The organism is Flavimaribacter sediminis (assembly GCF_019492055.1).
Classification (GTDB): Bacteria; Pseudomonadota; Alphaproteobacteria; order Rhizobiales; family Rhizobiaceae; genus Flavimaribacter; species Flavimaribacter sediminis.
On sequence record NZ_JAICBX010000001.1, the window covers coordinates 1,201,143 to 1,311,038 of the forward strand.

Below are 109,896 nucleotides of genomic sequence, written 5' to 3' on the forward strand. Positions count from 1 at the left end.
GAATTCGATCATTTTTTCGGCCAGGAACGGACCGGCGTCTTCCTGCAGAAAATGGCCAGCGTCCCGCGTAATGAAATGATCTTGTCCCGCTGCTCCCGGAACCAGCTTCTTGAAGACGGCCTCTCCGCCTTTCATGATGGGATCCTTGTCTGAGAAGCATGTGAGAAAAGGCTTGTCGAATCGCCTCAAACTGGCCCAGGCGTCCTTTTGGGCTGACGCCGCAGGATCGTCCGGCGAAATCGGAACGAGAGAAGGAAAGACGCGCGCGCCGGACTTGTAACTCTCGTCGGGGTAGGGGGCGTCATAGGCCGCGACTTCCGCGTCGCTCAAACCCTTCACGGTCCCGCGCGCCACCACGCCGCCAATCCTGAACGTTGGCGAGGACTGGCTGTATTCCCGCCAGTCGAGAAAGGCCTGCCCCGGATGATGGTCACCGGTCGGCAGCGCCGTATTGCCGATCATCACCCTGTCGAAGGAGGCAGGCATTTCTGCGACCAGACGCAGGCCGATCAGTCCGCCCCAGTCTTGTCCGAAAAGAGTCATGGCTCCGGGCGCCACCGCCGAAAGCCACTGTTTCATCCAGCCGACATGCCCGCCATAACTGTAGGCCGCGCGATCCATCGGTTTATCGGATTTTCCAAAACCGATGAAATCAGGCGCAAGAACGCGAAGCCCATCTGCGGCGAGTACGGGGATCATTTTCCGATAGAGGTAGGACCATGTCGGCTCTCCATGCAAAAGCAGCACAAGGGGACCATCCGACGGTCCCTCGTCCAGGTAGTGCATTCGCAATAATCCGAGCGTTTCGTCGCGAATGTCGAGATAGTTCGGGCGATACGCATAGTCCGGAAGATCCTTAAATCGCTCTTCGGGTGTTCTCAAAACCTGATTGTTAGCCACAATAGCCTCCCGCCATTAACTGGAGCCAGTCAAACGACTGCAGCTGTCGCTGTCAATCAACAGATATTGACAATAATGTTGTCAATTAGCATCTGAGAGGCATTGACCGCCACGAGGAGTGCAGGATGACATTGCGTAGCGTTATTGTTGAGCAGTTCGGCAAGCCCCACGGACCACTGGGAAGAATCGTCGGATACATATTGGCGAACCGGCCATCGGGCGCCGAACGAAGTCGCTGGACCGTCGATCTGCTGGAATTGCGGGAGGGGCAGGATATTCTGGAGATCGGCTGCGGGCCTGGGCTTGCTCTCGAGAAATGTCTCGCTGCGGTAGCGGCAGGCCGCGTCGTAGGTATCGACCACTCGGAACTGATGATCCGCCAGGCCGGTCGCCGTCTTCACTCCTGTATCGAGTCCGGCCGCCTCAAGCTTCAAATTGGTGGTCTGGAAATTTTATATGAGGAAACTGATGCTTACGACCGAATTTTCTCGATAAACGTTATCCAGTTTCTGGGAGATATGGACCGGGTCTTCGCGCTTTTGCTTGATCGGCTGAAGCCTGGCGGCCTGTGCGCTACGACCCTTCAGCCCCGTAACCAGGAGGCGACACGCGAGACAGCGCTGGAAGCCGCCCGGAACATGACCTGTGCAATGACTAAAGCCGGTTTTGAGGCTGTCGCAAGTCACGAATTGACGATGGAGCCGACACCCGCGATCTGCATTACCGGGGTGAAGGCGAACCATTAGCGCTCTCAGCTTTCCCTTGCTATCGGTTCCTGATAGGTGAAGCCCATATCCCAGGGAAAATAGATCCAGGTGTCCTGGCTGACTTCCGTAATGTACGTATCGACCATCGGACGACCGGTCGGCTTGGCGTATACGGTGGCGAAATGCGCCTTGGGGAGCATCTCCCGGACAATGCGCGCCGTCTTGCCGGTATCCGTCAGGTCGTCGACTATCAATATCCGCTCGCCTTCGGTTGCCAGCATCTCTTCGTTGATCGGCTTGAGAACCATCATGTCGCCCTGGTTCTTGTAGTCGTGATAAGACGCCACGCAGACGGATTCGATTTTACGGATATTGAGTTCCCGCGCTACGATCGCCGCCGGCACCAGGCCGCCACGGGTGATGCAGACGATCCCGTCGAGTTCAAGATTCAGCCCTGCGATGCGCCAGGCGAGGGCCCGCGCATCGCGATGAAATTGATCCCAGGATACGGGAAAAGATTTATCCGGCAGCGACATGTCCATCCATCCTCATGGCCGGTGCTGCGGTTCACAGCGCCGGCGTTAATCGTGAATGGACTGTCTTAGTGCCGATGGAAACAATTGCGCAACCCGTCGCCGGCGGATGGCCACAGGAACGAGGCTTTCAGCGCGACATCAACGTCAGATTCGTCATCGAATCGAGAAGCGTATGGGTTACGCCGCCAAACAGGAACTCCTTGATCCTGGAATGGCTGTACGCGCCCATCACCAACAGATCCGCCTGGGTGTCCGACATCCGGTTCTCGATGATCGACGCTGCAGGCACGCCGCCAGAGGACTGTGAATTGACCGTCACGTTGATCCCGTGCCGACTAAGGGTCGCTGCAATCTCCGCGCCTGCCATAGAGGCGCTTTGTTCCAGCGTGTCCTTTGGATCGACGATGAAAATCTCGACCTTTTCCGCCGCCATAAGAAGCGGCAATGCGTCAAAGACGGCGCGGGTGGATTCTCGTGTGGCGTTCCAGGCGACCAGCACAGATTTGACAGGTTTGCCTGAATGCCCTGTGTAGGGAACAAACAGGACGGGCCGGCCGCTCTCGAATACGAGCGATTCGAGATCGGCGTAATCGTTTGTGTTGTCCGGGTTGCGCTGTTGCAGGACAACGATGTCCGCGCAATGCGCGCTGGATACGGCGGAAACCGCTCCATCACCTGTAGGAGACCTAACCGAACGCCATTCGAAGGATACGCCCTCGGCATTGCAACGATCCCTGAACTTTTTTTCCACGAGAGAGGAACGCTTCTGTATTTCTTCCTCGTCCTGCTGGTAGATCGTGGGATCGGGAATTTCCATTGGAGCGGTGTAAGCTACGCGCATCGTCGGCTCGGCATGAATTCCGATTAGATGGGCGTCGTTCTGGCTGCACAGAGAAATTGAGGCGTTCAAAACGGGTTCGCAATCGCTCTCACTCCGCAACACGGCAACGATAGTCTTGTAGCTCATAGTCGGCTCCCTAAAACGTTCGGCGCATCGGTCTGTTTCCCAATGGCGCCGTTTATTCAATATTATTGTAACCCCTTGCGCCTTGACCGGGATCAATACCAGTTAGCGTCAACGCGCTGTCTTTTCCGGTTTCGACTGCAATAGATCCAGCATTTGCCTGACCTGCGCCGCCGCCGCCTCTATAGCGGCGGCGTCGCGGCCCCTGATGACAATTTGCGTGGAAAAAGTCGTTCCGTCAAACTGTGGATAGGAACCGATCACCGTTTCGCGGTTCTCGTTCTGTATGGCCGCCAGTGGATCTCCGATCGTGCCCTCGCCGAACGGGCAATTTACTGCAACGGACTGGATCTTGGCTCCGGTTTTTAAAGTTGGAAGCAGACTGTCCAGCATTGCCTGAAAGACCGACGGGACGCCTGCCATCACGTGGACATTGCCTATTGTGAATCCAGGCGCGATGGATACAGGATTGACGATATGCTCAGCGCCTTTCGGCATTCGGGCCATGCGCTTGCGCGATTCGGTGAATTCCATGTCGCGGCTGCGATAGACCGCTCTCATCAACTCCAGCGCCTTTTCGTCGTGCTCGCAGGGAACTCCGAGGGCCTTGGAAATTGCATCGGCGGTAATGTCGTCATGGGTCGGGCCGATACCGCCGGAGGTGAAAACGTAGGTGTAGACGCTCCGAAGCTCGTTTACCGCCTTGACTATTGCGCATTCGTCGTCGCCAACGATGCGAACTTCTTCAAGATCGATGCCAACGGCCGTCAGCATGTCGGCGAGGTGGCCGATATTCTTGTCTTTTGTGCGCCCCGACAGCAATTCATCGCCGATTGCGACCATTGCAGCTGTGACTATCGCATTCGACATGAAGTCTCCTCGTATTTCTACTGCGAATACGTAACGCGTGGGCCATTGGGCCGCAAGCGCCTGTGGACACTCCAAACCTCTGGATGTTCGTCAACGCGCAGATTGAATCATATGACTTCGGCAAGCTGCCAAAGGTGGTCGAAAGCGCGAATTCTGGCCGCTCAATGCGGCCAGATCATTTGTAGGTAACTGCAGCGAGTTTGTGCAGAAGGTGGACCTTCAGAAGGTTTTCAATGCGCTTCTTCACCTGGCCGACAAGCTGCGCGTTTTCCGCACGCACCACTAGCGTATCGATTGCTTTGTCGACGGTCTTAAGTCCACCGACGTCGCCTAGCCCTCGGCTTTCTATTTCCCGCCAGAGATCTTCGCCAAGATTCCTGATCCGGGTGGTAAGATGGCCGTCCTTGTTCGACGGAAAGAATATGGTTGCTATCTTTTGTCCAGGCATCGATTTCTACCTTTTGCTCTCCAATCCGTTCGTGTCCCAAACCATGCACGCTCCCGAGTCAGTACGACCCGTTCTGGATTTAAATATGTCCGACGTCGCACTGTTTCCAGTGTTCCGACACTTATCAAATGAATACCGAAATTTGAATTACCGAATATTCTATTCCGTCGCTACACCCGGTCAAGGATGCGGCTCGCCAGGATGAATATTCTTACACCATGCAACAATGTTGCCGATTCTCTTGAAGTGCAAGAAGTTTTGAAGGAAAATCGTGGACCGGTGACTAATGGCGAAGTCACCGGTCCAAAACGCATTCTCTCAGGGCGACTATGAGAAATGCGTCAGCTCGTTTGGCTAGGCCAGTGACGAACACGTCTCGCTTATACATTATATTCACGAGACTTATAACTAAAAAATGCAATTTGGAGTGCAGAAGGGGCAGTTTTTTTAACTCAACTTATTGTCTTTTACGCATTGGTTGCAATTTCTTGAGGGCGCACTCGGAATTCGGGTTGTCGTTGCATTATCAATGCGAAAACAATTGGGACAACGGGCATCTTGTCCTTTTCGCTGCTGATGGAACTGACCTCATACTCTCGCGTTGTAAGTCAGAGAGCGTGTTCATACACTGCTCTTCAAGTTAAGCACGGAAGGACTCCAATTTATGCAAAGCCAGATACTCAAGGTACGCGCTGATATCCAGGATCCGGAAACCGGTATCGACAACAGGAAGAAAGTGGCGGCGAATATGGCGTCCTGTCTGTCAGACAGCTATTTGCTGATGGTCAAGACACAAGGCTACCACTGGAACGTGGTCGGACCGTTGTTCCGGTCGATTCATCTTCTGACCGAAGACCACTACAACAATCTTTTCGAAGCGATCGACGAGCTGGCTGAGCGTATCAGGGCGCTTGGATATCCGTCGCCTTCAAGCGTAACGGAGATGATTGCTCTGAGCGCAATTGAAGAAGACACCGAGAATCCGACCGCGGAAGAAATGATCGATAATCTTGCAAGAGATCATGGAATTCTGGCGAGGCGCTTCCGAGAGTGCATCTCGCGCGCCGAAGAGGCCGACGACGTCGTGTCCGCCGACATGTTGACGAGGCGCATAGAGTTTCACGAAAAAGCAATCTGGATGCTGACCGCAGTGAAGTCCGAATAGGAAGATTTTCAGAAGGCCGTTTCGACTGTCGACAACGCCCTAGAAATCTCCCGGACTACAATTTGGTAATTCGCGCAATCGGTTTTTTGCTCCGCAAAAAACCGATTGTTTTTTATGTATTTAATGAAAATCTTCGTCCATGCAAATGGGCTCCGTAGAAAGATTAATCTGTATGGAACCCATTTGCCGTTTGGTCGTTTTGTTTACGAACGCCGAGGCAGTCGGATGCTTGATCGGCTGTTCTCAAAACTGCCAGACGAAAAGGATTATAACAATGAAACGGATTATCGCAACAACTGCAGTTGCAATGATGCTTGGAACGTCCGCTTTTGCGAGCGACGCCAATACGTCCGCCAACACGATGCTCAACACTTACGCTGCTGAACAGCCAGGCGACATTTTTGCCTCCGAGTTTATCGGCATGCGCATCTATTCTGCTGAAAAAGAATGGAATTCGTGGGATAACGGCGCCCGTGTAAAGTCCGGCGCAAATGCCGACTGGGACGATATCGGCGAGATCGATGACGTCATCTTCGGCGAAGATGGTCAGGTCAAGGCAGTTATTCTTGGCGTTGGCGGTTTCATAGGAATTGGCGAAAAGGATATCGCCGTTCCAATGGATCAAATCAAAACCGTTTATGAGGGCGAAGGCGACGACTATTTCCTCGTCGTCAGCACCAACAAGGAAACCCTGACCAACGCTGAGCCGTTTCAGCGCGCTGAAGACAAGAAAATGGCTGCAGGCAATACGGAATCCAAGGAAAATTCCGACGACATGACGGCTAAAACTGTTGCTGAGCCGAAAGCCGAAGTTGTGGCTACGGAGTCGGCTGACTCGTCCATGAACGAGAAGGACGAAGTGACCACGGGCAGTGTGTCCGACGATGAAGCAGCTTGGGCTGGGCGCGATATGCTTACGCGTCCCAAGATGACCCACGATGGCTTCAACGAAGCGAACTATGAAGAACTGACGGCAGAGCAGTTGGAAGACGCTCGGGTGTATGGCCTCAACGACGAAGACGTCGGCGAGATCGACCGCCTTGTTCTCAGCGAAGATGGAAAGATCAAGACTGTCGTCATTGACGTTGGCGGTTTTCTTGGCCTGGGTGAACATCCCGTCGGTGTAACCATGGACGAGTTGCAGATCCTGCGCGATCAGAATGGATCGGTGCGCGTCTATATTGACTCGACCGAGGAAGCGCTCGAACGTCAGCCTGCTTACCGCAGCTAACCGCTTCAAAAAGCTTCAAATACAGAACAGGCCGCCCCGCGCGGCCTGTTTTCGTTTGGTTTGCAACCAAAAGGCCGGTCCCGCGTTAATCAGCCCATGGACTTGGCGCGAACCGGCGGCATGAAATTCTAAAGTGATGGGAAAAGACAGTGTCGGATACGGCAAGACAGAAAGAAACTGATACGAAGCCGGTCCTGGTCGCTTCTGGCGGGCTGTCAACGCGAATTATAGCCATAATAGCCGGATGCGCCGCGATTTATCTCGGCAAGAGTTTTCTTTTGCCAATAACGCTTGCGGTCATCTTCGCACTGACCTTGGGGCCATTGGTCTACACGGCGCGGCGGCTGCATATTCCGTCGCCGCTGACGGCGGCTCTTCTCCTGTTTCTTTGCGGGGCCGGTATTCTTGCCGGCGCTGTTACGCTGGCCGCGCCCTTGGCCGATTTTATCTCCGATGCTCCCAGGATCGGAGCTGAGCTGAAAGACAAATTGAAGAGTATTCGGGAGCCGGTGGAATCGATTAATTCTGTCGGGGAGGAGGTTGAAAAACTTGCGGGGTCGGGAGATGACCCAACAGCGAATAAAGTCGTCGTGAAGGGGCCTGGTCTCATGACGCGCGCGGCGGATGATATCATAATCGTTTCGGCGACGGTTGTGTTGACGCTTGTCCTGAGCTTTTTTCTTCTGATCTCGAGAGACATGTTTCTCAGGAAGGCGATCCGCATATTCCCGCGGCTCAGCGACAAGAAACGTATTTTCACATTGATCACCGATATCGAGCATGACGTCTCTCATTATCTTTTTACCGTCGCGATCATTAATGCCGGCCTTGGAATATGCGTCGGAATCTCTTTCTACATTCTGGGAGTGCCGACGCCGCACCTGTGGGCGGTGCTGGCCGCCCTGTTGAACTTTCTGCCTTATATCGGCGCGCTCACGGGCGTTCTGCTTGCATTTGGCGTATCGCTGCTGACCTTCGATTCAATGTCTCACGCGCTTGTGCCGCCGTTGACCTACCTCGTCTTCACAACCATCGAAGGTCAGTTCGTGACCCCGACGGTCCTTGGTCGCCGTTTCTCCATGAACACAGTCGCAATTTTGATTTCGATCGCATTTTTTGGCTTCATCTGGGGACCCATCGGAGTGCTGGTCGCGGTTCCGCTGCTGATTATCTTCAAGGGGATCTGCGAACGGGTCGAAAGTCTTCGTCACATTGGCGAGTTTCTGTCCGGGGAGCAATTGCCTCCGGATGAGGAGGAAGACGGCGCCGCCGAAAAGCAGTCGGCAAATCGTTAGCCAGGAATCGGTCTTCGAAGTACGCTTTTTGCTGCAGGTACAGGGTCGAAACCTGTCAACCATAGATTTTGGGAACAAATCAAGAGTTGTTCGGTTATCTGATCGAGATTGAAAACAGATGCTTTGCGGGAGAGCTAAGATGGAAAAACAGCATTATAATGAAACGATAGGACAGGGAGCCACAACCGCCAAACCGGCGAAAGCGAGCTCTCAAGCAGCCGATTTCGTAAAGCAGACCGCCGATCGGGCGGGGTCAGTTGCTTCTGACGTCAAGGACACAATTTCAGAGGCGGCGTCTGATTTTGGCGACACTGTGGCTGAACGCGCCGAAAAGACACAGCACGAAGCTTTGAAAAAGGTTGCTGAAGGAACCGAAAGGACTGTCGAGAAAGGCAAGTCCTTCACCCAAAATCTTCTGCTGTCACTCAGTCGCGCCTTCGAGGCTGGAAGTCTCAGTCTCGAAAGCGATGGTATGGCGTCTACCGCCAGCTATGCGCGCGCCACAGGGAAGGGTCTGGAAACAGCCGCAGACGAAATTGATGGCCTCGATTCCGCCAATGTCGCGCACCGCGTCGAAACCTTTGTTAGAGAGCGCCCGTTCCAAACCGTTGGTCTGTTTGCGCTCGCCGGATTCACGCTCGCTACCGTGATGAAGGCTTCGATCAGAAAATCGGAAGACTGACTGGCTGCGAGCGTGACGAACTGAAGGAATGCAAACAATGAATAACAACAACATCATCCAGACAATTCGCGAATTGATCGCCGATGCGACACTGCTGGTGCGTCAGGAAATAGACTTGGCGAAAGCTGAGGCGGCGGAGAAATTTGGGCAAATCCAGGCGGGCGTCGCCGCCGTGGCGGCTGGTTCGCTGATTGCGCTCGTGGCTTTGCTTGTACTGGTTCAGGCGCTGGTCGTTGCTCTTGGCAACATCATGCCCCCGGCGCTCGCGGCTCTGGTTGTGGGCGTGGTGCTCGCGCTAATTGCGTTTGTTCTTGTGATGAACGGAGCCAATCAACTCAAGCCTGAAAACCTCGCGCCGAAACGGACGATACGCTCTGTCCGTGAAAACGCCGAGAAAATGAAGGAGGGCAGATCATCATGACCAGCGATGCTGAACGCATAGAAGATGAAATCAGAAACACAAGGGCTCGTATCGATATGAAAATGAACGAACTTGAAAACAAATTGTCGCCATCCGGCTTCCTCAACGCGGCGCTCGGAGACGGCAACGAACAGGTTGCCGATCTTGGCAATGCGATGGTCAAGAAAGCGAAAGAAAACCCTGTGTCCGCGCTCTTGATTGGAGCGGGCCTTGCAGGATTGTATCTTGCTTCCCGGTCGCAGAGCGCAAAAGGCGGCAATGACGAGACAACCGAATTTGCAGCTGAGCCGATTGCTCAACCTAAGCCGACGGATCCGGCCGAGCGCATCGCGCAGAACGCTGAAAGCATTCGCAACGAACTCAACGAGCTACGCGACAGCGTCGCCCAGAGCGTGGAAGAGTTTAGCGCCGCCGCCAGCAAGGGCAGCGATGCGGCCCGCGAATCTGTGCACAACGCCAGCGAACGCGTTCGTCAGGCCAGTGATCGCGTGGCCGAATACGCCAATTCCGCGACGCGCGCGCTCGGAGACGTGCCGGATCATGCGCGTGAAATCGGTCGCACTGTAACCGACACTGTGCGCTCCGGCGTCGATTCGGCAGGGCACTTTGCGAGCAAGCAGGCGCGGGTAACCCGTCATCGCGCCGACTCCGCTGCAGAATGGGTGCGTGAGAACCCTGTTTCGGCTGGGCTCGTCGCACTGGCAGTGGGTGCTGCCGCAGCCTCGATATTTACAGCGCGGAAGCCGTCGGCAAGCGTCGAGGCGAGCCGCAAGCTGCATAGCGCAGCGCGCGAGCGAGAAGGTTACGATGAACCAAAGGGTCGCGAGCGGTTCGAGAATTTCCAGAAAGCTGCTGAGTCACAAGCTACCAAAAGCGCGCCGCGCAAAGGCCCGGTGACCAAATCTGAAAAGGGTCCGAAGTCGGCCTCCGTCAAGAGTTCGGCCAAGCCACTGAAGAATGGTCCCGCCTACAAGAAAGCGCCGACGGTTAAAACCGCTGCTTCGACCAAGACGGTAGAACCCGAGAAAACGGATCGGGCGTAATCCGCGATAAATCGACCGCGGCCGAGTCCGTGTGATAGCCATCCCAGCCGGCCCAGATGACCTGGGTCGGCTGGACGCACATTTGCAAGGGCGCTAGCTCATTTTTGTTAGTCCGATTTATCCTCGCGCTGCATCGGCTGCGCCCATTTTAGTCTTTCTAGCGCCCCTCGACTATTGCCTGTTTCGTAATGACCTGCGGCGCACAAACCAATCATACGCCTCTGCAGGGTCACATGGAGTCGATCCAGCCTTTCCGTTCCCTAACAATGTTAGAGCCCTGCAGGAGCGCCAGCAGGTGTTGCTGCGGCAACCGGTGACGGCGCCGAAGCTCCTGACTGCCGACTTTGTTCCAGTTTTACGTTTTGGAGCAGATAATGTGGCGTCTAAGCGTTTATCATCGCCACGCGCAGCGCCTGAAACGACAGTGGGCGTCTCAGAGCCCATGGCTAAAGCGCTGCGCTTCCGTAACTGACAATTTACCGGAACAAAATTTGCACCGAGACGTTTCCGAACAGTGAAAACGACAAAGAGGTGTCCCATGCACAATATCTTCTATATCATCGGCGTTGTAGTGGTAATAATTGCGATCCTGTCTTTCCTTGGACTGGCTTGATCGCTCAACCGTTTTCCCAGTCTTCTCCGATCGGCTTGCGATCTCGTTTCTTTTCGGTGTCAATAAGCTCCCTGGCTTCCTCGACATCGTCCACGGTCGCGTCCTCGCTGTCGGATTCGAGGTCTGAGCTTCGGCGCAGCAGGGCCAGTTCGTAGAACATTGGAAAGTGGTCCGAGCCCACAAAAGCGAGCCGCTTCATTCGAACCATTCGAAAATGCGCCGAATGGAAAATATGGTCGAGCGGCCATCGCAGGAAAAACCACCGCGCATCGAATGAATTAAACTGGCCGCGCCCTTCGCGCGGATCCAGCAATCCAGACAATCTCAGAAATCGCCTGGTCGTTCGCGACCAGGCGACATCGTTTAGATCACCCGTAACGATAACCGGAATTTCCGTGTCGCGCACATCAAGGCCGACAAGCGAAATCTCCGCGTCCCGTCCAACCGTGTCATCGGTGGGGACGGGGGGCTCCGGATGCACCGTTATAAGACGACACTTTTCTCCGCCCCTCAGCGCGACGGTGCAATCGAAACTTGGAATCCTGTCGTTGAGCAGAAAGCGAACAGATTTTTTCTGCAATTCAAGCTTCGAGAACAGCGCCATGCCGTAGGAATTGTCCAGCGGGCATTCCACAGAGTCGGCAAACTGGCTCAAGGCGTCTTTCAGCGCGGCGAGCCATTCCTCATCCACCTCCATAAAAAGGGCCAGATCGGGATCATTTTCGCGGATTTCCCTGATCAGTCGATTATAGTCGCGGTTGCTTTGCTTTACATTGGAGACGAGCACCTTGAAGGTTTTCGTGTCGGACGGGTCGCCCTTGAACGTCTTCACAGTTCGGGGCCAGACCGCCGTAAACCGGGCAATGTGGGCAAGCTGTATCACCGTTGCCGACAGGAGCGCCAAACCCGGGAGGGCAATGGACGCGCCAAAAGGAAGCAACAAAAGCATTGCGACTGCGACAGCCAGAGTCAGCGTGAGCAGCTGTGTCCTCGGGAAGTCGAAAATCCGCACCAATCCGTATGATACAGGAAGTACCGGGATGAGGGCGGCCAGCAGACACAATGCTGACAGGATGAAGATCAGCCAGTAAATCAAAACGCGCCTTTCTGTCCGAGATATCGCAAGTCTAAAACCAGCGTCCAGCCATTCGGTTCCCGGCGCTCCTGTCAGGAAAGGACTAATGGAACGGGTGGGCTTTATATGCGTTTACCACAAGCGTCGGGTTTTCGACGCGTCGTTAGACACTTTTCTACACTGAAGGCAAAGAGATGGAAAAAGGCACGACAAAAGCTCAGATCCAGGAAATAGTCACAGACCGCACCAAATCGCCGGAAGAACAACTGCAGCTTCTCGAGAAAATGCGGCAAGAGGTCAGAGCCGAAATGCGGGCGGCCACCGAGAGTCCGATGGTCGACGACAATGATCTGGGAGCGGAACTCAAACTTGTTGAAGAGGCGATCGAGAGCATCGATCCGGACGCCGAAAGCACGCAAGAGACAGGCGCAGCCACTCTTTAAATCCGGATAAAACAGCCCTGATAGATATCGAACCGCGCTGGCGTCGGTCGCAGGAGATCAGTTCTCCTCGTTCGACGCCTTTTCTTCATCAAGATCGATTTCGCGCACACTTGCAGGCAGGTCGGAGCGGACACTGTCGATATCATGGTCGAAATGGCCCGATTGCTTCAGCTCCATGATCAGCAGTTGCGCGTGTTCTGCAAGGACTTCGTCATTTTCTTTATCTCCAAGGCCGTACAATCTCGACAGGGCTCTCGCAAGCGCCTGCGCGACCGGAAGATTGTCCGCTGTGGCCCGCCGAAGCGGATGAAAGGCCTGACCGAGCATGTCGCTGAATGACAGTTCCGGAAGAACGACCCGAACCTTGTCGTTCTCGTCGCTTAGGAAAAGAGGTCGGGTTGATCGATCGGCAATTCGGGCGAGGGCGCTGGAAAGGCTGTCGATTGCGGCAATGGCGGTGTAAGCGTCGTTGACGCCGGGGGAGAGCGCACGAAGCGCGATTTCGACGAGCAGGTGTATGTTGAATTCGATCGGGCGGCTTTGCGAGCGAGAGGGTTCGATGTGAACCAGCTTTCGTATCTCGTCGCCAACATCATCGCCGACCTCTTTTGAAAGCGCCAAAAGTGTTTCGTCGCTGAGGACGAAACCACCTGGTGACATAACCACGCGCACGACGATGTCTTCCCGACTTGCAAGGGCGACGAGATCCTCTTCAGCTATTGCGCCGATATAGCCTGCCGAACCCGCGTCAAGCCCCTCCTTGCAATCGATTTCAGGCACATCCCCGGCCTCGTCCACCCTGTTCATATGCTTTGTAAGGGCTTCTCCCAGCCGCGTGGTGATCTTGGCTATTTCATCGTCTATGGACACGCTCTCCGAGACATGACGAACGAAAAAGATCAGCTGGAAAACGCATAGCATTGAAAGCAGCACGGCTCCGCCGACTGTTATGCGTGGAACGAAGTTCGGATGTACGAAGGCCAGGGCGACTAGGGCATAGAGAAACGTCCCGCCGAACAGACCGGCCGTCACCTGGTTCACTGTCTCTGTGCTAAAGCGTTTCAGCAGCCGTGGCCCGATATTGCCTGCGGCCAGAGTAAATACGACCAGCACAAGGGAATAGGTTAGACTTAGCGTCGTGATCGCGGCGCCGGCAATCGCCGAGAGAACGCTTCGGGCGCTTTCATCGTTGAATTTCAGGATGAAGAATCCAGACACGCCAAGATCAAACCGGCTCTCAATAACAACAAGAATTGGCGCCAGTGCGCCTATTGAAAAAGCTATGATGGCGGGAATCGTGAAAAGCACGACGACCGGATATTTGAAGATGAAAGACTTCATCGGGACGCAAGCAGGCCGCCGTCGACGCAGAGACCGGCGGTTTCCTGCGGCGCCAGGACTGTCAAAGCGCCGGGATGGGATTCAATCGTCACGCGGCTTGCCAGATCAAGAAGTTCTCCGTCGATGAGGGCGACGCCGCTGTCCGCTACCTCGGGGAACTCCAGTTCGACCTTGTTTGCTGTTTCCTCATGTATGTCCGAATTCGATCGCCAGGAGCCGGCGGCAAGATCGGCCGCGAGAGACAGGTAGCTGGCGACGTCCAGCACGCCCGCTGTGTAAATGCCGAGTTTACCGCTGTTGGGATCATCGAAATACGGCAGGTGTCCGTCTCCGTATGGATTGTTGGATACGGACAGGTTGCTCAACAACTCATCACGCTCTCCACGTATGGTTTTGATTATTGTCCGCACCGTCGGCGGGTTGGCGACCTGAGAAGTAAAGGCCCGGAAACTCGCGAAGATTTTCGTCAGCCTGGAATCGAAATTATATTGATTGCGTTCCTCGACGAGCTGCGGATGCATGCCAATCGAATATTGATGAATGAAGGGTCTGCCGTTGGCTGTCGCCACATCGCAAGCGATGGGACGGCCGCCGGCAAGGGCCTGTATGGCTTCGTTGAGGTCCAGTGGTATGCGCAATCCCCGCGCAAAGAGATTCATTGTTCCGGCCGGCAGCACCGCCAGAGTCTTGCCGTTTTCCCAGCATTGAGCGGCGGCGGATGAAATCGAGCCGTCGCCGCCTCCAACCAGAACGACATCCGCGTCGGATTTCACTGCCTCATCAAGCTTTTTCTGAAAATGATCGCCTGACGTCACGCATCCGGTCACGCCGTAACCAGCTTGGGAGAATTGTGTTTCGATGAGTTCTAGTATTTCGCCCGGTTCCAGCGTCTTCAGCGTACCGCTTCCACTATTGAGTATAGCCGCCAATTTCATGGGTCACCTGTCAGATTGAGCTGAATTCAGATGTATGGTCTGTCAGTCGTCGACGGAGGCGCCCAGTTGGCGATCGTCGAGAGTCCGTTTTCATCCCGTACCTTGCATTGCCCGCCTGTCCATTCGATGAGGTCGCGCGATACAAGTTTCCTGAGCGTCTTGTTCGTATGAACGACAGATAGGCCAAGTGTGTCGGCGACATGCTGCTGGGTGATGGGAATGGCGGTGTTCGACGAGACCAGCGCCCGAACAGCCTTTGCGCGTTTGTGCAAAAACAGAAGCAGGTATGCGGAGCGCTCAAGCGCGTTGCGTTGCCCCACGCTCAACAGATGTTCGTCGAGGATCGATTCTTCCCGGGCCGCTATCCACGTCAGATCGTAACTGAGTGAAGGAAACGACCGGAACAACTCCGACAGTCGTTCGCGCTCGAAGACGCACATGATCATCGGGGTGAGCGCCTCGATGGAATGCTGCATCTCTCCCATGAGTGTCCCCTGCAGACCGATCATGTCTCCGGGCAAGACATAGTTCAAGATTTGCCGGCGTCCGTCGTCGAGCATTTTGTAACGGAAACCCCAGCCGCTGAGGAGGGTATAGAGATGGGCGCTGTGAGACCCTTCAACGAGCACAGTCGAGCCCCTGTCCGAGATCAATTCTCCGGTCTTGAAACGCTTGACGAAATCCAGTTCCTTTTCGTCGAAACTCCTGAAAATCTCGAATTTCTTCAGCGGACATCTTGTGCAGGGTGTCCAGGCTGTCTTGACCTTGCCGTTGGTCTTTCCTGTCATCTCGCTCAATATCTCCGACCGGCGATCAGCTTTTGGCGAAGGCGCGATTGGTCGTCGCCATCGAATTCGCATCCGGACCGTAAGCGCCTTCGTCGTCGATGCTGAGAGCAACCAGTAGGCTGCTTCGAGCCCGGCTGACACGGCTCTTGATCGTGCCAATGGCGCATTCGCAGATACTAGCAGCTTCTTCATAGGAAAATCCCGAAGCGCCAACCAGAATAATGGCTTCACGCTGGTCATCGGGCAGCTTTTCGAGTGCCTTGCGGAAATCCTGCAGATCCAGCGAGCCATATTGCTCCGGATGGACCGCGAGGCGTTCGGTCAATATGCCGTCGCGATCTTCCACCTCGCGCCCGCTTTTCCGCATTTGGCTATAAAAAGCGTTACGCAAAATCGTAAACAGCCAGGCTTTCATGTTTGTGCCGGGCTCGAAGGATTCCTGTTTCGCCCAGGCCTTCAGAATCGTATCCTGCACAAGGTCGTCCGCGCTGCTTGCATCACCGATCAGGGACATCGCGAAGGCGCGAAGGCTCGGCAGAGCAGACAACAAATCCCTCTTGAAACTGTAGTCAAGATTTTCTGTTGTGCTCACTTGCGATTTCCATCTTTTTGCGATGCTTCTGCAGCGTCGAGTTTCTCGAGAAGATCCAGAAAGCGGTCGGGTATCGTTTCCGTTTCGACCTCGTGATAAATCGTCCGCAGCTGTCTAGCGATCTCGCTGTTCGGATCGATTTCCCCGGAACCTAGACTCTGTGAATCTCCAGATGGTTTGTTTTTACTCATCAATCTGCGTCTCTCCTGCGCTGCATAACCCGCAAAAACCCCGGTTTCGAATCGATTGGTAACGCCATACCCGTAAATTTGTTCCTTGCCCGGGAACTTTTTTTTGCTTTCCTCGTTGATACTCATCGTAAAGACCAATTACCCTTCATCAGGAGAGTCAAACATGTCATTGTCCACCCGCATCGCTCCCCACTTGCCGTTGCTGCGCCGATTTGCGCGAGCGTTCACCGGCTCGCAGACATCTGGCGATGCTTACGTGGAAGCAACGCTGGAAACGCTCATTGCGGATATTTCCGTTTTTCCGGACGCTTCGAGCGATCGCGTTTCGCTTTATAAACTGTTCTGTCAGGCCTTTGGTTCCCTCGATGTGCAACTGGAGCCCAAAGCGTCGCCATTTGGCTGGGAACGGCGCGCGGCGGCCAACCTTGCGGCGGTTCAGCCGCTCGCACGGCAGGCGTTCCTTCTCGTGGCGGTTGAAGGATTTAGCGAAAGCGAAGCCGCGGAAATCATGAACACGGACGAGGCAGGTATAGAAAAGCACCTCGATGAAGCCTCAGGGGACATCTCACGGCAGATTGCGACCGACGTGATGATAATCGAGGACGAACCTCTCATTGCCGTCGACATCGAACAGATCGTGCTCGAACTCGGACATTCCGTAACTGGTATTGCCAGGACCAAGGATGAGGCGATGAGCCTTTATCACCGGAGCAAGCCGAAGCTTGTGCTTGCAGATATACAGCTTGCTGACGGGAGTTCGGGTATCGACGCTGTCAATGAAATTCTGGCGGACGAGAGCATACCAGTCATATTTATCACTGCTTTTCCAGAACGCCTGCTGACTGGCGAGCGTCCGGAACCTGCCTTCGTTGTAACGAAACCTTTCAGTCCTTCGATGGTAAAGGCGCTTATCAGCCAGGCGCTTTTCTTTGACGAAAGAGCGGAAGCTGCGGCGTGATCAAACAGTGATGCAATGGTTGGAACCATTCCTTGTCACCACTGTTTAACGTGCAAGATGTGCGCCTGTCGGAAAACTATGTGTTGTTCACCAGTTTGCCGGTTGTAGTCACGGTTTCTCAGCGATTTGCATCGCTTGCGAGCCAATCATGACGGATCCTGTCAATCGCTCCGACAGGCCACACGTAATGTAGCATCCGGATGGACAAGCCATTGACCCGCTGGCGGAAATCAAACCAGGAAGACAGCACCGTTCAACGCTATCTTGTCGCGGCTATGGAAGAGTCGGGGCTGTGCATCGCCATACAGAACCAGGACCTTGAATATCTTCAGATAATGAATATGCCGAGCCGCTGGAAAGCAGCTCTCGACCAAGAGCCGGACGACGCCTCGATTTTCGGCGCGGAGTTCGCCGGTCGGCTGGCCAAGGTCAAGGCTGAGGCTTTGAAAGGTGGAGAAACGAAAACACTGGAGATGATGCTTGAGGGAGATCTCGCCTATGAGTTCGAAATCAAGCCGTTTATCGCCGGTGACGGCTCCACCTATCTGCAGACGATCATTCGCGACATTTCGCTGAAAAAGTCGACGGAACGCATTACGGTGTCCTTGCTTCGCGAAGTCAGCCACAGATCAAAGAACCTTCTTGCGATAATCCAGAGCATAGCCACCCAAACCGCCAGGCACAGCGATACGCTCGATACATATCTGCGTCGGTTTCGGGGTCGGCTGTATTCACTGGCGCGCGCTCAGGATCTGATTACAGATTCCGACTGGAAAGGCGCGATGCTGAAGGATCTTATTCACAATCAGGCGCAGAGTTACTTTCCAGATGACAATAAGGCCATAGTTTTCACCGGCGAAAACATATTGTTGTCGCCAAGCGCTTCGCTGTATCTCGGTTTGGCGTTGCATGAACTCATCGTTCAAGCCGCTTCACGCCGCTTTATATCGAATGGCGCACAGAGTATCGCCGTGAACCTCGAACGTTATAAGAGCAAAGGCGCAGAAACCGCTCCGCATGCTCATCTTGTATGGCGTGAAAATTACGCAGGGGCTCCACACATTGGAATGGTGAACGATCAACCTTCGGATCGCATGGAGTTCGAGCAAATGCTGTTGGAGAAGATCGTTCCCGCCTCCCTGAATGGCACAGCGTCTTTCGACGCCGGTGATAATTCAGTCGAGTATGAGATTACATTCCCTGTAAGCAGCCAGAAATAGAAACAGCGCCGCTCGATGGAGCGGCGCTGTTTTGTTTCTTGCTTTTTTTTAGTCAGGCGCGAGTGAGCCAGGTTTCGATCTCACGGTCGATCTCGTCGACCGACTTGCCGTAACGCTCCTGCAGCTTGCCCTGGAGCTGTTTGCGGTTGCCTGCGATATAGTCGATGTCGCTGTCGGTGAGCTTGCCCCATTCCTTCTGGACCTTGCCCTTGACCTGTTCCCAATTGCCTTCGATCTGGTTCCAGTTCATTTTCAATTTCCTTTCCTGAAAGAGTTTTTACATAAGACGCTGACGTCTGATGCGTCTGACCTGTAAACGCGGCTACGGCGTATTCCGTTCCAAGGCGGGATGGTTTCTTCGAAAGCTTGCGCCTGAAAAGCCAAGCCCCGCTGCAGTGTGCAGCGGGGTAAAAACCGGATAGATGGGTTCGGAGAAACTTTCCCGAGATCAAAAGAAGTTCTGCTTAGTTTTACCTCAGGCCGAAAACAAGCAGTAGAAGAACCACGATCACAATCGCGCCGGCGATACCCGCTGTCCGCCAATGATTGGCGCCGGGATGTGGACTATGGTCGGTGTTTGGCAGGGCGTTCGGAAGGCTGGTTTCCTGAGTTTGTTTCAGATCGGCTTCCGCTTCAGCTTTTGGAACATTCCTTTCGTCACTCAAATCAACCTCCATTTAGCTCGTAATTTTGAAACGCGCAGCTTCCAGAACAGTTCCATGAGGCTTCCGAGTCGATGTGTTGATCCGAAGCAGAGAAAGAATGTGAGTTTTATACAGCGAACGACGCGTGTGGCAGAAAACAGGGAAAAGTATGAAGATGTTTTGGAACTTGGAGCGTTTCCTGACGTTTACGCACAGACAGAGGAACACAAGGAAAAGTTATGTCGGAGAAATTGACCGGACGCGAAGCAAAACAGGGAGATCGCAGTCCCAGCCTGATCAAAGCCCTCTTGATTGGCCTGGCGGCGGCGGCCGTCGTGTGGGTTGGCGTGGAAATTTACGGATACGCATTGCAGGACGATACTGCGCAGTTGGAGGAACTGACCGACGTGCAAGACAAACCTTCCGATACGATGTCCACCGGAAGCGTAGAGCGTACCTCGACACAAACGCAGGATCAGACTGACTGACTGAAAGTCGGCAATCGGTCACCAGGCGATTGGTCAGGTCGGCGATCTTCGAAAGAGACTGAGCGCGATAAGACTTACCCCGTTGGAGATGAGTTCTATCGCCAACATTACGCCGAGGAGAACCGTCGCCGCTTCCTGGAAATTGGTGAAAATAAGGATCGCAAGAACGATCGACACCAGGCCGGAGATCAGGATCAGCGGAAAATAGCGCGCCCGCCTGATTTGGTATGCGGTAATCAATTTGGAGATGCCCGCCGCCGCGATCAGAACGCTGAGGACCAGCGTAAGGGAAATCACGCCCGAAAACGGATTGCTGAGCAGGGAAATACCGGCCAGCAAAGCCAGCACGCCGATCAGCCCGGCCCATAGCGAAGCGCCGCGACCTTGCTCGCGAAAGGCCGAAATAACCTGCAAGACGCCGACGATAATGAAAATCCAGCCGATAAGTCTTTCGGCTGCAAAGGTCGCCGCCAACGGGTTGAGAAGGGCGACAAGCCCACCGACGATAGAGATAACGCCAACAATCAGCCAAAGCATCCAGTTCTTCATCGCTTTTCCCCCGAATGACCAGATTCGTCCAAGAGTAACATCTCGAGCGGGAAGCAGGAAGAAACAACGATACTATCAGTTCTTCGGAACGACTTTTGGACGCAAGTGGCGCCTCTGCGCGGCGATACGGAATAGCGCGTTTGCCGCGCCGTAGCTGTCGTAAACGCCTCGACGTTCCACAATTTCGAAGAAGAAGCTTTCGCGCTCCGTGTTGATGATGATGTTGATTTCGTTCGGCCGCCACAACGCGACATCCTTGCAACATCGGTCGCTAGACCTGTGAATAAGTCAAAAGTCCGAACAGCCTGAAACACGGCCATCCCTGCGCCCGAGAGCGTTCTGCAACCACGCAACCTTGCGACCCGTAGCAACTCGGACTCGAGTGGAAAATTCGCAATGTTCGCGCCCCACATTTTCGGACGGTTGAGCGCCTCGGGAAGGGGAAGGCCGGGCAGGTTCGCCATGCCGACCGGAGTAGCGTTCACAATCCCGTCCGCAGTGCCGGCTGCTTGTCCTAGATCATCCACCGCCAACGCCCGTCCGGGGCCATGTCGAAGGTTGAGCGATGCCGCCAAAGCTGCGGCTTTTGACGCGTCCGCATCGGCAACCATCCGTTTTTCCACATGGCGGTCCGCCAGGGCATGCGCCACTGCGGCTGCTGCGCCGCCGGCGCCGAGCAATAGCACTGCGCTGCGCCGTAAATCGTTCATGTTGCGGCGAAAGTTCTCGGAGAACCCCCATAGATCTGATCTGTATTGTGTCCAAAACCTTCCGTCTCGTGCAAGGCGGGCGTTCGCGATAGTTGAATGCCACGGCCAACGAGCCTGATTAGCACCGACCGCCGGTTGCGCGTCGCGCCAGTCACGTCCTGATTGATCCTGGCACCCTCGATGACCAAGTCTGCTCCACCCATCCTCGCAAGGAGGCCCGTTATGTACTGTTTCGTTAAATTTATAACGCATTTGTACTAAACAGTTAAAACAAACAATTGGCGAAGCGCGGCAAAGGACTGTAGAAGAGGGGTATGGAATCACAGCGGCAAGCCGAAGCCGGGAAAACCGTTCAGCGTCAGCGCTGGAAACAGGATCCGGAGGGCGTTCGGGCTAACATTCTCGAGGTGGCCCTCAAAGAATTCGCCGACCGTGGCTTGTCCGGCGCCCGCATGGATGAGATCGCCGCCAAGACGCGGACGTCGAAGCGGATGATCTATTACTATTTCGGAGACAAGGACGGCCTGTACCGAAAGGTTCTGGAACAAACCTATCGCAAAGTGCGCACAGGCGAGAAAGAGCTCATGCTCGATCACCTCGCGCCGAAAGAGGCGTTGCGCCGTCTGACCGAATTCACCTTTGATCATCACAGCAGGAATCCGGATTTCATCCGTATCGTGATGATCGAGAACATTCATCACGGCGAATACCTCAAACATTCAGACCTGATACGCGGTTTGAACCAGGAGGCCATTTCGCGGATCGAAGCGATCTATGACAAGGGTCTTGAGCAGGGGGTGTTCCGACGCGGCTGTTCGCCGCTTGCCATTCACTGGCTCATATCAGCGCTCAGCTTCTTTAATGTTTCAAACAGGGTGACCTTCTCACTGCTGTTCGGCGACGCGCTGCATAATCACGCCGGACAACTCGACTTGCGTTCTCAGGTGGCCGACGCCGTTCTGAGGTTCGTCGCGGATGAATAGGGTGAGTCGAATGGAATATGCGCGCCGCTACCGTCTGGATTTGCGAACGCACTGGCGCACCTGGCATTTCCTTGTGTCGCGCGTCGTCACATAAGCCGGCTTGGACATGCTCGAAGAACGACAATCCCTGCTCGACGCCACGAACGTATCATAGAGGGGAACCCCCGGATTTCTCGGTGACGCATAGTGTAGTTGAGCTATTCCGTCACGCTTGAGGGCCGATTGGATCTGCGCGCAGGTCATCCCGCGCGTATTATATGTGTTCATCGCGATTGCAGACACGGTGGTCATGCTCATGATGGCGGCAAGAAGCAGTGTTTTCATCGCCGTATCTCCGCTGAAACCGGTGTCGAAGGATAGGGCAGAATAGCCCGGGATAACAGTCCGACATCGATTGCAGGTGATCTCCGTCCTTCAGTCAGGGCGTTCTGACGCCCTTGCTGTCATATGTTCATACAAGGAAGGAGTGATGAAAACGGGACGTCCGCAGTGTATTATACGTCGCAAATGACGATATCGGCGGCTTCTGGTCTTATGCGCTGCGCGACGTCGTAGGCGTCGAAATAATCCTGTGCCGCGACCTTGCATTCTCCGATCGGTTTGTCATGAGTATCGAAGAACGTCACGTCGAACATGGCCAGTCCGGCGGGGGCGTTATAGGTTGAGGCGACTGCATCGTGTTTCATTGGAGGTAGGGCTCCCTGTTATGGTTAATAAACAGTGTTTATACCTAATATTAACCACAATTAATAGCCGCCAGTGGCACTTACGCTGCGCAGTACACCTAAATTACCGATATTTAATGTTTTGGCGGGGTGCATAACCCGAAAATCAGGCATTTATGCTGCTGGTGCCCCCTGCCGGACTTGAACCGGCACGCCCGAAAGGGCCACAGATTTTAAGTCTGTTGCGTATACCAATTTCGCCAAGGGGGCACGCGCCGCTACTGGTAATTATCCGGAGGCGGATTGCAAGTTTTTTCAGGCGCGGTCGCGATCGCAGCAAAACTATGCAATTTCGGCGAGATCGTCTCTGGTAATATCGGAAATCGGCAAATGGATGCGCAAAGTTTCAATCAGCTTGCCCGTCTGAATCACGCCGATGACTGTCTCTATATCGGGGCACCCTTCATCGCGGCAGGCAAGTTCTGTCACGGAAACAGCCACGTCGGGTTCGAGTTCGAGAATCTCTTTTACCCATTCCTTGATCCGCCGCGTCTTTTCGGGAACGCCGCGTCGCGGGGCGAGGGGATTCGCGAGAGGGTTGAACGGGGATGTCGAGCGGGTGGTATCAACCATGATGACGTCCTTGCCAGTGTGTCGCCTAAAATTTCCAGACGCGAACCATCTGGATGGCGCCGGATCGAAATACTTTCGTCATGCCTGTCTTGATCATGGTCAACGCCCGCTCGACAAGGGGGGACTGGCTACTGAGCGAGGCCTCGAACAATTGCTTAACCGGATCCGGTTCAACCCCGTCCGTAATGAATACCAGACGTGTCCGGTGGTCGTCGTCCGGCCAATGATCCAGGACGGAATGGGGATAGACGACGTGCTGAACAGCATGGACGATGCGCGGTCTGTCCGGTTCTTCCTCAAGACTGACAATTCCCTTTACCCTGAGAAGGCTCGGGCCGGCTGAATCGGTAAGAAGCTTCAGGAATTGGAGGAATGCGGCGGCGTCGACCGGTTGCTCCCGGACAATTGCGAATGTCCGGATTCGCGCGCCATGGCGAGCAATGCCCGCCTTATCGCTGTCCATGTTGACGGGATCGCTTTCCTCGGAGGCAATCGCGCTTTCCAGCGCAAGCCATGAGGTCACGTCGTCTCCCAGATCCACAGGTCGGTAAGGACGCGGCAGAAACAGTTTCGCAGGGTCGAAATCATTGTCGCGCCAATCGATAATCGGAACAGAGGAATTCAAGGCGCCGAGTTGGACGCGCAGCCTTGCGATGTCTTTTTGTTTGGCGGTCTCGCGGGCGAGATCGGTTTTGGTGAGCACAAGGCGGTCTGCGAACGCAATCTGCTTGGAGGCCTCGAACTGGTTCTCTATCGTGAGTTCGGCGGTAAGAACGTCTACAAGCGTGATAACACCGGCGAGTTCGAAGTTGCGCGCCACAATGTGATCGGCAAGCCCGAAAGCCGCAACGCCGCCCGGTAGCAACTGGTTGACGATCGGAGCAGGGTCTGCGAGCCCCGTCGTTTCTATGATGACACGATCAAAGGTGATCTCCCCGGAGTCCGCAGTCGCCAGCAATTCGTGCAGAGTTGAACGAACATCGCTCCCCATGGTGCAGCACAAGCATCCCGTCGTTGCGCGCGTGATGCGGGTTTCACCGACACGGACGAGGTTGTGATCCAGAGCGACGTCGCCGAATTCGTTGATAATGACGGCCGTGTCGCCAAAATCCCGCTGTTGCAGAACATGATTGAGGAGCGTGGATTTTCCCGAACCGAGAAACCCTGTCAAAAGGAATACCGGGATCTTGTCTCTGTGCGCGCGGCTTTTGGATGAAGGATTTTTCATGGCATGGTCGGGCTGAATTTGCGTGTAATAGTATAACATTTTTTGGCGGCCAAGTATTATACTTCATTGCCGGACGTCAAGGTGGAAGTAACGTCTGCATGCTCCGGCCGGCCCGACACTATTTCGTCAGCGTCGGCAGTGCGGCTTGTCACGATATTGTCTTGGAGAATCGCAAAGCCCTAAATTCCTTCAACCCATTTTGCGCGCTGCAGCCAATCGGCTATAGGGTGCAGAGCAAAACTTTGGGTTCAAAATCCGCATGAAAAACGCCAGTGAGAACGCCGCAGCCGCCATGCGCAGCATCTTTCCCGAAACACCGCTGCAGCTGAATGAATTTCTGAGCAATCGCTACAACGCCCGCATTTTTCTCAAACGCGAAGATCTCTCGCCGGTGCGTTCGTTCAAAATTCGCGGCGCCTTCAATTTTCTGAGAAAGGCGATAGAGAAAGACGCCGACGCCGATCGTTTCGTATGCGCTTCGGCCGGGAATCACAGTCAGGGTTTTGCTTTCGCCTGCCGCCATTTTGCGCGTCACGGCGTGGTCTACATGCCCGTTACGACGCCGCAGCAGAAGATCGACAAGACGAGAGCTTTCGGCGGCGAATATATCGATATCCGGCTGTTCGGCGACATATTTGACGACTGCTATCGCGCAGCAGTTGACTATGGAGTGCAGAACGACGCCGTCATGGTGCCGCCGTTCGATCATTCCGACATCATCGAAGGACAGGCGAGCGTCGCTGTCGAAATCGCAGCGCAGATGCCTGAAGGCGACGGGATTGATCTCGTCCTTGTGCCGGTAGGCGGCGGCGGGCTGGCATCCGGGGTGACAGGCTATCTCGATGGCGTCGTCGCCAGGGACAGTTTCATTTTTTGCGAACCAGCAGGCGCGCCGAGCCTCAAGGAGTCGTTGGCCGCGGCCAGTCGCGTCAGGCTTGCTCAGGTGGACAATTTCGTGGATGGCGCCGCAGTGGCGGAAATTGGCGTTGAAAATTTCGAGCGCCTCAAGGGTTTTTCTTCTGAACAGGCGATCACGATCGGCGAAAACGCGATTTGCGCAACCATGACGGAGTTCCTCAATGTTGAGGGCGTGGTTCTGGAACCGGCCGGCGCGCTTCCAATTGCGGCGCTTGAAAAACTCGATCCGGATGTGCTGAAGGGCAAAACAGTGATTGTGATCGTCTCGGGCGGCAATTTCGATTTCGAGCGGCTGCCCGACGTCAAGGAAAGGGCGATGCGTTATTCGGGGCTGAAGAAGTATTTCGTCATTCGACTGGCTCAGAGACCGGGAGCTCTGCGCGACTTTCTCAATATGCTCGGTCCGGAAGACGATATCTCCCGCTTTGAATATCTGAAGAAGTCGGCGCGCAATTTCGGGTCAGTGCTAATCGGCATCGAAACAAAGCATTCGAGCAATTTCGCCGATTTGACGCGGAAGTTTACAGAGTCGGGCCTGCGCTACCAGGACATTACCGAAAACGACATTCTGTCCAGTCTGATCATCTGACAACTTGCAATCGCTGATGAAATCGGTTTGGGATTAGGCCCCGCCTGGCGGAGCGGGAGGAGGATTCAGATCATGGCCGGTATCGTAGCGCTTGCGGCTGCCTACATCTTTTCACAGTTTTACAGGTCGTTTCTGGCTGTGCTTACTCCGGTGCTTTCCGAGGAGCTTGGCGCAACCAAGGCGGACTTGTCCCAGGCTTCGGGCACGTGGTTCCTTACATTCGCGCTCATGCAGTTCATCGTTGGCGTGTCGCTTGACCGGTTCGGGCCAAGGCGCACCGCGGCCGTTCTGTTCGCATTCGGTTCGGGCGGCGGCGCCTTGCTGTTCGCCTTCGCCAATGCGCCGTCGACGATCACGCTCGCTATGGGTTTGATCGGCATTGGCTGCTCGCCAGTTCTGATGGCCTCGCTCTTCATATTCGCGCACCGATTTGCTGCTGCGCGTTTTGCAGTGCTTTCATCATGGCTTATGGCGCTTGGCACGGCGGGAAATGTCATCGGAGCCCGTCCCCTTGTGCTCGCGATAGAAATGGCCGGATGGCGAACGACCATTTTCACGCTGGCGATCATCTCTCTTGCTGTGGCAGTCGCGGTTTTTTTGATCGTAGAGGATCCCCCGAGACAAAAGAGCGACGGCTCCAGCTTTGGCGGGTATCTGCAACTTTTGAAGATGCCGGCGATGTGGCTGGTTGGCCCCCTGATGGCGGTCAGCTATGCGCCCGCCGCGGGTATACGAGGCCTGTGGATAGGCCCCTATTTTTCGGATGTTTACGGGGTTTCACCAGACGTTCTAGGCAATGTCGCGTTATTCATGGCGGTTTCCATGATTATTGGCGCGTTCCTATATGGGCCAATGGACACGCTGTTGAATACCCGCAAGTGGGTCGGGTTCTTCGGAAACGTCGTCCTGACCCTGGCTCTGCTGGCATTGTTTGCATGGCCAGTCCTGCCGGTGCTGCAGGCAAGTCTCTTGATGATTGTCATCGGGCTTTTCGGCGCCAGCTATGGCTTGATCATGGCGCATGGCCGCGCCTTCTGCCCGCCCAGTCTGGTTGGACGCGGGGTCACGCTGCTGAACTTCTTTTCGATAGGAGGCGTGGGGCTGATACAGTTCCTGACCGGACGGATTGCCGACAGCACTTTTGATCCGGCCGCCCCGGAGCGCGCCTTTTCTCTGGTGTTTGCAACCTATGCCGGCCTCATGCTCATGGCGCTAGTGATCTATCTGTTTTCGCAGGACAAGCCGCCGCGCGAAAAAGCCGGGTAGATACGCTGCGTGATCGCGCCCAAAGGGCTAGAGGCCAAGTCCTTCTATCCACATGGTGATGATGTTCGCTGCTTCCTGTGTCGTGCCGGGAGACACGATGTCGCCCGCCAGCACGTGTTGCGATGCGCTGTCCACATTCTCAATCACCATGATTTTCGCATCGCCGCCCCAGCGTCCGGCCATATTTCGTGTTTCCTCCGGACTGACCACCTGATCGTTTTCGGAGATCAGAAAAAGAGCGGGAACCGTGATCGCTTCGATATCGGATTTGCGCGTGTCCCGGACCAGCTCCGACATCGGCAGCAGCACGGATGAGGGATAGCGGGTCGTCCAGTTCTCTCCCTGACCCTCGTTCTCAGGCTCGAAACTGCGCCATTCTCCAACGGTCAGATCAAGGATCTGCTGCGCCCAGGGTCCAGCCAGCAGGTCCGATCCGGCGGCCTGCATTCTGTAATTGGGAGATATCATCACCAGGCCAGCGACATCAGGCAACGGGTTTTGCCGAGCCGCCAGCCAGGTTGCAAGCGTGCCGCCGGTGGATGTGGCCATGATAATGACGTGTTCGCCGATCCTGCGGCCAATCTCCACTGCTTCAGCAGTGTCGTTTGTCCACTTGTTGTAAGTGGCTTCGCCCATGGCTTCGGGTGTTCGGCCGTGTCCCGCCAGGCGCGTATAGAAGAGATTGGCGTCAAGCCTTTCTGCAACGAGATCGGGCACGGGCCTGATTTCGGCGGGCGAAGCGGAAAAGCCATGGATGTAGACGATCGAAATCGGCGTTTTGGCTTTTGAGTTGGGGTAAGCCCAAACCAGCTGCTTTTGGTTGTTTTCGCGTATGTCGTCAAAGCGCGATTCCCTTTCGGCGATATAGGCGTCAATGTCGTCGCCGATCGCCGCCGGGTCGAAGCGTATGGCCGTGTCGGGCTGAATGCGTGGGCCGGCGAGATAAACGATCGCCAGCGCCGCGATCACAATGACTGCGGAGTAAATTATTACCCGTAACCTGGAACGCTTTCTTCTTTTCATTCGATTTGTTCTCCCCCGTTCAGGAATCGTGCATATCAATGTCGATGTTCGGTCGATCAACCACCTCGCGCAACGCGAAGGACGAGTTGATCTTGACCACATGCGGCAATGCCGAAAGCCATTCCTTGTGGATTCTTTCGTAGTCCTGCAGGTCGCGGGCGGCAACCCGCAACACGTAATCGTATTCACCCGACATGAGATAGCAAACGAGGACATTCGGACAGCGCCTGACCGCCACCTCGAATTCGCTGAGCGTCTTGCCGAATTGTCCCGACAGCGAAATTTGCACGATGACGGTCATGCCGTGGTTGAGCGCATTGTTTGAAATGCGCGCATAGTAGCCCCGAACAACGCCGGATTTTTCCAGAATATCGAGGCGGCGCGAACATGCCGACGGTGAAAGCCCGACCTTGTCCGCCAGGTTTGCGTTGGAGATTCGGCCATCCTGCTGCAGTGTACGCGCAATAGCGATATCGATCGCATCAAGCTTGTTCATTCGAATATCCTTCGAACAATGCTAATAATTTGGAATAATATTCAATTCTTGCGTGGCTATCAATCCCAGTTTGCAAGGACATTTCGTGGGTTTTGCGATGAAATGATCGCCATTGTGACTGCGGCGAACAGACGCCGCTACTGTGAGGAGACATCAGAAATGCGCGTGGGTTGCCCAAAGGAAATCAAGAACAACGAATATCGGGTCGGCCTTACGCCAGGTTCCGTCCGCGAATATATCGCTCGTGGTCATGAAGTGATTGTGGAAACCGGGGCAGGCCTTGGCATCGACGCAGACGACGGAGCCTATCGCGCCGCAGGAGCAAAGATCGTCGAAACGGCGAAGGATGTTTTCGAGCAGGCGGACATGATCGTAAAGGTCAAGGAGCCTCAGCCAGCGGAATGGGCGATGCTGAGGGAAGGTCAGCTTCTCTATACTTACCTGCATCTGGCTCCGGATCCGGAACAAACGAAAGGTCTGGTGGAATCCGGGTGTACGGCGATCGCCTACGAAACCGTCACCGATGCCCATGGCGGACTGCCGCTTCTTGCCCCGATGTCCGAAGTCGCCGGGCGGCTCTCGATTCAGGCGGGCGCCACGGCGCTTGAAAAGATCAATGGCGGGCGCGGCCTCCTGCTTGGAGGCGTGCCGGGCGTATTGCCGGGCAAGGTTTCCATTATCGGTGGCGGCGTGGTCGGGCTCAATGCAGCCAAGATGGCTGTGGGTTTGGGCGCGGACGTCACCATCGTCGATCGTTCCCTCGGACGCTTGCGCGAGCTGGACGACCTTTTCGGCGGACGTATCCACACACGCTATTCGACCATCGAAGCCGTCGAAGAAGAGGTCTTTTCAGCCGATGTCGTCGTCGGCGCCGTTCTGATACCTGGCGCGGCAGCCCCGAAGCTCGTCACAAGAGAAATGCTTTCGGGCATGAAGAAGGGTGCGGTCATTGTCGATGTCGCCATCGATCAGGGCGGATGTTTCGAAACCTCTCACGCGACGACGCATTCCAACCCGACGTTTGAGGTCGATGGCGTTGTCCATTATTGCGTCGCCAATATGCCGGGCGCAGTTCCTGTCACCTCGGCGCATGCGCTCAACAACGCAACGCTGCAATATGGATTGCAGCTTGCGGACAAGGGATTGAAGGCGATTGCGGAAAACCGGCACCTGCGCGCGGGCCTGAACGTCCACAGGGGACGCATCACGAATGAGGCTGTCGCCAGCGCCCTCGGATACGAACTTGCCGAGCCGGAAAGCTTTCTGAAGGTCGCTTGACGTTTCTCCCTCAAGCGATCGTGCCAAACCAGCCCCGTCGCACCAACGGGGCTGGTTTTTTTGTGAAGAGATTTTGCGGGATCAGTCCCGTTTCATGATCTTGAGCAAGTCATCGTCCGTCAGCGGATGGATGAATGTGTCGCTCTGGCCGATCGGTTCGAAACCGAATTTCTGGTAAAGTGGAAGCGCAGCCGGGTGGTCTAGCGTGCAGGTGTTGATCGTCACCTTGTTCGGATTGAGCTCCCATGCAGCGTCGATCGCCTGTTTCAGGAACCAACGCCCCAGCCCCATGCCATGGGCGTGGTCCATCATCCCGAAATACTCGATGTTGACGGAATCGTCCTGCTGCGCGCGCAATTCGAAAAGTCCCGTCGGCGCACCGTCCAGATAGAGCACGTCGATTGTCGTCTCTTGCGAATGAACCAGCGCAGCCAGCGCCGTATCATCGAGCCGAAGCCGCGCCACCCAGTGCCAGCGTCGTCCTATGCGGTATTGCAGATAGCGATAGAAATGAAGCGGCATCCGATCCTGGCGCATCAATGCGACGTGCAGGTTGACCGGCATGGGCGCGGTCAGTTTTGGGCGCTCTTTTTGTTGGAGATAGGTGACGACGGCTTTTCGGGGCGATTTCCTGATCATCGGCCGTTTCCCGTGTCCACCGGGGTGTCGTCGCGCGAGCCCCATTCAGACCAGGAGCCGTCATAGAGCCTGTTGTCCTGGTGACCGAGTGATTCAAGGGCGAGGATGATCGCCGCCGCCGTAACGCCGGAGCCACAGCTCGTCACCACAGGCTTTTCCAGATCCATTCCTGCTTCGTCGAAAACGGATTTGAGCGCCTCGATGTCCTTCAGATAACCGTTATTGGACAGGGTCATCACCGGTATGTTGAAGGCGCCCGGCATATGTCCCGAACGCATGCCTTCGCGCGGCTCCGGCTCGGCGCCGGAAAATCTTCCGGGACTGCGCGCATCGGCAATCTGCGCGCCGCCTTCAGAGACGATCGATTGAATCATCGAGAAAGGGGCGAGGCGACTGTCATCTAAATCGGCGATGAACTCGGTGGGCGTCACCACCGTCATGTCATTGGTGACAGGTCTGCCGTCTTTTTTCCAGTTGTCCAACCCGCCATCGAGAACGTGGACTTTCTTCGCGCCCATGACGCGGAGCATCCACCACACACGAGGCGCGGTGAAAATACCCGGACCGTCATACACGACGATCGTATCGTCGTTGGACAATCCCAGCCTGGACGCATGCGCAGCGAAAACCGACGGTGAGGGAAGCGTGTGGGGCAGGGCGGATCCCGGCTCCACGATTGCATCCTGATCGAAGAACACGGCCCCCGGAATATGAGCAGCTTCGTATTCCTCTCGCTGATTCCGGTTATGGATGGGCAGATACCAGGAGGCGTCGACAATTTTCAGGTCAGGTTCCGGGAGACGCGACTCCAGCCAGTCGGCAGACACGACAAAGGGGCTTTTCACAGACATGTACGAATAATCCTATTCCGGCAACGGGCCGAATCGTATTCGGAATCGTCTGTTTTCTCGACCCTTTTTCTCAATCTTTCCGATATGAATTTCGCCGACTTCCTTCGTCTCGGAAACGTGGGTGCCTCCGCATGGCTGGCTGTCGACCGATGAGCCTTCGCCGATACAGACAAGCCGTACGCGTCCGCTGCCTTTCGGAGGGCGGACATTCTTCGACTTCACAAGCTCAGGATTGGATTCCAGGTCGGCTTCGGTGATCCATTGCGTAAAGACGGGGTGGTTGCCTTCCACGAGTTTCATCAGCTTCCCGGTGACATCCTTCTTGTCGACGATCTCGCTCATGTCGAAATCGACCCGGCTCTCGTTCTCGCCAACGGAGGCGCCGGTGATGCCATAGGGGCAAATAACCGTGAGGAGATGGCAGGCGGTATGCATGCGCATCAGCTTGTAGCGCCGCTCCCAGTCGATATGGAGCATCAGTTTTTCACCGACGCCGGGAACCGGTTGATCGTTTGCAGGAACGTGGATGATCTCGGCCTTGCTCTCGCCCGTAATCGTCGCGGCGATGTCGATCCGGGATCCATCTTCACGCTCAAAAAAGCCGGTGTCGCCCGGCTGGCCGCCGGAGGTTGCGTAGAAGCACGTGCGGTCGAGCACTATGCCGCCGCGATCACTTATCGCGACGACCGTGGCTTCGGAAGTCGTCAAATAGCTGTCTTCGATGAAAAGCGGTTGAGTGTCCTGCACGGTCAATCCTCGACGTAGGGTATGTCGATCGCCGATTCCCTTTCCATCCAGTCGGGGTAGGGCAGATCCTTTGATTTCAGGAATTCAGGATTGAAAAGTTTTGACAGATAGCGGTTTCCGTAATCGCACAGCACGGTCACGATCGTGTGCCCCGGACCCATCTCCTGCGCCATGCGGATTGCGCCCGCTATGTTGATGCCCGAAGAACCACCCAGACACATTCCCTCTTCCTGGATGAGATCGAAAATGATCGGCAGCGCCTCTGAATCCGGGATCGAATAGGCGAAATCCGGGGTGAATCCTTCAAGGTTGGCCGTGATGCGTCCCTGACCGATGCCTTCGGTGATGGAATTGCCTTCAGATTTGAACTCGCCATTGACGTAATATTCGAAGAGAGCAGCGCCTTTCGGATCGGCAAGGCCGATTTTTACGTCCGGATTGCGCTCCTTGAGGCCAAGGCTGACCCCGGCGAGAGTGCCGCCCGAGCCGACGGCGCAGATGAAGCCGTCTACCTTGCCGTCCGTATCCCGCCAGATTTCCGGCGCGGTCGTCTCGACATGGGCCTGTTTGTTGATGGCGTTGTCGAACTGGTTGGCCCAGATAGCGCCGTTTTCTTCTTCGGCCGCAATCTGTTCGGCCAGACGGCTCGACAAGCGAACATAATTGTTGGGATTGCGATAGGGCGCGGCCGGCACCTGTACGAGTTCGGCGCCAAGAAGGCGGAGCGCATCCTTTTTTTCCTGGCTTTGTGTCTCGGGGATGACAATGACGGTGCGGTATCCGAGCGTCTTGGCGACCATGGCAAGGCCGATGCCGGTGTTTCCGGCAGTTCCCTCGACGATAACGCCGCCGGGGCGCAGCAAGCCCTTCGTCTCGGCGTCGCGCACGATATAGAGCGCTGCGCGATCCTTCACCGATTGTCCAGGGTTCAGGAACTCTGCTTTTCCAAGGATTGTGCAGCCGGTCAGCTCGGAGGCCTTCTTCAGCTTGATCAGTGGCGTATCGCCTATGCCGCCCAGCACCGATGCTTCGAAATTCATGGCGTTTCGCCTCCCGTTTGACGCGACTAGGCGCGATCTTCTTAACAGTTTGTCGCCTGCAGACAAGGCAGTCGCTGGCCAATGGATAGTCTGTCGGCGGCGCGTAAACAAGGAATGTCTTTCGCCGGTAGCGCGCCCTTGCGATAGACGATTTTCAGCGGTCGCCGGGATTTCAAATTAATATTCGCGCCACGTCCTGACCGTCACGCCTTTTCATAGACAAGCTGCCGAACATTGATGTTTTCAGCGCGAAAACCGGCCTCGCAATAATTTAGATAGAATTCCCAAAGTCGTTTGAAACGGCCGTCGTACCCAAGCGGCTGAATGGTTGGCCAGGCGGCGGTGAAACGTTGATACCACTCCGCAAGCGTACGGGCGTAATCATGTGCAAAGGCGCGCTCCGTGGTTAGCGACAGTCCGGCTTCCTTACCCAGGTTTCCCATGATTTCCCGTGTCGGCAACATGCCGCCCGGAAACACGTATTTCTGAATGAAGTCGGGACTTCGTCGGTATTGCGCATACTCCTTTTCGTGAATCGTGATCACCTGAATCCCGGCGGAGCCACCGGGTTTGAGGCACTCCCGCAACTTGTCAAAATATATATTCCAGTATTTTTCGCCGACGGCCTCGAACATCTCCACGGAGACGATGTGGTCATATTGTCCTTTTTCCTCGCGATAGTCCTGAAAACGCAGCTCCACGAGATCGGTCAAGCCTGCCTTTTTGATCCTGTCTCTGGCGTAGTCGAGCTGGCTCTGGCTTATCGTCAAGCCTGTGACTTTGACGCCCCTGTCTTTCGCCAGATATTCGGCGAACGCGCCCCATCCGCAGCCGATCTCCAGAACATGGTCCCCGGGCTTTGCGCCAATTGCGTCAGCGAGCGCGGCGTATTTGGCTTTTTGCGCGCTTTCCAGATCGTTGGCGCCGGTCTGATACAACGCGGACGAATAGGTCATGCCGGGGTCGAGCCACTGCTCGTAGAACGAATTGCCGAGATCGTAATGCGAGGCGATATTCTTTTTCGCCTGGCTCTTGGTGTTGCTGCGAAGAAAGTGGCGCAAATTCTCGACGACCAGGGAAAGCACGCGCGCGATTCCGGCCATGTGGCTGCGCATGTCGGCGTTGACGACAAACAGTTCAAGAAACGTCGGCACGTCGGGGCTGTCCCAGTCACCGTCGACATAGGTTTCGGCGACGCCGATCGTGCCGCGACGGATCGCAGCGGGAATAAGCTTCCAGTTGTGCAGGATAAGCGTTGCGTCCGGGCCCGGTTCGTCGCCCTTTATTGAATGATTGTTCCCGTCGGGAAACTGGATGGAAAGCGAACCGCGCTTGAGATCCGCAAGCATGCGCAACATCGCGCGCGCGCCGAACGGTATGTTGTGGTGCGGCATGTGCTCTTGAGAGCGTCCAGCTTTTGACATGGAGCCGGATCCGTCAATTTCGTTTTCCGACAAAGGCTTCTCCCTGCTTGCACTAGCGCCGATATGTGCGCCGCCGGCTACTATTCTGTCTGGACCTGCTGGCCTATCTGTTGGTCCTGCGCTTGCCAGCGCGCTTTTTATATCTTCATCCTGCTGCTTTTGTCTTCCCGCCGAGTTGCTTTTTTCCAGGATCAAGCAATCTGAATAGACTGTGTGGCCTCGGAAATAGCCGGACGTGGGTTCCTGTCTCATCGCGATTGTCCTTACTCTCTGTAGGACGGCCGCTGTGCAGGGCACTGTCATGTAGAACTCAAAGCCTGGCGCGCCTGTTCCATTCCTGGTGCATAAGTTGAATGTTTCACCTGTCAGGCGCTTGCAGATCGACAGGATGTGCGGATCAATAGATGCGCAAATGATTGGAACGGAGCCTTGCGAAGCTGTGAGAGCGCCTGGAACGATGAGTGGCGGAGACCGATACGAGCAATTCGACGACAATCAGGTCGCCGACTTCGTGCTGGGAACGTTGACGCGTGACCAGCGCGCCGAATTCGCAAACCGACTGCGCATCGATCCTTCTCTTGCAATGGCTGTGCGACGCTGGGAGGCTCGTCTGCTGCCGTTGAGCGATGAGATCACACCAGACGAACCTCAGCGCGCCGCGAACCAGAACGCGGAGAAAACGCTGAATAAGGAGCCTGAAAACCAGGCGTCCTGGTGGTCCAGCCTCGCCGTGTGGCAGGCCGCAAGCGCCGTGTGCCTCGCAGCAGTGCTGTTGCTAGGCGCATCCCTTTTAGCGCTGCAACGGGAGGCGGATCGATTTTCTCCGTCATTCGTCGGTCGCGTCGCCGGAAATCCAGATATTGTGCAGCTTCTCGTCGCCTATGATCCGGCGCGATCCGTGTTGAAGATCAACCGGACGCAAGGTGGGCCCGGGCAAGGACGCGATTTCGAACTTTGGCTGATCTCGGTCGGGAAACCGCCCGCCTCTCTGGGCCTGCTCGCACGAGACCGTATTTCCGAAATTTCGGTTCCGGACGGCTTGGCCGTGCTCATGGACAACGCCGTCCTCGCGATCAGCGATGAGCCGGCCGGCGGCTCGTTTTCCGGTCAGGCGACGGGCGCTGTGCTGGCGACGGGCAATCTGGTGCGCCTTTAGCGAATCACATAACTTAAGGCCAAGCCTGTGTGCTGAACTTTACGGCAGGACAAGGCTTTTCCGGTGTGAATATCAATAACTCGATGAATACGCGCATGCGGATAGCTCGGATCTTCGGCTTAAGCTTTCCAACGAGGCGAAACGGCGACTTGGTGAAGTCGTATTCGCTGTAGCTGTCTGCCACTGTATTACAAGCGCCCGAAGCGCTCCCGCAACAGACAGCTGAATTTGGCTGCATCGTCGAACCAAAGGTGCGCGCATCTCAACTGGTAACTGATTCTCCAATAAAGCGTTTCGACAGGTGGTTTGGATTCGGCGAAGTCGTCTTTTAGTCCTGTTTTATCGAGATATAACAAGGAATTCGATCAGGATACTGAGAGGATCATCCCATCTTTATTGATAATTTCCGCCATGGACTAAGCTGGCGGGTATTGCATTATTAAATGCTGAATATGTTCTTTGCATCCGGGTTATTTTGAATGAGAGAATATTTTTTTTATTGCTTTATTATTAATACAATATTTCGGCGTTTTATGCTTGAATCTCTCGGTGTGATTTGTTCCCGGTTGTTTTTCATCGGCGCAACCGCAACGATATTGTTGTTCTCATTGTGTCTTATGCCGCTACAGACGTGGGCTGCCTGCTCGACAAGCGGCACTAAGGTGACGTGCACCGGCAGCGATCTTGGCCCGATCAGCTATACTGAAGCGGATGCCGTCGATGAGATCGTGGTCGAGGATCTGACCGGCGATGTCAGCGGTTCGGACGGGACGGCGATCTCGCTGACGGAAGCCGGCGCCGGGGGATCGGATGACGGCGACGACGGTTCGTCTTCTTTTCCGGCTACTGTGACCTTCGATGGAACCAACGGCAGCGACACCTGGGGCGTTACCGATGCAACGGACACCAGCATCATTGTGACGACAGTCGGTGGTGCAGGTTATAGCGGAGAATCCAAAAGCGGGCGCCACGAAACGGCCGGCGATGGCGGTGACGGCGGTGCGGGATCGGCCGCCTCAATCACCATGACCGGTGGTTTCGTCAGTCAGACCGAAGGCGAGACCGGCATAGCAATATTGACAATTGGTGGAGCCGGAGGAACAGGCGGTGAAGCCAAGTATGATGGTGACAGTTTTGATGACTCAGACGTCTATGGAGGCGACGGAGGAACCGGCGGCGCCGGCGATACGGCGACTCTGACGATCAGCGACTTGTCCGATCCGAATAGCAGCTACGGAATCGATCTGTTCCTATAGCGCTTTTTATTATTCTCATTCACCTGGCTGCCCGTTGGGTTGAGACGAAATCGGTCTGTGACGGCAATTCGTTTGGGAACGTCGGTAGTGGTCCTGTTGATTCGGAAAAGTAGAAGGAACCTTCATTGCCTGATTAGAGCATCCAACAAACGCAGGGGCGAAAATTCCGTACGTTTTGTCGCGTCCATGTCGCATGGAATCGTTGGAGTACGGTGTAAATCATTGTAATCAAACAGTCGCCGTTTTTAGCGCTTCGCAACATGACGCTCAATAGTTTAGGTTGATATTTTGCGTCAATGCATTGATATTGAATATAAAATGAACTGGAGGCCTCGCCCGGAATCGAACCGGGATAGAAGGATTTGCAGTCCTCTGCGTAACCATTCCGCCACGAGGCCTCGGTATGCCGATTGGCCGAACGCACTTAGAATGAAATCAGCACCAGTGCAAGGTCAATTCTCTAAAAATCCTGTTCGCTCGATCGCGGTTGACGATTTGGGTTGTCATGAGCTTTCGTCAAGCGCTTACCGTCCGGAATTGTCACCGTTTTTGACCTTGCGTCCGAACCTGACAGCCAGTCGACGGCGCCAGCGGCGAACCATCGGCAAATCGTGAGACAGTACAAGCAGGCCGAGCGGAATCATCCAGAAACCGAGTATAGGCAGAAAGCCCAGAATTCCGCCAACGACGAGCAGAGATCCAAGGCCCACCCGGAACAGGCGCGAGCGCGGAAGTCCGAGCTTTCTGTTGCCGAGCTTGACATGCGGGCGCGAGCGTTTGTCTGCGTGCGTGGAACCAGCCTGTTGCCTCATCCTTTTCCATTCTTCATTGTCATTTTTTCACTAAAGGCTCCGCAGCGCTTGTGACGATTGTCGAAACCATTGGGCATACATGGGGCATTTTTTGGAAAAAAGGCTTGGCAACCCAATAATTCTTTTCTATACGCGTCGGCACTGTCAGAGACGCCATGTTCCCCGGTAGCTCAGTGGTAGAGCAGTTGACTGTTAATCAATTGGTCGCTGGTTCGAATCCGGCCCGGGGAGCCACTTCCGCGAAATCCACAGATTTCCTGCTTTGTCATTCGAATTCGGAATTAGGCCAGATTCGGATTGGTTGGCGCCGACCACGGACTGGGCGTTCGCCAACGATTCTGAGATTGTCGACGAGTTCGTCCGGCCGGGCGTCGTTCTCCATCGCTGCCCGCACAAGTTCCTCACTGACGACAATTGATGCGTTGATTTCACGGGTTAGGCGCTCAAGCCCGCTCGCCACATTCACCGTATCGCCAAGCACCGTGTATTCCAGCCGCCTTTTCTCCCCGATGTTGCCGGCCAGTACTTCGCCGATGTAATTTTCCACAGTGCCGCCATGCGAAAATGTTATTCGGGCGAGCTTGCCGTGAAACTCACTTAAAAGCTCGATTAGCTCTTTCGGCGCCAGATTTTCCGACAGTCGGGTGAATCCGGCCAGATCAGCGAACAATACGGCTGCCGGTATCCTTGCCGGCTGATCCAGTGATCCTTCGTTCGACGTCAATTCCCGCACTATGTCGGGTGTGAAGTAGCGGGACAATGCGCCGCGCTGAGCCTCTGCCGAAACCATTCGGCTTACGAGCCGGCGTGACCGCAATACCGTCAGGATCATGATGGTCGTCACCGGCAGAAGGAATATCACCTGCCATTGCAGCGTCGTCAGGCTCACCACGTTGGGATCGGGATAATTGCTGATGACAGTGTCTGGTCCGAAACCGCACTGGATCGCCCGGATGGATGTTCGAGCGACCGATTCCGGCTGACTTGCTACCCAAAGATATGTTCCACTCCAGGCTGCGATGCTCGCGAAACCTGCAAAGGCGACGATTTGTGGCGAGCGGCTCAGTGACATCGTCACAAGAAATACGCCGAGCCACAGTAAGTTCCAGAGTCGGAGATTGAGCTGGAAGGACCATCCTTCCACGGAGCCCGGCTACATCGTCGTCATGGACAACCTGACGGCGCACAAGGCTGCCGGCGTTCGCGACGCTATCGAGGCGGCCGGGGCGAGGCTCATGTTTCTGCCGCCCTACAGTTGCGACTTCAACCCCATTGAGAACGCCTTCGCCAAACTCAAATCCATGCTGCGCGCCAAAGCCGAGCGCACCATCGAAGCGCTTTGGAACGCCGTCGGTGAGCTCATCACAGGCTTCGCGCCCGAGGAATGTGCAAACTAATTCGCAGCATGCGAATATGAACCGTCATAAAATAGATGTGCTCTAGTCCTTGTATTCGATGACCTTGGCCGAAACTCGAGGGTTCAGCATCCTGGATATCGAGCTTTTCCATTGTTTGCGGAAAGATGCCCTGGAATTCTTCCCGTTGTTGCGGGTCGCGGGTCTTTGTCCCTGATCGGCGCCAAGAGCGAGCCTTTCGTGACCAATTGTGCTGGCGAGCCTGTCATTCTTCGAACCGTCTCGTCGCATGTCCTGAATGCACAAAGCCGGCATCAGCTGATACGTTTTCAGAGATTCCGCCCTTGAAGGTTTGGGGCCGAACATGACGAAACTGACCTGCGCATATAGCTTGTCAGCCATCCGGAGCAGTTTCCTGGCTCCGTCCTTGGAAATGATGTAACCCGCAGAGCCCGGGTGAAAACTTCTGACGACGCCCAGTTGCCGATCCAGTGCTGCTCTCGTTTCCTTGGGTAAATACTCGACTTTGGTGTTGAACGTTTCGAGTTTTATCAATTCCGCGTCTGCGGGTATCCACTCCGAAGACGACAGAAATCTGGAAGCATCCTTGCTGAGGTGGATATCGTCCTCGAAAACGCATACAAAGTCGTCATCGCCGTCCGCAATCATCTGCCAGCATTTTTTATGACTGAGATTGCAGGCAATTTCTTCAGGGGGCTGCTTAAACCCGCTGGAGCAAGTGCGGTGGAACTCTGCTACTTCTTCCTTGCTAAACGCCTTGGCATCGATGGCGCTAACTCTTTCATAGGTCAGGTCTTGATTCCTGAACGCCTTGTCGATCCAGTCAAGTCTGTCGGGGCTTCTGTCGAGGTTGATTATCAGTATACGCAAGAAGCAACTTTCAGTAGAAAACTTAACGCCAATGGTATATTTACTTTTGATACCAGAATATTCGGTTTGACAAGTCAAAATTGCTAAAACAACGGTTTTTCAGTCTCTGTCGCCAGGCGTGCCCGGTTGGTATTTCTGGAAGTGATAGCTGGCACGAAGACTTACGGCGTCGGGGTTGCCCAGTTATGGATGTTTCGAGTGAAGTTGATCGCATCACGTTTCGAGAATACGCATGGATGCAGTGACGGCGCTCACTCGGGGCGATTTTAACACTGAAAGGTTTTTGAGTTGGCTCTGAACGCATACGCCAATGGAATTACTGAAGTCCTTGTGGTGGGTGGTCGAACCACCGGACTTATGCTTGCTGTTCGGCTGGCGCGCCAGGGAATCAAAGTGCGAGTCGTAGACGGATCACCGGGCATCGACGTCAATTCACGCGCGACGCTCTTGCATTCACGCTCCCTTGAGCTTCTGGACAATCTCGGAATTGCCGATGAGATCAGGGAGAATGGACAACCGTTGCGTGGCATGCGTCTGTTTATGGACGGCAAACAGGTCCTGCAGACCCGGTATCCGCCGGTTGATTCTAGTTACCCCTATGGAATTTCTTACTCGCAGGCGCAGATCGAGGGGCTGCTTGAATCGAAACTGCATGAGCTGGGCGTAACGGTGGAGCGCAGCACCGAGCTCGTTGGCCTCGAACAGGATGGCGACAGCGTTCAGGCATCGCTCAAGCGCGCGGACGGTGTCGAAGAATCCGTCCAGGCTGTTTTTCTGGTCGGATGCGACGGCGCCCACAGCGCCACGCGCCACCTGCTGGGCATCGAGTTTCCCGGCGTACAAGACAAATTTCCTTATTTTCTGGCTGATGTCATCTCCGAGAACGATGAGCCTTCCGACGCCTGGTTCTATTTTTTGCATCGAGAAGGTGCGGTTATGTTCGCCATACTCAACGGCGGCCGCCGCCAGATTGTAGGTCCGCTTGCGGGCGATCATTCCGCGGATGGAGAGCCTGATCTTGCCGAATTGCAGGAACTGGTCGATCGGCGCACCGGAGGAAACTATCGGCTGAGCGATCCGCGCTGGCTTACCTACTTCAGGATCAACTACCGCGTTGCAAAGCGATACCGCGATCGCCGCGCCTTTCTTGCAGGGGACGCTGCGCACGTACATTCACCTTTCGCTGGCCACGGTATGAACACCGGTATTCAGGACGCCTGCAATCTGGCCTGGAAATTGACACTCGCGATCCGTGGGGTGGCGTCGGAGGCGCTTCTGGAGAGCTACGAGGTGGAAAGACGTCCCGTTGCGCGGCAGGTGGTCGACAACACGCAGACATTCACGGAGCCGGGCGAGACTTATCCGGACATGACGGAGGTGGAGCGGGACGCTTTCCTGAAAGGCTTTTACAAGGAAGGCGAGGAATTGATCGCTTTCCGTCGCAATTTTGAAGAACTCGACATCGACTACGGAGCGAGTCCGCTCAGCATGGACGATGCTGCTGATCTCCCGCAAGAGGTTCGCCCCGGACTGGAAGCCCGAAATGTCTCGGGATTGCTGCATGTTGACGCCAATTGCGATCTGTTCGGTTTTCTGGATGGCCCCCATCACTGCCTCCTCGTTTTTGCCGGCGAGGACACGCTCGTTGACGCGGCCTGCGTTCAGGCTGCCGAAGCGTTGGACAGGTACGGTTCCTGGATGGACGTTTATCTCGTGCTTCCGCGGCGCCAGGACGTAATGCCGGAGAACATTTCGGTCCTTATTGATCCGGAAGCCGAACTCGCCGATCGATACGGCATGTCGACCGGTGGGCTCTACCTGTTCAGACCGGATGGCTATGTCGCCTATCGTTCGCGTCGGACGGACAGTCTTGGTAACTATGTCGAACGCGTCATGATACCCGGTTAACGCAGTATCCTGATCTGCTGCCTTACGCCTGCTGTCTGATTGCTTGCTGCGACGTCCTGCGCGTCACAACCTGACGCCGAATGAAAGCCGCGACGAAAAGGGATGACAGAATGAGAATTATGGTCGGGGCAGGGGCGCTGTCGATAAAGAAGCTGAGATAGACGCCGGTCAGCATGGCGCCCATACAGACGGCGATCGCCACCAGCAACATTGCGCTGAACTTGCGAACGAGCAGAAAGGCTATAGCTCCCGGCGCGATCAAAAGGCCGATGGCGAGGATCAGTCCTGCGGCCGACAGGGTAGCAACGATCGTCAGAGAAAGCGCCGCAAGCAGGCCGTAATGCAACCAGTTCACCCGCAAGCCGGAAGCCTGCGCCTGCGCCGGGTCGAAACTGTGCAGCAGCAGGTCCTTCCATTTCAGGGCAATAGCCGCCGAAACAGCAAGCGAGATGACGCCGGCCGTCCACAAATCCTTTGGCCCCACGCCAAGGATGTTGCCGAAAAGAACATGGTCGAGATGGATATTGGTGTCGATAGACACATAAAGCACGATCCCGACGCCGAACATGCCGGAAAAAACGACGCCCATGACGGTGTCCTGTTTGATCCGCGAATTGTGGGACAGATAACCGGTTGCGAGCGCGCAGGTCATGCCGGCCGCAAAGGCGCCGACGATCAGCGGGATACCGAGAATGTAGGCAAGGACGATGCCGGGGAGGACGGCGTGGCTGACGGCGTCGCCCATCAGCGCCCAGCCCTTGAGAACCAGATAGCAGGACAATAGGGCTGTCGGTATCGAAACAATCATTGATATGTAAAACGCCTTCTGCATGAAGGCAAAGCCGAAGGGCATAAGGAGCGTGTCGATCATTGGCCTTGCGCTCCGCCGGCGCCCGAGCCAAACGTTTCTGACGACGGTGTTCGCAGAGCTTCCGCGGCCTTGCGCCGCGCGGCAAGCAATCCGTGCTTCGGCGCGAATATGAATACAGCCAGGAAGATCAGGGTTTGCAGCGTGACGATAACGCCGCCGGTTGCTCCATCCAGGAAATAACTGGCATAGGCGCCGAGGAAGCTGGTGGCCGTTCCGATCGCCACGGAAGTGAGGATCAGTCGAGGGAAACGGTCGCATAACAGGTAGGCGGTGGCGCCCGGCGTCACCACCATGGCGATCACCAGAAAGGCGCCGACCGTCTGCATGGCGGCGACAACCGACGCAGACAGCAGGACGAAGAAAACCGCCTTCAGGATATCCGGTCGCAGGCCGATCGATCGCGCATGGTTTTCGTCGAAAAATGTCACCATCAGGTCTTTCCACTTGGCCAGCAACACGGTTAGTGAAATGAACCCGATCAGCGCCAGTTGCAGCGTGTCTTCAGGGGTAATGGCCAGAATATTTCCCATGACAATCGTCTGGATGCTGACCGACATCGGATTGACTGACACGATGAACAGGCCGAGCCCGAAGAACGAGGTGAAAATCAGGCCGATAATCACGTCGATCTTGAGCCCGGAGCGTTCAGACAGGAACAGCATCGCGCCGGCCGCCAGCCCGCCGGCGATGAATGCGCCAAGCGCAAAGGGCAGCCCGAGCACGTAGGCCCCGGCAACGCCAGGAACGACCGAGTGGGACAGCGCGTCTCCGATGAGGGACCATCCCTTCAGCATCAGATAGGCGGAGAGGAACGCGCAGACGCCGCCGACCAGCGCCGACACCCACATCGCATTGGCCATGTAGTTGTAGGCGAATGGCTCTGCGAGATAAGCGATCACTGCCGGCGCTTCCTGGTCCTGGGTTGTTCGCCATACTGAACGAACGGCCTCTCGTCATCAGTGAGGATCGTAACCTCGCGGCTGTCCTCGTCATCGTGCAGATCTTCTCCGCCCAGCGTGAAGTGACGCAGAACGCCGCCAAAGGCCTGTTCGAGGTTCTCGCGGGTGAAGGTGGTTTCCGTCGGGCCGTAGGCGAGCACAGTGCCTTTGACGAGCACCGTACGGTCGCAGAATTCCGGCACCGAGCCGAGATTGTGCGTCGAGACAAGCATCACCCGACCTTCGTCCCGCAACTCGCGCAGCAGGGCCACAATCTGTTCTTCGGTCTTCACGTCAACGCCTGTGAAAGGTTCGTCAAGAAGGATGACCTGGCCGTCCTGGGCCAGCGCGCGCGCCAGAAAAACGCGCTTGCGCTGACCGCCGGACAATTCGCCGATCTGGCGATGTCGATAGTCCAGCATGTTCACCCGGGTCAGCGCCTCTTTCACGGCTTCCCGATCCGTTTTGGTTGGACGGCGGAAGAACCCCATGTGTCCGTAGCGACCCATCATCACCACATCCTCGACCAGCACGGGAAAGGACCAGTCGACCTCCTCGGACTGCGGCACATACGCAACGAGATTGTCGCGCAACGCTTCCGGGACCGTGCGCCCCAACAGCCTGATGTCACCCTTGGCGGTTCTGACAAAACCCATAATTGCCTTGAAAAGCGTGGACTTTCCAGCGCCGTTCACACCCACAAGCGCCGTCACTGTGCCGCGCGGAATTTCGAAACTCGCATCGAAGAGTGCGGTGTGACCATTGCGATAGGTCACCGTTACATCGTTCGCGTAGATGCCGCCTCCAGGGGCGTCGGCGGTAATGTGATTTTCGATCGAGCTGGATCTGTCGAGCATTGTGGGGTTAGCGTTTCTCAATCATCGGTTTCCTTGGACGGGCTTTACCTCCGCCACCTTGGTGCGGCGGCGCAGGCTATTGCCAAGCGTCAGTCAGTTCGTGCCTGTCAGCCCCCTTGCAACTGTTTCCGACGTCACGCGCAAAAGATCGAGATAGGTGGGCACAGGCCCGTCGGATTCGCTCAGGGAGTCGACATAGAGGACTCCGCCATAGTTGGCGCCTGTCTCGCGGGCAACCTGTTTGGCCGGCGCCGTATTGACCGTGCTCTCGCAGAAAACGACCGGGATATTGTTCTCTCTCACGCCGTCAATGACTGCGCGTACCTGCCGGGGCGTCCCGACCTGATCGGCGTTCATCGGCCAGAGATAGAGTTCGTTCAATCCGAAGTCCCTCGCCAGATAGCTGAACGCGCCCTCACAGGTCGTCAGCCAGCGCGCGGACTCCGGGATTTTTGAAATCTGTTCGCGGAGCGGTTCGATCGTGGCGCGCAGCTTGTCCTTGTAGGCATCTGCGTTTTTTTCATAAGTCGCAGCATTTACCGGATCTTGCTCGGAGAAGGCTTTCGCTATGTTGTTTATGTATATCAGTGCGTTGTCTAGGCCCATCCATGCGTGCGGATTGGGTTTGCCTTCATAGGATCCCGACTTGATCGGAATGGGCGTAATGCCGTCCGTCAGCGTGGCTGAGGGAACTTCGCCGAGGTTGGAAAGAAATTGTTCGAACCAGAGTTCCAGATTCATTCCGTTCCATAGAATTAGATCCGCGCCGCTGGCGCGCACAATATCCTGCGGCGTGGGTTCGTAGCCATGGATCTCGGCGCCCGGTTTGGTGATCGACACGACGTCAGCCGCGTCGCCTGCGACATTGGCGGCCATATCGGCAATGACTGTAAAGGTCGTCGCAACTTTCATTTTGTCTGCGGCCGCCGCGGTTGAGGCAATTGCGCAGGCAAGTGCGGTTGAGGCGAGAACCTTGAGCAATCGTTTCATTGGTCGGTTTCCGTAAATAAAAACTGTAATTCCTATATTAATAATGCGAAGCATTTGCAAGAGTCAATGTTATTGATAGTCATTCTCATCTAGCTTGATCAGATGAGAACGCCGTGCTAGTGAGGGGCAGGGAGTATTGGTTGTGAATGAAGTCAAAGAGCTGGAATCCGAACTGCGCGCCGAGGGCGTAAGAATTACGAGACAGCGCGTCGCAATCCTGTCTGCTCTTTCGGATTCGGAAGATCACCCGACAGCCGAGGAGCTTCTGGAGCGGTCCCGCGATTTCGATTCATCGGTGTCTCTGGCGACGGTCTACCGCACCTTGTCGGTGCTGGAGGGGCGCGGCGCCATCCAGAGAAATGAATTCGAGGGCGGCGGCGCACGGTTCGAATTATCGAACAGACCTCATCATGATCACCTGATCGATATCGATACGGGAAAGGTCGTCGAATTCCGCTCTGACAAGATCGAAAGACTGCAGGAAGAAATCGCGCGAGAGCTTGGATACGAACTCGTCCATCACCGGATGGAACTGTACGGCAAGCGCAAATCCTGAGAATCCAGAATACCCGGACGGTCTAGCCGGCCAAGGCTGCGATACGGCGCTTGTTTGAAGATATTCCTATATAGTCCCGGTTTTGTAATCCGATGTTGCTGCAGGTTCGGAAATTGAGGTATGTCCGCAGGAGATCGATGGATTGGCGAAACATGAATTCACAGAGTGAGCGATTTTCACGGGATGATATGCAGTTAGCTGATGGCCCTGTGGCGCCGTCCGGCGAGGTGGAAGAGAAAATTCTTTCCATCTGGGAGAATGTGTTCTCGATAGACGGGCTCGGCGTGGAAGATGATTTTTTCGATCTGAACGGCACATCTCTGCAGGCCCAGGAAATCGCCGACGCCGTAAACGTGGAATTTGGAGCGGGATTCAAATCCGGGCAATTGGTGGAGCACTCGACGATCAGCCGCATCGCGGCGCTGATTTCGACCGTCGACAAGCCTGACATTCCCGCACATCTCGTGGCATTACGTGCGAATGGCGACCGCACGCCATTGTTTTTCGTGCATGGCGCCGCCGGTTTCCTCTTTCCTTCGATTGAGTTCATGAATGGATTCGATCCGGATCAGCCGGTCTACGCCTTCCAGGTTCCTGGTTATGACGGGGCGATGGAACCCCTGTCGTCGGTCGAGGAACTCGCTGACGAGTACCTGCGCTGCATGCTCATGGTTCGGCCCGAGGGCCCTTATCATATCGCCGGATTCTGCAATGGCAGCTGGATTGTTCTGGAAATGGCCCGTCGGCTGAATGCGCTCGGCAAGGAGGTCGGTCGCGTCGTCATTCTCGATCCCGGCGTGCTGCCGGGAGAAATGCGCAAGGCTTTCGATCTGGCGGACGCACGGCGCAACAGCGGGTTGCTCGCCATGGCGCGTTTGCAGGCCGCCAAGCTCGAACTCTATTACAAGTCCGTTCTGGCGAAATATCGCTTCTATCGAATTTCAGGCAAATGGCTCGATCCTCGCGATCCGGCGAACCACGACCATCCGGACGTTCGCGCTCGCCACAAGGATTCCATCAATCGCAAGAAGAACAAGTCGAAGAAGCCCGCCTTCAAGTCAGAAGAAGAACTGGAGGTCCGCCGCACGCCGGAGGCGAAAGACGCGTCATCAAAACTGATGCTCGCGTTCTACCGCTACGTTTCCCAAGACCCCATTCCCAATCGCGTGGACATCATAGCAAGTGAATTTCTGAACGAGCGTCTGGCAAACCCCGTGCATCCGATCAATGTTCTGATGCCGAACAGCAACGTCATCGTCTTCGGCAAGCATCATGACGACGCCGTATCGACAGAGACTGCGGCAAATTCCGAAATCATCCAACGGCTGCTTCACGAAACGGACAGTTGACTGTGCCTGATCCGGTCGCCTGCCTTCAGTAGCCGGTCGTCTTTTCGTAGTGAAACGTGTGATAGCCGAACAGGCCGAATATGCGTCCCAGCGCCTGACCAAGCGCCCGGATGGACGACAGCAGGGTTTTTCCAAGCGTGAAGGGCGCCAAAATCAGCAAGAGCAGTCCTGCGACAAACTTGTAGAGACTGCCGATCGGTATGATCAGCCATTTGAGATAGGGTCGCTTCTTGTATTTCCTGCGAAAAGAAACAAGCGACTGATCGCGCGATCTGCGGAACTGGTAGCCAACGGTCAGTCGGACAGCCGGCACTTCCTCGTCGACGAAAGCCTGGGTGCACCAGCCGGTCTTCGCGCCGGCCCGCTTTGCGGCGTAGAAGAAACCGGAATCCTCTCCGCCGGTCAGATTGTAGATCATATCGAAACGAAGATCGTTTTTGCGGCAGAAGTCGAGATCCGTCATCCAATTGTTCGTGGCGAGCATGATAGAGCCATCGCGGTCTCTGGTCTCCAGATATCGCGAGACTCGCTGAATACGAGAAGACCGCGCCAGCAGATTGCGAAGAATGACGGTTTCGATAATGCCGTCTGGCGGATCCTTGGCGAACGGAATAACCGGACCGCCGACAAGGTCCAGGTTTCGCCTCTTCATGCTTCGATAAAGATTGCTGATCCAGCTTGGACGCACGATTTCATCGTCGTCGACGAAAGCCAGCTTGTCGAAGCCGGCGTCGATTGCATAGTTCAAAGCGCAGTTGCGCGCCGAGGCGACACCGATGACCGGCTCGTTCAGATATTCAATATCGATGCCGGGAGCATATCGCCTGAACTCATCGGCGACCGAGCGCAGAATTCCCTCGTCGCCATTTTCCACGAGTACGATGCTGAAAGTGAAATCCGGTCCCGTATCCAACGTCGCAAGCGAGCGTAAAAGGGCGCTGACCATCTTAATCCGGTCGCGCGATAAAACGCCGATACAAATTCGCTCTATCTTTTGTTGGTTTGGTGAGGACATTTGAATTGTTCTGCCATCCGGATGAATAGGCCCTATAGAAAGGAAAATGTGTGGGCAAGCGCACAGAAAGGAAAATATCGAATATTAGACTTTCTTATCGATTGAATACTCGTGAGTGTTGAATTTTGTAGTCAAGTTCTTGGCTTTGGCTCAACACAAAAGCTGACGCCTTGGTCAATTTCCACAGGGCTGGTTCGGATCACGAAAAAGAGATGTCATGAGTTGTTTTTTGCGGCTTGCATCTGAAACGTCACGTAATATGATGAAGTTGTTTTTGAGGCGCTTGAAATAAATACTAATATTATGACGGGTGGAACAATATTATGTCCTTTTCACTTCAGCAAATCGAGAATGAAGTCCCCAAATTCGCGTCTGACAATGTAAGCCTTTCCGTAGTTTGCCAAAGGCTTTTGAAGAAACCGATCGATGCACTTTCGGTCGAAGAGTTGCGGATACTGATAGGTCAAAATATTGGACTTGAACACCTTCTGCCACTTGCTTTTGCGTTGCTGGAGCGCAACCCGATGGTTTCCGGAGATTTGTTTGACGGCGATCTCTTGTACGCCGTGGTGCATTGCAGTCGTGCGTCCGCGCCACACAACAAAAAGCGGATCGCTTCGCTTTGCAGTCGAGCGATACTTTCTTGCAAGGCAAGCAAGCGCGCCGAACTCATGATGGCGTCTGCGCTTTGCAATAGATCACGTCGTGCGACGGATCCGGAAGTGGAATATCGGACGTCCATTCGCGACGAATTGGCCAAGATGCCTTGGGACAGTTTTCTGCGATATAGTTCAGGCGTTGCGTCAGACGCCTAGGGCGGCTGAGCAATCAACGATCCAGATGCAGGCGGGCGGCGTATAGTGAAACCGCCGCTGCGTTTGACACGTTCAATGATTTGATGCGGCCGGGGACATCCAGCCTGGCGAGAACGTTGACGGTTTCGCGGCTTTTCTGACGAAGACCCTTGCCTTCGGCGCCGAGGACGAGGGCTATGCGATTTCCCGAAAAGCTGTTGGCGAGGTCGGCGGTGCCTTCGGAATCAAGTCCGATTGCAAGAAACCCCGCCTTCTGCAAATTTGTGATTGCTTCCGCCAGATTGACGACCTGCACATAGGGCATCATTTCAAGGGCTCCGGATGCCGCCTTGGCAAGGGCGCCGCTTTCTCCCGGACTGTTGCGCGTCGTGGTGATCACCGCGCCGGCCCCAAAGGCGACGGCCGAGCGCAGTATCGCGCCGACATTGTGCGGGTCGGTGATCTGGTCGAGCACCAGCAGCAGCGGACTGTCCTTCAGATCTGAAAGCGTCGGCTGGGGCAGGGGGGCTGCTTCAATCATCGCGCCCTGGTGCACTGCGTCTTCCGGCAATTCGGCGTCAATTGCAGAAGGCTCGACGATCGTTACTTCGAAAGGAAGGCTTTCGGCGCTTGCGATGTCCAGCCGCTTAAGCGCGTTCCTGGTCGCCAGCATCCGATGAATTGTGCGGTTCTGGTTGTCGATGGCAGCGCGCACGCTGTGCAAGCCGTACACCAGTACTGTGTCGGGCGCCGCATTGGTCTTGTCGGACTCGAAGGCGCGTCTGGCGTCGCGGTGGCTGCGCCGCAGTTTGGCGTAGTGCGTATCCTTGGCGCTCCCGCGCGATTTCGGATCGTTCTTCATGCGCGGTGGTTATCCCTGCGGCGCGCATTTGACAAGCCTGTGTTTGCGTCCGCAATAATTTGGAGCATTGCGGGTTGATTTGGAGAAATGGCGTGTTGACAGATGTCGATGCGCCGGTCATAACGCCGCGCAGATTCCGCGGCCGCATTGTTGGCCAAAAAATGTCGGAGATCGAAACACTTGGCCCCGCCGAACAATGGAGGGGTGCCTGAGCGGTTAAAAGGGGCGGACTGTAAATCCGTTGGCTATGCCTACGCTGGTTCGAATCCAGCCCCCTCCACCATCGATGCAGGGCCAGGTGCGCGGGTATAGCTCAATGGTAGAGCAGCAGCCTTCCAAGCTGAATATGCGGGTTCGATTCCCGCTACCCGCTCCAGACCTTTCCTGAATGAAATAGTGTTTATTTGCTTCCGGTATTCTGGCGAAGCTACTGGTTTCATTGCGTAAACAGCTGTGTTGCGATAAATTTTGCAAAAATTCTTGTGCAATATGCATCCAAATCAGCCGTTCGGGGAGTCATGGGCGAGGTAATGGCCGCGAGATGTTGCGGCCTCAACCCGAGAGGAACTCGAGCATGAAACGACTGATGCAAATTCTCATGACCACCGCCTTCGCCGCAACCGCGACGATAGCGGCGGCCGACCACCATGGGGGCGGAATGACGGCGATTGCGTTGTCCGGTGACAAGACCCTCCACAAAATTGACGCCAAAACTGCTGAAGTAAAGGCTTCGATGGAAGTCGAAGGCGTCGGCAAGCTGCTGGGCATCGATCTTCGTCCCGCAACCGGTCAGCTGATCGGCGTGACAGACGCCTTCGAAATTGTTGAGATCGACCCGGAGAGCGGCAAGGCGACCGTCATCTCGCAAATGGACAAGGAATTGCCAGTTGAAGAAGGCGCCGCTGTTATTGTCGACTTCAATCCCAAGGCCGACAAGCTGCGGTTCATGTCAGGCGTAACCAATCACAGGGTTGATATCGAAAGCGGTGCGGTTACCGTCGATGGCAGCCTGGCGTTCGAGGGGAAAGACATGCATGCAGGCGAGACGCCGGATATTGTCGCCGCCGCCTACACCAATTCCTTTGGAATGCCCGAAGCAACGGCGATGTACGATATCGACCGCACGATCGTCGCTCTGATCCGCCAAACCTCGCCCAATGACGGTACGCTTGCGGCGATCGGCAAGCTCGGCGTTGATGGGACAGAGGTATACGCCTTTGATGTCGCGACGGATTCGGAAGGCGCCAATACAGCCTGGCTTGTATCCGGAAACATGCTTCATACGCTTTCGCTGGAAACCGGTCAGGTTGCCGAGAGCTGGGAGCTGAAGGGCGCTGATGGCGCGACGGTTCGCGATATAACGTTTATGACGGCTATGTGATCGTGGTCACGATCAGGCGGCGCGGTGATGACCGCGCTGCCTGCGAATACGTCTACGCAGGATTTGACAGGTACTGCGTCCTTGCATAACCACTTTTCCCAGTGGTCTGTCGCCGCGGCGCCGGACGGGGAGAATGCTACCGCCATGTCGGTCATAAACCATGCCGCTTTGATCAAGGCTTGCGCAAACGGTCGGCAATCCGCCCTGAAGGAACTCATGGAAGCGGAAGGCGGCCGTATGCTGGGTGTCGCTCTCAGGATGTTGCGGAGGCAGGACCTTGCAGAGGATGCGGTGCAGGACAGCTTCGTACTCCTTTGGCGAAGGGCCGGCCAGTTTGATGCTGCCCGCGGCAGCGCAAAGGGATGGATTTATACGATCCTGAGAAACAGATGCTTGACCCTGCTGCGCAATTCGGACCGGGAAATTTCCGTCGATCCGCAGGAACAGGAGGTCGCAGGCGACGATCATGTCCTGGATAGCGCCTGGAACAGGCTGGACGCCGCCAGCGATCTGCGTATGTGCCTGGAACTGTTGGAGCCGGAACGGCGCTCAGCTATTCTGTCGTGCTATATTCTGGGTTACAGCCACGGTGAACTTGCCGGACGCATGCAAGCTCCGCTCGGGTCCGTCAAGTCATGGATCCGTCGGGGTCTGCAAAAGCTCAGGGAGTGCATGGGATGACCGAACGCTCTCTCGACGACCTGATCGACGAAGTCGTAGTCGGACTGGCTTCCGAGGAGGACTGCGCGCGAATCGAGAAAATGGCCGAGCGGGATGCGGAAATCGCGGCCAGGCTGGATAGCGCGCGCATGCGCTACATGGCGCTTGACGAGACGGCGGATGAACTCGAACTGCCAGCGCAGATGTGGGAACGCGTCGCCTCAGACATCGCGACAAAGCAGGTTTCAACTGAGGACAAACCGCCGGAAATCGTTGACCTGACGCCAGCGATACGCAATCGGAACCGCTGGCGTTTGATGGCTATCGGATCCATGGCGGCGACCATCATGCTTGCTGTGGTTCTGGGCTGGACACTGAATGCGAGGTTGGAGCCGACGGTTATAGCCGTGTTGCTCGACGCCCAGGGGCAGCCGGTCGCGCTTGTGGAAGGCGCTCGCAACAACAAGACACTCGTGACCCTCCTGGAGGCGGCGCGAGTTCCTGACAATCAGGTCATGCAAGTCTGGACGAAGCCGGATAGCGACGGGCCGCCGGTTTCGCTTGGCCTGCTGCCATCAGAGCGCTCAGGAGTGCTCGAGGTGGAAGGTCTTCCATCTCCTGCGGCCGATCAGCTCTATGAAATCACTTTCGAGCCTTACGGCGGATCTCCAACGAACCTTCCGACCGGTCCGATTCTCGGAAAAGGTTTCGCAAAGACGCCGGTGCTTTAGCCGGTTCCAGGTAGAATACGCCCGCACAGGCGGCGGTTTCCGGTTTGTCCTGCAAGCGCCATGTTTCTTCAATGTCGCGCGAGATCAAGCGCCAACTGACGACTGCTTTTGCGATTGGGACTTGCACAGGCGACGCGAAAGCCTTATTGGGCCTTCGATCATCGGGGCTGCCAGGCCGGGAGCTCCCGATTCCGAGTGTCCAAGTGCAATCTGAAAGACAACAGGACTGGAATATCATGGCGAAAGGTAAGTTTGAACGCAACAAGCCGCATGTGAACATCGGCACGATCGGTCACGTTGACCACGGCAAGACGTCTCTTACGGCAGCGATCACGAAGTACTTCGGCGATTTCAAGGCCTATGACGAGATTGACGGCGCTCCTGAAGAGCGTGCGCGCGGCATCACGATCTCGACGGCGCACGTCGAGTATGAGACGGATGCGCGCCACTATGCGCACGTGGACTGCCCCGGCCACGCCGACTACGTGAAGAACATGATCACGGGCGCTGCGCAGATGGACGGCGCGATCCTGGTTGTTTCGGCGGCCGACGGTCCGATGCCGCAGACGCGCGAGCACATCCTGCTTGCCCGCCAGGTTGGCGTTCCTGCGATCGTTGTGTTCCTGAACAAGGTCGACCAGGTTGACGACGAGGAGCTCCTCGAGCTCGTCGAGATGGAAGTGCGCGAGCTTCTGGACTCCTACGAGTTCCCGGGCGACGAAGTTCCGATCGTGAAGGGTTCGGCGCTTGCTGCGCTTGAAGACTCCAACAAGGAAATCGGCGAAGACGCTGTTCGCGCGCTGATGAAGGAAGTCGACGCCTACATTCCGACGCCTGAGCGTCCGGTTGACCTGCCGTTCCTGATGCCGATCGAGGACGTGTTCTCGATTTCGGGCCGCGGCACGGTTGTGACGGGTCGCGTGGAGCGCGGCATCATCAATGTCGGGGACGAGATCGAGATTGTCGGCATCCGCGACACGAAGAAGACGACCTGCACGGGCGTCGAGATGTTCCGCAAGCTTCTTGACCAGGGTCAGGCCGGCGACAACATCGGGGCGCTGCTTCGCGGCGTCGAGCGTGAAGGCGTTGAGCGCGGTCAGGTTCTCTGCAAGCCCGGCACGGTTACGCCGCACACGAAGTTCAAGGCGGAAGCCTACATCCTGACGAAGGAAGAGGGCGGTCGTCATACGCCGTTCTTCACGAACTACCGTCCGCAGTTCTACTTCCGCACGACGGACGTGACGGGTGTTGTGACGCTTCCCGAAGGCACGGAAATGGTTATGCCCGGCGACAACGTTACGGTTGACGTTGAACTGATCGTTCCGATCGCAATGGAAGAGAAGCTCCGCTTCGCCATCCGCGAAGGCGGCCGCACCGTCGGCGCCGGCATCGTCGCGAGCATCACGGAGTGATGCTGGCAGATGCCGAAAGCAGCCGACGGCACTGTGAATGGGCAAAATGCGCGCAAGCGCGTTTTGCCAGCGGCGCCGGCATCGTCGCGAGCATCACGGAGTGAAGCTGGCAGATGCCGAAAGCAGCCGACGGCACTGTGAATGGGCAAAATGCGCGCAAGCGCGTTTTTCCAGCGGCGCCGGCATCGTCGCGAGCATCACGGAGTAGTTCCGCTGGAATTCAAGGCGCGCCGCCGCAAAGCGGCGCGTCTCCTGTTCGGTGGCGATTTGCCGCTTGAACCATGCAGGAAATGCGTCTAAACCCGCATCTGCTTCGTAGGGGTATAGCTCAGTTGGTAGAGCGACGGTCTCCAAAACCGTAGGTCGGGAGTTCGAGCCTCTCTGCCCCTGCCACTTCGAATTAGTTAGTGATTATTTGTATTGGTGACCACACGGATATTTGGTCATGGCGCTAAATCTGGGACCTCATCAAGAATACTCGATCTGGACGCTCGCGATTCTCGCGGCGCAATTAAGAATCAGAGGGTAACTTCATGAGCAATGCGCTGAAGGTAGGTGTGTTCGGATATTACAGCTACAGAAATCTGGGCGACAACGTGATGGCGTTTCAGGTTGCATCTCACATAAAGCGTGAAGGTCACCATCCGATTATCTTCACGAAGAACTCAATCGACATGGAAAACTGGGGGTTCGATCTTTGTTCCGATGTTGAGGATTTTGTAAAATCGGTGGATCTTATTTTTTTTGGCGGCGGCGGTCTTCTCATCCCCGGGCTGCGAAGGTCCAAACCCGGGGGTGGGGGATTCTCACCGGACTTGCGCCTTGTCCTGGATCTCGCAAACAAAAATGACGTTCCAATGTACGGGTTTTCTCTGGGAGGAATTGGGAAACCGCTTCAGGATATTGTTCCTGAAGAACGGCAGGACCTGGTCAAATGCCTGAAATATTTGACATTGAGAAATCGCGAAGATGTTCAGTTGCTGGAGCAGGCTGGCACTGCGGGTGAATTTTTGGAAGACATGGTTTGGGCAACCCCCAATTTTGTCGATGTTCAAGACAGTCCTAAAAGCCAACGTCGCCGCGTCGGGATGTGTCTCTACCGAGGAAGATCTTCCAAATTCAAAACTTTGCGGAGGATCATCGAACTTGTAGTCAGGATGCGTCAGGATATCGATTTTGTGTTCTACGAGGTCAATCCGAATGTCAACGGAGACTTTGGGTCGATCGCTGCCGCAGACAATTACCCAAATTGCACCCGGAAAACCTTAATTGACGTATCTGAGGCATGCAAGGAAGTCGCTTCACTGGATCTCATGATGACGACGCGATTGCACATAGGCGTAATGGCGATGAGCTACGGTGTTCCCAGCGTCGCGTTTGCAGGTGAAGCCAAAACACGACTGCTTTATCGAAACATTGGACGCGGACACTTGTTCTGGAACCTTGGTGAAGTCCATAAATTTGCCTACACATTTTTGTTTCCCGGCGCACTGTCCAGACTGATCGACACGGCTCCCTTGGATCGCAAAATAATGGAGCGCGCGCAGATCCATTTTCAACGCATGAGTGAAATATTGCAACGCGAGCGCCAGCACTGATTGCGTCTGCTTATCACCCGTCGCACAGGTTGCGGCGGGCGGTCGGTCGGCACTTACGCGCACACTCTGACTGGCGGCTCGTTTCGGGCCTCCCATTCAGCCCGAAGTCGGTCCATGCCGGCGATCAAGGCCTTGGTGACCTGGTCCCTGTATTGCGTGTCTTCGGTATGAAGCCACACGACGCCAGGGTCTTTTCCTTGCCGGCTAAGCGACAGCGCGAAACCGACGGGTTCGCCAGCGTAGGTGGCCAAAACGACATAACCCGTGTCCGGGCCGCCGCCGCCATGCCTTAGCAGCGAAAGTGTCCGGCCGATCCGGTTTTGATCGACGGGGCTGGAATATCGGCGGTTCGCCCGCTTCATCAGGCGAGTGACTTTCATGAAATCGCCGAGGGTTTCAGCCTGCCTGGTCTGCAGCGTGTTTTCTTCTGCGGGAAATGCAAGGTGCAACGGATAAGCTGTCGAATCTGACATCTGGTTCTTGTTGTAGGTATGACAAGTCATCTTCTGTCTCCTTATTCCAGGGATCAGTCTGCGGAGCGCCGGTTGCCCGACGACGCCTGATCCTGCAGACATCCAATGCGCCGTCTGGGCGGCGCCACCGGCAGAAACACTCTTCTCGGGGAGTTTGGTGTTTCGGCTTGGTTGTTTCTAATGTCGGTTGCCAATACGAATATTCAAATTAATTCGCCGTAACGTCGTGCGCATCCCTGACATGCGGCTTTCCTGGCCGATCGGACTCCGACTGCGGCGAAATTTCCAATTGAGGGGAGTGGTGCGTCTCGTGCTATCCTGGAATCGCTGCAGTCTGAAAACGCGGCGTATTATTGTTCTGGACCTGTCGATGAAGCACAAACCGAGGAAGTTGATCGTCGGAGCGGTCATATCCGTCGCTGTGATGGCCGGACTGTTCTTTGGCGGACTCCAGGCCACGGGAAATTTCCATCCGGTCGTCGACGGCGAACTCTATCGCTCCGGGCAGGTGACTCCCGAGCGCCTGACCAGATATGCACATGAATTCGGTATTCATACGGTGATCAACCTGCGCGGCGAGCAGCAGGGAGCGAACTGGTACGATCGGGAGATTGAAGCATCGAAGGAGCTCGGGCTCAGGCATGCCGATTTCCGGATGTCGGCTTCGCGAGACGTTTCTGTTGAACAGGCTCAGGCTCTTGTCGATTTGATGCGATCGGTTCCCAAACCTGTGCTAATCCATTGCAAGGCTGGTTCCGACCGCACGGGTCTGGCGGTGGCGCTCTATCTGGCCGCTATCGCGAATGCCGATGAAGAGACCGCGGAGGGGCAGATATCGGTCCGTTACGGGCATGTCGGCGTGCCATACCTGTCCGCGGCCTATGCGATGGATGAAAGCTGGGAGCATCTGGAGTCGTGGCTTGGGTTCGAGGGCTCCTGAAGCGATCCCATAGTGTCCGCGATCAATATCTTGACGATTTCGGGTGTTCACGCGGACCCTTTGCGGTTTTCCGCGGGGAAGCCGAAACGGATGTTTCACAATATCAGAACCTTAAGAATCCCTGGCGCATTGCCGGATATCGAGACGTCGCCGAAACAAAACTGACTTCGACGCGAAACCATTACTGATCCGCTGGTTGAGGCGCAGCACTAAAACCTGCTAAGGGTATTGTTCCGAATATAGTTATAACGTACCTTTAATCGGAACAATGGGTGATAAAATATAATATGACTGCGGACACCTTGGCAGGGGCGTGCAGGGAGCGTGCGTTCTCGTTTACAGACGCGGATGCGATTGTAACCGATAATCCGGATCACATCGGCTATCTTTGCGGCTACCGGTCCATTCTCCATGACATGGCGCCTTACCGGCAGTTGCTTGTCGCAACACGAGGCCGGAGCGCGCTGGTGACCGGCGCCAGTGACGCAGGCGCGGCGCAAGAGGTCGTTGGAGAATCCTGTCGAATTTGGCGATACGGGACATTTTTCGTCTATGGCGACGAAGACAGTGTGGCGACGCCGCCTGCCCATGCGGATTTTGGGGACGCTGTCCTGGCCGCCCTTGAATCCGAACTGCCGGACAAGGGATCCATATTGATTGATCTCGATCGTGCGGACACGATGGCGATTGTCGCCCAAACGTTATCAAATTGGCGGCGCTTGCCAGCGGCGAGCGTTCTCGCCAGATCGCGCGCGGTGAAACTGTCCGGCGAGTTGGATCGTCTTCGTCATGCCTCGCGGGCAACGGACGCCGCCATAGCGTCGGCAAGCAGGATGATACGTCCAGGGGTAACGGAGCTGGAACTGGCGGCCGAGATTTCGCGGATGATCGTCGGGGAAGGCGGCGTTCCACGATTTGTCGTCGTGACTTCCGGGGAGCGGAGTTCGCTGGTGGATGCTTTTGCGACCGAGCGCCGGATAGAACAGGGCGATATCGTGCGCATCGATGTGGGGGGGCGTTTTTCCGGGTATCATTCCGACATGGCGCGCAGCTTTTGTTGCGGCGAACCGGAGCCTCTGGCGGAACAGCGATACGATGCGTTGCTCGACGGCGAGCAGGCGGAACTCAACCTGATCCGACCCGGCGCTTCGGCGCATGACATATTCGAGGCCGCTGTCGCCGCCGTGCGAAAAGGCGGCATACCGGACTATCGGCGCAACCACTGCGGTCACGGCATCGGCATAGCTTCCCACGAATTTCCGTACATCGCATCCGGGAACGAGACTGAACTGGAGGCGGGAATGGCGCTTTGCCTTGAGACGCCATATTACGAAAGAGGGTGGGGCGGCATGATGGTCGAGGACACTGTTATCGTGACGAATGACGGGTATGAGCGCATTACGCCTTCGTCGCGCGCATTGCGACAGATCGCTTCGGTTTGAAAGTTTCGCGCATGCAGGAAGATTGCACATGACAAAAAACCAGTCTCTGGAACGCGGACTTGAACTCCTTGAACTTGTCCAGAAATCGGACAAGCCGCTTGGCACACGCGATATGGCTCGCAAGTTGGGGGTAAGCCCGGCCGCGGTTCAGCGTCTGGTCAATACGCTCAACGAAAGAAACTATCTGGCGCGTGATCCGGAAACGCGCCGCTATCGCGTCGGCTACCAGGCTATTTTGTTCGGCAATGCGATCGCGCGCAGTGACGCGCTGCTGGTGGAGGGTCGCAGAGAGCTGGAGGAGGTGACCCGAAAGCTTCGTGTGGATTCCTACATGGCGACGCTGCAGGGACAAAACGCGTTCTACCTTTTGTGCGTCACGGGAGAGGCGCTTGTCTCGGTGCGCTGCGAGCCTGGCGATACGATCCCGCTTCATTCCACAGCGATCGGAAAATGCATTCTGGCCAGCCTGCCTGATGCGGAGATACTCGAGATACTCGGCCCCGGGCCTTATCCGGCGATCACAGGCAGCACATTGACGACGCCGGATTCTTTTCTTGCCGAAATCGAAGCAACGCGCGAACGCGGTTACGCCATTGTCGAAAACGAAAATATTGAAGGCATCACGTCGGTCGGCGCATTGCTGGATCTGCCGAATGCGCCATCGAAAACAGCGATCAGCATTTCCTTCTCGCCATATTTCTCCAAAGATATCGACACGGAGGAGGCGGCAGCGGTTATCCAGGCCGCTGCAAGAAGAATTAGTCGCAGCGTCGCCATCTAGGGCGCCAATTGGCGCGTTGAGTTGGCATGAGCCGCATCGGCAGCTCCAAGATAATATCCGGCCGTCAGGTTACTTCGCCATGATTCCTCCGTCGACGGCTATGGTCGACCCGGTCATGAAACTTGAGGCCGGGGAGGCGAGGAGGAGGGCCAGCCCCTTGATCTCATCCGGTTCGGCAATACGGCCGAGCGGAACCATGGACGCAAACTGCGCCTCGACTTCCGGCTGGCGGATGCGCCCACCGGCGATGTTGGTCCGGAAGGGGCCGGGCGCAATGCCGTTGACCAAGACGTTGTAGCGCGCCAGTTCCATTGCCGCCTGGCGGACGAGATTGACCACGGCCGCCTTTGTCGCTGCATAGGCGTAACCGCACATGACTTCAGAGCGCAGGCCGGCGACGGATGACACCGCGATGATGCGGCCGGAGCGCTGTTGCTTCATGTGTTTCGCCGCCGCCTGAATAGTGGCGAAGACGCTGCTTAAATTCACATCCACGACCCGATCCCAACGCTCGTCTTCCACAGCGTTGATCTGACCTGCGTCGGTCAGATAACCGGGACCGGCGGTGATGCCGGCGTTTGCGACCACAACGTCGAGGCTGCCGCGTGATTCGGTTACGTCGTCTATTGTTTTACGCAGGAGAAACCGGTCGGAAACGTCCACGACTGTGGTCGTCGCTCGCTCGCCCAATGATCCGGAAGCCATAGCGAGGGCGTCGGCGTCGAGGTCCAGCAAATGGACATGCGCTCCGGCGGCGTGAAGACATTCGCTGATCGCCAGGCCAAGCCCGCTGGCGGCGCCCGTGACGACGGCGGTTTTCCCGTCCAGTGAAAACAGGTGATTCAAGTCCATTTCCTCCAAATGGTATACGATCTCTATGCCTAAAGTATTTTGCTGGATTTGCAAGATTGAGTTATCAAGGGATAAAATAAGCAAATAAAACAATATATTGTAATCAATATATCAGAAAATACGGCATGCGAAAAAAATATCGGTTGACGAAAAATGGATTATAAGGTGTACAATATGACGCAGGAAATAAGCCCGTTGCCAGATTGGGAGCGGAATGTCGGGGAGGAAATCGACACGATGAGTCACCAGGAATCCGTGGAAACGATCAACGGGTGTCGCACGCGTATCATGCGCGCTGGCAGCGGCGAGCCGCTGCTATTCTTGCATGGCGCGGCTGGCGCCGGCGCATGGCTGCCTTTCATGGAGGCGCTTTCAAAGAACTATGATATCATCGTCCCCGAACATCCGGGCTTTGGCGGCTCCGATACGCCGGACTGGCTGGATAATATCGGGGACCTCGCCTATTTTTATCTGGACGTCATCGATCATTTGGGTCTCGAAAGCGTCCACCTCGTCGGAACCTCGATTGGCGGCTGGATCGCAGCGGAGCTTGCGACGCGCAATTCCTCGCCCCTCAAGACGCTCACTCTTGTCGCGCCGGCCGGCGTTCATGTGAAAGGCGTCGTCAAAGGCGACATGTTCATGTGGTCGCCTGACGAGATGATGCAGAACCTTTTCCACAATCAGGAGATTGCGGCGGCAATGCCTCAGCCGAAGGACGACGAAGAAGTCATGGTCGTTCTCAAGAACCGTCTGATGACGGCCAAGCTCGGCTGGAGCCCGCGGTTCCACAATCCGGACCTGCCCAAATGGCTCCATCGCATCAGTGTCCCGACACTCATCATCTGGGGCGACGACGACAAGTTGCTGCCAGCCGAAATGGGTCCGACCTATCGCGACCTGATCCCGAATTCGACCCTCGACATCATCTCCGGGTGCGGACATCTGCCGCATGTCGAGAAGGCGCAGGAGTTTACGAGGAAGGTCGCCAGTTTCATTGAGGGAGCAGCGTGATGAAATTTTATATGATGCACCTCATGCCCTATGCCGATCTGGATCTTGATTACGACCAGAAATTCAATTCGGCATGGATCACGCTGCCCAACAGCTATTACGATCCGAAGAAGGGCGCCAAGCTTTACAATCGTTATCTCGACGAACTCGAATACGCCGACCAGCTTGGCTTCGATGGCGTCTGCGTGAACGAGCACCACCAGAACGCCTACGGACTGATGCCTCAGCCGGGCGTGATGGCCGGAGCGCTGGCGCGACGGACCAAAAAGGTCAAGATCGCCATTCTGGGTCGCGCGCTGCCGCTGTTGAACAACCCCGTCACCGTGGCGGAAGAATTCGCGATGGTCGACAACATCACAGAGGGTCGTCTGATCGCCGGCTTCGTTCGCGGCATTGGCGCGGAATACCATGCCTGGAGCTCCAACCCGGCCAATTCGCACGATCGTTTCCATGAGGCGCATGACCTGATCGTCCGCGCATGGACGGAGACCGGGCCATTTGCCTTTGAAGGCAAGCACTACGAGTTCCAGTACGTCAACCTTTGGCCGCGTCCGTATCAGGAGCCGCATCCGCCGGTCTGGATACCCTCGCAAGGTTCAAGCGAGACGATTGATTGGGCGTCGCATCCCGACCGCCGCTACACCTATCTCCAGACCTTCACGCCGGTGACGATGCTCGCCAAGTACATGGCCATGTACAGGGAGCGCGCGCTTGAGCAGGGCTACGAGGCGACCGAGGATCAGCTGGGCTGGTCGGTGCCGGTCTATGTCGCTGAAACCGACGAGATCGCGCGTCGCGAGGCCAAGGATCACATAGAGAACTTCCTCAACAAATTCCTGCGGATGCCAAAGGAAATGTTGCTGCCGCCCGGATATCTGTCGCTGCGCTCGATGATGGGCGTCATGAAGGCAAAATCCGCTATTGGCGGCAAGCAGACGATCGACGACGTCATCGACAAGGGCATGTTCATCTGTGGCAGCCCGGAGACGGTGCGCTCGCGCCTAGAACAGTATCAGACCGAGATCGGCTTCGGTCATCTTCTGACGCTGCTTCAGTTCGGTACGTTGCCGGCTGAACTCACCCGAAAGAACATGGAAATCTACGCCAGCGAAGTGATGCCGTACCTTCGGGAAAAAACATCTGCTGAACCGGCGATGGCGGACTGATGTCTCGGCAGATCCGGATGGTTCATTCCGGTTCCGGATTGGGATCGGTGAGAATGGACAGGAGGTGGGCGTTCATCGCCGCCTCCGCCCAGTCGGGATTGCCTGCTTTCAGGGCGTCAATGATTTCGCGGTGCTGGCGGTGCGTCCGGCGCGTGCGGTCTTCCAGCGGTTCACGGTAAAAATTGAAGATGGAGGGTGGCAATTCCAGCGCTGAGGCAAGAATGCGATCCAGGCGCGGACTGTCGGCTGCTGAAGCGATTGTTGCATGGAATTCGTTATTGAGGTGGTCGAATTGAGACAGGTGACCGTGCCAGCCGAGCTTGGCGAAAATGCTCTCCATCTCCCGTTCGAGTTCCTCGAGATGGTCGATTTGGGAAGGCGTGATTCGGCGCGCGGCCCGGCGGGCGCCGTGCCCTTCGAGCTTGGCGCGCAGCCGAAACACTTCGGCGACCTCCGACATGGAAAAGTTGGCGACCTGTCCGCGCCGGTAGCGTTCAAGCACCACGAGACCTTCGTTGGAGAGACGTTGCAAGGCTTCGCGGACCGGCGTTCTGCTGACGCCGATCTGGTCAGCCAACTTCGCCTCCTGCAACGCCTCACCGGATTTGAGCTCTCCGGTGACGATTGCCGAGCGGATGTGACGATAGGCGATTTCGACGGCGCCTCCGGATTCGGCTCCATCCTTCGGTGTTCTGTTGTTCATGCGTCCCGGTCCGATTCTGTCCATTCCATTCGCACGCTCTGCGCGAAAGGGCAAGCTGATGAAAGTTGCATGCCAAAACAATCAAAATCAACGGATAAACGGTGATGGTGACTATGTTTTGTGTACCATTGTTATACGCTGCACGGCGTTTTGGGAGGCGTCATGAAGATTGATCCGGGACTTGTGGCATACGTTTCTGGCGGTGGTTCAGGCATAGGCCGGGGCTTCTGCGTTGAACTGGCGCGCCGCGGCGTGCATGTCGGCGTCTGCGATATTCGCGGCGAAGACGCGCGTGAAACGGTGCGTTTGATTGAAGAGGGCGGCGGCAAGGCCATTGCGCTTGAGACCGATGTTTCTGACCAGTCCTCCGTCGATGCGGCCGCAGACGCGATTGAATCCGTTTTCGGCGATGTCAGCCTTGTCTTCAACAACGCCGGTGTCGCCATGCACGGCGTGCCGGTCGAAGAGATCAGCCTTTCGGAATGGGACTGGGTAATTGGCGTCAATGTCATGGGCGTCATCCATGGTGTACGCACATTCGTTCCCCGTCTCAGGAAGGCCGGCAAGCCCGCCCATATTGTCAATACGGCGTCGATCGGCGGTTTTCAGGTAAATCCTGACTTCCTGACGGTCGCCTATTCGATGACGAAATACGCTGTCGTCGCGTTGAGCGAAGGATTGCGCAACGAACTTGCTGAAACGCAGACTGGTGTTTCGGTGCTCGCGCCCGCAGCTGTCGATACGGGCATTCATTTGTCTGAACGCAGCCGCCCGGAACGGCTGGGCGGGGCTTATGTGCGGCCGGAAAACCATTTTATGGGCGAGCTGATCAAAGATGGCGCGCAGCCTGAGGACATCGCCAACATCGTTCTGTCAGCCATCGAGAGCAATTGCTTCTATATCTTCCCGCATCCCGAGACGCGTCCCTGGCTGGAGCGCAGGTTCAGCGAAATTCTCGACGCCTACGGTGCGGCCGAAGCAGCAGCCAAGCCGCTTGCGGCCGAATGATGAAAGGAAACCAGATGCCTGAGCAAACAATCAGATTCAACGGGCGGCCAGATGGCGCATCGGCGGGCAGGGCGGTTCCGCACATTGTCGGCATCGGCGGAACGACCCGTATCGGATCCAGTTCAGAAGCCGCGCTGCGTTTCACTCTGAAATGCGCCGAAGCAGAGGGCGCGAGCGTCGAACTGATCGCCGGCCCGCTCCTTGATTTGCCGAATTATGACCCGTCTGACGAGCATCGCTCTCCGTCAGCCCTGCGGCTTGTGAAGTCTCTGCGCAAGGCGGACGGCGTCATCATATCGACGCCAAGTTATCATGGTGGTATTTCCGGCATGATCAAGAACGCGCTCGATTATGTGGAAGACATGCGGGACGATCAGGAGCCATACTTCGAAGGCCGGAGCGTCGGTCTGATCGTGTCGGCCTACGGCGCCCAGGCGCTTGGCATCACCATGGCGTCGACCCGCTCTATCATTCATGCGTTGCGCGGCTGGCCCACACCCTACGCCGCGACCCTGAATTCAGCCGAAAAGCCGTTCGCAAACGGCTTGCCGGCGAATGAATCCGTTGCCGAGCAACTGCGCATCGTCGCACAGCAAACCGTTGCATTCGCCAATATGAAATTAGCTGGCGGCAGCGGCGCCCGACAGGCTGACACATTATCGGCAGCCAACGGGTAATCATCTTGCGTCCGGCTGTGGAGGCTGCCGGACATCTGTTTTGTTGGATCCGAATGATTCGGAAAAAGGGAGGAAATCCATGCGAAATCTACTTGTTACTCTTGCGTCCGCGGTTGTTGTCAGCGCAGGCGTGCTGACGGGCGCGGCCAATGCCGAGACCGTCTCAATGGCCACGTTGCCGCCGGGCGCAATCAACAATGTACAGGCACAGGCGATTGCCAAGGTGCTTCAGGAAAACACCGATCTTCAGGTCCGCGTCGTCAGTTTCAACGGACCGGCGGCGATCCTCGGCTCCGTGCAAAATGGTCAGGCGGAATTCGCTTTCGTATCCAATGACGAGGCCGGTGTTGCCTTTCAGGGTGTTGGAGAACATGACGGCCGGGCCATGGAAGATCTGCGGCTTGCTGTGACTGCGTTCCCGTTCAAGGTCGGCATTCTCGTGCGCAAGGATTCCGGCATCAACAGTGTCGCCGACCTGAAAGGCAAGCGTTTCCCGACTGGCTGGCAGGGGTTCAAACAGGGCATCGATCTTTCGAACGCCATGCTCGCCACCGCCGGTCTTAGCCTCGACGACATGGACGGCGTGCCAACCGCCAATCTGCTTCGCGCCGCCGACGACTTCAAGGCGGGCAGGCTTGACGCCACGATCTTCGCCGTAGGCGCGCCGAAGGTCGCCGAACTGGACGCCGCCGTTGGCATCAAGTTCCTGGATCTGCCGGATACGGAAGAAGCGGCTGCTGCGATGAACGCGGTGCGTCCCGAATACCATCTGGCCGAGCAGGCTCCGGCGCCGCATCTTGCCGGCGTCGATGGAGAAACCACCCTTATGGAATATGCGGTTACCGTTGTCGTCAACGCCAATGTTTCCGACGAAATGGTCCAGAAGGTTGACGAAGCGATCTACGCCAACAAGGAAGGCCTCGTGGCTGGCCACCCCTCCTTCAATGCGATGACCCAGGAGGGGCTTTCGATGAAGCAGCCGCGCGTTCCCTACCATCCGGCTTCGATTGAGTTCTTCAAGGAAAAGGGCATCTGGCAGGAGTAAACCTGCCAGTCCCGTTCCTGAAGATACGTTTCAAGATCAACCGATCCAGTTGGAGCCATCGCATTGGCCGATAGTGAAAGAACAGCAGAGCCAGTCATTCAGCCGGGTCTGGATCCTGAACCCGAACTGCCGGCGCGTCCGGCGGTTCGGATCGTATCGGCCACTCTGGGCGCATTGATCGCCTTCGCTGGTCTGGCATGGGGCGCCAATCTCTATCGCATGGTCGGGTGGAACTTTCTCGCCGAGCAGTTCCTGGCCGCCGTGCTCGGAATGGCTATTGCAGTGGTCTTCGTCATTCGCCCGTTGCGACGCGACGATCCCACCGGCAACCCGGCCTGGTATGACTGGGTTCTTGCAGCCATCGCGCTGGCCAACGGGCTCTACGTCGCAGTCGAATATCCGAACATATTGTCGACGTTCTTCAATCTTCCGCTCGACGGTCTGATCGCCGCGTGGATCTTCTTTCTGCTCGTCATCGAAGGCTTGCGTCGGACGTCCGGTTGGTCGCTGGTGATCGTCGTGCTCGCTTTTACCGCTTATGCGCTGGTCGGCCATCTGGTCGGCGGCGACCTGCAAACGCGCGAGGTGGAGCTGAACCGGATGATCCTCTATCTGGGGGTCGATACCAGCGGGCTATTCGGTCTCGTCCTTCTCGTCGGCGTGACCGTCGTCATTCCGTTCGTCTTCTTCGGGCAATTGCTGTCATCATCTGGCGGCGCTGCTTTTTTCAACGATATTTCGCTGGCCCTGATGGGACGTTTTCGCGGAGGCGGCGCAAAGATTTCGGTACTGGCTTCTTCGCTGTTCGGGTCGATCAACGGTATCGTCGTTTCCAACATCCTGGCGACCGGGGTCATTACCATTCCAATGATGAAGAAGGCCGGCTTCCGCCCGGAAAAGGCTGCGGCCATCGAGGCCAGCAGTTCCAACGGCGGCCAATTGATGCCGCCGGTCATGGGCGCAGTCGCGTTCCTGATGGCCGACTTCCTGCAGATATCCTACGCCGACGTTGCAATTGCGGCGCTCGTTCCCTCGCTGCTTTATTATCTTGCGCTTTTCATCCAGGTTGATCTGGAGGCTGCGAAGGACGGCATCATGCGTGTTCCGGCGGCGCAGATTCCTCGTTTGTTGAAGGTTTTCGCCAGAGGAAGCGCGTTCTTCCTGCCATTTGCGGTCCTGATCTACGCTCTGTTCTGGCAAAATCGCGAAGCCGAGAACGCCGCCGTCTTCGCCTCCATCGCCGTGATGCTGGTCGGATTCGTTCTTTCCTATAGCGGAAGCCGTCTGACGATCCGCGAGGTCTGGAACTGCATCGTCCGCACAGGACTCTCATCCGCCGATATCATCATGATCGCGGCAGCCGCCGGCTTCATCATGGGCATCCTGCAATATACCGGGCTCGGCTTTGCGTTGACGCTGCTGCTGGTGAAACTCGGCTCGGGCAATGTGTTCCTGCTTCTGGTGATCGCCGCCGTCATGTGCATCATTCTTGGCATGGGCATGCCGACGCTGGGCGTCTACGTGCTGTTGGCTGTTCTGATTGCGCCAGCGTTGATCGAGGTCGGAATCTCTCCGCTCGCCGCCCACATGTTCATCCTCTATCTCGGCATGATGTCCTTCGTAACGCCGCCGGTAGCCATTGCCGCCTTCTTTGCCGCGACTTTGGCCAAGGCGGATCCTATGAAGACCGGATGGGCCGCGATGCGCTTTTCCTGGCCGGCCTATATCGTGCCATTCCTTTTCGTATTCTCACCGTCACTTCTGTTGCAGAGCACATCGCCGTTGGGGATCGCCGTGTCGCTCGCGACCGCCGCCGCCGGAGTGTGGATCGTTTCTGCAGGCATGATCGGCTTCGGGTTTCGCCACATGACGCCGACGACGCGCATGGCAGCCATTATCGGCGGCGGCCTGTTGCTGTTGCCGCCGGAATTTGCCCCCTGGGCGCCTTACGCAAATATTGCCGGAGTTCTGATCGCTGCTGGAGTTTTGACGATGGAGTTTCTGGCTCGAAAGCGGAACGTCGCATCGCGCGGCGCGCCAGCGGAATAACATCGCCTTCTACCGGGCGCTTTGTATGAAAGAGGTATTGCTATGGTTACGAAGACATCCGCATCCGACAACAAGCAGCAATTCTATGACCGTCTGGCGCCCCAGAATCTGGCGCCACTGTGGGAGGTGCTCAAAGGCCTCTTGCCAAGCGAACCGAAGTCGAAAGCTGTGCCGCACCACTGGAGCTACGCCGATGTTCGGCCATTGCTGCTGGAATCGGGCCGATTGCTGACAGCGCAGGAAGCCGAGCGCCGCGTTCTGGTTCTGGAAAATCCTGCGATGCCGGGACAATCGCGCGCCACGGCGACGATGTATTCCGGTATACAGCTTATCATGCCGGGTGAGACCGCGCCGGCTCACCGGCACACGCCCTCGGCGCTGCGCTTCATGCTGGAAGGCGAGGGCGCCTTCACGGCGGTCGGCGGCGAGCGCACAACGATGCGCAAGGGGGATTTCATCATTACGCCTTCCTGGGCGTTCCATGATCACGGTAATGAGGGCAATGATCCCTGCGCCTGGCTCGACGGTCTCGACCTGCCGTTGGTTCAGTTCTTCGAAGCAGGTTTCAACGAGCACTACAATGACGACCGCCAGTCGATCACGAGGCCGGAGGGCGACGCGCTCGCCCGCTTCGGCTCCAATATGTCGCCGCTCAAGCCAGAGAGCCGTTACGGGCTGACGACTCCGATCTTCAACTATCCCTATGAGCAGACCAGGCAGGCGCTTGTCGATGTCGCTCGCTGCGGCGATCCAGATCCTCATGAAGCAATATCGATGCGCTATTCCAATCCGCTGGACGGCGGTTGGGCAATGCCCACAATGTCCGCCTGGATGATCCATGTGCCAAAGGGTTTTAATACCATGCCGATCCGCTCCACCGACGGTATCATCATGTGTCTCGGCGAGGGATCAGCCACGGTGACGACCGGCGACAAGTCCTTCGATCTTTCGGAAAACGATGTCGTTGCTTGTCCCGGCTGGACCTGGCGCAGCTTCAAGGCGAAGGAGGACAGTTTCATCTTCTGCTTCTCCGACCGCGTCGCACAGGAAAAGCTCGGCCTCTTCCGCGAAGAACGCCGCGACAACGCCTGACCGACAAGACAATAAAGCCAGATTTATCAGAAAGGTACCTGCATGCGCTTCTGCCGCTTCAACGACGATCGCCTTGGCGTGGTCGAGGGGAACACCATTCGCGACGTCACCGCAGCGGCGGACGCGCTTCCGGCCTTGAAATGGCCGGCGCCGCGCGGTGACCACTTCTTCAATCATTTCGACCTGATGCGGGCGAAGATGGAGGAGACGGCTGCTGATGCGCCGACGCTGGCTGTTGATGAGGTCAAATTGCTCTCGCCGGTCGCCAATCCCGGCAAGATCGTCGCGGCGCCGGTCAATTATCAGCTGCACCTTGATGAATCGCGCGTGGACACGCAGATCAATTTTGGCTCTCAGGTGAAGACCATCGACGACTACGGCGTGTTTTTGAAAGCGCCCAGTTCGATGATCGGCGCAAGCGACGTCGTCATGGCCGACTGGCCGGACCGCCGCATCGACCACGAGATCGAATTGGCCTTTGTCATCGGGAAAAAGGGCTTTCGAATCAGCGAGGAAGACGCGCTTGATCATGTCGCCGGCTACATGATCGGTCTCGACATGACGATCCGCGGCACGGAGGACCGCTCTTTCCGAAAGTCGCTCGATACATTCACGGTATTCGGGCCACACATCGTCACCGCTGATGAACTCGGCGATCCGGACAATCTCGATTTCGAGCTCAAGATTGCGGGCGAGACGCGACAGAAATCAAACACATCGATGCTAATTTGGGGTTGCCGCAAGTTGATCGCCTATGCGTCGAAGGCGTACACGCTCTATCCCGGCGACATTTTCATGACCGGCACGCCGGAAGGCGTTGCGCCCGTCCAGTCCGGCGACGTCATGCATGCCTGGATCGATCGCATCGGTGAAATGTCGGTGCGCGTATCGGCTTAACCGGCATTCAAGCGTTCTTTTCCGCGATGCATCGTTCGATCGCACGCACGATGCCGCGGTATCCTGTGCATCGGCACACGCAGCCGGCCAATGCGGCGCGAATCTCGTTCTCGTCGGCGCGGTCCAGTCGGCTTACGATATCGTAGGCCGTCGCCAGCATGCCGGGCGTGCAATATCCGCACTGTAAAGCGTGTTCCTCGCGAAACGCTCTTCGCAGGCGCGACATCAGCTTGTTGTCGTCATAGCCCTCGACGGTGGTGATCTCGACGCCATCGCAGGAGGCTGCCATGGTGATGCAGGACCGGATCGGCATTCCATCCATCAACACAGTGCAGGCGCCGCAGGCGCCGTGCTCGCATCCCAGATGTGTGCCTTTGAGTGAAAGGCGTTCGCGGAGAAAATCGGCAAGGTTCAGTCGGGGGTCGATTTCCGTGCTGACCTGTCTGCCGTTTACGGTGAGTGACAGTGTGGTCACGTTCGAACCTCCTCGATCGCGCGCCTCAGGCACACAGTGTGAATCTGTGTTTCGTACCGTCCGAGTGAGCCAATTGTTCGGGTCACCGCATCCCGTATCGCGTCGTCGTCGACATCGCCGTCCTGGAGCGCTGTTTCGAGCAAGGTAAAACGTTGCGGGCCGCCAATGGCGCTACTACCCGCCACCACGCGGCATAAACCGCTTTCCGGATCGTGGACAGCGGCAGCGATGGCCTCGCCGAAGGCTCCGGCTTTCTTGCGCATCTTTTGGAAGGACCAGCGTAGTTTCGGCGAGGCTTTTGGTATGCAGATTGCAGTCAGTATCTCGTCTTCCTGCAATGCCGTCGTAAAGACATCCACCATGAATTCATCGACAGGGAGCTTGCGACTTCCGTTTGATCCGGCGATCTCCACATTGGCGCCAAGCGCGATCATAGCCACCGGCCAGTCGGCTGCAGGGTCGGCATGGGCAAGGCTGCCTCCAATCGTTCCCCGGTTTCGTATGGCTCGGTAGGCAATGTTGCCGGCGACATGGCCCAGCATTCCGCCGAAGTAATCTCCCGTTTGGCCGTCCTCTATGCGCGCATGGCTGACACTGGCGCCCAGGCGCACGTGGTTTCCCGCATCTTCGATCGCTGCCAGTTCCTGAATAGCTCCGATGTCGACGAGCGTTTCGGCAAAGGCCACACGCAGGTTCAGCATGGGAACCAGCGATTGGCCGCCTGCCAGGACGCGCGCTGCGCCATCGCCTTCGGCAAGAATGGCCAGGGCCGCCTGCACCGTATCCGGCCTGTGGAATTCAAGAGCCGGCGCCTTCACTTTGTTGTCTCCAAATCGGCTTTGGCGCGGTCCTGCGCGTCAAAGATCGCTCCGAGAACGCGCTTCGGCGAAGCTGGCACGGCGCACAATTCTGCTCCGAGAGGCCTGAGCGCGTCGTTGATCGCGTTGACCACGGCCGCCGGCGGCGCGATGGCGCCGCCTTCACCGACGCCTTTCACGCCGAACCGCGTGTAGGGCGATAGCGTTTCACTGTGATCCAGCCGGATCATTGGTGTCTCGGCAGCGGTCGGCAGCGAGTAATCTGCGAATGTCGTCGCCAGCGGCTGCCCCTGGTCGTCGAACGGCGATTCTTCGAAAAGACCGGTGCCTATGCCCTGAACGACGCCGCCGAGCACCTGACCGTCGACGATCATCGGATTGACCCGCGTTCCGCAATCATCGACTGCGACGTAGTCAAGCAGCTCGACGGTTCCCAGTTCCGGATCGACAGAAACCGTCGCGGCGTGAGCAGCGTAGGCGAAGGGACCCTTGTCGCCATCGGGTCTGTAGCCGCCCGTCACCTCCAGCCCGTCGCGTAATACGTCCTCGGGAAGTTCGTAGGGTCTGAAATGCCAGGTCTCTGCCGCTTCCGCGATCATCATCGTGGCCGAAGGTCCTTTCAGAAGCCCTTCTTCCAGGCGCACATTGGCGGTTTCGCACTGCATCAGGTGGGCGGCGATTTCCCGGAGTTTGACCGCGATCTTGTCGCAAGCGGCGGCGACCGCGCCGCCAGTCATCACGACGGCGCGCGAGGCGTAGGTGCCGGTCGAAAACGGCGACAGGCCGGTGTCTCCATGCCGCAGAATGACGCGTTCCGGCTCTATTCCCAGAACCTGGCTTGCGATCTGGGCCATGGTCGTTTCCATACCTTGGCCATGCGACTGCACACCGACGCGCAATTCCAGACTGCCGTCCGGTTGCATAAGCGCAGCAGCCTGTTCGAAACCGGGCATCATCGGTATGCCTATATGCGAGATGGTCGATGTCGAGACGGCGGTATGTTCGGTGTAGACGGCGTAGCCCGTGCCCAGTAGTCGTCCGGGGGCGGGTGTCTGTGGCGCGTCCGCAACCATCTCCATTGCGCGGCGCAGACAGGCCGGATAGTCGCCGCTGTCGTATTCCTTGCCTGTGATCGCCTTGTAGGGCATCGCCTCGGGTTTCACGAGATTGTCGAGCCTGACTTCGGCAGGGTCGCGTCCGACTGCCCGGGCGACCGCGTCCATGGTGCATTCGATTGCGAAACAGGCGCCTGGCCTCGCCACCGCACGGTAGGGCGAGAGGGGTGGTTTGTTGGTCACGACCGTTTGCGTTCTGACGCGGTAACCTCCAATGTCGTAAGGCCCTGTCAGAATGCCGCTTGCCTGTATCGCATCGAAACCGTTGGTGTGGGGCCAGACGGAATAGGCGACGCCATCCGTGGTCAGTTTCGCGTCGATTGCAAGAACACGCCCGCGTTGGTCCGCATAGGCGGTCATTTCATAGCGGTGCTCTCGGGCGTTCGCCCCGGCGGTCAGATGTTCGAAACGGTCTTCAAGCCAGCGCAGCGGCCGGCCGGTTTTCAACGCAAGCGCAGCGACAATGACCTCTTCCGAATGAAGGATCGCCTTGTAGCCGAATCCGCCGCCCACGTCAGGCGCAATGACCCTGATCTGCCGTTGCTGCAGTTCAAGGGCCTGGCACAGGGCGGTCCGTATCTGGTGCGGAGACTGCGTCGAGGAATAGACCACAAGTTGGTCGTCGCGCTCGCTCCAGTAGGCCAGCACTCCTTTTCCTTCCAGCGGAACCATGGCCTGACGGGCCATGTCGAGCACCCGGGTCACCTTGACCGGCGCTTTGGCGATGATCTCGTCAATTCCGGAGTCAAAGCCGGTTTCCATCGAGACATTGCTGTCCCAATCGTCATAGAGCCTTGGACCATCCTCCGACAGCGCGTCATCCATTGACGCGATGACAGGCAACATTTCGAAATCCGGCGCCAGCATCTCGACCAGATCCTCCGCCTCCGCCCGGGTAGGGGCGATGCAGGCGGCGACGATTTCTCCGACGTAGCGTGTGCGGTCCGAGGCGATCGGCGGCGCTGCGACAATACGATGACGCGGCACTTTGGATGCCGGGGCGACGAGCTTCACATCTGACAGATCAGCAGCCGTGAAAACACGGTCGGCAACGTCGTCCGGCGTGTCGATCGACGCTATGCGGGCGTGCGCCAGAGGCGAACGGAGGAAAGCCACGTCACTCATTCCCGGAATTTCGATGTCGCCAATGAAGCGGCCACGTCCCTCCAGGAATCGCGCGTCTTCCCGGCGCAATATGGAAGCGCCTACGCCTGTCTCTTTAATCGTCATGCGGCCTCCTGCTTCATACTGTCCTCATCAGAAACCTACGAACGAGGTAAGCCAGGTCGCTGTTCCCGGCAAAAGGAACACGACCAGAAGCACCAGAAGCTGACAAAGCACAAACGGCATGACGCCGAAGGCCATCTGCCGGTAAGTCATGTCCGGAGGCGCGATGGACCGCAGGTAGAAGAGCGAGGGCGCCATCGGCGGCGTGAGATAGCTGGTCTGGATCGCGACAATTGCAAGGACGCCGAACCAAATGGGATCGATGCCGGCGGCCCTGAGCAGCGGATCGTATATCGGCACGCATATCAGTACGATGGAGATCCAGTCGAGCACGAATCCGAGCAGCATGATGATGAGAAGGATCACGAGAATCGTCTGGTTCGGCGTCAGGTTCATCGCGTCTAGAAAACCCTGAATGAGCTGTCGGCCGCCATTTGCCTGGAAGATCGATGTGAACATCGTGCCGCCGACCACGATGAGCATCACCATGGCGGTTATGACCAGTGTCGCGCGCGTCGCCATCCAGAGAACAGAAGCTTTTAGCTCACCATAGAGCAGGGTCAGCAATATCGTCCCAAGCGCGCCGACGCCGGCGGCTTCGGTCGGCGCGGCTATCCCCGCCATAATGGAGCCGACGACGGCGAACACCAGCGCAAGGGCAGGCAGGAGCGATACGGCTGTGATGCGAAGTTTTTCGTTGAGCGGTATGGCCAGTTCTTCGGCGGCGAGCGGCGGACCATCCTGCGGTCTTACGGCGCAACGCAGCAGCGCATAGCCAAGGAAGAAGGCGACCATGAGCAGGGAAGGCAGCAGGATGGCGGCGAACATGTCGCCGATGGAAACCTGCGCCTGCGTCGCATAGACCACGACGACGATCGAGGGCGGGATCATTGTGCCGAGCGACCCGCCCGCGCATATCGTGCCGGCGATCAGATCGTTGGAGTATCGATATTTCTGCATGGCGGGGATCGCCATCATGCCAACCATGACCTCGACAGCGCCGACTATGCCGGTTCCGGCGGCGAAGATCGCGCACATGGAAATCGCCGCCAGCGCCAGTCCGCCAGGAAGTCGTCCGAGCCAGAGGCGCATCGCATCGAACAGGCGCACGGCGATGCCCGAGCGTTCAAGCATTGCGCCCATGAACACGAATAGCGGGATCGCCGCGTAGGTCGGATTGGAGGCGACGGAATCGAGAAATCGAAAGAGTTGATTCGGCGCGATATCTCCGAAGGAAAGCAGCGCGAAACCGAATGCCGTTGCGATGAGGCTGAAACTAACCGGCAAACCCAGAAGGATCAGGGCGAACAGCGCCGGAAACATCAATCCGGCCATGAGCGGATCATGCATGCCGTTGGGCCGCCTTTGTAAAGTCGCGAATTGCAGTCACGAGAATCTGCAGTGACAAGGCCGCCAAGCCAATGGAGATGACGCTGTAGAATGGCCAGAGCTTTGGCGCAAATGCGCTTACCGGGTCCACCGAGCCGCGCTCATAGGCGCTGATCGCCTTGTTCGCCGCCACCCAGCTGATCGCCGTGAACGCCGGCAACGCAACGCACGCCATCAGCAATCCGGAGATCAGGCAGCGAAGTCGGTCGGGCAGCATCTGCGCCAGGAAGTCGATGCTGACATGGCCTTTTTCCTTGAGCGCGAAGGCGGCGGACAGGACGAACAAGGCGCCGCCAAGCATATAGGTCATGTCGCTTGCCCATAGGGTGGGCGCATTAAAAACATAGCGGCAGACCACTTCATAGATCATTACGCCGATCAGCAAAATGACCATGACGCCGGCGACCACAGCAAGCGCGGAAGACAACCGATCAATGATCTTCATTGGCGAACCCCACAATGCACAAGGCCGGCGCAGGGCGCGCCGGCCTCATTGCGCTTATTTGCCGTCGATATGCTTGTAGGATGTGCCGTCGGCATAGAGATCCTGGAACGCAAAGTAGCTTTCGCCAATTTTCTCCATCCAGTCATTGCCATCGGCCGCCTGTTCTTCAGCCTTGGCCATCGCCCAGGTGCGTCCTGCTGCGGTGATCGCGTCGGTCACCTCTTTGGGAAGAACTTCCATGGTGTTGTCGCCGGCCTTGAGTTCCTCCATAGCAACAATATCCTGCATTCCCGACTGTAGATAGCTTTCAAACACAGCGAGTTTTGCGGCGGTAGTCACAACGTCCTTCAGGTCGTCGGGCAAAGCGTCCCAGGTTTCCTGCTTCACGATGAACTCGTTGATGCCGGCGGGGAAATGCAATCCCGGACCGATAATGAACTTGGCGGCCTTCTGCAGTCCTGCGATCTGATTGTCTGCGGGACCCGACCACTCGGCTACATCGACGCCTCCGCGATCGAGCATCTGGTAGACTTCCGAGCCGGTGACGAAGACCGGCGCCGCACCGAATTCATCGGCCAGGATCGACGCCCAGCCGCCTGCTGCGCGGAATTTCAGACCTTTGAGATCCTCGACGGAATTGATTTCCTTGTGCGAATGCCAGAGTTCCGTGCCAACGACGCCGCCAACAAGTGAGTGAAGGCCAAGGGTGTCGCGCTTGAATTCCGTCAGGAGGTCCTGGCCGCCGCCTTCATAGAGCCAGTAGAGCATTGTTTCCGGGCCCATGCCGCCCGGGTGACCGGCGTAGAATGTGTTGGCCGGATCTTCGTTGACGGCATAGAGCGGCGTAATCATTGCTGCATCGGCGGTGCCGTCCAGCACCGCTTCGTAATTCTGGGTGGCCGGCGCCAGAACGCCGACGGGGTAGGGCTCGATGACCAGTCGCCCCTCCGACAACTGGTTTACCCGATTCGTGAAGGGTTCGACGATGTTCTTCCACAATCCCCACGTTTCGCCGGCATAACTGGACATGCGCCATACTATGGGGTCGTCCTGCGCCAGGGCCTGGGAGGCAGGCAAGAGGGTCGAGGCGACGATAAAGGCTGCCTTGAGGGTATGTTTCATTGATCTCTCCTGTTGAGTCTGGTCTCCAGCGATGGAGGTGTGGCATTCTCGTGTTGTTCGAGACTGACGCGGGGAGCCCCGAAAAGTTTCTGGGGCGTCGGCAACTGCTTCCGGCGAATTGGACTGGGACAGTTTCGCTTCATGCCGTGGCCTGGGTGTCAGTTCCGTTATTTGTATTATTGTTCCGAATATCGACGCATATGGTGGTTTTGTAAACCGCCTCAATGGCACGTATTTCCGGCATATTGCACAAATTTACGTCAGATATAATTGGCTGTATAGTGCGGTATTTTGCGAAAATAGCTGTTTTTACAAGATAAATTACTTTCTGCGAAAGTTCCTGCGGTTTTGCGTGTCGTGCAGTGAGTTAGTCGCGAGTTTTTTTCGCTCGCAATTGGTGTTTCTAATAACGGAACAAATGACTGGTTGTGACTGGGAGGATGCGGTTGCTGACGCCTATAGGATGCGCCAACGGATCATCGGCGGTTTCAACGCAGATCTCCATCGAAACAATTCAAAGGCTGCTGGTTACCGATTTTCTTGTCTCAAGATCTGGCGGTAGATACGAAAAATGAGAGGGGGCTCGGAACCCCGTCATGAAATCGAGCGTTTCTAGGAGGAATATTCAATTTTAATCCGTTTTCCATATCCCCTCATTCCGAGGCGAAGTGGAAGACCAAGGCCCAAGGCAAAGAAAAGAGTGAAGCGTAGAGAGTTTCTTGCAGGCGGCGCAAGCCTGCTCGGTCTGGCGGCGGCAGGATGTGTGTCGGCTCCGGGGCCATTGCCGGACAGACAGGGATATGGCGTCAACGCCGGAGTTCCGTCTTATTACCGATCTTTGTACGGGCCGATGCCACAGGAACGCTTTCCTGTTCCGGCTGTTGATTTGAGCCAGGTTCCGGAGCGATTCTGGCGCCGGGAAGTCGACTACTACGCAGGTTATCCGGTCGGTTCCCTTGTCGTCGATACGAATGAATTTTATCTGTATCTCGTACAGCCGAACAGCACGGCGATACGCTACGGCGTGGGCCTCGGACGCGCCGGTTTTTCCTGGTCCGGCAATGGCTACATCGAATGGAAGCAAGCCTGGCCGACATGGACGCCTCCCGCAAGCATGATCGCCAGACAGCCGGAACTCGCCAGGTGGAGCGCCGAGAACGGCGGCATGCCGCCCGGTCTCGACAACCCCCTCGGCGCGCGCGCGCTGTATATATTTCAGAACGGCAAGGACACGCTTTACCGGATTCACGGGTCGCCTGAGTACTGGTCGATCGGTCGGGCGGTTTCCAGCGGCTGCGTGAGACTGATGAACCAGGATATCGTCGACTTGTACAATCGAGTGCCCGTCGGTTCAAAGTTGATGGTCATCTGACGTAATAAAGAGGAATAACCTTCTTGAGACGACGTATCCGGGCGCCTGGGTGGAAATGAAGCTGAGGGACTTGGTATAAAAATCTTAATAACGGAGAAGTATTCCAGTACAGTATGCTTCTGAGTGCAGGAGGTGACGCTGGAAAAACTTCTCTACGCCTATGCATGCCTTCTGGCGGTTTTAACTCTCATGGCTGCGACCAGCGCCAGTTCTGACAAATGGCCAACCGGGCGCGCGTTTCGCTATGTGGCGCTGAACGCCGCAATTCTCGCATCCTTTGCCGTCAATCTGGCTATAACATCCGCTGCGGGAATACCCGCGGCAGGGCCTCTTGCCTTTCATGGCGCCTTGATCCTGCTCTATGTCTCGTATCCTGTCGCGGCGACCGCGATCGCGTTGCTGGTGGCGTACATTGTCCTGGCGAAAAATTCCGAGCTTTCGATTCTCGTAGAACTCGTCCCGATGTTGGGCGTTGCTCTGACGCTGAGAGTGATCGGCCGGGACACTTATCGGGTCACCTGGCCGGTGAAAGTGGTGTCTATTGCCGCCGCCGCGGCGCTCGCTTCCATTGTCTCTACAATCCTGTCCGGCGCGTCTCTGCAGGTCGTCATTGGCAATTTTGTAATGACTGCGCTGGTCGTCTCGGCAGGCGCCTATTTCTTTGAACGAGAGAAAGCATTGCGCGATCGTCGAGCCTATTGGCGGGAAAGAGCGCAAACAGACCATCTGACGACGCTCTATAACCGCAGTCGTTTCGAACGCGACATCTCTGTTCTGGTGGAAAACAACGATGTTGGCCTCCTGCTCATCGACGCCGACAATTTCAAGATGGTCAATGATCGGTTCGGGCACGAGGCGGGTGATATCGCGCTTACCCACATTTCGCAGGTGCTGTACAGCGAATTGGCGGATCCCCAGAAGGCCTATCGCATAGGCGGGGAGGAATTCGCCGTCATCATCTGCGACAATTCCAGCGCGCGAATCGTCGCGATTGCGGAAAGCATTCGGGGCAAAATCGAGACGAGTTCTCTGATCGTCAATGGCCAGTCCCTCAAGATGACCGTTAGTATAGGTCTGACGCTTGGGAAGAAAGGCGATAGTCCGGCTGAAGTCATGCGACAGGCCGATAAAAGTCTTTACCGGGCAAAGGATCGCGGCAGAAACTGTGTCGATGTATTTGAAGAGGCGCGCTCCGCAGCGTAGCGGTTCTCGCCCAATCCATATTCAGAAGGTAATCCAATTTGGAACCGAATAGTGAGCAATCAGGCAAGTCGATCCTCATCGTGGACGACGATGCATTCGACAGAAGCCTGATAACGCGCAATTTGCGGACGGAACTGCCCAATTATGATCTGGTGGAAGTGTCGGACAGCAGTCAGGTGATCTCCGCAATGGAGCATCGCCGGCCCAAACTGGTTCTCCTCGACATCTGGATGCCGTCGCCCGACGGTTTCGAGGTGCTTGAGGCGATCAGAGCCAGCAAGGAGTATGCGGAATTGCCGGTCATCATGCTCTCGAGTTCGACCAATCCGGTAGACAAGAGCAGAGCCAAGTCGCGCGGCGCCAATGGATATGAGGTCAAGCCGGCCAGTCTCGCAGGATACAGAACGCTCGCGAAAGCGGTGTCCGCCCGCTTGCAGGAAGGCTAGTTTTTCGACGAACGCTTTGGCGCGTTGCCTAGATAATCTGGCCAGGTATCTGGAAGCAGATAGTCGCGCCTTTGTCGAATTCGGAATCGTCGACCCAGAGAGTTCCGCCGCGCACCTCGATCAGTTGCTTTACGGCGGCGAGGCCGAATCCATGGACGGCGCCTTGCGCGTCTGAATGCGGTGCGCCCCCGATCGGATGGTCTTTCGATCCGAAACCCTTGCCGTCGTCCGACACCTTGATCACGAGCCATTCGCCGTCTCTGTCTGCAATCTCGTCAACGAGAACGGCGACGCGCGATTTGGAGAACTTGATGGCGTTGTCCAGCAGATTTCTCAAAACAATCTGGAGAGCCGCCTTGTCCGTCGTTACCTGGCAGTTCGGGAGGGAAACTGATTTCTTGGATAGAGGATCAAGTATAGCCACCAGATCCGAGCAGATATGCTGCAGATCGACTGTCTGGTGAGGCGCAAGGTCCAGCGTCAGCGACCGCGCATAGGACAGCATGTCGTCGATCTGGGACAGCGCCTTTTGAGTCATGTCGCCGGCCTTGGCCAATAGCTCGGTCTTGCCGTCGCCCAGATCCTCGAAACCTTCGCTAATCATCTCGACAATCAGGCCGATTTGGCGCAATGGCCCCCTCAGATCATGGGCCGCAGTCGACGTGAACAGCGAAAGATCATCGTTCAGGGCTTTGATTTTTGCGTTGCTCTCGGCCTGCTTGAACTGGGTTTCCTTGAATTCGGTGATGTCGGTCGCGATACCGATAATTCCGGTTATCACGTCGCCCGTTCGGATCGGCGACAGCGTTGTCTGCCACCATATCGGACCTGTCGAAAGATCGATATTTTCCTCATAGGTGTACGCCGCATTGCTGCTCAGACATTTGCGGTAGTTTTTTGTTATCGTGTCGGCGGTCCGCGCAGGCAGGAAATCGTATGGAGATTTGCCGAAAACCTCCTCCTGCTTCAGGCCGCTCATCTGTTCATGCCTGCGATTGAGCTTTCGAAACTGAAATTTTTCGGCGGGCAGAACATCGAGCACGAAGATTGGCACCTCGATGGAATCGAGGATTTCTTCCGAGTAGATCACGGAGGACATCGTCATGCGAGGTTCAGCCGTTTACGGCGCTCACCAGTTCTCTGACCTTCTTGGTGTGCGCAACGGCCTGCTGCGCGCCGCGCGTCTGCGTAAGCAGGTCGAATGAGCTGTCTTCGTCGTCGGTGACTGCGGTCATCGCCTTGTCGGTGTAGTGCGCCGAATTCGGGTCGCGCTTCACGGTTCGAGCCAGCAGCAGTAGATCAATGATCGCGCGAAGGATCCGGCCGTGTTTCACTACCGTCTCGCCGACGTAGCGCGGCCAGAACACGACAGGATGTTCCCGGGGCAGGCCATGCCGACGCTCGTCGGGGTGCTTGAGCCGCAGGACGCCGCTTTGCAGCGGATGAACGCGTTCCAGCGGAACCGTCGTTTTGAAGGTGAAAAGCACCTTGAGCAATCGGAACAGCGGAACGCCCGATCCTGCGGCGCGACGCAGCAATGTCAGCGTGTGTTCCTTCGAATAATAGAGCGACCAGGCCTCCTCGTAGATGGCCTTGAACTCCTCGTTGCTCATCTTCTCATGAGCAGTGCAGACATGCTCGAGATCGTAGATATTGAGATCGGGCTCCATGGCGATGCCCTGGTTCCACAGCTTCTGATGGTCTTCGGAGCCGGGCAGGGGCGTAAGCAGGAAGAATTCGATGATATCGAGCGGCAGTTCCTCCTGGATGATTTCGATATCCCGGCGTATCGATTCCGGTGTGTCGGCAGGAAAACCAAGAATGTATCCGGCCATGGTGATGATGCCCTGATCCTTCCAGGCCAAAAGCATCTTGCGGTATTCGGTAATCTTGTTCTGACGCTTCTTCGCGCTCGCCAGATTGTCCGGGTTGACGTTCTCGAGACCGATGAAAACGCGCGTCATGCCGGCGCGTTTGGCCTTCTCGATAAAGTTCTCGATCTTGTGGCACAAAGTGTCGACCTGGATCATCAATCCGATCGGTATGCCGTCGCGCTCACGCAGCAATATCAGCCTGTCGAAGATCGCTTCCCAGTGTCTGTTCCGGGCGAAGTTGTCGTCCGTGATGAAGAACTTGCTGATGCCCTGTTCCCAGTTGAGACGCACGATCTCTTCTATGTCGTCGGCGGAACGGAATCGCGACTTGCGTCCCTGCACGTTGATGATCGTGCAGAAGGAACACTGGTAGGGGCAGCCGCGGCCGGCGTCGAAACTTGTGCTGAGCCCCAGCGTACGCTTGACGTTGACCTTTGGCAGAATGGGCACTGGCGTTTCATTGAGGCCAGGCAGGTCGTTCATGAAATTGTAGACTGGCTGGAGCTTGTTCGCGGCTGCGTCGATCAGCACCTGGTCCAATCGGCCTTCCGCTTCGCCGGCGAACATGGCGACGCCGAGCTCGCGGCAGGCGTCCAGTTCGATGGCCTTTCCGTCCAGCATCGCCAGGCAACCGGAAATATGGAATCCGCCCATCGCTACCGGAACGCCGGCGTCTCTAAACGGCCGCGCGATATCAAGGGCGCGCGGATACTGGTTCGACTGAACGCCGACAAGGGCGACCATCCCGAAATTATCGTTCTGGCGCAGTGTCTTCAGCAACGATTTGGTTTTGACGCGCGTATTGGTTTCGTCGATGATGGTAATGTCAATGTCGACGTCTTCGCCGAGGACACGACGCTCCGCGCAATCGGCCGCTATGCCGTAAACCGCAGCGAGAGAATTGGACGGAATCATTGCGCGCCACCAGCGAATGACGTAGCCGTCATCGTCATAGTGTGATGGTTTGATCAGGATAAGCTGGAAGCGGCGTTTGGCTTGTTTGGGGTCTGCCAAGTAAATGTCCCTGTATTCGGATTTCGCGGACATCGTATGTCGAGCGATGCAAAGTTGCCCAACACTATATTCGTTTCCGCCAAAAATATCGACCGTCAATTCCGCAGAATTTTGACAGTCGCGGTTCTCCTCGAACAATTGCGCGTGAATTCGACAAAGCAACGACGAAGAAAATTGCGACGTCGCCATGTAGACGAGTTGCGAATCAGATAAGTGCATGCTTATATGTTTTCATGATCGAGAACGACATCTTCAAAGCGCTGGCTGATCCGACGCGCCGCGCAATATTTGAAAAACTGGCGAATGGAAGCATGAACGCCAGCGCGCTGCGGGAAGGAATCGATATAAGCCAGCCCGCCATGTCCCAACACCTGTCGGTCTTGCGCAATGCAAGTCTCGTCCGGGAAGAACGGCAGGGACGCTTCGTCAACTATGAAGTCAATCCGGACGGACTGGCGCAGATCGCCGGTTGGCTTGCCAAATACCGCGCTTATTGGCCGGCGCGCATCGACGCGCTCAAGGCTTTGTTGAAGGAAATGGATCAATGAAGCATTCGAAGCAAACGCCGCAGAACGAATTGGTTTTCGAGTATTCCCTCGATGCTCCGCCAGAAAAGGTTTGGCGCGCGATCTCTCTCCAAGAATACCGCGCCGAATGGCTGCCGAACTGCGATCTTGATGAGACGCAGCCGATGGCCGAGACGCCCGGCGAGGAAATAATCTTCCGGATGCGCGAAGATGGTCCGCCGTCCGCTTCAAGCACGGTCACGTTTCAGATCAGGTCCGATGTCCGGGGCGGAACGCGTTTGAGGATCATTCATAAGGCGCCGGAAGCAAGGGCAGGGCGCAAGCCGCCCGTGGCAGCCAATTGCAATGGCGGATGTCTGTTGCGGGCTGCATGATCGTGAAGGCGCCGCGTGACAGGATACAGGAGAAAGTGATGAGCGGAGCAACGCAATTCGTTCCCGTGGTCGTGGAGCAATCCAGTCGCGGAGATCGCTCTTTCGATATCTATTCGAGGCTACTGCGCGAGCGCATCGTGTTCCTCAACGGTGAGGTCAATGACGCGATATCGGCTCTGGTGTGCGCCCAGTTGCTGTTGCTTGAGGCCGAGAATCCGAAAAAGCCCATCAACCTCTATATCAATTCGCCGGGCGGCGTGGTGACCAGCGGTTTCGCGATCTACGACACGATGCAGTTCATCCAGGCGCCGGTCCACACATTATGCATGGGAACGGCCCGCTCGATGGGATCCTTCCTTCTGATGGCCGGAGAACCGGGACACCGCATGGCGCTGCCCAACGCCAGTCTTCATGTTCACCAGCCTTTGGGCGGATTTCAGGGACAGGCGTCGGATATCCTGATCCACGCCGAAGACATCCGGAATACGAAACAGCGTATAACGAGACTCTATGCGGCGCATTGCGGTCGGACCTATGAGGAGGTGGAGCGCACGCTCGATCGCGATCATTTCATGGCGCCGGATGAAGCATTGGCGTGGGGCTTGATAGACGGCGTGCTCGCCCGGCGCGCTGCGGCCGCTTGAAATTCTTGCCTGAATCCCCATATCGCTCACGATCTACGCCGTGCGTAGAGCAATTGCGGCGTCGAACGGATCACGGGGTCGTGAAAACATGGCGGCGGCCCTCTTTGCCTTGGGAAGTTTTACTGGTATAGGATTTCTCGACATCGAAGGTGAGAGTGCAACTGGCGCCGGTCTCGATTTGACTTGGACGTGGGATTATTTTATTGCAATAATTCCAGATAGGCTCTTGTGGATTTTCGAATCGACGATTATTAAGAGTGGAAACAGACACGCGGCGCGTGGGACTGACGGGTCCTTTTTACGCGCCGTAAACGCGTGAGCGGCACATGGCATCAAAAACCAACCCCTTTACGTTTCTGCAGCAGGTACGCTCCGAAACGTCAAAAGTGACGTGGCCTTCGAGGCGGGAGACCATGATCTCGACGATCATGGTGCTCATCATGGTGTTTCTTGCTGCTTTGTTTTTCTTTGTGGCGGATCAGGCTCTCGGCTTTGTTGTGGGCTGGATTCTGAATGTCGGCGGTTGATACGGGCGCGAGGCGGGAGAAGGTAATGGCAGCGCGCTGGTATATCGTGCACGCTTATTCGAATTTTGAGAAAAAGGTCGCTGAATCCATTGAGGAGCAGGCGAAGGCCAAGGGGTTGGATCATCTGTTCGAGAAGATCCTGGTGCCGACTGAAAAGGTCGTGGAAGTGCGGCGCGGCCGCAAGGTTGACTCCGAGCGCAAGTTCTTCCCGGGCTATGTCATGGTTCGCGCGGATTTGACGGATGACGCTTATCATCTGATCAAGAACACGCCGAAAGTGACCGGTTTTCTTGGTTCGGACAACAAGCCGGTGCCGATCCCCGATTCCGAGGCCGAGCGTATTCTGACGCAAGTCCAGGAAGGCGTCGATCGGCCGAAGCCGTCGATCTCCTTCGAAATCGGTGAGCAGATCCGCGTCGCAGACGGACCGTTCGCGTCCTTCTCGGGAACGGTGCAGGAAGTCGATGAAGAGCGTTCGCGCCTCAAGGTGGAGGTATCCATCTTCGGTCGGGCGACGCCGGTCGAACTGGAATACGGTCAGGTCGAAAAGGTCTGATCGCTACGGCGGCGCAAGCCGCCTCGCGCGTGGAAGGAAGACTGGCCAAGCCAGCCAGTTCGACCGCACCACGCAACCGCAGCCGCCGGGAAACCGGCAATCGGACAGGGTCGGGGCTCCGACGCCGGTCCTCAATCATGACGGGCCTCGGTCGGTCAACAATAGGCAGAGAGTAGCATGGCTAAAAAAGTTGCAGGTCAGCTGAAGCTGCAGGTGCCGGCAGGCGCGGCGAACCCGTCGCCGCCGATCGGACCGGCGCTTGGTCAGCGCGGCATCAATATCATGGAATTCTGCAAGGCGTTCAACGCCGCCACGCAGGAAATGGAAAAGAGCATTCCGATTCCGTGCATCATTACCTACTACCAGGACAAGTCCTTCACCTTCACGATGAAGCAGCCTCCTGTCAGCTATTTCCTCAAGAAGGAAGCAAAGCTGAAGTCCGGATCGAGCGAGCCTGGCCGCAAGGTCGCAGGCAGCATCACCCGCGACAAGGTCCGTAGCATCGCCGAAGCGAAGATGAAGGATCTGAACGCGGCCGATATCGAAGGCGCAATGGCCATGGTTGAGGGCTCCGCCCGCTCCATGGGGCTGGAAGTCAAGGGTTGAGACGATGGCCAAATTAGCAAAACGCACGAAGAGTGTTCGCGAAGGTATTGATAATACGCGCCTTTATGACCTCACCGAAGCCGTATCGATGGTCAAGGAGCGGGCGACCGCGAAATTCGATGAAACCATCGACGTAGCAATGAATCTGGGTGTTGATCCGCGCCACGCCGACCAGATGGTCCGTGGCGTCGTCAGTCTGCCGCATGGCACCGGTCGTTCTGTACGGGTCGCCGTGTTTGCGCGCGACGCGAAGGCGGAAGAAGCCAGGGAAGCCGGCGCTGATATCGTTGGAGCGGAAGAACTGGTCGAGGCCGTTCAGGGCGGTCAGATCAATTTCGATCGCTGCATTGCGACGCCGGACATGATGCCGCTCGTCGGTCGCCTCGGCAAGGTGCTGGGTCCGCGCGGCCTTATGCCCAATCCGAAGGTTGGCACGGTGACGATGGACGTGAAGGCGGCTGTCGGGGCCTCCAAGGGCGGCGCCGTGGAGTTTCGCGTCGAGAAGGCCGGCATCGTCCATGCGGGCGTTGGCAAGGCGTCTTTCGACGCCAAGGCGATTGAGGAAAATATCCGCGCATTCGCCGACGCCGTGATCAAGGCGAAGCCGACAGGCGCAAAGGGCAGCTATCTCAAGCGCATCGCCCTGTCGTCGACAATGGGTACAGGCGTGAAGGTCGATCCGTCGACAATCGGATCCGCCTGAGTTTGAAAGAGTTTCGCGCCGGTTTCGGCCGGCGCAAAAGTTTCGGCCTTCGGGCCGAAAATCCGGACTTCGGTCCGGAATTCCTGTCCGAGATTGCAGGTGGTTCTCCTTAATCACTTGGCCTGCATGAGACGGGTAAGAACAGAAATTTCGGGCCTGGCGCCCGGTATTCGGTTCGAACCTTCTTTGCCTTGTGCCTGGATTTCGGTCCGGTTCGAGGGGACAGGATCCTCAAGCGTCGCTTGCGGGTCGCAAATGGCTCCGGGCGGCAAGGCAAAACCCGACAGGTTTCGAATAGTCGAACCTGTCAACTGGAGAGTGGCAGTGGAAAGAGCGGAAAAACGCGAATTCGTCACGACGCTGAACGAAGTCTTCAAGACATCGGGCTCTGTGGTCGTGGCCCACTATACCGGTCTGTCGGTCGCGCAAATGAACGATCTTCGTTCAAAGATGCGTGACGCGGGCGGCACGGTAAAGGTCGCGAAGAATCGCCTGGCCAAAATTGCTCTTCAGGGCACGGAGTCGGAAAAGATGACAGATCTTTTCCAGGGACAGACGGTCATCGCCTACAGCGAAGACCCGATCACAGCTCCGAAAGTCGCCGTCGAGTTCGCCAAGAGCAACGAGAAGCTCGTTGTTCTGGGTGGCGCGATGGGGGCAACCGTTCTCGACGAAGGCGGCGTGAAGGCACTTGCCTCGCTTCCGTCCATCGACGAGCTGCGTGCGAAGATTGTCGGCATGATCAACACGCCGGCCACGCGCATCGCACAGGTTGTCAGTGCGCCTGCGGGTCAGCTCGCACGCGTCATGAACGCTTATGCCCAGAAGAACGAAGCCGCCTAGGCGGACCTTCGCTGTAATACAAACCAGTTCGAACCGAACCTAAGGAAACTGAAAAATGGCTGATCTTGCCAAGATTGTAGAAGACCTCTCGAACCTTACAGTCCTGGAAGCTGCAGAGCTTTCGAAGATGCTCGAAGAGCATTGGGGCGTTTCTGCTGCGGCGCCGGTAGCGGTTGCTGCGGCTGCAGGCGGCGCCGGCGAAGCCGCTGCTGCTGAAGAAAAGGACGAATTTGACGTTGTTCTCACCGAAGCAGGTGACAAGAAGATCAACGTGATCAAGGAAGTCCGTGCGATCACCGGCCTTGGACTGAAGGAAGCCAAGGATCTGGTCGAAAGCGCGCCGAAGCCTGTAAAGGAAGGCGTTGCCAAGGCGGAAGCCGAGGAAATCAAGAAGAAGCTCGAAGAAGCAGGCGCTAAAGTCGAGCTTAAATAACGGTTTTTCCGTTTCGACGCGGAGCGGGTTTTCCTGTTCCGCGTCGCTTCAGGAAAGCCCTGAACTGATTACCCAAGAGCCTCAAAATGGGCTCTTGGGTAATGGGTTCTCAAAGACCCGTTTTTTGCGAAGCCCCCTGGCCAGCGGCTTCGTCCGGTGCAGGCCCGAATGCAAGATACGAAGGAGCTCCGATGGCTCAGACCCTTTCGTTTAATGGTCGCAGGCGCGTACGTAAGTTTTTTGGTAAAATACCTGAAGTCGCAGAAATGCCGAACCTCATCGAGGTTCAGAAGGCGTCCTACGACCAGTTTCTCATGGTTGACGAGCCCGAAGGCGGTCGACCGGACGAGGGGCTGCAGGCTGTCTTCAAGTCCGTATTCCCGATCTCGGACTTTTCCGGCGCATCCATGCTGGAATTTGTCTCTTACGAATTCGAACCGCCGAAGTTCGACGTTGAAGAGTGCCGTCAGCGCGATCTGACCTTCGCAGCGCCGCTGAAAGTCACGCTGCGCCTGATCGTTTTCGATATCGACGAGGAAACCGGCGCGAAGTCCATCAAGGACATCAAGGAACAGAACGTCTACATGGGCGACATGCCGCTCATGACCGACAATGGCACCTTTATCGTCAATGGCACGGAACGCGTCATTGTCTCGCAGATGCACCGTTCGCCCGGCGTCTTCTTCGACCATGACAAGGGCAAGAGCCATTCTTCGGGCAAGCTGTTGTTCGCCGCTCGCGTCATTCCCTATCGCGGTTCGTGGCTCGACATCGAGTTCGACGCCAAGGACATCGTGCATGCGCGTATCGACCGACGCCGCAAGATTCCGGCGACCTCGCTGCTGATGGCGCTTGGCATGGATGGCGAGGACATTCTCGACACCTTCTACAATCACTCCGTCTACACACGAGAAGGCGATGGATGGCGTATTCCCTTCCAGCCCGATGCGCTGAAAGGCAACAAGACCATCACTGAACTTGTTGACGCTGACAGCGGCGAAGTTGTGGCGGAAGCGGGCAAGAAACTCACGCCGCGCTTCCTGAAGCAGTTGACCGAGAAGGGCGTCAAGGCGCTTCGCGCCACCGACGAGGACCTTTACGGCAACTATCTGGCAACCGATCTTGTCAACCTGGAAACCGGCGAGATCTATCTCGAGGCCGGCGACGAGATCGACGAGAAGACGCTGCCTGTCGCAATCGAGGCCGGTTTCACAGAACTTCCGATCCTCGACATCGACCATGTCAATGTCGGCGCATACATCCGCAACACGCTTTCCGCAGACAAGAACGAAGACCGCCAGGACGCGCTCTTCGATATCTACCGCGTGATGCGCCCGGGCGAGCCGCCCACAATGGAATCGGCGGAAGCGATGTTCACGTCGCTGTTCTTCGATCCGGAGCGTTACGACCTGTCTTCGGTCGGTCGCGTCAAGATGAACATGCGCCTCGATCTGGACGCTGACGACACCGTTCGCGTGCTGCGCAAGGAGGATATCCTTGCCGTGGTCAAGACGCTTGTCGAACTGCGTGACGGCAAGGGCGAGATCGACGACATCGACAATCTCGGCAATCGCCGCGTGCGTTCGGTCGGCGAACTGATGGAGAACCAGTACCGTCTGGGTCTCTTGCGCATGGAACGCGCCATCAAGGAACGCATGTCGTCCATCGAGATCGACACCGTGATGCCGCAGGACCTGATCAACGCCAAGCCGGCGGCCGCCGCCGTGCGCGAGTTCTTCGGTTCCTCGCAGTTGTCGCAGTTCATGGACCAGGTCAATCCGCTCTCGGAGATTACGCACAAGCGTCGCCTTTCGGCGCTTGGACCGGGTGGTCTGACGCGTGAACGCGCGGGCTTTGAGGTTCGCGACGTGCATCCGACGCATTACGGCCGCATCTGTCCGATCGAAACGCCGGAAGGTCCGAATATCGGACTGATCAACTCGCTCGCGACCTTTGCCCGCGTCAACAAATACGGTTTCATCGAAAGTCCCTACCGCCGGATTTCCGACGGCAAGGTGACCAATGAAGTGCTGTATCTGTCGGCCATGGAAGAGGCCAAGTACCATGTCGCTCAGGCCAACGCTGTTCTCACGGAAGACGGATCGTTCGCTGACGAGTTCGTCGTCTGCCGCCATGCGGGAGACGTGATGCTTGCTCCGCGTGAAACGATCGACCTGATGGACGTTTCGCCGAAGCAGGTGGTCTCTGTCGCCGCCGCCCTGATCCCGTTCCTGGAAAACGACGACGCCAACCGCGCTCTCATGGGTTCGAACATGCAGCGTCAGGCCGTGCCGCTTGTGCGCGCCGAAGCGCCGTTCGTGGGAACCGGCATGGAGCCGATCGTGGCGCGCGATTCCGGTGCGGCCATTGCCGCGCACCGGACCGGTGTTGTCGATCAGGTGGACGCAACGCGTGTCGTTATCCGGGCGACCGAGGAACTCGATCCTTCCAAGTCCGGCGTCGACATCTACACGCTGCAGAAGTTCCAGCGTTCGAACCAGAACACCTGCATCAACCAGCGTCCGCTGGTCAATGTGGGCGACCGGATCGAGAAGGGCGACATCATCGCTGACGGTCCGTCGACGGATCTGGGCGATCTTGCGCTCGGCCGCAACGTGCTCGTCGCGTTCATGCCCTGGAACGGCTACAACTACGAGGACTCGATCCTTCTGTCCGAGCGCATTGTGCGTGATGACGTCTTTACGTCGATCCACATCGACGAATTCGAAGTCATGGCGCGCGACACCAAGCTTGGACCGGAAGAGATCACCCGTGACATTCCGAACGTGTCTGAAGAGGCTCTGAAGAACCTTGACGAGGCAGGCATCGTCTACATCGGCGCAGAAGTCGCTCCGGGCGACATCCTGGTCGGCAAGATTACGCCGAAGGGCGAAAGCCCGATGACGCCGGAAGAGAAGCTGCTTCGCGCGATCTTCGGTGAAAAGGCTTCCGATGTTCGCGACACGTCGATGCGGATGCCGCCCGGCACCTTCGGCACGGTCGTCGAAGTGCGCGTCTTCAACCGCCATGGCGTGGAAAAGGACGAGCGCGCGATGGCGATCGAGCGCGAGGAAATCGAGCGTCTCGCAAAAGACCGCGACGACGAACAGGCGATCCTCGACCGCAACGTCTACGGACGTCTCTCCGACATGCTGGAAGGCAAGACGGCTGTCGCCGGACCGAAGGGTTTCAAGAAGGGTGGAGCGCTCGACGCAGAAACCATTCAGGAGTATCCGCGTTCGCAATGGTGGATGTTCGCCGTCGACGACGAAAAACTCCAGGGCGAGATCGAAAGCCTGCGCACCCAGTACGATGAATCCAAGAAGCGGCTGGAACAGCGCTTCATGGACAAGGTCGAGAAGGTCCAGCGCGGAGACGAGATGCCGCCCGGCGTCATGAAGATGGTCAAGGTGTTCGTCGCCGTCAAACGCAAGGTACAGCCTGGCGACAAGATGGCCGGACGTCACGGCAACAAGGGTGTGATCTCGCGCATCGTTCCGATCGAGGACATGCCGTTCCTCGAAGACGGCACGCATGTCGATATCGTTCTGAACCCGCTCGGCGTGCCATCGCGCATGAATGTCGGACAGATCCTTGAAACCCATCTGGGCTGGGCTTGCGCCGGCATGGGCAACAAGATCGGCAAGTTGCTCGAAGGCTACAAGGAAGGCGGCGATATCAAGCCGCTGCGCGACACGATGGAAGACGTGATGGGCGCCGGTCCGAAGGCCGAGCCGATCAAGGACTATGACGACGATTCCATCGTCAGGCTGGCCGAACAGACAAAGCGCGGCGTGTCGATTGCCACTCCGGTCTTCGACGGCGCCGTCGAAATGGACGTCAACGAGATGCTCGCAAGCGCCGGGTTCAAGGAATCCGGCCAGTCGACGCTCTATGACGGCCGCACGGGCGAACAGTTCGACCGTCAGGTCACGGTCGGCTACATCTACATGTTGAAGCTGAACCACCTGGTGGACGACAAGATCCACGCCCGTTCCATTGGTCCGTACTCGCTCGTCACCCAGCAGCCGCTGGGCGGCAAGGCGCAGTTCGGCGGCCAGCGCTTCGGTGAAATGGAGGTATGGGCGCTTGAAGCCTACGGCGCCGCCTATACCTTGCAGGAAATGTTGACGGTCAAGTCCGACGACGTGGCCGGACGCACCAAGGTCTATGAGGCGATCGTTCGCGGCGACGATACGTTCGAAGCCGGCATTCCGGAGAGCTTTAACGTTCTCGTCAAGGAAATGCGGTCTCTGGGTCTCAACGTGGAGCTGGAAAACACCCGCGTCGAGACGGAAGACCAGGACGCCGAGAGGCTGCCCGACGCGGCTGAATAATGATGAAACGGCGCGCGTGGAGGCAAACGCGCGCCGGTTCTGGCCATTGCGGATCCACCAGCCGCAAAATGGCCATAACGAGAGACAGGATTTATACAGGCGTCCTGACACCGATTCCGGAACCAGCCGGACATGACGCCAAACAGGGGTAGAACCCCGCGAAGGAGACAGGCATGAACCACGAGGTCATGAACCTTTTCAACTCCCAGGCTCCGGTCCAGACGTTCGATTCCATCCGGATTTCGATCGCGTCTCCGGAAAAAATTCTTTCGTGGTCCTACGGCGAGATCAAGAAGCCGGAAACCATCAACTACCGTACGTTCAAGCCGGAACGCGACGGACTGTTCTGCGCGCGCATCTTCGGGCCGATCAAGGACTACGAATGTCTTTGCGGCAAGTACAAGCGCATGAAATACAAGGGCATCATCTGCGAAAAGTGCGGCGTTGAAGTCACTCTGTCGCGCGTTCGCCGCGAGCGCATGGGCCATATAGAACTTGCCGCCCCGGTCGCGCATATCTGGTTCCTGAAGTCCCTGCCGAGTCGCATCGGAACGCTGCTCGACATGACGCTGAAGGATATCGAACGCGTTCTGTATTTCGAAAACTACATCGTCACCGAGCCGGGCCTCACGTCTCTCAGCGAGAACCAGCTTCTGTCGGAAGAAGAGTTCATGATCGCCGTCGACGAGTTCGGCGAAGACGCTTTCACGGCGATGATCGGCGCGGAAGCCATCTACGAACTGCTGGCCGGCATGGATCTTGACAAGATCGCCGTTGATCTGCGCGACGAACTGGCTGCGACGAGTTCGGAACTGAAGACCAAGAAGCTGATGAAGCGGCTGAAGCTGGTCGAGAACTTCATTGAATCCGGCAACCGGCCGGAATGGATGATCATGAAGGTCATCCCGGTTATTCCGCCGGACCTGCGTCCGCTGGTTCCGCTCGACGGCGGCCGTTTCGCGACCTCCGACCTCAACGACCTCTATCGTCGCGTCATCAACCGTAACAACCGCCTGAAGCGGTTGATCGAACTGCGCGCGCCCGGCATCATCATCCGCAACGAGAAGCGGATGCTGCAGGAGTCCGTTGACGCTCTGTTCGACAACGGTCGTCGGGGCAGGGTGATAACCGGCGCCAACAAGCGTCCGCTGAAATCGCTCTCCGACATGCTTAAGGGCAAGCAAGGTCGTTTCCGTCAGAACCTGCTCGGCAAGCGCGTCGACTATTCCGGCCGTTCCGTGATCGTGACCGGTCCGGAGCTCAAGCTGCACCAGTGCGGCCTGCCGAAAAAGATGGCGCTGGAGCTCTTCAAGCCGTTCATCTATGCGCGGCTTGACGCCAAGGGCTATTCGTCCACCGTCAAGCAGGCCAAGAAGCTGGTCGAGAAGGAAAAACCGGAAGTCTGGGATATCCTCGACGAGGTCATCCGCGAGCATCCGGTGCTCCTGAACCGTGCGCCGACGCTGCACAGGCTGGGCATCCAGGCCTTCGAGCCGACGCTGGTCGAAGGCAAGGCGATCCAGTTGCATCCGCTGGTCTGTACCGCTTTCAACGCCGACTTTGACGGCGACCAGATGGCCGTGCATGTCCCGCTGTCGCTCGAAGCGCAGCTCGAAGCCCGCGTTCTGATGATGTCGACGAACAACATCCTGCATCCGGCCAATGGCGCGCCGATCATCGTGCCGTCCCAGGATATGGTCCTCGGTCTCTTCTATCTTTCAATCATGAACGAGAACGAGCCAGGCGAGGGCATGATCTTCGCCGATATGGGCGAGTTGCATCACGCCCTGGAAAACAAGGTCGTCACGCTGCACTCAAAGATCAAGGGCCGCTTCAAGACGGTCGACGAGGAAGGCAATCCGGTTTCCGCGATTCACGAGACGACGCCTGGCCGCATGATCATCGGCGAACTTCTGCCGAAGAACTTCAAGGTGCCTTTCGATACCTGCAACCAGGAAATGACCAAGAAGAACATCTCCAGGATGATCGACACGGTCTATCGCCATTGCGGTCAGAAAGAGACGGTCATTTTCTGTGACCGGATCATGCAGCTTGGCTTCGGCCACGCCTGCCGCGCCGGTATTTCCTTCGGCAAGGACGACATGGTCATTCCGGCCGCCAAGGCGCAAATCGTCAACGACACCGAAATACTCGTCAAGGAATACGAGCAGCAGTACAATGACGGCCTGATCACCCAGGGCGAAAAGTACAACAAGGTCGTGGACGCCTGGGGCAAGGCCACCGAGAAGGTCGCGGAAGAAATGATGGCCCGTATCAAGGCTGTCGAATTCGACGACAATGGTCGCCAGAAGCCGATGAATTCAGTCTACATGATGAGCCATTCGGGCGCGCGTGGTTCTCCGAACCAGATGCGTCAGCTCGGCGGCATGCGCGGCCTCATGGCCAAGCCGTCCGGCGAAATCATCGAAACGCCGATCACGTCGAACTTCAAGGAAGGCCTGACGGTCAACGAGTACTTCAACTCCACGCACGGCGCCCGCAAGGGACTGGCGGACACGGCGCTGAAGACTGCGAACTCGGGTTACCTGACCCGTCGTCTCGTCGACGTGGCGCAGGATTGCATCGTCACACAGGTCGATTGCGGCACGGACAAGGGTTTGACGATGACCGCCATCGTCGACGCCGGCCAGGTGGTCGCCTCCATCGGCCAGCGTATCCTCGGCCGCACGGCGCTGCACGATATCACGCATCCGCAGACCGGCGACGTTCTCGTCGCCTCCGGCAAGATGATCGAAGAACCGGATGTGGTTGCAATCGAAGCCGCCAATATCCAGTCGGTCCAGATCCGCTCGGCCCTTACCTGTGAGATGCAGAATGGCATCTGCGCCACCTGCTACGGTCGCGACCTGGCGCGCGGAACGCCGGTCAATATCGGCGAGGCCGTCGGCGTTATCGCCGCACAGTCGATCGGCGAACCTGGCACGCAGCTCACCATGCGGACCTTCCACCTGGGCGGCACGGCCACGGTTGTGGACCAGTCCTTCCTGGAAGCCTCGTACGAGGGCAAGGTCAGGATCAAGAACCGGAACGTCCTTCGCAATTCCGAAGGCAATCTGGTCGCCATGGGCCGCAGCATGTCGGTCCAGATCCTCGACGAGCAGGATGTCGAAAGGTCGTCGCAGCGCGTCGCCTACGGTTCGCGCCTCTTTGTCGACGACGGCGATGTGGTCAAGCGCGGCCAGCGCCTTGCCGAGTGGGACCCGTATACGCGTCCGATGATGACGGAAGTCGCCGGCGTGGTTGAATTCGAGGACGTCGTCGATGGCGTGTCCGTAACCGAATCGGCCGACGAAACGACCGGCATCACCAAGCGTCAGGTCATTGACTGGCGCTCGACGCCGCGCGGCGTCGATCTGAAGCCCGCGATCGTCATCAAGGACAAGAATGGCAAGATCCTCAAGCTTGCCCGTGGCGGTGAAGCGCGCTTCATGTTGTCGGTGGACGCAATTCTGTCGGTCGAGCCCGGCCAGAAGGTGTCGGAGGGCGACGTCCTTGCCCGTGTTCCGATGGAAAGCGCCAAGACCAAGGACATCACCGGTGGTCTGCCGCGAGTCGCCGAGCTGTTCGAGGCCCGTCGCCCGAAGGATCACGCCATCATTGCCGAGATCGACGGAACGATCCGTTTCGGACGTGACTACAAGAACAAGCGCCGCATAATGATCGAGCCGTCGGAAGATGGCGTCGAGCCTGCGGAATATCTCATCCCCAAGGGCAAGCCGTTCCATCTCCAGGACGGCGACCCGATCGAAAAGGGCGAGTATATTCTGGATGGCAATCCTGCGCCGCACGACATTCTTGCGATCAAGGGCGTCGAGGCTCTGGCCTCCTATCTCGTCAACGAGATCCAGGAAGTCTACCGGCTTCAGGGCGTTCTCATCAACGACAAGCATATCGAGGTCATCGTTCGGCAGATGCTGCAGAAGATCGAGATCACGGACTCGGGCGATTCCGCCTACATCGTTGGCGACAATGTCGACCGGATCGAACTGGAGCTGGCCAACGAACGCCTCGAGGAAGAAGGCAAGAAGCCTGCCTTCGGCGATCCTGTGCTGCTTGGCATAACCAAGGCTTCGCTGCAGACGCCGTCTTTCATCTCCGCGGCTTCTTTCCAGGAAACCACGAAGGTTCTGACCGAGGCAGCCGTCGCCGGCAAGATGGACGCCCTTCAGGGTCTGAAGGAAAACGTCATTGTCGGCCGCCTGATCCCGGCGGGCACCGGAGGCGCGATGAATCAGATCCGCCGCGTGGCAAGTTCGCGCGACGAACTTATTCTCGAGGAACGCAAGAAGGAATCCGGCTCGGAAGAAGCTCTGCCGATGCTGACCGGAGTTTCCGGAGATATGGCCGAGGCGCCGGCGAGCGAATAGCTTCTCCGCAACGCCTTTGTGAAACTGAAAGAACCCGGCTCCTGCGAGCCGGGTTCTTCATTTTTGGGCTGATTCGGATGAAATGGTTTTGGGCTCAAGCAGTTTCATCGTCAAAAGGTGACGATAGAAACTTCCCCTTCCACGGCGCCCTGATAGGCCGAGGCGTACGGTTCGTCGTCCGGCATGCCTTCCATAACGCCGATCTGATCAAGTTCGGCTTCCACGTAGCCCTCGCTCGCCATTGCGTTGAGGGTTTCGCGCACGGCGGTGTCGTCGTCCGGCGCCGAAAGGATAATATGGACGTCGATCGGGTCTTCGTCCTTGTCCCGGAAAGCCTTGCCGATGATGATGAACACGATCGGCTCGTCTCCGTCCTCCGCCTGCATGTTGCTGCTCCGTTGTCGCCCTGTTGATTCGGCTCTTTCTGCCTGTTTCTGTCGCGAGGCACAAGAGAGGGGGTGGTTTGTCCTGGAATAATGCCGCGAACCCTCCGCGACGCCGCCAAACGCCGAATTAGTTTCACAATAATTCGGTTCCGGTCTTGACGATGTCCAAGCCAATCAGTATGTACGCGCCACCAGAGCTGATGTGGAGCTTGCTGGTTCGGGATGACTCGTCCTGAAGTTCGCTCCAGACACGGTTCAAACTGCACGTTGATACAAAATGCTGCAAGCACGACACGGATTCCGTGTCCTCTGCATTTTTTGGGCAAGCCGCCAATGGCGGGTTTGCCCGTTTGCGCATGGGTATGCATGCACGGAAAACGCCCGCAAGGGCAACATGAAGAATTATATGAGGAAGGTTGAATGCCAACCGTAAACCAGTTGATTCGCAAACCGCGCCAGGTGCCGGTCAAGCGTAACAAGGTTCCTGCACTGGACGCCAACCCGCAGAAACGCGGCGTTTGCACCCGTGTTTACACAACGACTCCGAAGAAGCCGAACTCGGCGCTTCGCAAGGTAGCCAAAATCCGCCTTACCAACGGCTTTGAAGTTATCGGATACATTCCGGGCGAGGGGCACAACCTACAGGAACACTCCGTTGTGATGATCCGCGGCGGCCGCGTGAAGGACCTTCCCGGCGTTCGCTATCACATCATCCGCGGTGTTCTCGACACCCAGGGTGTCAAGGACCGCAAGCAGCGCCGTTCCAAGTATGGCGCGAAGCGTCCGAAGTAAGACAATCATTTTGCTGGTCATCCAGCGATAGTTGAGAGACGAGACCATGTCCCGACGTCACAGAGCAGAAAAACGTGAGATCAACCCGGATCCGAAATTCGGCGATCTCGTCATCACCAAGTTCATGAACGCCATCATGCTCGACGGCAAGAAGTCCGTAGCTGAAGGCATCGTGTACGGTGCATTCGACATCATCGAAGACAAGACCAAGCAGGAGCCGGTCGGCACGTTCCACGCTGCTCTCGACAATGTCGCTCCTCAGGTCGAGGTTCGTTCGCGCCGCGTTGGCGGCGCCACTTACCAGGTTCCGGTGGATGTTCGTCCGGAGCGTCGTCAGGCGCTCGCGATCCGTTGGCTGATCAGCGCCGCGCGCAATCGCAACGAGACAACCATGATCGAGCGCCTTTCCGGCGAACTCATGGATGCAGCGAACAATCGCGGCAACGCCGTCAAGAAGCGCGAAGACACGCACAAGATGGCCGACGCCAACCGCGCGTTCTCGCATTACCGCTGGTAAATTTTACGAATTTACGCATCGAAAGGCACTGAAATGGCCCGCGAATACAAAATCGAAGACTACCGGAATTTCGGTATCATGGCGCACATCGACGCCGGCAAGACGACGACGACCGAACGTATCCTGTACTACACCGGAAAGTCCCACAAGATCGGCGAAGTTCATGACGGCGCCGCCACAATGGACTGGATGGAGCAGGAGCAGGAGCGCGGCATCACGATCACGTCCGCTGCTACCACGACCTTCTGGAAGGGTCGCGACGGCGCGATGCGTCGCTTCAACATCATCGACACGCCCGGACACGTTGACTTCACGATTGAAGTCGAGCGTTCGCTTCGCGTGCTCGACGGCGCCGTTGCGCTTCTCGACGCCAACGCCGGCGTTGAGCCGCAGACGGAGACCGTTTGGCGTCAGGCTGACAAGTATCACGTCCCGCGGATGATCTTCTGCAACAAGATGGACAAGATCGGCGCGGATTTCTACCGCTCCGTCGATATGGTGAAGAGCCGTCTTGGCGCGATCCCGGTAGTCATGCAGCTGCCGATTGGCGCTGAAAGCGACTTCAAGGGCGTGGTTGATCTTATCGAGATGAACGCTCTGGTATGGCGCGACGAGTCGCTCGGCGCGCAGTGGGACATCGTAGAAATTCCGGCTGATCTCAAAGACCGGGCTGAGGAATATCGCGAAAAGCTCATCGAAACCGTCGTCGAAATCGACGAGGCTGCGATGGAAGCTTATCTCGAAGGCGACATGCCCTCCAACGACCAGATCCGAGCGCTTGTGCGTCAGGGTACGATCAACGTCGACTTCTTCCCGATGTTCTGCGGCAGCGCCTTCAAGAACAAGGGCGTGCAGCCTCTGCTCGACGCTGTCGTCGAATACCTGCCGAGCCCGATCGACATTCCGGCCATCAAGGGCATCGACGCCAAGACCGAAGCCGAGATCAAGCGCGTTGCGTCGGATGACGAGCCGCTGTCCATGCTCGCCTTCAAGGTCATGAACGACCCGTTCGTCGGTTCGCTAACTTTCGCGCGCATCTATTCGGGCGTGATCGAAAAGGGCTCGTCCGTGATGAACACGGTCAAGGAAAAGCGCGAGCGCGTCGGCCGCATGCTGCAGATGCACTCCAACAGCCGTGAAGACATCGACGTCGCCTATGCCGGTGATATTGTTGCTCTCGCCGGTCTGAAGGAAACCACCACGGGTGACACGCTTTGCGATCCGCTGAAGCCCGTCATCCTCGAGCGCATGGAGTTCCCGGATCCTGTGATCCAGATCGCCATCGAGCCGAAGACCAAGGGCGATCAGGAAAAGATGGGCATTGCGCTCAACCGACTGGCTGCCGAAGACCCGTCCTTCCGCGTGAAATCGGACGAAGAATCCGGTCAGACGATCATCGCAGGCATGGGCGAGCTTCACCTCGACATCCTGGTTGACCGCATGAAGCGCGAATTCAAGGTTGAGGCCAATGTCGGCGCGCCGCAGGTGGCTTATCGTGAAACGATCACCCGCGAAGCCGAGATCGACTACACGCACAAGAAGCAGTCCGGTGGTTCCGGTCAGTTCGCTCGCGTCAAGATCATTTTCGAGCCGAACACCGAGAGCGAAGAGTTCGAATTCGTTTCCAAGATCGTTGGCGGTAACGTTCCGAAGGAATACATCCCCGGCGTTCAGAAGGGTATCGAAAGCGTTCTGTCTTCCGGTCCGCTCGCGGGCTTCCCGATGCTCGGCGTGAAGGCAACGCTCATTGACGGCGCCTACCATGACGTCGACTCCTCGGTGCTCGCTTTCGAAATCGCGTCGCGCGCGGCCTTCCGTGAAGGCGCCAAGAAAGCCGGCGCTCAGCTGCTCGAACCGATCATGAAGGTCGAGGTGGTTACGCCTGAGGATTACGTCGGCGATGTGATCGGCGACCTGAATTCCCGGCGCGGCCAGATACAGGGGCAAGAATCGCGCGGCATCGCCGTCGTGATCAACGCTCATGTGCCGCTGGCGAACATGTTCAAATACGTGGACAACCTGCGTTCCATGTCCCAGGGACGCGCGCAGTACTCCATGCAGTTTGATCACTACGCTGCGGTGCCGTCGAACGTCGCACAGGAAATTCAGGAAAAATATGCCTGACAAGGGCTGAACTGAACAACAGAAATAAAAGCCCTTTCGGGCGAGGAAATACGGAGAGCCAAGATGGCGAAAGGTAAGTTTGAACGCAACAAGCCGCATGTGAACATCGGCACGATCGGTCACGTTGACCACGGCAAGACGTCTCTTACGGCAGCGATCACGAAGTACTTCGGCGATTTCAAGGCCTATGACGAGATTGACGGCGCTCCTGAAGAGCGTGCGCGCGGCATCACGATCTCGACGGCGCACGTCGAGTATGAGACGGATGCGCGCCACTATGCGCACGTGGACTGCCCCGGCCACGCCGACTACGTGAAGAACATGATCACGGGCGCTGCGCAGATGGACGGCGCGATCCTGGTTGTTTCGGCGGCCGACGGTCCGATGCCGCAGACGCGCGAGCACATCCTGCTTGCCCGCCAGGTTGGCGTTCCTGCGATCGTTGTGTTCCTGAACAAGGTCGACCAGGTTGACGACGAGGAGCTCCTCGAGCTCGTCGAGATGGAAGTGCGCGAGCTTCTGGACTCCTACGAGTTCCCGGGCGACGAAGTTCCGATCGTGAAGGGTTCGGCGCTTGCTGCGCTTGAAGACTCCAACAAGGAAATCGGCGAAGACGCTGTTCGCGCGCTGATGAAGGAAGTCGACGCCTACATTCCGACGCCTGAGCGTCCGGTTGACCTGCCGTTCCTGATGCCGATCGAGGACGTGTTCTCGATTTCGGGCCGCGGCACGGTTGTGACGGGTCGCGTGGAGCGCGGCATCATCAATGTCGGGGACGAGATCGAGATTGTCGGCATCCGCGACACGAAGAAGACGACCTGCACGGGCGTCGAGATGTTCCGCAAGCTTCTTGACCAGGGTCAGGCCGGCGACAACATCGGGGCGCTGCTTCGCGGCGTCGAGCGTGAAGGCGTTGAGCGCGGTCAGGTTCTCTGCAAGCCCGGCACGGTTACGCCGCACACGAAGTTCAAGGCGGAAGCCTACATCCTGACGAAGGAAGAGGGCGGTCGTCATACGCCGTTCTTCACGAACTACCGTCCGCAGTTCTACTTCCGCACGACGGACGTGACGGGTGTTGTGACGCTTCCCGAAGGCACGGAAATGGTTATGCCCGGCGACAACGTTACGGTTGACGTTGAACTGATCGTTCCGATCGCAATGGAAGAGAAGCTCCGCTTCGCCATCCGCGAAGGCGGCCGCACCGTCGGCGCCGGCATCGTCGCGAGCATCACGGAGTAGTTCCGCTGGAATTCAAGGTGCGCCGCCGCAAAGCGGCGCGTCTTTATTGATGCGGATTGTTCCGCAACGAAACGAACGAGAACGGGCCGGACAACAAGGGTCCGGTTGTTTTGAAACTGAGGATTAAGTCGAATGAACGGCCAGAACATCCGTATCCGCCTGAAGGCGTTTGATCATCGGATTCTCGATGCGTCGACACGCGAAATCGTATCGACGGCCAAACGCACCGGCGCGAGTGTGCGTGGACCGGTTCCGCTGCCTACGAGAATTGAAAAATTCACGGTCAACCGCTCGCCCCATATCGACAAGAAAAGTCGCGAGCAGTTCGAGATGCGGACCCACAAACGGCTTCTCGATATCGTCGACCCGACGCCCCAGACGGTGGATGCCCTTATGAAGCTCGATCTGGCTGCAGGCGTAGACGTGGAAATCAAGCTCTAAAGAGCAGTTTCTGGGGCCGGTTGCGAAAAACCCTCGTGGAACTCGCGCAAGACCGGACCCAAAATGGACAAGGATGAACCAATGCGTTCAGGAGTTATAGCACAGAAGGTTGGGATGACCCGCGTCTACAATGACGCCGGGGAGCACGTTCCGGTGACTGTTCTGCGTTTGAAGAACTGTCAGGTTGTCGCCCAGCGCACTGAGGAAAAGAATGGCTACACGGCTGTCCAGTTGGGCGCCGGCATGGCCAAGCCGAAAAACACGACGAAGCCGATGCGCGGCCACTTCGCCGCCGCCAAGGTTGAGCCGAAGGCAAAGCTCGCGGAATTCCGCGTGTCAACCGACAACATGCTTGAGATCGGTTCCGAACTGACCGCCGAACACTTCGTTCCCGGTCAGAAGGTCGATGTCACCGGCACGTCCGTTGGTAAGGGTTTCGCCGGCGCCATGAAGCGGCACAACTTCGGCGGCCTGCGCGCAACGCACGGCGTGTCGGTTTCGCACCGTTCGCATGGTTCGACCGGTCAGTGCCAGGACCCGGGCAAGGTCTTCAAAGGCAAGAAAATGGCCGGTCACATGGGCAGCACCCGCGTGACGACCCAGAATTTGGAAGTTGTCTCGACCGATAGCGATCGCGGCCTCATCCTGATCAAGGGCGCTGTTCCGGGTTCTAAGGGATCCTGGATCCTTGTTCGCGACGCCACCAAGATCGCCGTTCCCGACGACGCGCCGCGCCCGGCCGGTTTGCGTGCGGCAGCCGCTGCGGAAGCAGCGCCGGCTGAACAGAGTGCTGAGGGAGCCGAATAATGGACATCAAGGTAACAACCCTCGAAGGCAAGGACGCAGGCAAGGTATCGCTGTCCGATACCGTTTTCGGTCTCGAGCCGCGCGACGACATTCTGCAGCGCATGGTTCGCTGGCAGCTTGCGCGCAAGCAGCAGGGCACTCACAAGACCAAGGGCCGATCGGAGATTTCCCGCACTGGCGCCAAGATGTACCGTCAGAAGGGCACGGGCCGCGCTCGTCACTCTTCTGCTCGTGCGCCGCAGTTTCGTGGCGGCGGCAAGGCGCATGGCCCGGTTGTTCGCGATCATTCGATCGGCTTGCCGAAGAAGGTTCGCGCTCTGGCTCTGCGTCACGCTCTATCCGTCAAGGCGAAAGCCGATGAAATCATTGTCATCGACGACCTCGCCGCCAAGGAAGCCAAGACAAAGACGCTGTCCGGATCGCTCGAGAAGCTCGGCGTTTCCAACGCTCTGTTCATTGGCGGCGCCGAACTGGACAACAACTTCGCTCTGGCGGCCCGCAACATTCCGAATGTGGATGTGCTGCCTGTGCAGGGCATCAACGTTTACGACATTTTGCGCCGGAGCAAGCTTGTCCTGAGCAAGTCTGCCGTCGAAGCGCTTGAGGAGCGGTTCAAATGACTGATCTTCGTCACTACGACGTTATCACCTCGCCGGTGATTACAGAAAAATCGACCCTGATCTCCGACCAGAACCAGGTCGTGTTCAATGTCGCGCGCACCGCTACCAAGCCGCAGATCAAGGCGGCTGTCGAGGCGCTGTTCGGCGTCAAGGTCAAGGCGGTCAACACGCACGTTCGCAAAGGCAAGGTGAAGCGTTTCCGCGGAACCATTGGCCGGCAGAGCGACGTCAAGAAGGCTATCGTGACACTGGTCGACGGCGAGTCCGTCGACGTCACGACCGGTCTTTGACGGCAGGACCAGAGGATTAAGAGACTATGGCACTGAAATCATTCAAGCCGACCACGCCAAGCCAGCGTCAGCTGGTGATCGTCGATCGCTCGGGTCTGTACAAGGGCAAGCCGGTCAAGCATCTGACCGAGGGTCTGTCTTCCAAGGGCGGCCGCAACAATACCGGTCGCATGACCGTTCGCCATCGCGGCGGCGGACACAAGCGGACCTATCGCCTGATCGACTTCAAGCGTCGCAAGTTCGATGTCCAGGGCACGATCGAACGCCTGGAATACGACCCGAACCGGACCGCGTTCATTGCTCTCGTCAACTATGACGATGGCGAGCAGGCCTACATCCTGGCGCCTCAGCGGCTCGCCGTGGGCGACAAGGTCGTCTCGTCCGAATCGGCCGTTGACGTGAAACCTGGCAACGCCATGCCGCTGCAGTCCATGCCGGTTGGCACGATTGTGCACAATGTCGAGATGAAGCCAGCCAAGGGCGGTCAGATTGCTCGCTCTGCAGGCGCCTATGTGCAGCTGGTCGGTCGCGACCAGGGCATGGCGATCCTCAGGCTGAATTCCGGCGAGCAGCGTCTCGTACCGGGCAGCTGCCTGGCGACTGTCGGCGCTGTGTCCAATCCGGACAACGCAAACCGCAATGACGGCAAGGCTGGTCGTACGCGCTGGCTCGGCAAGCGTCCGCACGTTCGCGGCGTTGTCATGAACCCGGTCGATCACCCGCATGGCGGTGGTGAAGGTCGCACGTCCGGCGGTCGCCACCCGGTCACCCCGTGGGGCAAGCCGACCAAGGGCAAGCGTACCCGGTCGAACAAGCAGACCGACAAGTTCATCATGCGCTCGCGTCATCAGCGCAAGAAGTAAGAGAGGAAGTCTCACGTGGCTCGTTCAGTTTGGAAAGGTCCGTTCGTTGACGGCTATCTTCTCAAGAAAGCCGAGAAGGTGCGCGAAAGCGGCCGCAATGAAGTAATCAAGACGTGGAGCCGTCGCACCACGATCCTGCCGCAGTTCGTTGGTCTGACCTTCGGCGTCTACAATGGCAGCAAGCATGTGCCGGTGTCCGTGTCGGAAGACATGGTCGGCCACAAGCTCGGTGAATTTTCCCCGACGCGGACCTATTACGGTCATGGCGCGGACAAGAAAGCGAAGAGGAAGTAACAATGGGCAAGGCCAAGGCCGAGCGCCGATTGAAGGACAATGAGGCGAAAGCGGTTGCACGCACGATTCGCGTCAGCCCGCAGAAACTCAATCTCGTTGCTGCCATGATCCGCGGCAAAAAGGTTGATCGTGCGCTCGCCGATCTCGAGTTTTCGCGCAAGCGGATCTCCGAGACCGTGAAAAAGACACTGGAATCGGCGATCGCCAATGCCGAGAACAATCATGATCTCGACGTTGATTCTCTGATCGTATCGGAGGCCTATGTCGGCAAGTCGATCGTCATGAAGCGTTTCCACGCACGTGGTCGCGGACGGGCGTCGCGGATTGAAAAGCCGTTCTCGCACCTGACCATCGTTGTGCGCGAAGTTGAAGAAACCGGGGAGGCCGCATAATGGGCCAGAAGATCAATCCAGTAGGCTTTCGCCTTGGCATCAACCGGACGTGGGATTCCCGCTGGTTCGCCGAGAAGGGCGAATACGGCGCGCTGCTTCAGGAGGATCTGAAGATCCGCGAATACCTGAACAAGGAGCTGAAGCAGGCTGCGATCTCGAAGATCGTTATTGAGCGTCCGCACAAGAAGTGCCGCATCTCTATCCATTCGGCCCGTCCCGGTCTGATCATTGGCAAGAAGGGCGCGGACATCGAGAAGCTGCGTCGCAAGCTGTCGGTCATGACCAATGCGGAAACGCACCTCAACATTGTTGAAGTGCGCAAGCCGGAAATCGACGCCAACCTGGTTGCGCAGTCGATTGCACAGCAGCTCGAGCGCCGCGTTGCGTTCCGTCGCGCCATGAAGCGCGCGGTGCAGTCGGCCATGCGTCTCGGCGCTGAAGGCATCCGCATTACCTGCGGCGGTCGACTCGGCGGCGCCGAAATCGCTCGTACCGAGTGGTATCGTGAAGGCCGCGTTCCGCTTCACACGCTGCGCGCCGATATCGACTACGGCACAGCCGAAGCCCACACCGCCTACGGCGTATGCGGCATCAAGGTCTGGATCTTCAAGGGAGAAATCCTGGAACATGATCCCATGGCTTCGGAGCGCCGCGCCACCGATAGCGACAACCAGGGCAGCAGTAATCGCCGCCGCGAAAACGCCTGATTGCGCGCGCGGCAGGCCAAGTTCGGAGAATAAGAAATGTTGCAGCCAAAGCGTACAAAGTATCGCAAGCAGCACAAGGGCCGCATCCGGGGCGTCGCTTCGGGCGGAACGGACCTGACTTTCGGTTCCTATGGTCTTAAGGCCCAGGAACCGAACCGCGTGAATGCGCGCGAGATTGAAGCTGCTCGCCGCGCCATCACCCGTCACATGAAGCGCGCCGGTCGCGTGTGGATTCGCGTCTTCCCGGACGTGCCGGTTTCGTCGAAGCCGACCGAAGTCCGCATGGGTAAGGGCAAGGGTTCCGTCGATTACTGGGCGGCCAAGGTCAAGCCGGGCCGGATCATGTTTGAAATCGACGGCGTCGCAGAAGACATCGCACGCGAAGCGCTGCGTCTCGGCGCCGCCAAGCTGTCGGTCAAGACGCGGTTCGTGCAACGGATTGCAGAGTAGGAAACGGAACGATGAAAGCCGCAGACATTCGTACGATGAGCAATGATCAGCTCAACGACGAGCTCGCGAAGCTCAAGAAAGAGCAGTTCAACCTTCGCTTCCAGAAGGCGACCGGACAGCTCGAAAAGACGTCGCGCATCAAGGAAGTGCGCCGCGATATCGCCCGCGTCAAGACAATCAGCCGCCAGAAGGCGGTTGCAGACAAGGCTTAAAGGACACAAGAACAATGCCAAAACGTATCCTGCAGGGCACCGTTGTCAGCGACAAGAACGACAAGACAGTAGTTGTCAGCGTCGAGCGTCGTTTCGCACACCCGATGTTCCAGAAGACCGTGCGCCGCTCGAAGAAGTACAAGGCGCACGATGCGGAAAACAAGTTCAAGGTCGGCGATACCGTATCCATTCAGGAATGCGCGCCGATTTCGAAAGACAAGCGCTGGACTGTCATGACCGACTAGGTCGGTCCGCAACAGACAAGAATGTAGTGGAATCAAAGGGTAGGGCGGATGCTCTTCCCAATTAGGTAAAGAAGGCGGTCTGACATGATTCAGATGCAAACAAACCTCGACGTCGCTGACAATTCCGGCGCCCGTCGTGTCATGTGCATCAAGGTGCTGGGCGGCTCCAAGCGGAAATATGCTTCCGTTGGCGACATCATCGTCGTCTCCGTGAAGGAAGCGATCCCGCGTGGCCGCGTCAAGAAGGGTGATGTGATGAAGGCGGTCGTCGTACGGACGGCCAAGGATATTCGTCGTCCGGACGGAAGCGTCATTCGCTTTGACAAGAATGCCGCCGTCCTCGTCGACAACAAGAAAGAACCAATCGGCACGCGTATCTTCGGACCGGTCCCGCGCGAACTGCGCGCCAAGGCCCACATGAAGATCATTTCGTTGGCGCCGGAAGTTCTCTGAGGAGATTACGATGCAGAAGATCCGCAAAGGCGACAATGTGATCGTGCTCACCGGCAAGGACAAGGGCCGCACAGGCGAGGTCCTGAAGGTGATGCCGAAGGAAAACCGCGCCCTGGTCAGTGGCGTCAACATGGTTCGGCGCCATCAGCGTCAGACCCAGACCGAGCAGGCCGGCATTATCAGCAAGGAAGCGCCTATCCACCTGTCCAATATCGCTCTCGCCGTGGACGGCAAGCCGACCCGCGTCGGGTTCAAGATATCGGAAGATGGCTCCAAGGTGCGTGTGGCAAAGCGTTCAGGAGAAGTAATCGATGGCTGAGGCAAGTTACGAGCCGCGGCTCAAGACCGAATACAAGACCCGCATCCGCGACGTCATGCAGGAAAAATTCTCCTACAAGAACGTCATGCAGATCCCGCGCGTCGACAAGATCGTCATCAATATGGGCGTTGGCGAAGCAACAGCGGATTCCAAGAAGCCCGCAACTGCAGCTGAAGACCTGGCGGCAATCGCCGGTCAGAGGCCGGTCGTGACGCGCGCACGCAAGTCGATCGCCGGCTTCAAGGTGCGCGAAGGCATGCCGATCGGCGCCAAGGTGACCCTGCGCCAGGCGCGCATGTATGAATTCATGGACCGGCTGGTCAACGTCGCGCTTCCGCGCGTTCGTGACTTCCGTGGCCTGAATCCGAAGAGCTTTGATGGCCGTGGCAACTTCGCCATGGGCCTGAAAGAGCACATCGTGTTCCCCGAGATCAACTACGACAACATCGATCAGCAGTGGGGCATGGATATCATCGTTTGCACGACTGCCGAGACGGACGACGAAGCGCGCGCTCTTCTGAGCGAGTTCAACTTCCCGTTCCGGCAGTAACGACAAGCGTAGAAAAGGACCTAAAGACATGGCTAAGGTTAGCGCAGTCGAAAAGAACAAGAGACGCCGCAAGCAGGTCGCGAAGGATGCGTCCAAGCGCGCCGCGCTCAAGGCGATGATCAAGGACCAGAGTACGCCGATCGAAGAGCGTTTCCGCGCGACTCTGAAGCTTGCCGAGATGCCGCGTGACGGATCGAAGACACGCATCCGCAATCGCTGCGAAGTCTCGGGGCGTCCGCGCGCCTATTATCGTAAACTGAACATGTCCCGTATTGCGCTGCGCGAACTCGGTTCGCTCGGCAAGGTTCCGGGCATCGTCAAGTCGAGCTGGTAAGGAGACGTCACATGTCTATGAGTGATCCCCTCGGCGATATGCTTACCCGTATCCGCAACGCCACCGGCCGCCGCAAGAACACAGTCAGCACGCCGGCTTCCAAGCTGCGCGCGCGCGTTCTGGACGTTCTGCAGTCGGAAGGCTATATCCGCGGATATTCCGAAGTCACGTATGACGACGGAAAGTCGGAGCTCAATATCGAGCTGAAATACTCCGAAGGCGCGCCGGTCATCCGGGAGATGTCGCGTGTCTCGAAGCCAGGACGCCGGGTTTATGTCTCGGTCAAGTCCATTCCGAATGTCGCGAATGGCCTCGGCATCTCGATCCTTTCGACTCCGAAGGGCGTGATGGCCGATCATGAGGCGCGCGAACAGAATGTTGGTGGTGAGGTTCTCTGTCGCGTCTTTTGACGCGGCGGTCCTCCTAACGGTCAGACAGGTTTGAAATTATGTCTCGTATCGGAAAGAAGCCCATTTCGGTTCCCGCCGGTGTGACTGCCTCGGTTGAAGGCCAGACAGTCAAGGCCAAGGGCCCCAAGGGCGAACTGAGCTACGTCGTCAATGACGAAGTGCTCGTGAAAATGGAAGAAGACGCAGTCGTCGTCACGCCGGCTGACCAGTCGCAGGACGCGCGCTCCAAATGGGGCATGTCCCGCACGAACATCGAGAACATCATTCTCGGTGTGACGAACGGTTTCGAGCGTCGTCTTGAAATCAATGGCGTCGGTTACCGCGCCTCCATGCAGGGCAAGAACCTGCAGCTTGCGCTTGGCTTCAGCCATGATGTGGTCTTCGAGGCTCCGGACGGCATTACGCTTGCCTGCCCGAAGCCGACGGAAATCGTCATCACGGGCATCGACAAGCAGCAGGTCGGTCAGGTTGCGGCGAAGATCCGCGAATTCCGTCCGCCGGAGCCCTACAAGGGCAAAGGCGTCAAATATGCCGAAGAGCGGATTGTCCGCAAAGAAGGCAAGAAGAAGTAGGGACACCCAGCTATGGCAAGCAGCAAAGCTCTTTCGAAACGCGCCGGGCGTGTCCGCCGGCAGCTCAGGTCGGTCGCCAATGGTCGTCCGCGGCTTTCGGTCAACCGTTCTTCGAAGAACATCTACGCCCAGATCATCGATGATCTGGAAGGCAGGACACTGGTGTCGGCATCGACGCTGGATCCGGATCTGCGCAAGTCGCTGAAGACCGGAGCCGACACCGATGCGGCCGCCGCAGTTGGCAAGCTCGTGGCCGAACGCGCCACGAAGGCCGGCATCGAACAGGTCGTCTTCGACCGCGGCGCCTACATCTATCATGGC

120 protein-coding genes, 6 tRNA genes and 2 pseudogenes (2 of these 128 running past the window's edge) are annotated in these 109,896 nt (G+C 57.0%); 78 read left to right on the forward strand and 50 right to left on the reverse strand.

Going from position 1 to position 109,896, the window contains the following annotated elements:
* Window positions 1-900, reverse strand: the 5' portion of a protein-coding gene (locus K1W69_RS05645) for a haloalkane dehalogenase (protein WP_220227332.1). Its footprint begins 15 nt before the window's first position; 900 of the gene's 915 nt are visible here — the first part of the coding sequence; its start codon is at window positions 898-900; its stop codon lies off the left edge, out of view.
* A gap of 125 nt (window positions 901-1,025) precedes the next feature.
* On the opposite strand from K1W69_RS05645, the gene K1W69_RS05650 reads away from it, so the two are divergent.
* Window positions 1,026-1,646 (forward strand): class I SAM-dependent methyltransferase, encoded by a 621-nt coding sequence (locus K1W69_RS05650; protein WP_220227333.1) that lies wholly within the window; start codon window positions 1,026-1,028, stop codon window positions 1,644-1,646.
* 5 nt (window positions 1,647-1,651) lie between these two features.
* On the opposite strand, the gene gpt is transcribed toward K1W69_RS05650, so the two are convergent.
* The 4 genes from gpt to K1W69_RS05670 all read right to left on the reverse strand — a co-directional run bounded on the left by gpt (window position 1,652) and on the right by K1W69_RS05670 (window position 4,425).
* Window positions 1,652-2,143, reverse strand: coding sequence for a xanthine phosphoribosyltransferase (gene gpt, locus K1W69_RS05655; RefSeq protein WP_220227334.1), 492 nt, complete (start codon window positions 2,141-2,143; stop codon window positions 1,652-1,654).
* Between the two features lie 127 nt (window positions 2,144-2,270).
* Window positions 2,271-3,110: a universal stress protein gene (locus K1W69_RS05660; protein WP_220227335.1), complete on the reverse strand. Its 840-nt coding sequence runs from the start codon at window positions 3,108-3,110 to the stop codon at window positions 2,271-2,273.
* Window positions 3,111-3,218: 108 nt separating this feature from the next.
* A complete protein-coding gene (locus K1W69_RS05665; protein ID WP_220227336.1) occupies window positions 3,219-3,977 on the reverse strand; it encodes a competence/damage-inducible protein A in 759 nt (252 codons plus the stop codon).
* A gap of 175 nt (window positions 3,978-4,152) precedes the next feature.
* The gene (locus K1W69_RS05670; RefSeq protein WP_220227337.1) at window positions 4,153-4,425 is read right to left on the reverse strand and encodes a hypothetical protein; all 273 of its coding nucleotides are present in this window, start codon (window positions 4,423-4,425) and stop codon (window positions 4,153-4,155) included.
* Between the two features lie 664 nt (window positions 4,426-5,089).
* On the opposite strand from K1W69_RS05670, the gene K1W69_RS05675 reads away from it, so the two are divergent.
* The 6 genes from K1W69_RS05675 to K1W69_RS05700 all read left to right on the forward strand — a co-directional run bounded on the left by K1W69_RS05675 (window position 5,090) and on the right by K1W69_RS05700 (window position 10,262).
* A complete protein-coding gene (locus tag K1W69_RS05675; RefSeq protein ID WP_220227338.1) occupies window positions 5,090-5,590 on the forward strand; it encodes a Dps family protein in 501 nt (166 codons plus the stop codon).
* 229 nt (window positions 5,591-5,819) lie between these two features.
* Window positions 5,820-6,821: a PRC-barrel domain-containing protein gene (locus K1W69_RS05680; RefSeq protein ID WP_220227339.1), complete on the forward strand. Its 1,002-nt coding sequence runs from the start codon at window positions 5,820-5,822 to the stop codon at window positions 6,819-6,821.
* A 149-nt stretch (window positions 6,822-6,970) separates the two neighbouring features.
* A complete protein-coding gene (locus tag K1W69_RS05685) occupies window positions 6,971-8,116 on the forward strand; it encodes an AI-2E family transporter (protein ID WP_220227340.1) in 1,146 nt (381 codons plus the stop codon).
* A 139-nt stretch (window positions 8,117-8,255) separates the two neighbouring features.
* Window positions 8,256-8,798: a methyl-accepting chemotaxis protein gene (locus tag K1W69_RS05690; RefSeq protein WP_220227341.1), complete on the forward strand. Its 543-nt coding sequence runs from the start codon at window positions 8,256-8,258 to the stop codon at window positions 8,796-8,798.
* 37 nt (window positions 8,799-8,835) lie between these two features.
* Window positions 8,836-9,219 carry a phage holin family protein gene (locus K1W69_RS05695; protein WP_220227342.1) on the forward strand — a complete coding sequence of 128 codons (384 nt, stop codon included), beginning with the start codon at window positions 8,836-8,838 and terminating at the stop codon, window positions 9,217-9,219.
* Window positions 9,216-10,262 (forward strand): hypothetical protein, encoded by a 1,047-nt coding sequence (locus tag K1W69_RS05700; protein WP_220227343.1) that lies wholly within the window; start codon window positions 9,216-9,218, stop codon window positions 10,260-10,262. Before K1W69_RS05695 ends, K1W69_RS05700 begins: the two co-directional genes overlap by 4 nt.
* Window positions 10,263-10,879: 617 nt before the next feature.
* On the opposite strand, the gene K1W69_RS05705 is transcribed toward K1W69_RS05700, so the two are convergent.
* Window positions 10,880-11,824: an endonuclease/exonuclease/phosphatase family protein gene (locus K1W69_RS05705; protein WP_220227344.1), complete on the reverse strand. Its 945-nt coding sequence runs from the start codon at window positions 11,822-11,824 to the stop codon at window positions 10,880-10,882.
* 320 nt (window positions 11,825-12,144) lie between these two features.
* Here K1W69_RS05705 and K1W69_RS05710 point away from each other — a divergent pair, with 320 nt between their 5' ends.
* Complete coding sequence (locus tag K1W69_RS05710; protein WP_220227345.1) at window positions 12,145-12,393, forward strand: hypothetical protein; 249 nt, start codon at window positions 12,145-12,147, stop codon at window positions 12,391-12,393.
* A gap of 57 nt (window positions 12,394-12,450) precedes the next feature.
* On the opposite strand, the gene K1W69_RS05715 is transcribed toward K1W69_RS05710, so the two are convergent.
* Genes K1W69_RS05715 through K1W69_RS27425 form a run of 5 tightly spaced genes read right to left on the reverse strand, consistent with a single transcriptional unit; the run spans window position 12,451 to window position 16,366 of the window.
* The gene (locus tag K1W69_RS05715) at window positions 12,451-13,734 is read right to left on the reverse strand and encodes a DUF2254 domain-containing protein (RefSeq protein WP_220227346.1); all 1,284 of its coding nucleotides are present in this window, start codon (window positions 13,732-13,734) and stop codon (window positions 12,451-12,453) included.
* Entirely contained in the window at window positions 13,731-14,669 is a 939-nt protein-coding gene (locus K1W69_RS05720; protein ID WP_220227347.1) for a diacylglycerol/lipid kinase family protein, read from the reverse strand. The genes K1W69_RS05715 and K1W69_RS05720 overlap by 4 nt, the downstream gene beginning before the upstream one ends.
* A gap of 26 nt (window positions 14,670-14,695) precedes the next feature.
* Window positions 14,696-15,457, reverse strand: coding sequence for a Crp/Fnr family transcriptional regulator (locus K1W69_RS05725; RefSeq protein WP_220227348.1), 762 nt, complete (start codon window positions 15,455-15,457; stop codon window positions 14,696-14,698).
* A gap of 25 nt (window positions 15,458-15,482) precedes the next feature.
* Window positions 15,483-16,049, reverse strand: a complete 567-nt coding sequence (locus tag K1W69_RS05730; protein ID WP_220227349.1) for an RNA polymerase sigma factor — start codon at window positions 16,047-16,049, stop codon at window positions 15,483-15,485.
* Window positions 16,046-16,366: a NepR family anti-sigma factor gene (locus K1W69_RS27425; RefSeq protein ID WP_370688189.1), complete on the reverse strand. Its 321-nt coding sequence runs from the start codon at window positions 16,364-16,366 to the stop codon at window positions 16,046-16,048. Before K1W69_RS27425 ends, K1W69_RS05730 begins: the two co-directional genes overlap by 4 nt.
* A 37-nt stretch (window positions 16,367-16,403) precedes the next feature.
* Here K1W69_RS27425 and K1W69_RS05740 point away from each other — a divergent pair, with 37 nt between their 5' ends.
* Together K1W69_RS05740 and K1W69_RS05745 are read left to right on the forward strand one after the other, a co-directional pair.
* Complete coding sequence (locus K1W69_RS05740) at window positions 16,404-17,198, forward strand: response regulator (RefSeq protein WP_220227856.1); 795 nt, start codon at window positions 16,404-16,406, stop codon at window positions 17,196-17,198.
* A 200-nt stretch (window positions 17,199-17,398) separates the two neighbouring features.
* Window positions 17,399-18,418: a sensor histidine kinase gene (locus K1W69_RS05745; protein ID WP_220227350.1), complete on the forward strand. Its 1,020-nt coding sequence runs from the start codon at window positions 17,399-17,401 to the stop codon at window positions 18,416-18,418.
* A gap of 52 nt (window positions 18,419-18,470) precedes the next feature.
* On the opposite strand, the gene K1W69_RS05750 is transcribed toward K1W69_RS05745, so the two are convergent.
* Window positions 18,471-18,668, reverse strand: a complete 198-nt coding sequence (locus tag K1W69_RS05750; RefSeq protein WP_220227351.1) for a CsbD family protein — start codon at window positions 18,666-18,668, stop codon at window positions 18,471-18,473.
* A gap of 220 nt (window positions 18,669-18,888) precedes the next feature.
* Entirely contained in the window at window positions 18,889-19,083 is a 195-nt protein-coding gene (locus K1W69_RS05755; RefSeq protein ID WP_220227352.1) for a hypothetical protein, read from the reverse strand.
* A gap of 218 nt (window positions 19,084-19,301) precedes the next feature.
* On the opposite strand from K1W69_RS05755, the gene K1W69_RS05760 reads away from it, so the two are divergent.
* Window positions 19,302-19,550, forward strand: coding sequence for a hypothetical protein (locus K1W69_RS05760; RefSeq protein ID WP_220227353.1), 249 nt, complete (start codon window positions 19,302-19,304; stop codon window positions 19,548-19,550).
* Between the two features lie 33 nt (window positions 19,551-19,583).
* Here K1W69_RS05760 and K1W69_RS05765 read toward each other — a convergent pair whose 3' ends face one another.
* From K1W69_RS05765 to K1W69_RS27280, 3 genes and pseudogenes are all read right to left on the reverse strand, one after another.
* Entirely contained in the window at window positions 19,584-20,099 is a 516-nt protein-coding gene (locus tag K1W69_RS05765) for an HdeD family acid-resistance protein (RefSeq protein WP_220227354.1), read from the reverse strand.
* 75 nt (window positions 20,100-20,174) lie between these two features.
* Window positions 20,175-20,345, reverse strand: coding sequence for a hypothetical protein (locus K1W69_RS05770; RefSeq protein ID WP_220227899.1), 171 nt, complete (start codon window positions 20,343-20,345; stop codon window positions 20,175-20,177).
* A 239-nt stretch (window positions 20,346-20,584) separates the two neighbouring features.
* Window positions 20,585-21,061, reverse strand: a pseudogene (locus tag K1W69_RS27280) (hypothetical protein); the annotation flags it as partial.
* A 62-nt stretch (window positions 21,062-21,123) separates the two neighbouring features.
* Here K1W69_RS27280 and K1W69_RS05780 point away from each other — a divergent pair.
* Window positions 21,124-21,792 carry a TetR/AcrR family transcriptional regulator gene (locus tag K1W69_RS05780; RefSeq protein WP_220227355.1) on the forward strand — a complete coding sequence of 223 codons (669 nt, stop codon included), beginning with the start codon at window positions 21,124-21,126 and terminating at the stop codon, window positions 21,790-21,792.
* Between the two features lie 27 nt (window positions 21,793-21,819).
* Here the strand turns inward: K1W69_RS05780 and K1W69_RS05785 are convergent, their stop codons facing one another.
* The 5 genes from K1W69_RS05785 to K1W69_RS05805 all read right to left on the reverse strand — a co-directional run bounded on the left by K1W69_RS05785 (window position 21,820) and on the right by K1W69_RS05805 (window position 24,318).
* The gene (locus K1W69_RS05785) at window positions 21,820-22,116 is read right to left on the reverse strand and encodes a hypothetical protein (RefSeq protein ID WP_220227356.1); all 297 of its coding nucleotides are present in this window, start codon (window positions 22,114-22,116) and stop codon (window positions 21,820-21,822) included.
* A gap of 170 nt (window positions 22,117-22,286) precedes the next feature.
* Window positions 22,287-22,478 carry a hypothetical protein gene (locus tag K1W69_RS05790; protein ID WP_220227357.1) on the reverse strand — a complete coding sequence of 64 codons (192 nt, stop codon included), beginning with the start codon at window positions 22,476-22,478 and terminating at the stop codon, window positions 22,287-22,289.
* Window positions 22,479-22,640: 162 nt separating this feature from the next.
* Window positions 22,641-22,727 (reverse strand) — tRNA-Leu (locus K1W69_RS05795).
* Window positions 22,728-22,799: 72 nt separating this feature from the next.
* On the reverse strand, window positions 22,800-23,090 hold the full coding sequence (locus K1W69_RS05800; RefSeq protein WP_220227358.1) for a nitrate reductase: 291 nt from the start codon (window positions 23,088-23,090) through the stop codon (window positions 22,800-22,802).
* Between the two features lie 25 nt (window positions 23,091-23,115).
* The gene (locus K1W69_RS05805; RefSeq protein ID WP_220227359.1) at window positions 23,116-24,318 is read right to left on the reverse strand and encodes a CobW family GTP-binding protein; all 1,203 of its coding nucleotides are present in this window, start codon (window positions 24,316-24,318) and stop codon (window positions 23,116-23,118) included.
* Window positions 24,319-24,577: 259 nt separating this feature from the next.
* Between K1W69_RS05805 and ilvA the strand changes: the two genes are divergently transcribed.
* The gene (gene ilvA, locus K1W69_RS05810; protein ID WP_220227360.1) at window positions 24,578-25,825 is read left to right on the forward strand and encodes a threonine ammonia-lyase IlvA; all 1,248 of its coding nucleotides are present in this window, start codon (window positions 24,578-24,580) and stop codon (window positions 25,823-25,825) included.
* A gap of 72 nt (window positions 25,826-25,897) precedes the next feature.
* Complete coding sequence (locus K1W69_RS05815; RefSeq protein ID WP_220227361.1) at window positions 25,898-27,091, forward strand: MFS transporter; 1,194 nt, start codon at window positions 25,898-25,900, stop codon at window positions 27,089-27,091.
* Between the two features lie 27 nt (window positions 27,092-27,118).
* On the opposite strand, the gene K1W69_RS05820 is transcribed toward K1W69_RS05815, so the two are convergent.
* Both K1W69_RS05820 and K1W69_RS05825 read right to left on the reverse strand, forming a co-directional pair.
* Window positions 27,119-28,114 carry an alpha/beta hydrolase gene (locus K1W69_RS05820; protein WP_220227362.1) on the reverse strand — a complete coding sequence of 332 codons (996 nt, stop codon included), beginning with the start codon at window positions 28,112-28,114 and terminating at the stop codon, window positions 27,119-27,121.
* Window positions 28,115-28,133: 19 nt separating this feature from the next.
* Entirely contained in the window at window positions 28,134-28,610 is a 477-nt protein-coding gene (locus K1W69_RS05825; RefSeq protein WP_220227363.1) for an Lrp/AsnC family transcriptional regulator, read from the reverse strand.
* Between the two features lie 159 nt (window positions 28,611-28,769).
* Here K1W69_RS05825 and ald point away from each other — a divergent pair, with 159 nt between their 5' ends.
* Window positions 28,770-29,888, forward strand: coding sequence for an alanine dehydrogenase (gene ald / locus K1W69_RS05830; protein WP_220227364.1), 1,119 nt, complete (start codon window positions 28,770-28,772; stop codon window positions 29,886-29,888).
* A gap of 81 nt (window positions 29,889-29,969) precedes the next feature.
* On the opposite strand, the gene K1W69_RS05835 is transcribed toward ald, so the two are convergent.
* The 5 genes from K1W69_RS05835 to K1W69_RS05855 all read right to left on the reverse strand — a co-directional run bounded on the left by K1W69_RS05835 (window position 29,970) and on the right by K1W69_RS05855 (window position 34,589).
* The gene (locus K1W69_RS05835; protein ID WP_220227365.1) at window positions 29,970-30,527 is read right to left on the reverse strand and encodes a GNAT family N-acetyltransferase; all 558 of its coding nucleotides are present in this window, start codon (window positions 30,525-30,527) and stop codon (window positions 29,970-29,972) included.
* On the reverse strand, window positions 30,524-31,378 hold the full coding sequence (sseA, locus tag K1W69_RS05840) for a 3-mercaptopyruvate sulfurtransferase (protein WP_220227366.1): 855 nt from the start codon (window positions 31,376-31,378) through the stop codon (window positions 30,524-30,526). The genes K1W69_RS05835 and sseA overlap by 4 nt, the downstream gene beginning before the upstream one ends.
* A 12-nt stretch (window positions 31,379-31,390) precedes the next feature.
* Window positions 31,391-32,125 (reverse strand): alanyl-tRNA editing protein, encoded by a 735-nt coding sequence (locus tag K1W69_RS05845; RefSeq protein ID WP_220227367.1) that lies wholly within the window; start codon window positions 32,123-32,125, stop codon window positions 31,391-31,393.
* Between the two features lie 2 nt (window positions 32,126-32,127).
* Window positions 32,128-33,165 (reverse strand): cysteine synthase A, encoded by a 1,038-nt coding sequence (locus tag K1W69_RS05850; protein WP_220227368.1) that lies wholly within the window; start codon window positions 33,163-33,165, stop codon window positions 32,128-32,130.
* Window positions 33,166-33,368: 203 nt separating this feature from the next.
* A complete protein-coding gene (locus tag K1W69_RS05855; RefSeq protein WP_220227857.1) occupies window positions 33,369-34,589 on the reverse strand; it encodes an SAM-dependent methyltransferase in 1,221 nt (406 codons plus the stop codon).
* Between the two features lie 439 nt (window positions 34,590-35,028).
* On the opposite strand from K1W69_RS05855, the gene K1W69_RS05860 reads away from it, so the two are divergent.
* Window positions 35,029-35,745 carry an anti-sigma factor gene (locus K1W69_RS05860; RefSeq protein WP_220227369.1) on the forward strand — a complete coding sequence of 239 codons (717 nt, stop codon included), beginning with the start codon at window positions 35,029-35,031 and terminating at the stop codon, window positions 35,743-35,745.
* A gap of 479 nt (window positions 35,746-36,224) precedes the next feature.
* Window positions 36,225-37,001, forward strand: a complete 777-nt coding sequence (locus K1W69_RS05865; RefSeq protein WP_220227370.1) for a hypothetical protein — start codon at window positions 36,225-36,227, stop codon at window positions 36,999-37,001.
* Window positions 37,002-37,325: 324 nt separating this feature from the next.
* Here K1W69_RS05865 and K1W69_RS05870 read toward each other — a convergent pair.
* Window positions 37,326-37,399, reverse strand: a tRNA-Cys gene (locus K1W69_RS05870).
* 126 nt (window positions 37,400-37,525) lie between these two features.
* Window positions 37,526-37,813: a hypothetical protein gene (locus K1W69_RS05875; RefSeq protein ID WP_220227371.1), complete on the reverse strand. Its 288-nt coding sequence runs from the start codon at window positions 37,811-37,813 to the stop codon at window positions 37,526-37,528.
* 159 nt (window positions 37,814-37,972) lie between these two features.
* Between K1W69_RS05875 and K1W69_RS05880 the strand changes: the two genes are divergently transcribed.
* Window positions 37,973-38,047, forward strand: a tRNA-Asn gene (locus tag K1W69_RS05880).
* A gap of 31 nt (window positions 38,048-38,078) precedes the next feature.
* Here the strand turns inward: K1W69_RS05880 and K1W69_RS05885 are convergent.
* A complete protein-coding gene (locus K1W69_RS05885; RefSeq protein WP_220227372.1) occupies window positions 38,079-38,891 on the reverse strand; it encodes an adenylate/guanylate cyclase domain-containing protein in 813 nt (270 codons plus the stop codon).
* Window positions 38,892-38,961: 70 nt separating this feature from the next.
* On the opposite strand from K1W69_RS05885, the pseudogene K1W69_RS05890 reads away from it, so the two are divergent.
* Window positions 38,962-39,210, forward strand: a pseudogene (locus K1W69_RS05890) (transposase); the annotation flags it as partial.
* A gap of 42 nt (window positions 39,211-39,252) precedes the next feature.
* Here K1W69_RS05890 and K1W69_RS05895 read toward each other — a convergent pair.
* The gene (locus K1W69_RS05895; RefSeq protein WP_220227373.1) at window positions 39,253-40,059 is read right to left on the reverse strand and encodes a glycosyltransferase family 25 protein; all 807 of its coding nucleotides are present in this window, start codon (window positions 40,057-40,059) and stop codon (window positions 39,253-39,255) included.
* Between the two features lie 330 nt (window positions 40,060-40,389).
* Between K1W69_RS05895 and K1W69_RS05900 the strand changes: the two genes are divergently transcribed.
* Window positions 40,390-41,967, forward strand: coding sequence for an FAD-dependent monooxygenase (locus K1W69_RS05900; protein ID WP_370688216.1), 1,578 nt, complete (start codon window positions 40,390-40,392; stop codon window positions 41,965-41,967).
* Window positions 41,968-41,989: 22 nt separating this feature from the next.
* Here the strand turns inward: K1W69_RS05900 and K1W69_RS05905 are convergent, their stop codons facing one another.
* The 4 genes from K1W69_RS05905 to K1W69_RS05920 all read right to left on the reverse strand — a co-directional run bounded on the left by K1W69_RS05905 (window position 41,990) and on the right by K1W69_RS05920 (window position 45,623).
* Entirely contained in the window at window positions 41,990-42,838 is an 849-nt protein-coding gene (locus tag K1W69_RS05905; protein ID WP_220227375.1) for a metal ABC transporter permease, read from the reverse strand.
* On the reverse strand, window positions 42,835-43,737 hold the full coding sequence (locus tag K1W69_RS05910; protein WP_370688190.1) for a metal ABC transporter permease: 903 nt from the start codon (window positions 43,735-43,737) through the stop codon (window positions 42,835-42,837). The genes K1W69_RS05905 and K1W69_RS05910 overlap by 4 nt, the downstream gene beginning before the upstream one ends.
* Complete coding sequence (locus K1W69_RS05915; RefSeq protein ID WP_220227859.1) at window positions 43,734-44,633, reverse strand: manganese/iron ABC transporter ATP-binding protein; 900 nt, start codon at window positions 44,631-44,633, stop codon at window positions 43,734-43,736. The genes K1W69_RS05910 and K1W69_RS05915 overlap by 4 nt, the downstream gene beginning before the upstream one ends.
* Window positions 44,634-44,726: 93 nt before the next feature.
* Window positions 44,727-45,623, reverse strand: a complete 897-nt coding sequence (locus K1W69_RS05920) for a metal ABC transporter substrate-binding protein (protein ID WP_220227376.1) — start codon at window positions 45,621-45,623, stop codon at window positions 44,727-44,729.
* Window positions 45,624-45,765: 142 nt separating this feature from the next.
* On the opposite strand from K1W69_RS05920, the gene K1W69_RS05925 reads away from it, so the two are divergent.
* Together K1W69_RS05925 and K1W69_RS05930 are read left to right on the forward strand one after the other, a co-directional pair.
* Window positions 45,766-46,179, forward strand: coding sequence for a Fur family transcriptional regulator (locus K1W69_RS05925; RefSeq protein ID WP_220227377.1), 414 nt, complete (start codon window positions 45,766-45,768; stop codon window positions 46,177-46,179).
* 188 nt (window positions 46,180-46,367) lie between these two features.
* Window positions 46,368-47,528 (forward strand): thioesterase domain-containing protein, encoded by a 1,161-nt coding sequence (locus tag K1W69_RS05930; RefSeq protein WP_220227378.1) that lies wholly within the window; start codon window positions 46,368-46,370, stop codon window positions 47,526-47,528.
* A gap of 25 nt (window positions 47,529-47,553) precedes the next feature.
* Here the strand turns inward: K1W69_RS05930 and K1W69_RS05935 are convergent, their stop codons facing one another.
* A complete protein-coding gene (locus K1W69_RS05935) occupies window positions 47,554-48,543 on the reverse strand; it encodes a glycosyltransferase (RefSeq protein ID WP_502793606.1) in 990 nt (329 codons plus the stop codon).
* 323 nt (window positions 48,544-48,866) lie between these two features.
* On the opposite strand from K1W69_RS05935, the gene K1W69_RS05940 reads away from it, so the two are divergent.
* Window positions 48,867-49,358 (forward strand): contact-dependent growth inhibition system immunity protein, encoded by a 492-nt coding sequence (locus K1W69_RS05940; RefSeq protein WP_220227380.1) that lies wholly within the window; start codon window positions 48,867-48,869, stop codon window positions 49,356-49,358.
* 13 nt (window positions 49,359-49,371) lie between these two features.
* Here the strand turns inward: K1W69_RS05940 and rlmB are convergent, their stop codons facing one another.
* The gene (rlmB, locus tag K1W69_RS05945) at window positions 49,372-50,199 is read right to left on the reverse strand and encodes a 23S rRNA (guanosine(2251)-2'-O)-methyltransferase RlmB (protein WP_220227381.1); all 828 of its coding nucleotides are present in this window, start codon (window positions 50,197-50,199) and stop codon (window positions 49,372-49,374) included.
* A 198-nt stretch (window positions 50,200-50,397) separates the two neighbouring features.
* Between rlmB and K1W69_RS05950 the strand changes: the two genes are divergently transcribed.
* From K1W69_RS05950 to K1W69_RS05985, 8 genes are all read left to right on the forward strand, one after another.
* Window positions 50,398-50,482 (forward strand) — tRNA-Tyr (locus K1W69_RS05950).
* 19 nt (window positions 50,483-50,501) lie between these two features.
* Window positions 50,502-50,575 (forward strand) — tRNA-Gly (locus tag K1W69_RS05955).
* A 198-nt stretch (window positions 50,576-50,773) separates the two neighbouring features.
* On the forward strand, window positions 50,774-51,580 hold the full coding sequence (locus K1W69_RS05960; RefSeq protein WP_258570816.1) for a DUF4394 domain-containing protein: 807 nt from the start codon (window positions 50,774-50,776) through the stop codon (window positions 51,578-51,580).
* A gap of 144 nt (window positions 51,581-51,724) precedes the next feature.
* Window positions 51,725-52,261: a sigma-70 family RNA polymerase sigma factor gene (locus tag K1W69_RS05965; RefSeq protein WP_220227382.1), complete on the forward strand. Its 537-nt coding sequence runs from the start codon at window positions 51,725-51,727 to the stop codon at window positions 52,259-52,261.
* Window positions 52,258-52,971: an anti-sigma factor gene (locus tag K1W69_RS05970; RefSeq protein ID WP_220227383.1), complete on the forward strand. Its 714-nt coding sequence runs from the start codon at window positions 52,258-52,260 to the stop codon at window positions 52,969-52,971. Before K1W69_RS05965 ends, K1W69_RS05970 begins: the two co-directional genes overlap by 4 nt.
* Before the next feature lie 236 nt (window positions 52,972-53,207).
* On the forward strand, window positions 53,208-54,383 hold the full coding sequence (tuf, locus tag K1W69_RS05975; protein WP_220227384.1) for an elongation factor Tu: 1,176 nt from the start codon (window positions 53,208-53,210) through the stop codon (window positions 54,381-54,383).
* Window positions 54,384-54,700: 317 nt separating this feature from the next.
* Window positions 54,701-54,776: transfer RNA gene (locus K1W69_RS05980), tRNA-Trp, on the forward strand.
* Window positions 54,777-54,916: 140 nt separating this feature from the next.
* Entirely contained in the window at window positions 54,917-55,981 is a 1,065-nt protein-coding gene (locus tag K1W69_RS05985; RefSeq protein ID WP_220227385.1) for a polysaccharide pyruvyl transferase family protein, read from the forward strand.
* A gap of 53 nt (window positions 55,982-56,034) precedes the next feature.
* Here the strand turns inward: K1W69_RS05985 and K1W69_RS05990 are convergent, their stop codons facing one another.
* The gene (locus K1W69_RS05990) at window positions 56,035-56,484 is read right to left on the reverse strand and encodes a hypothetical protein (protein WP_220227386.1); all 450 of its coding nucleotides are present in this window, start codon (window positions 56,482-56,484) and stop codon (window positions 56,035-56,037) included.
* 340 nt (window positions 56,485-56,824) lie between these two features.
* On the opposite strand from K1W69_RS05990, the gene K1W69_RS05995 reads away from it, so the two are divergent.
* The 3 genes from K1W69_RS05995 (at window position 56,825) to K1W69_RS06005 (ending at window position 59,617) form a co-directional block, all read left to right on the forward strand.
* On the forward strand, window positions 56,825-57,394 hold the full coding sequence (locus tag K1W69_RS05995) for a dual specificity protein phosphatase family protein (RefSeq protein WP_220227387.1): 570 nt from the start codon (window positions 56,825-56,827) through the stop codon (window positions 57,392-57,394).
* A gap of 287 nt (window positions 57,395-57,681) precedes the next feature.
* Entirely contained in the window at window positions 57,682-58,836 is a 1,155-nt protein-coding gene (locus K1W69_RS06000; protein ID WP_220227388.1) for a M24 family metallopeptidase, read from the forward strand.
* Between the two features lie 28 nt (window positions 58,837-58,864).
* Window positions 58,865-59,617, forward strand: coding sequence for an IclR family transcriptional regulator (locus K1W69_RS06005; protein WP_220227389.1), 753 nt, complete (start codon window positions 58,865-58,867; stop codon window positions 59,615-59,617).
* Between the two features lie 69 nt (window positions 59,618-59,686).
* On the opposite strand, the gene K1W69_RS06010 is transcribed toward K1W69_RS06005, so the two are convergent.
* Window positions 59,687-60,469 (reverse strand): SDR family NAD(P)-dependent oxidoreductase, encoded by a 783-nt coding sequence (locus K1W69_RS06010; protein WP_220227390.1) that lies wholly within the window; start codon window positions 60,467-60,469, stop codon window positions 59,687-59,689.
* Between the two features lie 174 nt (window positions 60,470-60,643).
* Here K1W69_RS06010 and K1W69_RS06015 point away from each other — a divergent pair, with 174 nt between their 5' ends.
* Window positions 60,644-61,483 (forward strand): alpha/beta fold hydrolase, encoded by an 840-nt coding sequence (locus tag K1W69_RS06015; RefSeq protein WP_258570818.1) that lies wholly within the window; start codon window positions 60,644-60,646, stop codon window positions 61,481-61,483.
* Complete coding sequence (locus K1W69_RS06020) at window positions 61,483-62,649, forward strand: LLM class flavin-dependent oxidoreductase (RefSeq protein WP_220227391.1); 1,167 nt, start codon at window positions 61,483-61,485, stop codon at window positions 62,647-62,649. The genes K1W69_RS06015 and K1W69_RS06020 overlap by 1 nt, the downstream gene beginning before the upstream one ends.
* Before the next feature lie 22 nt (window positions 62,650-62,671).
* Here K1W69_RS06020 and K1W69_RS06025 read toward each other — a convergent pair whose 3' ends face one another.
* The gene (locus K1W69_RS06025) at window positions 62,672-63,352 is read right to left on the reverse strand and encodes a GntR family transcriptional regulator (protein WP_220227392.1); all 681 of its coding nucleotides are present in this window, start codon (window positions 63,350-63,352) and stop codon (window positions 62,672-62,674) included.
* Between the two features lie 162 nt (window positions 63,353-63,514).
* On the opposite strand from K1W69_RS06025, the gene K1W69_RS06030 reads away from it, so the two are divergent.
* The 6 genes from K1W69_RS06030 to K1W69_RS06055 all read left to right on the forward strand — a co-directional run bounded on the left by K1W69_RS06030 (window position 63,515) and on the right by K1W69_RS06055 (window position 70,120).
* Window positions 63,515-64,360, forward strand: a complete 846-nt coding sequence (locus K1W69_RS06030) for an SDR family NAD(P)-dependent oxidoreductase (RefSeq protein ID WP_220227393.1) — start codon at window positions 63,515-63,517, stop codon at window positions 64,358-64,360.
* A 14-nt stretch (window positions 64,361-64,374) separates the two neighbouring features.
* A complete protein-coding gene (locus K1W69_RS06035) occupies window positions 64,375-65,037 on the forward strand; it encodes an NADPH-dependent FMN reductase (protein WP_220227394.1) in 663 nt (220 codons plus the stop codon).
* 79 nt (window positions 65,038-65,116) lie between these two features.
* Window positions 65,117-66,082, forward strand: a complete 966-nt coding sequence (locus tag K1W69_RS06040) for a TAXI family TRAP transporter solute-binding subunit (protein ID WP_220227395.1) — start codon at window positions 65,117-65,119, stop codon at window positions 66,080-66,082.
* A 63-nt stretch (window positions 66,083-66,145) separates the two neighbouring features.
* On the forward strand, window positions 66,146-68,131 hold the full coding sequence (locus K1W69_RS06045; protein ID WP_220227396.1) for a TRAP transporter permease: 1,986 nt from the start codon (window positions 66,146-66,148) through the stop codon (window positions 68,129-68,131).
* 42 nt (window positions 68,132-68,173) lie between these two features.
* Window positions 68,174-69,223: a gentisate 1,2-dioxygenase gene (gene gtdA, locus K1W69_RS06050; RefSeq protein WP_220227397.1), complete on the forward strand. Its 1,050-nt coding sequence runs from the start codon at window positions 68,174-68,176 to the stop codon at window positions 69,221-69,223.
* Between the two features lie 42 nt (window positions 69,224-69,265).
* Window positions 69,266-70,120, forward strand: a complete 855-nt coding sequence (locus K1W69_RS06055) for a fumarylacetoacetate hydrolase family protein (RefSeq protein ID WP_220227398.1) — start codon at window positions 69,266-69,268, stop codon at window positions 70,118-70,120.
* A gap of 7 nt (window positions 70,121-70,127) precedes the next feature.
* Here K1W69_RS06055 and K1W69_RS06060 read toward each other — a convergent pair whose 3' ends face one another.
* The 6 genes from K1W69_RS06060 to dctP are packed head-to-tail and all read right to left on the reverse strand — an operon-like array spanning window position 70,128 to window position 76,711.
* The gene (locus K1W69_RS06060; RefSeq protein ID WP_220227399.1) at window positions 70,128-70,595 is read right to left on the reverse strand and encodes a (2Fe-2S)-binding protein; all 468 of its coding nucleotides are present in this window, start codon (window positions 70,593-70,595) and stop codon (window positions 70,128-70,130) included.
* Window positions 70,592-71,413, reverse strand: coding sequence for an FAD binding domain-containing protein (locus tag K1W69_RS06065; protein WP_220227400.1), 822 nt, complete (start codon window positions 71,411-71,413; stop codon window positions 70,592-70,594). The genes K1W69_RS06060 and K1W69_RS06065 overlap by 4 nt, the downstream gene beginning before the upstream one ends.
* Window positions 71,410-73,758 (reverse strand): xanthine dehydrogenase family protein molybdopterin-binding subunit, encoded by a 2,349-nt coding sequence (locus tag K1W69_RS06070; RefSeq protein WP_258570819.1) that lies wholly within the window; start codon window positions 73,756-73,758, stop codon window positions 71,410-71,412. Before K1W69_RS06070 ends, K1W69_RS06065 begins: the two co-directional genes overlap by 4 nt.
* Before the next feature lie 27 nt (window positions 73,759-73,785).
* Complete coding sequence (locus K1W69_RS06075) at window positions 73,786-75,105, reverse strand: TRAP transporter large permease (protein ID WP_220227401.1); 1,320 nt, start codon at window positions 75,103-75,105, stop codon at window positions 73,786-73,788.
* Window positions 75,098-75,589: a TRAP transporter small permease subunit gene (locus K1W69_RS06080; RefSeq protein WP_220227402.1), complete on the reverse strand. Its 492-nt coding sequence runs from the start codon at window positions 75,587-75,589 to the stop codon at window positions 75,098-75,100. Before K1W69_RS06080 ends, K1W69_RS06075 begins: the two co-directional genes overlap by 8 nt.
* Before the next feature lie 54 nt (window positions 75,590-75,643).
* Entirely contained in the window at window positions 75,644-76,711 is a 1,068-nt protein-coding gene (gene dctP / locus K1W69_RS06085; protein WP_220227403.1) for a TRAP transporter substrate-binding protein DctP, read from the reverse strand.
* Between the two features lie 700 nt (window positions 76,712-77,411).
* On the opposite strand from dctP, the gene K1W69_RS06090 reads away from it, so the two are divergent.
* From K1W69_RS06090 to K1W69_RS06100, 3 genes are all read left to right on the forward strand, one after another.
* Window positions 77,412-78,083 carry a L,D-transpeptidase gene (locus K1W69_RS06090; RefSeq protein ID WP_370688191.1) on the forward strand — a complete coding sequence of 224 codons (672 nt, stop codon included), beginning with the start codon at window positions 77,412-77,414 and terminating at the stop codon, window positions 78,081-78,083.
* Window positions 78,084-78,215: 132 nt separating this feature from the next.
* Complete coding sequence (locus tag K1W69_RS06095) at window positions 78,216-79,286, forward strand: GGDEF domain-containing protein (RefSeq protein ID WP_220227404.1); 1,071 nt, start codon at window positions 78,216-78,218, stop codon at window positions 79,284-79,286.
* 38 nt (window positions 79,287-79,324) lie between these two features.
* The gene (locus tag K1W69_RS06100; RefSeq protein WP_220227405.1) at window positions 79,325-79,732 is read left to right on the forward strand and encodes a response regulator; all 408 of its coding nucleotides are present in this window, start codon (window positions 79,325-79,327) and stop codon (window positions 79,730-79,732) included.
* A 28-nt stretch (window positions 79,733-79,760) separates the two neighbouring features.
* On the opposite strand, the gene K1W69_RS06105 is transcribed toward K1W69_RS06100, so the two are convergent.
* Together K1W69_RS06105 and K1W69_RS06110 are read right to left on the reverse strand one after the other, a co-directional pair.
* A complete protein-coding gene (locus K1W69_RS06105) occupies window positions 79,761-80,837 on the reverse strand; it encodes a PAS domain-containing sensor histidine kinase (RefSeq protein ID WP_220227406.1) in 1,077 nt (358 codons plus the stop codon).
* Between the two features lie 7 nt (window positions 80,838-80,844).
* Complete coding sequence (locus K1W69_RS06110) at window positions 80,845-82,620, reverse strand: B12-binding domain-containing radical SAM protein (RefSeq protein WP_370688192.1); 1,776 nt, start codon at window positions 82,618-82,620, stop codon at window positions 80,845-80,847.
* Between the two features lie 233 nt (window positions 82,621-82,853).
* Between K1W69_RS06110 and K1W69_RS06115 the strand changes: the two genes are divergently transcribed.
* The 11 genes from K1W69_RS06115 (at window position 82,854) to rpoC (ending at window position 96,558) form a co-directional block, all read left to right on the forward strand.
* Entirely contained in the window at window positions 82,854-83,168 is a 315-nt protein-coding gene (locus K1W69_RS06115; protein ID WP_220227408.1) for an ArsR/SmtB family transcription factor, read from the forward strand.
* Complete coding sequence (locus K1W69_RS06120; protein WP_220227409.1) at window positions 83,165-83,521, forward strand: SRPBCC family protein; 357 nt, start codon at window positions 83,165-83,167, stop codon at window positions 83,519-83,521. Before K1W69_RS06115 ends, K1W69_RS06120 begins: the two co-directional genes overlap by 4 nt.
* A gap of 38 nt (window positions 83,522-83,559) precedes the next feature.
* The gene (locus K1W69_RS06125) at window positions 83,560-84,165 is read left to right on the forward strand and encodes an ATP-dependent Clp protease proteolytic subunit (RefSeq protein WP_220227410.1); all 606 of its coding nucleotides are present in this window, start codon (window positions 83,560-83,562) and stop codon (window positions 84,163-84,165) included.
* A 326-nt stretch (window positions 84,166-84,491) separates the two neighbouring features.
* Entirely contained in the window at window positions 84,492-84,692 is a 201-nt protein-coding gene (gene secE / locus K1W69_RS06130) for a preprotein translocase subunit SecE (protein ID WP_220227411.1), read from the forward strand.
* 25 nt (window positions 84,693-84,717) lie between these two features.
* A complete protein-coding gene (nusG, locus tag K1W69_RS06135; protein ID WP_220227412.1) occupies window positions 84,718-85,248 on the forward strand; it encodes a transcription termination/antitermination protein NusG in 531 nt (176 codons plus the stop codon).
* Window positions 85,249-85,425: 177 nt separating this feature from the next.
* Window positions 85,426-85,854 carry a 50S ribosomal protein L11 gene (rplK, locus tag K1W69_RS06140; RefSeq protein ID WP_220227413.1) on the forward strand — a complete coding sequence of 143 codons (429 nt, stop codon included), beginning with the start codon at window positions 85,426-85,428 and terminating at the stop codon, window positions 85,852-85,854.
* Between the two features lie 4 nt (window positions 85,855-85,858).
* The gene (gene rplA, locus K1W69_RS06145; protein WP_220227414.1) at window positions 85,859-86,557 is read left to right on the forward strand and encodes a 50S ribosomal protein L1; all 699 of its coding nucleotides are present in this window, start codon (window positions 85,859-85,861) and stop codon (window positions 86,555-86,557) included.
* Between the two features lie 255 nt (window positions 86,558-86,812).
* Entirely contained in the window at window positions 86,813-87,400 is a 588-nt protein-coding gene (gene rplJ / locus K1W69_RS06150) for a 50S ribosomal protein L10 (protein WP_220227415.1), read from the forward strand.
* A 55-nt stretch (window positions 87,401-87,455) separates the two neighbouring features.
* A complete protein-coding gene (gene rplL / locus K1W69_RS06155; RefSeq protein ID WP_220227416.1) occupies window positions 87,456-87,833 on the forward strand; it encodes a 50S ribosomal protein L7/L12 in 378 nt (125 codons plus the stop codon).
* 191 nt (window positions 87,834-88,024) lie between these two features.
* On the forward strand, window positions 88,025-92,170 hold the full coding sequence (gene rpoB, locus K1W69_RS06160) for a DNA-directed RNA polymerase subunit beta (RefSeq protein WP_220227417.1): 4,146 nt from the start codon (window positions 88,025-88,027) through the stop codon (window positions 92,168-92,170).
* A gap of 173 nt (window positions 92,171-92,343) precedes the next feature.
* Entirely contained in the window at window positions 92,344-96,558 is a 4,215-nt protein-coding gene (gene rpoC / locus K1W69_RS06165; RefSeq protein WP_220227418.1) for a DNA-directed RNA polymerase subunit beta', read from the forward strand.
* 110 nt (window positions 96,559-96,668) lie between these two features.
* Here rpoC and K1W69_RS06170 read toward each other — a convergent pair whose 3' ends face one another.
* A complete protein-coding gene (locus K1W69_RS06170) occupies window positions 96,669-96,944 on the reverse strand; it encodes a transcriptional regulator (RefSeq protein ID WP_220227419.1) in 276 nt (91 codons plus the stop codon).
* 420 nt (window positions 96,945-97,364) lie between these two features.
* On the opposite strand from K1W69_RS06170, the gene rpsL reads away from it, so the two are divergent.
* The 22 genes from rpsL to rplR all read left to right on the forward strand — a co-directional run.
* Window positions 97,365-97,736 (forward strand): 30S ribosomal protein S12, encoded by a 372-nt coding sequence (gene rpsL / locus K1W69_RS06175; RefSeq protein WP_220227420.1) that lies wholly within the window; start codon window positions 97,365-97,367, stop codon window positions 97,734-97,736.
* A 46-nt stretch (window positions 97,737-97,782) separates the two neighbouring features.
* Complete coding sequence (gene rpsG, locus K1W69_RS06180; protein ID WP_220227421.1) at window positions 97,783-98,253, forward strand: 30S ribosomal protein S7; 471 nt, start codon at window positions 97,783-97,785, stop codon at window positions 98,251-98,253.
* Between the two features lie 33 nt (window positions 98,254-98,286).
* Window positions 98,287-100,377 (forward strand): elongation factor G, encoded by a 2,091-nt coding sequence (fusA, locus tag K1W69_RS06185; RefSeq protein ID WP_220227422.1) that lies wholly within the window; start codon window positions 98,287-98,289, stop codon window positions 100,375-100,377.
* A gap of 63 nt (window positions 100,378-100,440) precedes the next feature.
* Window positions 100,441-101,616, forward strand: a complete 1,176-nt coding sequence (tuf, locus tag K1W69_RS06190; protein WP_220227384.1) for an elongation factor Tu — start codon at window positions 100,441-100,443, stop codon at window positions 101,614-101,616.
* Window positions 101,617-101,748: 132 nt separating this feature from the next.
* A complete protein-coding gene (gene rpsJ, locus K1W69_RS06195; protein WP_003547547.1) occupies window positions 101,749-102,057 on the forward strand; it encodes a 30S ribosomal protein S10 in 309 nt (102 codons plus the stop codon).
* A gap of 81 nt (window positions 102,058-102,138) precedes the next feature.
* Window positions 102,139-102,864 (forward strand): 50S ribosomal protein L3, encoded by a 726-nt coding sequence (gene rplC, locus K1W69_RS06200; RefSeq protein WP_220227423.1) that lies wholly within the window; start codon window positions 102,139-102,141, stop codon window positions 102,862-102,864.
* Window positions 102,864-103,484, forward strand: a complete 621-nt coding sequence (gene rplD, locus K1W69_RS06205) for a 50S ribosomal protein L4 (RefSeq protein WP_220227424.1) — start codon at window positions 102,864-102,866, stop codon at window positions 103,482-103,484. The genes rplC and rplD overlap by 1 nt, the downstream gene beginning before the upstream one ends.
* Window positions 103,481-103,774: a 50S ribosomal protein L23 gene (locus tag K1W69_RS06210; protein ID WP_220227425.1), complete on the forward strand. Its 294-nt coding sequence runs from the start codon at window positions 103,481-103,483 to the stop codon at window positions 103,772-103,774. The genes rplD and K1W69_RS06210 overlap by 4 nt, the downstream gene beginning before the upstream one ends.
* A gap of 26 nt (window positions 103,775-103,800) precedes the next feature.
* On the forward strand, window positions 103,801-104,637 hold the full coding sequence (gene rplB / locus K1W69_RS06215; protein ID WP_220227426.1) for a 50S ribosomal protein L2: 837 nt from the start codon (window positions 103,801-103,803) through the stop codon (window positions 104,635-104,637).
* Window positions 104,638-104,652: 15 nt separating this feature from the next.
* Window positions 104,653-104,931, forward strand: coding sequence for a 30S ribosomal protein S19 (rpsS, locus tag K1W69_RS06220; RefSeq protein ID WP_220227427.1), 279 nt, complete (start codon window positions 104,653-104,655; stop codon window positions 104,929-104,931).
* 2 nt (window positions 104,932-104,933) lie between these two features.
* On the forward strand, window positions 104,934-105,323 hold the full coding sequence (gene rplV, locus K1W69_RS06225; protein ID WP_220227428.1) for a 50S ribosomal protein L22: 390 nt from the start codon (window positions 104,934-104,936) through the stop codon (window positions 105,321-105,323).
* On the forward strand, window positions 105,323-106,030 hold the full coding sequence (gene rpsC, locus K1W69_RS06230) for a 30S ribosomal protein S3 (RefSeq protein ID WP_220227429.1): 708 nt from the start codon (window positions 105,323-105,325) through the stop codon (window positions 106,028-106,030). The genes rplV and rpsC overlap by 1 nt, the downstream gene beginning before the upstream one ends.
* Before the next feature lie 36 nt (window positions 106,031-106,066).
* Window positions 106,067-106,480 (forward strand): 50S ribosomal protein L16, encoded by a 414-nt coding sequence (gene rplP / locus K1W69_RS06235; protein WP_220227430.1) that lies wholly within the window; start codon window positions 106,067-106,069, stop codon window positions 106,478-106,480.
* Window positions 106,481-106,491: 11 nt separating this feature from the next.
* A complete protein-coding gene (gene rpmC / locus K1W69_RS06240) occupies window positions 106,492-106,692 on the forward strand; it encodes a 50S ribosomal protein L29 (protein WP_220227431.1) in 201 nt (66 codons plus the stop codon).
* Window positions 106,693-106,706: 14 nt separating this feature from the next.
* Window positions 106,707-106,937, forward strand: a complete 231-nt coding sequence (gene rpsQ / locus K1W69_RS06245; protein WP_220227432.1) for a 30S ribosomal protein S17 — start codon at window positions 106,707-106,709, stop codon at window positions 106,935-106,937.
* 84 nt (window positions 106,938-107,021) lie between these two features.
* The gene (gene rplN, locus K1W69_RS06250) at window positions 107,022-107,390 is read left to right on the forward strand and encodes a 50S ribosomal protein L14 (RefSeq protein WP_220227433.1); all 369 of its coding nucleotides are present in this window, start codon (window positions 107,022-107,024) and stop codon (window positions 107,388-107,390) included.
* A 10-nt stretch (window positions 107,391-107,400) separates the two neighbouring features.
* The gene (gene rplX, locus K1W69_RS06255) at window positions 107,401-107,709 is read left to right on the forward strand and encodes a 50S ribosomal protein L24 (RefSeq protein ID WP_220227434.1); all 309 of its coding nucleotides are present in this window, start codon (window positions 107,401-107,403) and stop codon (window positions 107,707-107,709) included.
* A complete protein-coding gene (gene rplE, locus K1W69_RS06260; protein ID WP_220227435.1) occupies window positions 107,702-108,259 on the forward strand; it encodes a 50S ribosomal protein L5 in 558 nt (185 codons plus the stop codon). Before rplX ends, rplE begins: the two co-directional genes overlap by 8 nt.
* 28 nt (window positions 108,260-108,287) lie before the next feature.
* On the forward strand, window positions 108,288-108,593 hold the full coding sequence (rpsN, locus tag K1W69_RS06265; protein ID WP_220227436.1) for a 30S ribosomal protein S14: 306 nt from the start codon (window positions 108,288-108,290) through the stop codon (window positions 108,591-108,593).
* An 11-nt stretch (window positions 108,594-108,604) separates the two neighbouring features.
* Entirely contained in the window at window positions 108,605-109,003 is a 399-nt protein-coding gene (gene rpsH / locus K1W69_RS06270; protein ID WP_220227437.1) for a 30S ribosomal protein S8, read from the forward strand.
* A gap of 38 nt (window positions 109,004-109,041) precedes the next feature.
* Window positions 109,042-109,575, forward strand: a complete 534-nt coding sequence (gene rplF, locus K1W69_RS06275) for a 50S ribosomal protein L6 (RefSeq protein WP_220227438.1) — start codon at window positions 109,042-109,044, stop codon at window positions 109,573-109,575.
* Window positions 109,576-109,587: 12 nt separating this feature from the next.
* A protein-coding gene (gene rplR, locus K1W69_RS06280) for a 50S ribosomal protein L18 (RefSeq protein ID WP_220227439.1) crosses the window boundary here: on the forward strand, window positions 109,588-109,896 show its 5' portion. The gene runs 51 nt beyond the window's last position; 309 of the gene's 360 nt are visible here — the first part of the coding sequence; its start codon is at window positions 109,588-109,590; its stop codon lies off the right edge, out of view.

What these genes read in the sequence shown, in the direction of transcription:
- K1W69_RS05650 (WP_220227333.1), top strand. Translation starts at nt 1,026, where the DNA reads ATGACATTGCGTAGCGTTATTGTTGAGCAGTTCGGCAAGCCCCACGGA.
- gpt (WP_220227334.1), bottom strand. Translation starts at nt 2,143, where the DNA reads ATGTCGCTGCCGGATAAATCTTTTCCCGTATCCTGGGATCAATTTCAT.
- K1W69_RS05660 (WP_220227335.1), bottom strand. Translation starts at nt 3,110, where the DNA reads ATGAGCTACAAGACTATCGTTGCCGTGTTGCGGAGTGAGAGCGATTGC.
- K1W69_RS05665 (WP_220227336.1), bottom strand. Translation starts at nt 3,977, where the DNA reads ATGTCGAATGCGATAGTCACAGCTGCAATGGTCGCAATCGGCGATGAA.
- K1W69_RS05670 (WP_220227337.1), bottom strand. Translation starts at nt 4,425, where the DNA reads ATGCCTGGACAAAAGATAGCAACCATATTCTTTCCGTCGAACAAGGAC.
- K1W69_RS05675 (WP_220227338.1), top strand. Translation starts at nt 5,090, where the DNA reads ATGCAAAGCCAGATACTCAAGGTACGCGCTGATATCCAGGATCCGGAA.
- K1W69_RS05690 (WP_220227341.1), top strand. Translation starts at nt 8,256, where the DNA reads ATGGAAAAACAGCATTATAATGAAACGATAGGACAGGGAGCCACAACC.
- K1W69_RS05695 (WP_220227342.1), top strand. Translation starts at nt 8,836, where the DNA reads ATGAATAACAACAACATCATCCAGACAATTCGCGAATTGATCGCCGAT.
- K1W69_RS05700 (WP_220227343.1), top strand. Translation starts at nt 9,216, where the DNA reads ATGACCAGCGATGCTGAACGCATAGAAGATGAAATCAGAAACACAAGG.
- K1W69_RS05705 (WP_220227344.1), bottom strand. Translation starts at nt 11,824, where the DNA reads ATGCTTTTGTTGCTTCCTTTTGGCGCGTCCATTGCCCTCCCGGGTTTG.
- K1W69_RS05710 (WP_220227345.1), top strand. Translation starts at nt 12,145, where the DNA reads ATGGAAAAAGGCACGACAAAAGCTCAGATCCAGGAAATAGTCACAGAC.
- K1W69_RS05715 (WP_220227346.1), bottom strand. Translation starts at nt 13,734, where the DNA reads ATGAAGTCTTTCATCTTCAAATATCCGGTCGTCGTGCTTTTCACGATT.
- K1W69_RS05720 (WP_220227347.1), bottom strand. Translation starts at nt 14,669, where the DNA reads ATGAAATTGGCGGCTATACTCAATAGTGGAAGCGGTACGCTGAAGACG.
- K1W69_RS05725 (WP_220227348.1), bottom strand. Translation starts at nt 15,457, where the DNA reads ATGACAGGAAAGACCAACGGCAAGGTCAAGACAGCCTGGACACCCTGC.
- K1W69_RS27425 (WP_370688189.1), bottom strand. Translation starts at nt 16,366, where the DNA reads ATGAGTATCAACGAGGAAAGCAAAAAAAAGTTCCCGGGCAAGGAACAA.
- K1W69_RS05740 (WP_220227856.1), top strand. Translation starts at nt 16,404, where the DNA reads ATGTCATTGTCCACCCGCATCGCTCCCCACTTGCCGTTGCTGCGCCGA.
- K1W69_RS05745 (WP_220227350.1), top strand. Translation starts at nt 17,399, where the DNA reads ATGGACAAGCCATTGACCCGCTGGCGGAAATCAAACCAGGAAGACAGC.
- K1W69_RS05750 (WP_220227351.1), bottom strand. Translation starts at nt 18,668, where the DNA reads ATGAACTGGAACCAGATCGAAGGCAATTGGGAACAGGTCAAGGGCAAG.
- K1W69_RS05760 (WP_220227353.1), top strand. Translation starts at nt 19,302, where the DNA reads ATGTCGGAGAAATTGACCGGACGCGAAGCAAAACAGGGAGATCGCAGT.
- K1W69_RS05765 (WP_220227354.1), bottom strand. Translation starts at nt 20,099, where the DNA reads ATGAAGAACTGGATGCTTTGGCTGATTGTTGGCGTTATCTCTATCGTC.
- K1W69_RS05780 (WP_220227355.1), top strand. Translation starts at nt 21,124, where the DNA reads ATGGAATCACAGCGGCAAGCCGAAGCCGGGAAAACCGTTCAGCGTCAG.
- K1W69_RS05785 (WP_220227356.1), bottom strand. Translation starts at nt 22,116, where the DNA reads ATGAAAACACTGCTTCTTGCCGCCATCATGAGCATGACCACCGTGTCT.
- K1W69_RS05790 (WP_220227357.1), bottom strand. Translation starts at nt 22,478, where the DNA reads ATGAAACACGATGCAGTCGCCTCAACCTATAACGCCCCCGCCGGACTG.
- K1W69_RS05800 (WP_220227358.1), bottom strand. Translation starts at nt 23,090, where the DNA reads ATGGTTGATACCACCCGCTCGACATCCCCGTTCAACCCTCTCGCGAAT.
- K1W69_RS05805 (WP_220227359.1), bottom strand. Translation starts at nt 24,318, where the DNA reads ATGAAAAATCCTTCATCCAAAAGCCGCGCGCACAGAGACAAGATCCCG.
- ilvA (WP_220227360.1), top strand. Translation starts at nt 24,578, where the DNA reads ATGAAAAACGCCAGTGAGAACGCCGCAGCCGCCATGCGCAGCATCTTT.
- K1W69_RS05815 (WP_220227361.1), top strand. Translation starts at nt 25,898, where the DNA reads ATGGCCGGTATCGTAGCGCTTGCGGCTGCCTACATCTTTTCACAGTTT.
- K1W69_RS05820 (WP_220227362.1), bottom strand. Translation starts at nt 28,114, where the DNA reads ATGAAAAGAAGAAAGCGTTCCAGGTTACGGGTAATAATTTACTCCGCA.
- K1W69_RS05825 (WP_220227363.1), bottom strand. Translation starts at nt 28,610, where the DNA reads ATGAACAAGCTTGATGCGATCGATATCGCTATTGCGCGTACACTGCAG.
- ald (WP_220227364.1), top strand. Translation starts at nt 28,770, where the DNA reads ATGCGCGTGGGTTGCCCAAAGGAAATCAAGAACAACGAATATCGGGTC.
- K1W69_RS05835 (WP_220227365.1), bottom strand. Translation starts at nt 30,527, where the DNA reads ATGATCAGGAAATCGCCCCGAAAAGCCGTCGTCACCTATCTCCAACAA.
- sseA (WP_220227366.1), bottom strand. Translation starts at nt 31,378, where the DNA reads ATGTCTGTGAAAAGCCCCTTTGTCGTGTCTGCCGACTGGCTGGAGTCG.
- K1W69_RS05850 (WP_220227368.1), bottom strand. Translation starts at nt 33,165, where the DNA reads ATGAATTTCGAAGCATCGGTGCTGGGCGGCATAGGCGATACGCCACTG.
- K1W69_RS05855 (WP_220227857.1), bottom strand. Translation starts at nt 34,589, where the DNA reads ATGTCAAAAGCTGGACGCTCTCAAGAGCACATGCCGCACCACAACATA.
- K1W69_RS05865 (WP_220227370.1), top strand. Translation starts at nt 36,225, where the DNA reads ATGAGAGAATATTTTTTTTATTGCTTTATTATTAATACAATATTTCGG.
- K1W69_RS05875 (WP_220227371.1), bottom strand. Translation starts at nt 37,813, where the DNA reads ATGAGGCAACAGGCTGGTTCCACGCACGCAGACAAACGCTCGCGCCCG.
- K1W69_RS05905 (WP_220227375.1), bottom strand. Translation starts at nt 42,838, where the DNA reads ATGATCGACACGCTCCTTATGCCCTTCGGCTTTGCCTTCATGCAGAAG.
- K1W69_RS05915 (WP_220227859.1), bottom strand. Translation starts at nt 44,633, where the DNA reads ATGCTCGACAGATCCAGCTCGATCGAAAATCACATTACCGCCGACGCC.
- K1W69_RS05920 (WP_220227376.1), bottom strand. Translation starts at nt 45,623, where the DNA reads ATGAAACGATTGCTCAAGGTTCTCGCCTCAACCGCACTTGCCTGCGCA.
- K1W69_RS05930 (WP_220227378.1), top strand. Translation starts at nt 46,368, where the DNA reads ATGCAGTTAGCTGATGGCCCTGTGGCGCCGTCCGGCGAGGTGGAAGAG.
- K1W69_RS05935 (WP_502793606.1), bottom strand. Translation starts at nt 48,543, where the DNA reads ATGTCCTCACCAAACCAACAAAAGATAGAGCGAATTTGTATCGGCGTT.
- K1W69_RS05940 (WP_220227380.1), top strand. Translation starts at nt 48,867, where the DNA reads ATGTCCTTTTCACTTCAGCAAATCGAGAATGAAGTCCCCAAATTCGCG.
- rlmB (WP_220227381.1), bottom strand. Translation starts at nt 50,199, where the DNA reads ATGAAGAACGATCCGAAATCGCGCGGGAGCGCCAAGGATACGCACTAC.
- K1W69_RS05960 (WP_258570816.1), top strand. Translation starts at nt 50,774, where the DNA reads ATGAAACGACTGATGCAAATTCTCATGACCACCGCCTTCGCCGCAACC.
- K1W69_RS05965 (WP_220227382.1), top strand. Translation starts at nt 51,725, where the DNA reads ATGTCGGTCATAAACCATGCCGCTTTGATCAAGGCTTGCGCAAACGGT.
- K1W69_RS05970 (WP_220227383.1), top strand. Translation starts at nt 52,258, where the DNA reads ATGACCGAACGCTCTCTCGACGACCTGATCGACGAAGTCGTAGTCGGA.
- tuf (WP_220227384.1), top strand. Translation starts at nt 53,208, where the DNA reads ATGGCGAAAGGTAAGTTTGAACGCAACAAGCCGCATGTGAACATCGGC.
- K1W69_RS05985 (WP_220227385.1), top strand. Translation starts at nt 54,917, where the DNA reads ATGAGCAATGCGCTGAAGGTAGGTGTGTTCGGATATTACAGCTACAGA.
- K1W69_RS05990 (WP_220227386.1), bottom strand. Translation starts at nt 56,484, where the DNA reads ATGACTTGTCATACCTACAACAAGAACCAGATGTCAGATTCGACAGCT.
- K1W69_RS05995 (WP_220227387.1), top strand. Translation starts at nt 56,825, where the DNA reads ATGAAGCACAAACCGAGGAAGTTGATCGTCGGAGCGGTCATATCCGTC.
- K1W69_RS06000 (WP_220227388.1), top strand. Translation starts at nt 57,682, where the DNA reads ATGACTGCGGACACCTTGGCAGGGGCGTGCAGGGAGCGTGCGTTCTCG.
- K1W69_RS06005 (WP_220227389.1), top strand. Translation starts at nt 58,865, where the DNA reads ATGACAAAAAACCAGTCTCTGGAACGCGGACTTGAACTCCTTGAACTT.
- K1W69_RS06010 (WP_220227390.1), bottom strand. Translation starts at nt 60,469, where the DNA reads ATGGACTTGAATCACCTGTTTTCACTGGACGGGAAAACCGCCGTCGTC.
- K1W69_RS06015 (WP_258570818.1), top strand. Translation starts at nt 60,644, where the DNA reads ATGACGCAGGAAATAAGCCCGTTGCCAGATTGGGAGCGGAATGTCGGG.
- K1W69_RS06020 (WP_220227391.1), top strand. Translation starts at nt 61,483, where the DNA reads ATGAAATTTTATATGATGCACCTCATGCCCTATGCCGATCTGGATCTT.
- K1W69_RS06025 (WP_220227392.1), bottom strand. Translation starts at nt 63,352, where the DNA reads ATGAACAACAGAACACCGAAGGATGGAGCCGAATCCGGAGGCGCCGTC.
- K1W69_RS06030 (WP_220227393.1), top strand. Translation starts at nt 63,515, where the DNA reads ATGAAGATTGATCCGGGACTTGTGGCATACGTTTCTGGCGGTGGTTCA.
- K1W69_RS06035 (WP_220227394.1), top strand. Translation starts at nt 64,375, where the DNA reads ATGCCTGAGCAAACAATCAGATTCAACGGGCGGCCAGATGGCGCATCG.
- K1W69_RS06040 (WP_220227395.1), top strand. Translation starts at nt 65,117, where the DNA reads ATGCGAAATCTACTTGTTACTCTTGCGTCCGCGGTTGTTGTCAGCGCA.
- gtdA (WP_220227397.1), top strand. Translation starts at nt 68,174, where the DNA reads ATGGTTACGAAGACATCCGCATCCGACAACAAGCAGCAATTCTATGAC.
- K1W69_RS06055 (WP_220227398.1), top strand. Translation starts at nt 69,266, where the DNA reads ATGCGCTTCTGCCGCTTCAACGACGATCGCCTTGGCGTGGTCGAGGGG.
- K1W69_RS06070 (WP_258570819.1), bottom strand. Translation starts at nt 73,758, where the DNA reads ATGACGATTAAAGAGACAGGCGTAGGCGCTTCCATATTGCGCCGGGAA.
- K1W69_RS06075 (WP_220227401.1), bottom strand. Translation starts at nt 75,105, where the DNA reads ATGCATGATCCGCTCATGGCCGGATTGATGTTTCCGGCGCTGTTCGCC.
- K1W69_RS06080 (WP_220227402.1), bottom strand. Translation starts at nt 75,589, where the DNA reads ATGAAGATCATTGATCGGTTGTCTTCCGCGCTTGCTGTGGTCGCCGGC.
- dctP (WP_220227403.1), bottom strand. Translation starts at nt 76,711, where the DNA reads ATGAAACATACCCTCAAGGCAGCCTTTATCGTCGCCTCGACCCTCTTG.
- K1W69_RS06105 (WP_220227406.1), bottom strand. Translation starts at nt 80,837, where the DNA reads ATGACGATGTCCTCCGTGATCTACTCGGAAGAAATCCTCGATTCCATC.
- K1W69_RS06115 (WP_220227408.1), top strand. Translation starts at nt 82,854, where the DNA reads ATGATCGAGAACGACATCTTCAAAGCGCTGGCTGATCCGACGCGCCGC.
- K1W69_RS06120 (WP_220227409.1), top strand. Translation starts at nt 83,165, where the DNA reads ATGAAGCATTCGAAGCAAACGCCGCAGAACGAATTGGTTTTCGAGTAT.
- K1W69_RS06125 (WP_220227410.1), top strand. Translation starts at nt 83,560, where the DNA reads ATGAGCGGAGCAACGCAATTCGTTCCCGTGGTCGTGGAGCAATCCAGT.
- secE (WP_220227411.1), top strand. Translation starts at nt 84,492, where the DNA reads ATGGCATCAAAAACCAACCCCTTTACGTTTCTGCAGCAGGTACGCTCC.
- nusG (WP_220227412.1), top strand. Translation starts at nt 84,718, where the DNA reads ATGGCAGCGCGCTGGTATATCGTGCACGCTTATTCGAATTTTGAGAAA.
- rplK (WP_220227413.1), top strand. Translation starts at nt 85,426, where the DNA reads ATGGCTAAAAAAGTTGCAGGTCAGCTGAAGCTGCAGGTGCCGGCAGGC.
- rplA (WP_220227414.1), top strand. Translation starts at nt 85,859, where the DNA reads ATGGCCAAATTAGCAAAACGCACGAAGAGTGTTCGCGAAGGTATTGAT.
- rplJ (WP_220227415.1), top strand. Translation starts at nt 86,813, where the DNA reads ATGGCTCCGGGCGGCAAGGCAAAACCCGACAGGTTTCGAATAGTCGAA.
- rplL (WP_220227416.1), top strand. Translation starts at nt 87,456, where the DNA reads ATGGCTGATCTTGCCAAGATTGTAGAAGACCTCTCGAACCTTACAGTC.
- rpoB (WP_220227417.1), top strand. Translation starts at nt 88,025, where the DNA reads ATGGCTCAGACCCTTTCGTTTAATGGTCGCAGGCGCGTACGTAAGTTT.
- rpoC (WP_220227418.1), top strand. Translation starts at nt 92,344, where the DNA reads ATGAACCACGAGGTCATGAACCTTTTCAACTCCCAGGCTCCGGTCCAG.
- K1W69_RS06170 (WP_220227419.1), bottom strand. Translation starts at nt 96,944, where the DNA reads ATGCAGGCGGAGGACGGAGACGAGCCGATCGTGTTCATCATCATCGGC.
- rpsL (WP_220227420.1), top strand. Translation starts at nt 97,365, where the DNA reads ATGCCAACCGTAAACCAGTTGATTCGCAAACCGCGCCAGGTGCCGGTC.
- rpsG (WP_220227421.1), top strand. Translation starts at nt 97,783, where the DNA reads ATGTCCCGACGTCACAGAGCAGAAAAACGTGAGATCAACCCGGATCCG.
- fusA (WP_220227422.1), top strand. Translation starts at nt 98,287, where the DNA reads ATGGCCCGCGAATACAAAATCGAAGACTACCGGAATTTCGGTATCATG.
- tuf (WP_220227384.1), top strand. Translation starts at nt 100,441, where the DNA reads ATGGCGAAAGGTAAGTTTGAACGCAACAAGCCGCATGTGAACATCGGC.
- rpsJ (WP_003547547.1), top strand. Translation starts at nt 101,749, where the DNA reads ATGAACGGCCAGAACATCCGTATCCGCCTGAAGGCGTTTGATCATCGG.
- rplC (WP_220227423.1), top strand. Translation starts at nt 102,139, where the DNA reads ATGCGTTCAGGAGTTATAGCACAGAAGGTTGGGATGACCCGCGTCTAC.
- rplD (WP_220227424.1), top strand. Translation starts at nt 102,864, where the DNA reads ATGGACATCAAGGTAACAACCCTCGAAGGCAAGGACGCAGGCAAGGTA.
- K1W69_RS06210 (WP_220227425.1), top strand. Translation starts at nt 103,481, where the DNA reads ATGACTGATCTTCGTCACTACGACGTTATCACCTCGCCGGTGATTACA.
- rplB (WP_220227426.1), top strand. Translation starts at nt 103,801, where the DNA reads ATGGCACTGAAATCATTCAAGCCGACCACGCCAAGCCAGCGTCAGCTG.
- rplV (WP_220227428.1), top strand. Translation starts at nt 104,934, where the DNA reads ATGGGCAAGGCCAAGGCCGAGCGCCGATTGAAGGACAATGAGGCGAAA.
- rpsC (WP_220227429.1), top strand. Translation starts at nt 105,323, where the DNA reads ATGGGCCAGAAGATCAATCCAGTAGGCTTTCGCCTTGGCATCAACCGG.
- rplP (WP_220227430.1), top strand. Translation starts at nt 106,067, where the DNA reads ATGTTGCAGCCAAAGCGTACAAAGTATCGCAAGCAGCACAAGGGCCGC.
- rpmC (WP_220227431.1), top strand. Translation starts at nt 106,492, where the DNA reads ATGAAAGCCGCAGACATTCGTACGATGAGCAATGATCAGCTCAACGAC.
- rpsQ (WP_220227432.1), top strand. Translation starts at nt 106,707, where the DNA reads ATGCCAAAACGTATCCTGCAGGGCACCGTTGTCAGCGACAAGAACGAC.
- rplN (WP_220227433.1), top strand. Translation starts at nt 107,022, where the DNA reads ATGATTCAGATGCAAACAAACCTCGACGTCGCTGACAATTCCGGCGCC.
- rplX (WP_220227434.1), top strand. Translation starts at nt 107,401, where the DNA reads ATGCAGAAGATCCGCAAAGGCGACAATGTGATCGTGCTCACCGGCAAG.
- rplE (WP_220227435.1), top strand. Translation starts at nt 107,702, where the DNA reads ATGGCTGAGGCAAGTTACGAGCCGCGGCTCAAGACCGAATACAAGACC.
- rpsN (WP_220227436.1), top strand. Translation starts at nt 108,288, where the DNA reads ATGGCTAAGGTTAGCGCAGTCGAAAAGAACAAGAGACGCCGCAAGCAG.
- rpsH (WP_220227437.1), top strand. Translation starts at nt 108,605, where the DNA reads ATGTCTATGAGTGATCCCCTCGGCGATATGCTTACCCGTATCCGCAAC.
- rplF (WP_220227438.1), top strand. Translation starts at nt 109,042, where the DNA reads ATGTCTCGTATCGGAAAGAAGCCCATTTCGGTTCCCGCCGGTGTGACT.